Annotated in this window: 105 protein-coding genes, 2 pseudogenes and 1 riboswitch (1 of these 108 only partly in view); of the genes and pseudogenes, 24 read left to right on the top strand and 83 right to left on the bottom strand. The window is 55.8% G+C overall.

Annotated features, from left to right (window positions below; genetic code table 11):
- The 21 genes from HRQ60_RS15365 to guaA all read right to left on the bottom strand — a co-directional run.
- On the bottom strand, positions 1–905 hold the 5' portion of the coding sequence (locus tag HRQ60_RS15365) for a leucine-rich repeat domain-containing protein (RefSeq protein WP_172196911.1). 166 nt of this gene lie to the left of the window's left edge; the window shows 905 of its 1,071 coding nt (coding positions 1–905); it begins with the start codon at positions 903–905; its stop codon lies off the left edge, out of view.
- On the bottom strand, positions 905–1,516 hold the full coding sequence (locus tag HRQ60_RS15360; protein WP_172196909.1) for a DUF1349 domain-containing protein: 612 nt from the start codon (positions 1,514–1,516) through the stop codon (positions 905–907). Before HRQ60_RS15360 ends, HRQ60_RS15365 begins: the two co-directional genes overlap by 1 nt.
- 167 nt (positions 1,517–1,683) lie before the next feature.
- Entirely contained in the window at positions 1,684–1,857 is a 174-nt protein-coding gene (locus HRQ60_RS15355) for a hypothetical protein (RefSeq protein WP_172196907.1), read from the bottom strand.
- A gap of 43 nt (positions 1,858–1,900) precedes the next feature.
- Positions 1,901–2,092 (bottom strand): thiocillin family RiPP, encoded by a 192-nt coding sequence (locus tag HRQ60_RS15350; RefSeq protein ID WP_172196905.1) that lies wholly within the window; start codon positions 2,090–2,092, stop codon positions 1,901–1,903.
- A gap of 63 nt (positions 2,093–2,155) precedes the next feature.
- Positions 2,156–2,335 (bottom strand): thiocillin family RiPP, encoded by a 180-nt coding sequence (locus HRQ60_RS15345; protein WP_172196903.1) that lies wholly within the window; start codon positions 2,333–2,335, stop codon positions 2,156–2,158.
- Between the two features lie 63 nt (positions 2,336–2,398).
- A complete protein-coding gene (locus tag HRQ60_RS15340; RefSeq protein WP_172196901.1) occupies positions 2,399–2,578 on the bottom strand; it encodes a thiocillin family RiPP in 180 nt (59 codons plus the stop codon).
- A 161-nt stretch (positions 2,579–2,739) separates the two neighbouring features.
- Positions 2,740–3,504, bottom strand: a complete 765-nt coding sequence (locus HRQ60_RS15335) for an ABC transporter permease (RefSeq protein ID WP_172196899.1) — start codon at positions 3,502–3,504, stop codon at positions 2,740–2,742.
- Positions 3,505–3,510: 6 nt separating this feature from the next.
- Positions 3,511–4,233 carry an ATP-binding cassette domain-containing protein gene (locus HRQ60_RS15330; RefSeq protein WP_172196897.1) on the bottom strand — a complete coding sequence of 241 codons (723 nt, stop codon included), beginning with the start codon at positions 4,231–4,233 and terminating at the stop codon, positions 3,511–3,513.
- 13 nt (positions 4,234–4,246) lie between these two features.
- A complete protein-coding gene (locus HRQ60_RS15325; protein ID WP_172196895.1) occupies positions 4,247–4,879 on the bottom strand; it encodes a hypothetical protein in 633 nt (210 codons plus the stop codon).
- 2 nt (positions 4,880–4,881) lie between these two features.
- Positions 4,882–6,384 carry a nitroreductase family protein gene (locus HRQ60_RS15320; protein WP_172196893.1) on the bottom strand — a complete coding sequence of 501 codons (1,503 nt, stop codon included), beginning with the start codon at positions 6,382–6,384 and terminating at the stop codon, positions 4,882–4,884.
- A gap of 4 nt (positions 6,385–6,388) precedes the next feature.
- Positions 6,389–6,967 carry a hypothetical protein gene (locus HRQ60_RS15315; RefSeq protein ID WP_172196891.1) on the bottom strand — a complete coding sequence of 193 codons (579 nt, stop codon included), beginning with the start codon at positions 6,965–6,967 and terminating at the stop codon, positions 6,389–6,391.
- Positions 6,968–6,991: 24 nt separating this feature from the next.
- Positions 6,992–8,218 (bottom strand): YcaO-like family protein, encoded by a 1,227-nt coding sequence (locus tag HRQ60_RS15310; protein WP_172196889.1) that lies wholly within the window; start codon positions 8,216–8,218, stop codon positions 6,992–6,994.
- Complete coding sequence (locus HRQ60_RS15305; RefSeq protein WP_343044705.1) at positions 8,190–8,885, bottom strand: lantibiotic dehydratase C-terminal domain-containing protein; 696 nt, start codon at positions 8,883–8,885, stop codon at positions 8,190–8,192. Before HRQ60_RS15305 ends, HRQ60_RS15310 begins: the two co-directional genes overlap by 29 nt.
- Positions 8,875–11,067 carry a hypothetical protein gene (locus HRQ60_RS15300; protein ID WP_172196885.1) on the bottom strand — a complete coding sequence of 731 codons (2,193 nt, stop codon included), beginning with the start codon at positions 11,065–11,067 and terminating at the stop codon, positions 8,875–8,877. The genes HRQ60_RS15305 and HRQ60_RS15300 overlap by 11 nt, the downstream gene beginning before the upstream one ends.
- A 12-nt stretch (positions 11,068–11,079) precedes the next feature.
- The gene (locus tag HRQ60_RS15295) at positions 11,080–11,988 is read right to left on the bottom strand and encodes a site-2 protease family protein (RefSeq protein WP_172196883.1); all 909 of its coding nucleotides are present in this window, start codon (positions 11,986–11,988) and stop codon (positions 11,080–11,082) included.
- 17 nt (positions 11,989–12,005) lie between these two features.
- A complete protein-coding gene (locus tag HRQ60_RS15290; RefSeq protein WP_172196881.1) occupies positions 12,006–12,182 on the bottom strand; it encodes a hypothetical protein in 177 nt (58 codons plus the stop codon).
- A 134-nt stretch (positions 12,183–12,316) separates the two neighbouring features.
- The gene (locus tag HRQ60_RS15285) at positions 12,317–12,919 is read right to left on the bottom strand and encodes a response regulator transcription factor (protein ID WP_172196879.1); all 603 of its coding nucleotides are present in this window, start codon (positions 12,917–12,919) and stop codon (positions 12,317–12,319) included.
- A 1-nt stretch (position 12,920) separates the two neighbouring features.
- A complete protein-coding gene (locus HRQ60_RS15280) occupies positions 12,921–14,267 on the bottom strand; it encodes a sensor histidine kinase (RefSeq protein ID WP_172196877.1) in 1,347 nt (448 codons plus the stop codon).
- A 662-nt stretch (positions 14,268–14,929) separates the two neighbouring features.
- Positions 14,930–15,853, bottom strand: coding sequence for a polyprenyl synthetase family protein (locus HRQ60_RS15275; protein ID WP_172196875.1), 924 nt, complete (start codon positions 15,851–15,853; stop codon positions 14,930–14,932).
- A 362-nt stretch (positions 15,854–16,215) separates the two neighbouring features.
- Entirely contained in the window at positions 16,216–17,424 is a 1,209-nt protein-coding gene (locus HRQ60_RS15270) for a Bcr/CflA family multidrug efflux MFS transporter (RefSeq protein ID WP_172196933.1), read from the bottom strand.
- 209 nt (positions 17,425–17,633) lie between these two features.
- A complete protein-coding gene (gene guaA / locus HRQ60_RS15265) occupies positions 17,634–19,172 on the bottom strand; it encodes a glutamine-hydrolyzing GMP synthase (RefSeq protein WP_172196873.1) in 1,539 nt (512 codons plus the stop codon).
- Between the two features lie 193 nt (positions 19,173–19,365).
- On the opposite strand from guaA, the pseudogene HRQ60_RS15260 reads away from it, so the two are divergent.
- Positions 19,366–19,897: pseudogene (locus tag HRQ60_RS15260) on the top strand (DedA family protein); the annotation flags it as partial.
- Positions 19,898–20,260: 363 nt separating this feature from the next.
- On the opposite strand, the gene HRQ60_RS15255 reads toward HRQ60_RS15260, so the two are convergent.
- From HRQ60_RS15255 to HRQ60_RS15235, 5 genes are all read right to left on the bottom strand, one after another.
- Positions 20,261–20,497 carry a hypothetical protein gene (locus HRQ60_RS15255; protein WP_172196869.1) on the bottom strand — a complete coding sequence of 79 codons (237 nt, stop codon included), beginning with the start codon at positions 20,495–20,497 and terminating at the stop codon, positions 20,261–20,263.
- A 430-nt stretch (positions 20,498–20,927) separates the two neighbouring features.
- Entirely contained in the window at positions 20,928–21,398 is a 471-nt protein-coding gene (gene bcp / locus HRQ60_RS15250; protein ID WP_172196867.1) for a thioredoxin-dependent thiol peroxidase, read from the bottom strand.
- A 719-nt stretch (positions 21,399–22,117) separates the two neighbouring features.
- Positions 22,118–22,903, bottom strand: a complete 786-nt coding sequence (locus HRQ60_RS15245; RefSeq protein WP_172196865.1) for an ABC transporter permease — start codon at positions 22,901–22,903, stop codon at positions 22,118–22,120.
- A 4-nt stretch (positions 22,904–22,907) separates the two neighbouring features.
- A complete protein-coding gene (locus tag HRQ60_RS15240) occupies positions 22,908–23,702 on the bottom strand; it encodes an ABC transporter permease (RefSeq protein ID WP_172196863.1) in 795 nt (264 codons plus the stop codon).
- Entirely contained in the window at positions 23,695–24,747 is a 1,053-nt protein-coding gene (locus tag HRQ60_RS15235) for an ABC transporter ATP-binding protein (RefSeq protein WP_172196861.1), read from the bottom strand. Before HRQ60_RS15235 ends, HRQ60_RS15240 begins: the two co-directional genes overlap by 8 nt.
- 262 nt (positions 24,748–25,009) lie before the next feature.
- Between HRQ60_RS15235 and HRQ60_RS15230 the strand changes: the two genes are divergently transcribed.
- The 4 genes from HRQ60_RS15230 (at position 25,010) to HRQ60_RS15215 (ending at position 30,643) form a co-directional block, all read left to right on the top strand.
- Positions 25,010–26,134 (top strand): LCP family protein, encoded by a 1,125-nt coding sequence (locus tag HRQ60_RS15230; protein WP_172196859.1) that lies wholly within the window; start codon positions 25,010–25,012, stop codon positions 26,132–26,134.
- A 412-nt stretch (positions 26,135–26,546) separates the two neighbouring features.
- Entirely contained in the window at positions 26,547–27,854 is a 1,308-nt protein-coding gene (locus HRQ60_RS15225) for a glutamate-1-semialdehyde 2,1-aminomutase (protein ID WP_172196857.1), read from the top strand.
- A 906-nt stretch (positions 27,855–28,760) separates the two neighbouring features.
- Positions 28,761–29,708, top strand: a complete 948-nt coding sequence (locus HRQ60_RS15220; RefSeq protein WP_172196855.1) for an ATP-binding protein — start codon at positions 28,761–28,763, stop codon at positions 29,706–29,708.
- A 38-nt stretch (positions 29,709–29,746) separates the two neighbouring features.
- Positions 29,747–30,643 (top strand): tetratricopeptide repeat protein, encoded by an 897-nt coding sequence (locus HRQ60_RS15215; protein WP_172196853.1) that lies wholly within the window; start codon positions 29,747–29,749, stop codon positions 30,641–30,643.
- Positions 30,644–30,678: 35 nt separating this feature from the next.
- Here HRQ60_RS15215 and HRQ60_RS15210 read toward each other — a convergent pair whose 3' ends face one another.
- From HRQ60_RS15210 to HRQ60_RS15180, 7 genes are all read right to left on the bottom strand, one after another.
- On the bottom strand, positions 30,679–33,813 hold the full coding sequence (locus HRQ60_RS15210) for a PAS domain S-box protein (protein WP_172196851.1): 3,135 nt from the start codon (positions 33,811–33,813) through the stop codon (positions 30,679–30,681).
- A gap of 240 nt (positions 33,814–34,053) precedes the next feature.
- Positions 34,054–35,298 (bottom strand): stalk domain-containing protein, encoded by a 1,245-nt coding sequence (locus HRQ60_RS15205; RefSeq protein WP_172196849.1) that lies wholly within the window; start codon positions 35,296–35,298, stop codon positions 34,054–34,056.
- A gap of 143 nt (positions 35,299–35,441) precedes the next feature.
- A complete protein-coding gene (locus HRQ60_RS15200; RefSeq protein ID WP_172196847.1) occupies positions 35,442–35,723 on the bottom strand; it encodes a hypothetical protein in 282 nt (93 codons plus the stop codon).
- A 50-nt stretch (positions 35,724–35,773) separates the two neighbouring features.
- On the bottom strand, positions 35,774–36,634 hold the full coding sequence (locus HRQ60_RS15195) for an inositol monophosphatase (RefSeq protein WP_172196845.1): 861 nt from the start codon (positions 36,632–36,634) through the stop codon (positions 35,774–35,776).
- A gap of 173 nt (positions 36,635–36,807) precedes the next feature.
- A complete protein-coding gene (fabI, locus tag HRQ60_RS15190) occupies positions 36,808–37,575 on the bottom strand; it encodes an enoyl-ACP reductase FabI (protein WP_172196843.1) in 768 nt (255 codons plus the stop codon).
- A 27-nt stretch (positions 37,576–37,602) separates the two neighbouring features.
- Positions 37,603–37,920: a hypothetical protein gene (locus tag HRQ60_RS15185; protein ID WP_172196841.1), complete on the bottom strand. Its 318-nt coding sequence runs from the start codon at positions 37,918–37,920 to the stop codon at positions 37,603–37,605.
- A gap of 139 nt (positions 37,921–38,059) precedes the next feature.
- A complete protein-coding gene (locus tag HRQ60_RS15180; RefSeq protein ID WP_172196839.1) occupies positions 38,060–39,148 on the bottom strand; it encodes a D-alanine--D-alanine ligase in 1,089 nt (362 codons plus the stop codon).
- Between the two features lie 350 nt (positions 39,149–39,498).
- On the opposite strand from HRQ60_RS15180, the gene acnA reads away from it, so the two are divergent.
- The gene (gene acnA, locus HRQ60_RS15175; RefSeq protein WP_172196837.1) at positions 39,499–42,243 is read left to right on the top strand and encodes an aconitate hydratase AcnA; all 2,745 of its coding nucleotides are present in this window, start codon (positions 39,499–39,501) and stop codon (positions 42,241–42,243) included.
- A 104-nt stretch (positions 42,244–42,347) separates the two neighbouring features.
- On the opposite strand, the gene HRQ60_RS15170 is transcribed toward acnA, so the two are convergent.
- Both HRQ60_RS15170 and HRQ60_RS15165 read right to left on the bottom strand, forming a co-directional pair.
- Entirely contained in the window at positions 42,348–42,857 is a 510-nt protein-coding gene (locus tag HRQ60_RS15170) for a GNAT family N-acetyltransferase (protein ID WP_172196835.1), read from the bottom strand.
- Between the two features lie 77 nt (positions 42,858–42,934).
- Positions 42,935–43,678: an IclR family transcriptional regulator gene (locus HRQ60_RS15165; protein ID WP_172196833.1), complete on the bottom strand. Its 744-nt coding sequence runs from the start codon at positions 43,676–43,678 to the stop codon at positions 42,935–42,937.
- A gap of 368 nt (positions 43,679–44,046) precedes the next feature.
- Here HRQ60_RS15165 and HRQ60_RS15160 point away from each other — a divergent pair, with 368 nt between their 5' ends.
- Positions 44,047–45,099 (top strand): alpha/beta hydrolase, encoded by a 1,053-nt coding sequence (locus tag HRQ60_RS15160; RefSeq protein WP_172196831.1) that lies wholly within the window; start codon positions 44,047–44,049, stop codon positions 45,097–45,099.
- A 141-nt stretch (positions 45,100–45,240) separates the two neighbouring features.
- Here HRQ60_RS15160 and HRQ60_RS15155 read toward each other — a convergent pair whose 3' ends face one another.
- The 9 genes and pseudogenes from HRQ60_RS15155 to HRQ60_RS15115 form a co-directional block, all read right to left on the bottom strand.
- The gene (locus HRQ60_RS15155; RefSeq protein ID WP_172196829.1) at positions 45,241–46,149 is read right to left on the bottom strand and encodes a lipoate--protein ligase family protein; all 909 of its coding nucleotides are present in this window, start codon (positions 46,147–46,149) and stop codon (positions 45,241–45,243) included.
- Positions 46,150–46,214: 65 nt separating this feature from the next.
- The gene (locus HRQ60_RS15150; protein WP_172196827.1) at positions 46,215–46,817 is read right to left on the bottom strand and encodes a TetR family transcriptional regulator; all 603 of its coding nucleotides are present in this window, start codon (positions 46,815–46,817) and stop codon (positions 46,215–46,217) included.
- A gap of 19 nt (positions 46,818–46,836) precedes the next feature.
- The gene (locus HRQ60_RS15145; protein ID WP_172196825.1) at positions 46,837–47,628 is read right to left on the bottom strand and encodes an ABC transporter permease; all 792 of its coding nucleotides are present in this window, start codon (positions 47,626–47,628) and stop codon (positions 46,837–46,839) included.
- Positions 47,625–48,527 (bottom strand): ABC transporter ATP-binding protein, encoded by a 903-nt coding sequence (locus tag HRQ60_RS15140; protein WP_172196823.1) that lies wholly within the window; start codon positions 48,525–48,527, stop codon positions 47,625–47,627. The genes HRQ60_RS15145 and HRQ60_RS15140 overlap by 4 nt, the downstream gene beginning before the upstream one ends.
- A 164-nt stretch (positions 48,528–48,691) precedes the next feature.
- Complete coding sequence (locus HRQ60_RS15135; protein WP_172196821.1) at positions 48,692–49,219, bottom strand: hypothetical protein; 528 nt, start codon at positions 49,217–49,219, stop codon at positions 48,692–48,694.
- Positions 49,220–49,433: 214 nt separating this feature from the next.
- The gene (gene folE / locus HRQ60_RS15130) at positions 49,434–50,027 is read right to left on the bottom strand and encodes a GTP cyclohydrolase I FolE (RefSeq protein ID WP_172196819.1); all 594 of its coding nucleotides are present in this window, start codon (positions 50,025–50,027) and stop codon (positions 49,434–49,436) included.
- A 105-nt stretch (positions 50,028–50,132) separates the two neighbouring features.
- Positions 50,133–50,429 (bottom strand): YneF family protein, encoded by a 297-nt coding sequence (locus HRQ60_RS15125; protein WP_172196817.1) that lies wholly within the window; start codon positions 50,427–50,429, stop codon positions 50,133–50,135.
- A 96-nt stretch (positions 50,430–50,525) separates the two neighbouring features.
- Positions 50,526–51,740, bottom strand: a pseudogene (queG, locus tag HRQ60_RS15120) (tRNA epoxyqueuosine(34) reductase QueG); the annotation flags it as partial.
- A 351-nt stretch (positions 51,741–52,091) separates the two neighbouring features.
- Positions 52,092–52,514 (bottom strand): GNAT family N-acetyltransferase, encoded by a 423-nt coding sequence (locus HRQ60_RS15115; RefSeq protein WP_172196815.1) that lies wholly within the window; start codon positions 52,512–52,514, stop codon positions 52,092–52,094.
- 587 nt (positions 52,515–53,101) lie between these two features.
- Between HRQ60_RS15115 and HRQ60_RS15110 the strand changes: the two genes are divergently transcribed.
- Positions 53,102–53,713, top strand: coding sequence for a superoxide dismutase (locus tag HRQ60_RS15110; protein WP_216671601.1), 612 nt, complete (start codon positions 53,102–53,104; stop codon positions 53,711–53,713).
- Positions 53,714–53,816: 103 nt separating this feature from the next.
- On the opposite strand, the gene mutY is transcribed toward HRQ60_RS15110, so the two are convergent.
- The 4 genes from mutY to HRQ60_RS15090 all read right to left on the bottom strand — a co-directional run bounded on the left by mutY (position 53,817) and on the right by HRQ60_RS15090 (position 57,443).
- Positions 53,817–55,067, bottom strand: coding sequence for an A/G-specific adenine glycosylase (mutY, locus tag HRQ60_RS15105; RefSeq protein ID WP_172196813.1), 1,251 nt, complete (start codon positions 55,065–55,067; stop codon positions 53,817–53,819).
- Positions 55,064–55,462 (bottom strand): holo-ACP synthase, encoded by a 399-nt coding sequence (gene acpS, locus HRQ60_RS15100; RefSeq protein WP_172196811.1) that lies wholly within the window; start codon positions 55,460–55,462, stop codon positions 55,064–55,066. The genes mutY and acpS overlap by 4 nt, the downstream gene beginning before the upstream one ends.
- 515 nt (positions 55,463–55,977) lie before the next feature.
- Positions 55,978–56,793, bottom strand: coding sequence for an ammonia-dependent NAD(+) synthetase (gene nadE, locus HRQ60_RS15095; RefSeq protein ID WP_172196809.1), 816 nt, complete (start codon positions 56,791–56,793; stop codon positions 55,978–55,980).
- A 215-nt stretch (positions 56,794–57,008) separates the two neighbouring features.
- Positions 57,009–57,443 (bottom strand): BrxA/BrxB family bacilliredoxin, encoded by a 435-nt coding sequence (locus HRQ60_RS15090; RefSeq protein WP_172196807.1) that lies wholly within the window; start codon positions 57,441–57,443, stop codon positions 57,009–57,011.
- A 181-nt stretch (positions 57,444–57,624) separates the two neighbouring features.
- Here HRQ60_RS15090 and HRQ60_RS15085 point away from each other — a divergent pair, with 181 nt between their 5' ends.
- Positions 57,625–58,899 carry a BaiN/RdsA family NAD(P)/FAD-dependent oxidoreductase gene (locus HRQ60_RS15085; RefSeq protein ID WP_172196805.1) on the top strand — a complete coding sequence of 425 codons (1,275 nt, stop codon included), beginning with the start codon at positions 57,625–57,627 and terminating at the stop codon, positions 58,897–58,899.
- A gap of 128 nt (positions 58,900–59,027) precedes the next feature.
- Here HRQ60_RS15085 and HRQ60_RS15080 read toward each other — a convergent pair whose 3' ends face one another.
- Complete coding sequence (locus tag HRQ60_RS15080; protein ID WP_172196803.1) at positions 59,028–60,311, bottom strand: ABC transporter permease; 1,284 nt, start codon at positions 60,309–60,311, stop codon at positions 59,028–59,030.
- Positions 60,308–61,042 (bottom strand): ABC transporter ATP-binding protein, encoded by a 735-nt coding sequence (locus tag HRQ60_RS15075; protein ID WP_172196801.1) that lies wholly within the window; start codon positions 61,040–61,042, stop codon positions 60,308–60,310. Before HRQ60_RS15075 ends, HRQ60_RS15080 begins: the two co-directional genes overlap by 4 nt.
- Before the next feature lie 233 nt (positions 61,043–61,275).
- Here HRQ60_RS15075 and HRQ60_RS15070 point away from each other — a divergent pair, with 233 nt between their 5' ends.
- A complete protein-coding gene (locus HRQ60_RS15070) occupies positions 61,276–61,743 on the top strand; it encodes a MarR family winged helix-turn-helix transcriptional regulator (protein ID WP_172196799.1) in 468 nt (155 codons plus the stop codon).
- Between the two features lie 215 nt (positions 61,744–61,958).
- On the opposite strand, the gene HRQ60_RS15065 is transcribed toward HRQ60_RS15070, so the two are convergent.
- Positions 61,959–63,395 (bottom strand): MDR family MFS transporter, encoded by a 1,437-nt coding sequence (locus HRQ60_RS15065; RefSeq protein WP_172196929.1) that lies wholly within the window; start codon positions 63,393–63,395, stop codon positions 61,959–61,961.
- Between the two features lie 369 nt (positions 63,396–63,764).
- Positions 63,765–64,067 (bottom strand): hypothetical protein, encoded by a 303-nt coding sequence (locus tag HRQ60_RS15060; RefSeq protein ID WP_172196797.1) that lies wholly within the window; start codon positions 64,065–64,067, stop codon positions 63,765–63,767.
- 239 nt (positions 64,068–64,306) lie between these two features.
- Between HRQ60_RS15060 and HRQ60_RS15055 the strand changes: the two genes are divergently transcribed.
- Positions 64,307–64,786 (top strand): GAF domain-containing protein, encoded by a 480-nt coding sequence (locus HRQ60_RS15055; protein ID WP_172256573.1) that lies wholly within the window; start codon positions 64,307–64,309, stop codon positions 64,784–64,786.
- 79 nt (positions 64,787–64,865) lie between these two features.
- Here HRQ60_RS15055 and HRQ60_RS15050 read toward each other — a convergent pair whose 3' ends face one another.
- From HRQ60_RS15050 to HRQ60_RS15040, 3 genes are all read right to left on the bottom strand, one after another.
- Positions 64,866–65,555, bottom strand: coding sequence for a phosphatase PAP2 family protein (locus tag HRQ60_RS15050; protein ID WP_246281346.1), 690 nt, complete (start codon positions 65,553–65,555; stop codon positions 64,866–64,868).
- A 229-nt stretch (positions 65,556–65,784) separates the two neighbouring features.
- Positions 65,785–67,044, bottom strand: coding sequence for an Nramp family divalent metal transporter (locus tag HRQ60_RS15045; RefSeq protein ID WP_425501686.1), 1,260 nt, complete (start codon positions 67,042–67,044; stop codon positions 65,785–65,787).
- Between the two features lie 310 nt (positions 67,045–67,354).
- A complete protein-coding gene (locus HRQ60_RS15040; RefSeq protein WP_172196793.1) occupies positions 67,355–67,879 on the bottom strand; it encodes a DUF402 domain-containing protein in 525 nt (174 codons plus the stop codon).
- Between the two features lie 102 nt (positions 67,880–67,981).
- On the opposite strand from HRQ60_RS15040, the gene HRQ60_RS15035 reads away from it, so the two are divergent.
- Complete coding sequence (locus tag HRQ60_RS15035; protein ID WP_172196791.1) at positions 67,982–68,431, top strand: GNAT family N-acetyltransferase; 450 nt, start codon at positions 67,982–67,984, stop codon at positions 68,429–68,431.
- A 369-nt stretch (positions 68,432–68,800) separates the two neighbouring features.
- Here HRQ60_RS15035 and HRQ60_RS15030 read toward each other — a convergent pair whose 3' ends face one another.
- Entirely contained in the window at positions 68,801–69,127 is a 327-nt protein-coding gene (locus HRQ60_RS15030) for a branched-chain amino acid transporter permease (RefSeq protein ID WP_172196789.1), read from the bottom strand.
- Positions 69,124–69,852: an azaleucine resistance protein AzlC gene (gene azlC / locus HRQ60_RS15025; RefSeq protein WP_172196787.1), complete on the bottom strand. Its 729-nt coding sequence runs from the start codon at positions 69,850–69,852 to the stop codon at positions 69,124–69,126. The genes HRQ60_RS15030 and azlC overlap by 4 nt, the downstream gene beginning before the upstream one ends.
- A gap of 107 nt (positions 69,853–69,959) precedes the next feature.
- Here azlC and HRQ60_RS15020 point away from each other — a divergent pair, with 107 nt between their 5' ends.
- Positions 69,960–71,348, top strand: coding sequence for an aminotransferase-like domain-containing protein (locus tag HRQ60_RS15020; RefSeq protein ID WP_172196785.1), 1,389 nt, complete (start codon positions 69,960–69,962; stop codon positions 71,346–71,348).
- A 48-nt stretch (positions 71,349–71,396) separates the two neighbouring features.
- On the opposite strand, the gene HRQ60_RS15015 is transcribed toward HRQ60_RS15020, so the two are convergent.
- Together HRQ60_RS15015 and HRQ60_RS15010 are read right to left on the bottom strand one after the other, a co-directional pair.
- Positions 71,397–72,062 (bottom strand): M15 family metallopeptidase, encoded by a 666-nt coding sequence (locus tag HRQ60_RS15015; protein WP_281358133.1) that lies wholly within the window; start codon positions 72,060–72,062, stop codon positions 71,397–71,399.
- A gap of 176 nt (positions 72,063–72,238) precedes the next feature.
- Positions 72,239–73,459, bottom strand: a complete 1,221-nt coding sequence (locus HRQ60_RS15010; protein WP_172196783.1) for a TraB/GumN family protein — start codon at positions 73,457–73,459, stop codon at positions 72,239–72,241.
- Between the two features lie 171 nt (positions 73,460–73,630).
- Between HRQ60_RS15010 and HRQ60_RS15005 the strand changes: the two genes are divergently transcribed.
- The gene (locus tag HRQ60_RS15005) at positions 73,631–74,086 is read left to right on the top strand and encodes a nucleoside deaminase (RefSeq protein WP_172196781.1); all 456 of its coding nucleotides are present in this window, start codon (positions 73,631–73,633) and stop codon (positions 74,084–74,086) included.
- A 171-nt stretch (positions 74,087–74,257) separates the two neighbouring features.
- Here the strand turns inward: HRQ60_RS15005 and HRQ60_RS15000 are convergent, their stop codons facing one another.
- Together HRQ60_RS15000 and HRQ60_RS14995 are read right to left on the bottom strand one after the other, a co-directional pair.
- Positions 74,258–75,133, bottom strand: a complete 876-nt coding sequence (locus HRQ60_RS15000; RefSeq protein WP_172196779.1) for a YitT family protein — start codon at positions 75,131–75,133, stop codon at positions 74,258–74,260.
- 118 nt (positions 75,134–75,251) lie between these two features.
- A complete protein-coding gene (locus tag HRQ60_RS14995) occupies positions 75,252–75,656 on the bottom strand; it encodes a GNAT family N-acetyltransferase (RefSeq protein ID WP_172196777.1) in 405 nt (134 codons plus the stop codon).
- 269 nt (positions 75,657–75,925) lie between these two features.
- On the opposite strand from HRQ60_RS14995, the gene HRQ60_RS14990 reads away from it, so the two are divergent.
- The 3 genes from HRQ60_RS14990 to HRQ60_RS14980 all read left to right on the top strand — a co-directional run bounded on the left by HRQ60_RS14990 (position 75,926) and on the right by HRQ60_RS14980 (position 79,951).
- A complete protein-coding gene (locus HRQ60_RS14990; protein ID WP_172196775.1) occupies positions 75,926–77,893 on the top strand; it encodes a serine hydrolase domain-containing protein in 1,968 nt (655 codons plus the stop codon).
- A gap of 22 nt (positions 77,894–77,915) precedes the next feature.
- On the top strand, positions 77,916–78,593 hold the full coding sequence (locus tag HRQ60_RS14985; protein ID WP_172196773.1) for a response regulator transcription factor: 678 nt from the start codon (positions 77,916–77,918) through the stop codon (positions 78,591–78,593).
- 146 nt (positions 78,594–78,739) lie between these two features.
- On the top strand, positions 78,740–79,951 hold the full coding sequence (locus HRQ60_RS14980; protein ID WP_246281345.1) for a HAMP domain-containing sensor histidine kinase: 1,212 nt from the start codon (positions 78,740–78,742) through the stop codon (positions 79,949–79,951).
- Positions 79,952–80,020: 69 nt separating this feature from the next.
- Here the strand turns inward: HRQ60_RS14980 and HRQ60_RS14975 are convergent, their stop codons facing one another.
- A complete protein-coding gene (locus HRQ60_RS14975) occupies positions 80,021–80,638 on the bottom strand; it encodes an NAD(P)-dependent oxidoreductase (RefSeq protein WP_172196769.1) in 618 nt (205 codons plus the stop codon).
- A 6-nt stretch (positions 80,639–80,644) separates the two neighbouring features.
- Positions 80,645–81,820 (bottom strand): MFS transporter, encoded by a 1,176-nt coding sequence (locus HRQ60_RS14970; protein WP_172196767.1) that lies wholly within the window; start codon positions 81,818–81,820, stop codon positions 80,645–80,647.
- Between the two features lie 383 nt (positions 81,821–82,203).
- Between HRQ60_RS14970 and HRQ60_RS14965 the strand changes: the two genes are divergently transcribed.
- The gene (locus HRQ60_RS14965; RefSeq protein ID WP_172196765.1) at positions 82,204–83,121 is read left to right on the top strand and encodes a LysR family transcriptional regulator; all 918 of its coding nucleotides are present in this window, start codon (positions 82,204–82,206) and stop codon (positions 83,119–83,121) included.
- Positions 83,122–83,228: 107 nt separating this feature from the next.
- On the opposite strand, the gene HRQ60_RS14960 is transcribed toward HRQ60_RS14965, so the two are convergent.
- The 8 genes from HRQ60_RS14960 to HRQ60_RS14925 all read right to left on the bottom strand — a co-directional run bounded on the left by HRQ60_RS14960 (position 83,229) and on the right by HRQ60_RS14925 (position 89,700).
- Entirely contained in the window at positions 83,229–83,807 is a 579-nt protein-coding gene (locus HRQ60_RS14960) for a TetR/AcrR family transcriptional regulator (protein ID WP_172196763.1), read from the bottom strand.
- An 80-nt stretch (positions 83,808–83,887) separates the two neighbouring features.
- Positions 83,888–84,586, bottom strand: coding sequence for an SDR family oxidoreductase (locus HRQ60_RS14955; RefSeq protein WP_172196761.1), 699 nt, complete (start codon positions 84,584–84,586; stop codon positions 83,888–83,890).
- Between the two features lie 253 nt (positions 84,587–84,839).
- A complete protein-coding gene (locus HRQ60_RS14950; RefSeq protein WP_172196759.1) occupies positions 84,840–86,138 on the bottom strand; it encodes an ABC transporter permease in 1,299 nt (432 codons plus the stop codon).
- On the bottom strand, positions 86,131–87,036 hold the full coding sequence (locus HRQ60_RS14945) for an ABC transporter ATP-binding protein (protein ID WP_172196757.1): 906 nt from the start codon (positions 87,034–87,036) through the stop codon (positions 86,131–86,133). Before HRQ60_RS14945 ends, HRQ60_RS14950 begins: the two co-directional genes overlap by 8 nt.
- Positions 87,037–87,069: 33 nt before the next feature.
- Positions 87,070–87,960, bottom strand: coding sequence for an ABC transporter ATP-binding protein (locus HRQ60_RS14940; protein WP_172196755.1), 891 nt, complete (start codon positions 87,958–87,960; stop codon positions 87,070–87,072).
- A 109-nt stretch (positions 87,961–88,069) separates the two neighbouring features.
- On the bottom strand, positions 88,070–88,459 hold the full coding sequence (locus HRQ60_RS14935; RefSeq protein WP_172196753.1) for a GntR family transcriptional regulator: 390 nt from the start codon (positions 88,457–88,459) through the stop codon (positions 88,070–88,072).
- A 31-nt stretch (positions 88,460–88,490) separates the two neighbouring features.
- A complete protein-coding gene (locus HRQ60_RS14930) occupies positions 88,491–89,210 on the bottom strand; it encodes a hypothetical protein (protein ID WP_172196751.1) in 720 nt (239 codons plus the stop codon).
- Between the two features lie 301 nt (positions 89,211–89,511).
- Entirely contained in the window at positions 89,512–89,700 is a 189-nt protein-coding gene (locus tag HRQ60_RS14925) for a hypothetical protein (protein WP_018977850.1), read from the bottom strand.
- 500 nt (positions 89,701–90,200) lie between these two features.
- Between HRQ60_RS14925 and HRQ60_RS14920 the strand changes: the two genes are divergently transcribed.
- A complete protein-coding gene (locus HRQ60_RS14920) occupies positions 90,201–91,445 on the top strand; it encodes an MGDG synthase family glycosyltransferase (RefSeq protein WP_172196749.1) in 1,245 nt (414 codons plus the stop codon).
- Between the two features lie 278 nt (positions 91,446–91,723).
- Here HRQ60_RS14920 and HRQ60_RS14915 read toward each other — a convergent pair whose 3' ends face one another.
- The 3 genes from HRQ60_RS14915 to HRQ60_RS14905 form a co-directional block, all read right to left on the bottom strand.
- Positions 91,724–93,412 carry a glycoside hydrolase family 13 protein gene (locus HRQ60_RS14915; RefSeq protein WP_172196747.1) on the bottom strand — a complete coding sequence of 563 codons (1,689 nt, stop codon included), beginning with the start codon at positions 93,410–93,412 and terminating at the stop codon, positions 91,724–91,726.
- Between the two features lie 327 nt (positions 93,413–93,739).
- Entirely contained in the window at positions 93,740–95,152 is a 1,413-nt protein-coding gene (locus HRQ60_RS14910) for a nucleobase:cation symporter-2 family protein (protein ID WP_172196745.1), read from the bottom strand.
- A 63-nt stretch (positions 95,153–95,215) separates the two neighbouring features.
- Positions 95,216–95,806 (bottom strand): xanthine phosphoribosyltransferase, encoded by a 591-nt coding sequence (locus tag HRQ60_RS14905; protein WP_172196743.1) that lies wholly within the window; start codon positions 95,804–95,806, stop codon positions 95,216–95,218.
- A gap of 319 nt (positions 95,807–96,125) precedes the next feature.
- A riboswitch (purine riboswitch) is annotated at positions 96,126–96,225 on the bottom strand.
- 173 nt (positions 96,226–96,398) lie between these two features.
- Here HRQ60_RS14905 and mscL point away from each other — a divergent pair.
- Complete coding sequence (mscL, locus tag HRQ60_RS14900) at positions 96,399–96,884, top strand: large conductance mechanosensitive channel protein MscL (RefSeq protein WP_216671600.1); 486 nt, start codon at positions 96,399–96,401, stop codon at positions 96,882–96,884.
- A gap of 102 nt (positions 96,885–96,986) precedes the next feature.
- Here the strand turns inward: mscL and HRQ60_RS14895 are convergent, their stop codons facing one another.
- Both HRQ60_RS14895 and HRQ60_RS14890 read right to left on the bottom strand, forming a co-directional pair.
- Complete coding sequence (locus HRQ60_RS14895; protein ID WP_172196741.1) at positions 96,987–97,292, bottom strand: hypothetical protein; 306 nt, start codon at positions 97,290–97,292, stop codon at positions 96,987–96,989.
- Between the two features lie 178 nt (positions 97,293–97,470).
- On the bottom strand, positions 97,471–98,661 hold the full coding sequence (locus HRQ60_RS14890; RefSeq protein WP_172196739.1) for a hypothetical protein: 1,191 nt from the start codon (positions 98,659–98,661) through the stop codon (positions 97,471–97,473).
- Between the two features lie 360 nt (positions 98,662–99,021).
- Here HRQ60_RS14890 and HRQ60_RS14885 point away from each other — a divergent pair, with 360 nt between their 5' ends.
- Positions 99,022–99,873, top strand: a complete 852-nt coding sequence (locus HRQ60_RS14885; RefSeq protein WP_246281344.1) for a GTP pyrophosphokinase — start codon at positions 99,022–99,024, stop codon at positions 99,871–99,873.
- A gap of 130 nt (positions 99,874–100,003) precedes the next feature.
- Here the strand turns inward: HRQ60_RS14885 and HRQ60_RS14880 are convergent, their stop codons facing one another.
- The 3 genes from HRQ60_RS14880 to HRQ60_RS14870 all read right to left on the bottom strand — a co-directional run bounded on the left by HRQ60_RS14880 (position 100,004) and on the right by HRQ60_RS14870 (position 104,896).
- Positions 100,004–100,810 (bottom strand): M15 family metallopeptidase, encoded by an 807-nt coding sequence (locus HRQ60_RS14880; protein WP_172196737.1) that lies wholly within the window; start codon positions 100,808–100,810, stop codon positions 100,004–100,006.
- Positions 100,811–100,905: 95 nt separating this feature from the next.
- The gene (locus tag HRQ60_RS14875; protein WP_172196735.1) at positions 100,906–101,742 is read right to left on the bottom strand and encodes a hypothetical protein; all 837 of its coding nucleotides are present in this window, start codon (positions 101,740–101,742) and stop codon (positions 100,906–100,908) included.
- 73 nt (positions 101,743–101,815) lie between these two features.
- Complete coding sequence (locus HRQ60_RS14870) at positions 101,816–104,896, bottom strand: DEAD/DEAH box helicase (protein WP_172196733.1); 3,081 nt, start codon at positions 104,894–104,896, stop codon at positions 101,816–101,818.
- Between the two features lie 212 nt (positions 104,897–105,108).
- Here HRQ60_RS14870 and HRQ60_RS14865 point away from each other — a divergent pair, with 212 nt between their 5' ends.
- Both HRQ60_RS14865 and HRQ60_RS14860 read left to right on the top strand, forming a co-directional pair.
- The gene (locus HRQ60_RS14865) at positions 105,109–105,963 is read left to right on the top strand and encodes an AraC family transcriptional regulator (protein ID WP_172196731.1); all 855 of its coding nucleotides are present in this window, start codon (positions 105,109–105,111) and stop codon (positions 105,961–105,963) included.
- A 70-nt stretch (positions 105,964–106,033) separates the two neighbouring features.
- On the top strand, positions 106,034–106,510 hold the full coding sequence (locus HRQ60_RS14860; RefSeq protein WP_172196729.1) for an HTH domain-containing protein: 477 nt from the start codon (positions 106,034–106,036) through the stop codon (positions 106,508–106,510).
- 82 nt (positions 106,511–106,592) lie between these two features.
- On the opposite strand, the gene HRQ60_RS14855 is transcribed toward HRQ60_RS14860, so the two are convergent.
- Together HRQ60_RS14855 and HRQ60_RS14850 are read right to left on the bottom strand one after the other, a co-directional pair.
- Positions 106,593–107,102 carry an SMI1/KNR4 family protein gene (locus HRQ60_RS14855; protein WP_172196728.1) on the bottom strand — a complete coding sequence of 170 codons (510 nt, stop codon included), beginning with the start codon at positions 107,100–107,102 and terminating at the stop codon, positions 106,593–106,595.
- A gap of 185 nt (positions 107,103–107,287) precedes the next feature.
- Complete coding sequence (locus tag HRQ60_RS14850; RefSeq protein ID WP_172196726.1) at positions 107,288–109,729, bottom strand: glycoside hydrolase family 31 protein; 2,442 nt, start codon at positions 109,727–109,729, stop codon at positions 107,288–107,290.
- 405 nt (positions 109,730–110,134) lie between these two features.
- On the opposite strand from HRQ60_RS14850, the gene HRQ60_RS14845 reads away from it, so the two are divergent.
- Positions 110,135–110,899, top strand: coding sequence for a tryptophan-rich sensory protein (locus tag HRQ60_RS14845; RefSeq protein WP_172196724.1), 765 nt, complete (start codon positions 110,135–110,137; stop codon positions 110,897–110,899).
- A gap of 189 nt (positions 110,900–111,088) precedes the next feature.
- On the opposite strand, the gene HRQ60_RS14840 is transcribed toward HRQ60_RS14845, so the two are convergent.
- Together HRQ60_RS14840 and HRQ60_RS14835 are read right to left on the bottom strand one after the other, a co-directional pair.
- On the bottom strand, positions 111,089–111,475 hold the full coding sequence (locus HRQ60_RS14840) for a RidA family protein (RefSeq protein WP_216667664.1): 387 nt from the start codon (positions 111,473–111,475) through the stop codon (positions 111,089–111,091).
- A gap of 264 nt (positions 111,476–111,739) precedes the next feature.
- Entirely contained in the window at positions 111,740–113,134 is a 1,395-nt protein-coding gene (locus HRQ60_RS14835; protein ID WP_172196722.1) for an ATP-binding protein, read from the bottom strand.
- Positions 113,135–113,784: the final 650 nt, after the last annotated feature.

Raw genomic sequence — 113,784 nt, 5'->3', positions numbered from 1 at the left:
AAATCTTCAACCCCCAGGGTCTTCACTTCCAAAAACGCAAATTCTTCCAAACCTTCGGCACCTGCCGTCCAGTCCAGATTGTCCAGCGCAATACTCCAGCATTGGATCGCGCGCAGCTCGGGCAGATCCGAGAAGTCGGGCAGCGTCGCAAGCTTCGGCTGATCGCGCAGCTTCAATTCCCGAAGCCGCGGCAGTGCAGACAGCACATCCAGGCGGCTTAGCCCTCTCACTCCTGTCAGAGACAGCTTTTCCAGCCGATCCAGCTTATGCAGTCCGCCCAGATCCTCCGCGCCGCCAAAACCCAGCGAGAGCTTGTTCAACTGCGGATTCCCACCCAAAAAAGACAAATCCCCCAGCGGAATCCCATACACGGTGAGAGCGCGCAGCGCCTTCAATTCGTGCAGTACGCCAAGATGCTTGCGCTGCCCGGCGAGAATGAGTTCTTCCAATTCGGAGAATCGGCTCAAGATCGCAAGGTCGGGTTTTTTGGAACGGGTTTTGCCCAATCGAAGACGTTCCAGACCGCTGCGAACTTCGCCCAGCACCTCGAACGAATCCAGCTCGAACACATCCAGCGTAAGTTCGCGCAGTTTGGCAAGGGAGCCTATATGGCTCAATCCTTCCGCACGCGAGCAGCAGTCTACCGACAGCTTGACGACTTCCGGCAGCCGCTCCAAGACGGACAGGTCCGCCGCCTGCAGATGGAACCCGTAGATCCGCAGTTCAATGTCCGGCCGCACGGCGAACAGCTCCTCATCAAGAAGCTCCAGCAGTTTCGGGCCCGGCACTTCCCGCTCCGAATACTGCAGAATCCGAAGCGAAGGCTCCGCCGCCAACAGCCGGATCTCGTCAAGCGTCCAGTTCTTGTCGATCTGAAGCCGGCCGCCGAATCTGATCGCTTCCATCAGGAAGGTTCGCTCGAGCCGCGCTCGTGTTTGCGGATCTCAAAGCTGTGGAATACCGTCTCAAATCCGCCTTCCGTGCCCGGGCTTGCCGAGTACAGACCGACTTTGAGCGCCGCACCTTCCGGGCAGTCCAGATGCGCGATCCGCAGCTGTTCCCATTCTCCGTCCGCTTCGCGCGCATGAATCAGAAAATCTTCGCCTTCCCGCGTCACTTTGAACTGCAGGCGGCGTTCGAACAGATTGGCGTCCGCGTTGCGGGTCGACCAGTCGGAATAACCGCCGCGCGTGACGACCGCTCCCAGATGCGAAGGCGCGCCGGGAATATACTCCACGGACGTCTTGAGCCAGTTGTCGCGATCGACTTCCACAAACAGACCGGATTGGTCGAACGTATAGCGCGGGTCCATCGACAATTCGGTTACCGCTACAAAGTCCCCTTCGATCTCGTCGTACAGCACATGTCCGTTGTAACGTTCGAAACCGTAGTGCGTTTTGAGCCAAAAATCCGTGTCGGCACGGCTGTGCAGCTTCAAAGCGCCTTCCGTGGTCTCCAGTTTCTCGGGTTCGGTCATGATCTTCAAACGGTCGGTATACTCCGGTATGTAGTGCATATCGTTTCCCCTCTCCATGCCTAAATAGAAATCGCAAGAACACATCCAGTATATCCGATTTCCTTCCTTAACATCCATCTTCGGGAATATCCTTCGCCTGTTCCACAACCAAAAAAGCTTTCTCCGCATCGCTGCGAAGAAAGCTTCCGACAACTCGGACTGGCTATCTAGTTCATGCTCGGATTCGTTAAACGGATATTCGAGACCGTACCGCAGTTCACGCAGAAAGTCAGGACGACTTCGGAACCGTTAATCGCCATTTTTCCTTTTCCGACTTCTTTGACTTTCATATACTGGATAGCCTCTTTGAATTCCGTTCCGCTGCAGTTTGAGCATTGCATGGATATCCCTCCTTTTTCATACAGATTTCAATCTTGCGCCGAATCAGTCTCCCGCGGAAGAGAAGGAAGCGGCCGACGATACCGAGGAAGCGCAGGAGCCTGCCGTAGCAAAAGAAGCACTGGTCGACGCGCTGGAAGCTGTTGTGAAGCCCGCCATTTCGTTCAAATCCGCTTGTTCTTCAATGTAAAAGTCCAAATCGTTATGTTTGAGTTCAGCTTCCAATTGTTTGTTCATATCCTAATCGCTCCCTTAGTATAGTTTAACGGATTCCGGTTTTACTTGCGAACTTCGAATGACTTAACCGAACGACGATGCCGAACTTGCCGAAGACGAAGACGATGCGCAGGATCCGATCGTGGACGCGCTGCCGAAGCAGCCTGCCGAAGCCCAGGTACCCGCTACTTCGTTCATTTCAATCTGCTCCTCGACAAAAATGTCGTCACCGTCCGCAATCAAATTCAATTCCTGATTTTCCATTTGTACAGCCTCCTAGTGAAGTGGGTTTGGATAAAGCGTGATCTTGCCTGAATAGGTATTCGCTCAGCCGAAGCTGGAAGCCGTCGTCAGCGTACCGACCGACGATCCCGGGCAGGAACCCGAAGAGGTGGACGACAAGGTGCCTAGCGATGCGGCAACCTCGTTCATTTCCAGCTGTTCTTCCACAAACACTTCGTCTGCCGCTTCCAGAAACTCGATTTGTTCATATCCATTTTTGTCCATTCGGGATACCTTCTTTCTTGGATTGGTTGGGGTAATCGGATCGACGTCGACAACGCAGAAGGAGATGAGCCGGGCCGTCCCGGCTTTCCGGCTACGGCGGCCTCGCCAAACGTCCGTTTGCGGCGGATAAGGCCCATGATCTCCTGCCGCTTGAACGGTGCTCAGACGCGCTCGTTCGCATCGGCAATTCGGAACGTCTTCAGCGCGGCGAACCAGAGTACGGCGCACAGGCCGATCAGGACCAGCAGATACTGATAGGTCGGCAGCCAGGTGCTGGTAATCATGTCGAGTTCGAACAGCGTGATATCGTTCATGATCATCATGGGATTCCAGAAGAGGAACTTGTAGTACATCTGCGGGTTTTGCCCCTGCGTCATGGCGAGCATGGACGGCATGGTAATACTGAACATCAGCAGCAGCGTGATCGGAGTCAAGAAAGCGACGACCTTTTTGCTTTTTTTGAAAAAGGAAGCCAGGACGTAGCTCGCCGGATACAGGCACAGCAGCGTCACATTCGAGAACAGCCAGATCGTAAACATAGAAGCGAGGTCGATATCGACGATCAGCTCGTAGCAGCCCATGAAGAAGATCAGGAAAAAGTTGAAAATAACGAAGATTCCCAGAGCCACGCCCATGAAGTAACTGTTCAGCTTCAGATCGGTTCGCTTGAGCAGCAGGAACGTTCCGTCTTCCTTCTTCTCCGACAGCAGCAGAACGTTCAGCGACAGCGCCAGACTGAAGATCAGGATCAGGATCGAGAACGGCAGGAACTGCGACTTGATAATCAGGTCGGCGGTCGCCTTGTCATCGATCGTACTCTTCATGACCAAGGCGAAGACGAGAAAGATCATCGGAGCCATGATGTTGCCGATCACGGTCCATTTGTTGCGCCACTGCTCCAGCAGGTAGAACTTCGCAATATTCATGACCATTTAGCTCACCTCGATGTATTTTCCCGTCAGGCTGTAGAAAACACCTTCCAGACCCTGGAACGGGGAATTTTTGTACTTGTCCAACAGATCCTGCGTTTGGCCGGCTTCTACAACCCTGCCTTCGTCCAGAATGACCACGTCGGTAAACAGCTGCTGATACCCGGAAATTTCATGGCTGATAATGATCGCGAGCAGGTTCTGCGAAGCAATCTTTTCTTTGAGATGCCTCTCCAGCAAATACTTCTTCTCGATATCGAGTTCCGCGAAAGGCTCGTCCAGGACCACGACTTTCTTGTTTAGCAGGAAGGTCAGGTAGAGCGAGACCGCTTTGCGCTCCCCGCCCGACAGGTTCTCGATCAGCTGGTTCTGGATCCGATCCAGTGAGAGCAGCTCGTAGAGCTTCCGGTCTTCCTGCGCATTTTTGGTGGTCATGGTGAAAAAGGCGATGATTTCTTTGACTTTCAAAAAGCGGAAACTGCTGAAGCTCTGATATTGGAAAATGGCATTCGCCTGAAGTTCAAGCGAGTCGCCGTCGTCCAGCAGCACGATCAGGCCTTCGTCGCTTTTGATATTGCCGGCCAGAATATTGATGAACGTACTTTTTCCGGCGCCGTTTTTTCCGAGGATCAGGTAAGTGCTTCCGCTCTTGAAAGAAAGGGATACGTCCTGGAGCACCTGCTTCTCTCCGTACCGTTTGCTCAGTTTCTTGACGTTCAGTTCCATTCGTGCCGCCTCCTTATTCGATCGCAAATGCGAAAATCGGAATCTCGTCTTCGCCGTCTTCAAACACGGAATAAAATTCGACCGGGGACAAGCCCGCGAACACGGTTCCTTTGATTCCCCGGTTGGCCGCCAGGAGCGAGCACTGATGACCGAAGAATCCGCTGAGGCTCATCAGCTCCCGGTAATACCGGTCCCGTAGTTCCTGCCGTTCAAAAAAGCTCAGCTTCCAGACGAAAAACAGAACGGCCCCGGCATCGTGCATTTCTTCCTGGATGTACAGCGACTCCCGGCCGATCGGCTCACTCAGCTTGCGGGCTTCGAATCGTCCGTCTGCATACCGGTAGGCCGCAGATCCGGCGGAACCCGTATGGATCAGCCCGATGTTGTCGATCACGTGCAGGGACAGTGCCTGCCCGGAGATGCCCATCCCGGTTCGCAGACTGTCGAAGTAGGACGCGAACGTCTCCAAATCGCCCAGCGACAGGCGGGACGCCTTTTTGTCGAAATACCGGAACGATTCCCGGTTGAGGATATCTTCTTCCCGGAACGGAAACAGCACCTTAGGCAGTTCGTTCAGACGCAGGCCGTGCAGATAACCGTCCGCCTCCAGCACATTGCGCGTTTCACCGACTATTCGATCCAGCATATTCACACCACCTCGATAACATAATTGATCAATTCTTTGGTTGTTTTGACACCGAACAGCTCCAGCAGCTTGCGTTCGTCGAAACGGGTGACGACGTTGTAGCCGATATCCTGGACGCGGGCAGCGGACACGAATTGGGACAGCAGAACGCCCAGATTCAAATTGGCTACCTTGAACGAAAAGTCGTTGTATTTGCTGCCGATCATATCGACGTCGCTGGCCGGGACAAGGAGCAGCCCCGATCCGCCTGAACCGATTTCTCCGCCGAACGCTTCCTGCAGCCCATCCCGGTCGAGCCGGTTGATCATATAGAAGCTGCCGTCGAGATTGGAGTAGAAGTAGAGGCCTTCGCCTTCCAGATAATCCGGATTCCTATTGATGAGATACAGCAGGTTGGAGTTGATATTGCCGCCTGTCGGGCACATCTTCTTGGGCATCGGCCCGTCTTTTTTCTTGTAGCCGACCAGATAATTCGCAAGTTCAGTCAGCTTGGGATCAAGCTTCGCGCTGTCCGTCTTCTTCCAGAGAAAGGAGCGGCCGTCCCCGATCGTCAGTTTGGCATTGGAGGCTTTGTAATGGGCCAGATGCGACGTTTTGTTGAGATACTTCGTCGCGGGGAAGCCGACCCGGTCCTCGTATTCGCCGATCAGCGAATCTTCGCCGAGATAATGAACGCCGCGGATCGGAACTACGTTGGACTCCGACAGGCGGGCATCGACCTCGATATAATTCTTGAGCAGCAGCCGTTCGCCGAACTTGAAGTACTCTTTTAGCGTGTGCAGGAAGATGATGCGTCCGAAGGCCTTGTCATAACCCGCTTCACGCGCTCCGGCTAACGGATGGGCGCTTTTGGCCGACAGATACCCTTCTTTGCGTGCCGCCTTGCGGCCCAGCATCGGACCGATCTGCAGATGCTGCCGCGAATGCGAGAACAGCAGTACATCCCGGGACTTGGCAATTTCTTCGATCTCTTCTTCCCAGTCGTTCTCCGTCAGGTAGACGACCAGGTCGCCCGATCCTGCCTCTTCGCGTTCCACCAGAGGAATTCCGATCGCCGCCAGCCGGCCGCGAATCTCTTCGGCAAGCGGCGATTCGCCGGCTGCCCGAACGCAGACCCGCTTATTCGCCGTCAAGAGACGCAGATCTTCGATACTGTTGTAATTTTTGTTTTTGGACATATTTTTGACGAAATATTTTTCCAGCCGGTTCAGTGCCTCGTAATCCACGTAATTGATCAGGCAGCCTTTGGCGAACAGGATTTCCAGTACGCGCAGCACCCGCACGCCTTCGAGGCCGCTTTTGGCAACCAGCTGTTCAAGCGTATTCTTCTGGCTCGACAGAAGCGGGTACAGTTTCTGAAGCAGATCGCCTGCCGCGCTGCCGTTGATCTTGAACACGCCGCCCGGCGAACCGTAAATGGTAAATCCGTTGTTTCGGATAAACTTGAGGCCCGGCAGCAGAAACGGATACTCGGGAAATCTCACCATGGGATCGTTGAACATCATGCGCTTAAGACACCCCTTTCGCACTCAAGAGCCGTTCGAGTTCATCGGTTTCGTAGGCTCTGAAATCGCATTTGCCGCAGCCCGTATAACCGGCCCGGGTCTTGTGGACGAAGAAGGAATCGCCCAGCAGGTACACCGTTTCCTCGTTCCGGAATTTCCCGGCGCGCAGATTCTCGAGCAGCTTGTCCGCAAAGATTTCGATCTCTTCGTCGAGGATGGAATCGATCTTCTCGAAGCCGCAGTATCCGTATACGGTATCGTACATTTCGTTATAGCCCTGCATTTCCTTGTGCCGCTGGATCATGCAGGTGGTGCAGACTTCCCCGGGCTCGTAGGCCGGCTTCATGGAACCGAATACGAGGACCCTGTCGGTGTCAAAAAAGATCGGGACAATCTCGCCTTCGAAATCGAACGATTGTTCCAGGAAATGATCGATATACAAGCCGTCGTAGACTACAAACAGCAGGTCGGCGTCGGGACGTTCGCGCAGCGGGTAGTCGACCGGGAAAGCCCCTTGTCCGCTCAGGGACTCGGCGATCTTTCTGCGGGCGTTCCCGATTCCGGTTACGGCGATTCTATGCATGAAAACTCTCCTCTCGGCGCGGGTTCAAGAGAACGCCAGCGGTTTGTCGTTGATCATCGAAAAGTCGAAGGTGCCGAATTGGCGCTCCGCGTATCCCTGGATACGCCGGCTGTCCAAATACCGGGAGCGATGGACGAACGAGATCGGCTGAAGGGTCGGAATGGTTACCTTGACTGCGCGCAGATCGTTCTCGTGACATTCCCGGTTGGTCATATCCGTCACATAGACCTCATGGCCCCGCAGACGGAGCGCTTCGACAAGAAAATCGAGTTCTTCCCGTTTTGACAGACCGACGGTTCCGGGGTCGAGCGGCGCCTGTCCGTTGTCGTCCAGGAAGCCGAAATGGTCGGCATGGTCTTCATGCGCCATGTACAAAGCGCCCTGATCGACGCGGTAGAATTCCTGCACATCTTCGTCGATAATGTTGCGGTTCCGCCCTACGCTTTCCGATAGGCTGAACATGACCGAGATCAGTTCCTTTTTGAGCTTGGCGATCGCTTTCATCGAGTCCACATGCGTAGAGAACATCAGCACGTTTTTGATTTCCCGGCAGTGCCGCGTCGTGGCCCGCAGACAAAAGGTCTTGATGCCTTCTACCGTACTGGCATCGTACAGCCGGACACGGCCCAGGAATTCGCTGTCGAAAATGTCGACGTCCAGACCGTGGGCTTGGGCATCGATCTCTTTGAGCGGCAGACGAAGCAGCCAGGTCAGGGCGATCGCGTCCCGTTCGACGACTTCGTAGACTCCGTTGAGAATCGCATCCGAGAAGTTGGTATGGATCGCGCAGCCGGTCGAGATCGGGTTGGTTGTCCCTTCGCCGTCGTACTTCTTTTTCGTAAACAGCGTAATATGCTCTTCCGGAATATACACGGGTTTGCGCTGCGTCAGATTGTACGATTTCACCCAGCGCATCACGCCTTTGGTCCGATAATTCTTGTTGAAGCTGTTCTCCGATTCGCTGAGTTGGGGGAACAGGGCCAGATCGATCGCCTGATCCTGGAGATCTTCCAGGCTGCCGATCAGACTCGGTGCTACGGTCTGGCTGTTGCAGAGCCTCTCGATCGCTTCCATCTTGGAGAGGAAACTCGCTTCTTCGACCGAGTCGCCGGTGCCTGCACCGTACAGCTCCCGTTCGGAAGCGACAGCGGCGTTCCGGCCGATACGCGAAATATAGATCCGGGTATTCTGCATCCCTTTCGCCGGAAAGCATTCGTATGTCTTAAAGAAGTAATGATCCAGAGATTTCATTCGGGTTCTCCTCCTTCGTTTTCAAAAACCATTTCAAAATCGCCGCTTCTTCCGCGATGGTGCAGTTCATTTTGTTAAGGGTCATATGGATAAATTGGAAGCACAGACGGTCTTTGGACGTTTCGGGCATCGCGGGGATTCCCGGTACGACGAACTCGTCGATCAGCCGCTCCAGCTTGCGATCCAGCGTATGCTCGCCGGTACCCGTTTGGGGCGAAGCTTGGATCCGGCTGATCAGATGTCCGCCGGTTCCTTTTTCCCACCAGGCCACATGAAAGCGCAGATAGCGAACATCCGCCCGGTCGAACACATGCAGCAGTTTCCGAACCGTCAGCAGCATCGTCATCCGGTCGACCCGGCCGTGCTCCACCAGATAAGCGGACAGCGCAGCCGAGTATTCTTCGTACACATTGAGCGAGTCGCCGTATACGTTGTACTCCGGATCGTAGATTTTCTCGACGACTTTGCAGTGCGGGAACCGTTCCCTCAGCGCGGCCTGATACTCCCTTTTCTCCTGGGCATGCTGCAGGAACAAGCGAAGCCGGATATGAAAGCCGTTATAGTCGATATAGTTGATAAAAAAGTACTTGCGGTCGAGACGGTTGCGGTTCATTGTTTCCAAAAACTCTTCGGGGCTGATCCCGTAAATGTGAAAGCTATACCACATATTCATCACCTTCAACGATAAATTGCCCATATTCGACGCAGCGTCCGTTCCGGCCGTAAGCCCGGGCGTCGGGGAACACAGCCGTGATGCCGAACGTTTTGCCTTCTTCCAGCAGCTTGCGCAGCAGCTTGATCGACACCGGCGAATGCAGCGACATCCAGACCGGCTTGCCCGGCAGCGCGTAACCCGCCTTTTTTTCTTTGATAAAAAAGTCGGACGGATAACCGTTCTGCTCAAACAGCAGCGTCAGCTTTTCCGCAAAAGCGGCATCGCTCCGGGGCTTCTCGCCGAGCTGCAGCTGCGTCAGCTTCAGCTCGTATTCCTGCCGGAAAGGAGCATTGTAATGCTTGATCTTGGCGTATTCGACTTTCCAGGGATGGATTAGGTCCATCAGAATGCGTTTGGCTCCCTGGAATAAATGAAAAGGAACGGTTCCTTGATAAGTCAGGTTGATGCGCTCTCCGCGGTACTCGAAGCACAGTTCGCCGTCTTCGGTCAGCGCCGTCCGGATTTGGGCGAAATCGGCCGGCCATTTGACCTGCGGCAGGCTGCTTTTGCCTACGTCGATCTTGTTCGAAATCTCTTCGTCGATCACCACTTCGTACACCGGGTACGGACGGGTGAAGATGCGCTCGCAGTGATGGCGATACTGCTCCGCGAGTTCCGGGGAGAACGCGTCGGCGTCACGGGCAATCAGATGTCCCGAGCCGGAAGCGATATTGTTCAGCACCAGATTGGACTGGTCGTCGAGCTGGAAAAACAGCAGCATGTTCTTCTTCTGATCCGGAATCGACGGATAATTGTACGCCTCATAATCGAAAGTATGATCAAGCATCTCCTGCTTGACGATACAGATGATTTCCAGCAGGCTGCGCTCTGCGAAGCGTCGATAGCCGCTGTGGATATAATTGCGAATACATCTTCCCCGCTCGTTGACCGAGAGGAATTCCGACAGCAGGGTCCTGCGCCGCTCCTTCGGGATGACAGGGAAATCGAAAGCCTCGCGGCGGATCACGTTATGGTAGAACAGCGGCATCTTGGCCAGCATGCCCGGCAGATCAACCGGATATTTGCTCTCGAGCTTGTCCGCGATATAACCGATCATCTCGCTGCCCGGATCGTTGCGCGCCAGCGTTCCTGCCGCCGCAGCCGCGAATCGGTCGCGCCAGGCGGCTCCGAACAGTTCCTGTACGAGTTGAAGGAACACGGCCTCGTCGTTCAGGTACAGGCTGTATGCCGGTACGGCGAGGTTGTTGGCAATCAGACTGTCGATATCGATCCGTTTGTCTTCGCTCACAAGCCGCGCAAGCTCTGCGTATTCCAGTTCCGGCGCCGCATTTTGCCTTTTCTCGTTCAGCGCTACATACACTTTCTGATGCAGGATATCTTCCTGCTTCAACAGCCAGCCGAAATCGCGGTGCAGCATCTGTTTCTCGAAATACAGGCCCATAATACGGTCGTTCGCATCCCTTACGATCGGCGAGAACGTATAGGTCAAACGATGCCGCCGGTCTGCGTCCATCGAGATTGCTTGAAGCAGCAGCGTCTTGATCAGCGTATTCAGGCCGTATTTCGCGATCTCCGCAGACTGCGAATCCCGGTAGGTCGTCACGCCGAAGTAGCTGAGCGGACTCGTCTTGACCGTGGCGCGCTGCACATAGTTGTACCGGGTCTCCAGCCGCGAGCGTTTGGTCCGTTCGCGGTGTTGACTGCTTCCTTTTTGGCCCAAGCCCTGCTCGTAAAAGTCGACGTTTGTATACTTGAGCGCTTCCCGGAAAAACTCGTCTTCGAAAAAGAAGTCCATCGGGTCGGGCTGGTTGAATTCGTCTTCGATCCCGCGCCGCAGACTATCCAGCGCTTCGGCCTCCTCCGCATACTCATCCAGCAGATCCGCGATCTCTTCCAGTGCGGGATGACGCCTGATTTCGGCCCGCTTCGCTTCGCCTTGAAGCAGGTTCTTCCCTTTCAAGCGCATCAGCAGCTTAAGTTCGATCTGCCGGTCTTCCGCGTACAGCCGTTCCTTGGAGTCTTTGATCCGGTCTTCGATCCGCCTTCGCAGCTCGGTCAATTCACTTTCCATACGGATCGCCTCTCCAAGGCCGCGCAGCTTGTCGCTTTTCAGCAGTTCTATTTTGTCGAACGGAAACAGCGATTCTCTTTTGAACAAAATTCCCGCCTGCATGGCCGTTCCTCCTTATCCCAGAATCCGATACACGTTCAGGGCGAACATGATCATCAACATCGCAAGAAACCCGTAAAAGACAAGACCGTAAGCCAGATAAGCGAATTTCGTTGACACACCGGCCTTCAAGAGACTCTCTTTGATCGACTTGCTCACTTTGAGCTTGAACTTGGTATAGGCAATGGCATTCGCCCGGAAGTCCGGCTTGCGGATCAGCGACAGCAAGAAAATCGTAAAGTCCGTCGGCAGCAGCAGATTGTAATTGAAGAACAGCATCGTCAGCTGCAGGCTGAATGCGATCGCATAGACCGGCTCTTGGAAACTCAGGAACAACAGCATGTACAGATTTGCCAGCAGCGCATCGGCCAGGTTGCCCGCAAGCGCTACGTTCGCGCGCTTCAGGTTATTGCCGGTTGCGAGGATGCGCACATAGACGATCGGGAAAAAGTAATACTTCATCCGAAAGCCTACTTTGACGACTTCGATCCGCTGCATCCTTGCCGCGATGATATGGAAGACTTCATGGACCAGCAGGATGCCGAGGAAAAAAAGGACTGCGCCTTGAATCCCGGACATCGTATCCAATCGAATCGAAAATATCTCTTTATGACTTATTAATAGCGATATCATACTGTAAAAAGATAATATAATGCCGACGATCATCCATCCCAGCAGCTTCCCGGCATTTGTTTCGTTTTTGAAGTTCAGGATTTCGTTTACTCGGTTTCTTTTGCGGACTTCGTGATCCGAAGGGACCAGATAACCGATTTGGATCAGTGAAGGAGGCTGCTTTTCGAGAAGCAAAGCTTCGTCCAGCTCCAGCCGACCGGTTATGTAATAGCCTTTTCCGTTTTCCCGATTAGAGAAGAAGTAACGGTTATCGCCCATCGTTTCCACAACGAAATTTTCGTTTATTTTCATAAAGGTCTCCTTCATGTTTACCAACTCAAAAATCGATCGTCCATGCTTGCCCAAATGCTTCTTTTTTTGTCTTTATCGTTGAAGACTTCTTTAAGTAAAAAATTAGTATTCGTCGATACACATCCGTTCAGGTCAGCCACCTGTAAATTCCCCGTTTTAAGTTTCTGAACATAACTCCAAAGTTCGTTATTCATGTGCGACCTCCTTTGCTTTGTTGAACTCAGTTTACGACAGGTTTAGAATTCGAAAACGAGTATTTTGTGCAATTTTGAATAAAATCCAGCACAAAAAAAGCCCGTCCTCAGACGGGCTTCGTCAACCAACCGATTTATGTACGAAAATTCACGCTGATGATACCGAGTTCAATGCCTTTGACGATCGCCGACACCGTCGAATTCACCTGAAACTTCTCATTGATGGTTTGGATATGGTTGTTGACCGTCCGTCGGCTGATGAACAGTCGGTCGGCCACATCCTGCTGCCGCAGTCCTTCGGCCATCAGCTGCAGCACTTCCTTTTCTCTTGACGTCAGCGGCACGACTTCCGAATCGGACGCGCTGCGCGGGAAGATCATGCCTCCCCGGCATACGCGTTCCACCTGATCGATCAGATCGTGAATGGAAATGTTTTTGTTGATGAATCCTTTCGCACCGATCTCGATCGCCCGGTTATGATACTCCAGCAGGTCATAGCCGGACAGAAATACAATCTTTAGGTCCGGATATTCCTGCAGCATCTCCTGCGCCACTTCGAGTCCGTTATGGCTGCCCATATGAATATCGAGCACCAGCACATCGGGCATCTTTTGCGCCAGCAGTTTCGACAAGCCTTCCGGCGAAGTCAGTACCTCGAATTTGTCTACGCGCTCCTTCAGCGAAATCTCCAGGCTTTTGGCAAACAGTTTATGATCATCGACCAAAATAATATGCATGTTATTGCCCCATCCTCTCAAGCGGAATCTTGAAATGAATATGCATGCCGGCGTCCACGTTATGGCGAATCGTCAGTTCCCCGCCCAGCGAGTTCATCTCCTGCTTGACGGAGAGCAGACCGATATGGTTGCCTTCTACCGGCGCGCCCAACTGACGTTCGATATCGAATCCTTTGCCGTCGTCCACGACATCCCCCAGCAGTACACCTTCATCCGATATGTCCAAAGAAACCACGATTTCGTTCGCTTCGGCATGTTTGACGGCGTTTTTCAGCAGTTCTTTGACCGTGCGAAAAACCGTATATTCAAGCTCTTCTTCCACTTCCAGCTCCATCTCGGCTTCCAGCCTGATTCTGAGGTCGGGCTGCCCGACCGCTTCTTCCTGCAGCTTGCGGCAGAGAACGCCCAAGCTCTGGTATAGGCCCAGATCCTGCAGCGTAGTCGGATACACATCGAACATCTTGTCGCGAATCGATCCGTTCAGCTCGTCGAGCGTATCCACGATAAGCGCCCGGATTTCCGGGTCGACGCCGCTTATGGCTTCGCACATATGACGCACAGCCAGGATCGATTGCAGGATATCGTCATGCAAATACAGGGCCATCTCTTTGCGAATCTTCTCTGTGCTGCGAGTGATATTCACGTTCTGATAATCCTCGTAACGCAGACTCGGCAGATAAACATAACGCCGCTGGTTCTCCTGCAAAATCTCGGTCGTTTTAAAAATTTCGCAGACGGTGTCCGCCAGCAGAGAAAGCGTTTCGACTTCCTGTACGGTGAATTTGCCACCGGACGATTTGTGACCGACAATCATCCATCCGTTCAGCGTCTTTTTGTACAGCAGCGGAAAAGCGAAATACAGCTCGCCATCGATCGTTATGTTTTCAATATGCTCGTGCAGCTGTCCCTGGTTGAGTTGATCCAACGAAAAATCTTCGAAAATGCCGCTTTGTTCCAACGTATAATTGCGCTCTTCTTCTTTCCAAATAATCAGCGTTCCGTCCAGGGGCATCGTTTTTTCGATCAACTGCTTGATTAATCCGGTGAGCGCAGTCAAATAGTGGTCGTACGTGATTTTTTGCAGGATATCCAGACGTTCTTTCTCCAGCTTTTCTTTGGTACGGCTTACCGTTTGCAGCTGCCGATTCGATATTCCTTTTTGCGCCGTCAAGTAGGCATATACCGTTATTGAAGCGATAAGCAGAAGCAGTAAAGAATCGAACACCGTCAATTCGACTACATAATAAGAAAAACCGACAAACAAAAAAGTTCCGGCTAACGCAATGGACGTCAACCGCAGAATAAGCAGATAGTTATATCGGGTCTGCAGCCCACTTCGTTTGATCAAAATATAACCAACGGCCACCGGCAAAGCGATAAGCGTATAGATTGAAAAAAAACGAAACTCTGCCGGAATCCAGAGTCTAAAAAACAAATAGCTTGAAAGGAACGGCGCGAAAGAAACAAAAATAGCCGTGTTTAGAAGCGTACGCTCCCGATTCAGAGTCTGCCGCTGTTTAGTGCGATAGTGCATGGAGATCCGGACACATGCGACGATTCCAAATATTACATGAAAGAAAAAGACGTACTTAAGCAGGGTTTGAAAACTCAATAACGCAAGCATGGTCGCGGCTGCGACGTTCAACAGCCAAAAGTTCCACCTGTAATACACCTTTTTTCGGGGGAGTTCAGTAAAATACACGAAAAACACAAACAGAAGATTGGGAGCAATACTCATCAGTATGACTGCAATTCCCCCATAAAAATAAGAAGGAACATTGATCAAAATCATGATCCAGGCGGACATATACATGAGAAGCAGGAACAACAAGCTGGACATCGTTTTCGTTGTACATAGATAGATAAATGTACCGAGCAGCGTAAGCAAAATAGCGAAGCAGGTATCGGTAAAAAAAGACGACAATCCCATTTTCAAGGGATAAAAGTGCAGAATGACGACGAGCATCAGCAGTGCGTTGATCGGGATAAATCCTGTTCGTTTGGCTGCGATCATAAAGCCTCCAGATACAGAAGCCTGGACAATTCCTCTGTTTGCGCCAAGCGATCCGAGAATTGTTCACTTAACATTTCCCGGCACTTCTCCTTATGCAGTTCCCGAATCAGATAGCAGTATTCCAGCGCACCCGATTCTTCAATGGCAGAGCGGGCCGCTTCCAGCGTCTCTTCGCCCGTCGCATAAGCACGAATGATCCTGCTTCTTTGCGCTTTGATCCGTTCATCGTCCACATCAACCGCTTTCAAAATGGGCAGCGTAGGCCGAAGCATACGCAAATCGCTCTTGGTTTCCGCGTAAAGGCCCGCCATATCGTTGGAAAGCTGAAAAGCCAATCCCGCGTAGTCCAAAAACTCGTCCCAGAACTTCATGCCGCCGGGATCGCCGCATAAAGCGATCAGCTTGAATATACTGGAGGTCTTGGGCAAAATCTGCTGCATGTATTCGCGTTCGGCCATACCGTCCAGTGCCGTGCGGTTGATATCCATCCATTCCCCGTGCAGCGCACTCATCAGATATTGTTGAATCGCTTCGCCTGCATCCGGCAGGAGGCGCTGCAGCCGCCCGAACGATTCGATCAAGATTTCGGTGAACAGAAGCAGCGTGTTGGCCCGGCCAATCCGCTGCTCGATCCGCGGATTATCTTCATCCACCAAGTTGTCGAGCATACGGGAAGCGAATCCGATCAATTCCAGATCGGCAGCGATTTCTATAGAAGGGAGTGTATATGAAGCGCTGCCCAGTTTATGAATTTGAACATAGAAGCTGCCCCAACTGAATCGGGCAAGCTCTTCCTTCAGTTTAAGGATATGTAAAATCGGTTCTTCCCATTGACGATCATATTTCTCGAACAATGGCCTGCGTTCGATTTCCAGATAAATCTCTTCCAAGACTGTGCCTTCGATATGAATTCCGGACACCTTTACATCTTCCCCCTCTCTTTTACTCTCTTTTCCTATTTTACATTTCTTTATTGTACCTTCATTCATCTGTGGGAGCAAAGCGAATGAGCAGCCAAATTTCAGGATTTCCGCAAACGTTATACTTATTTTCCGTAGAAGTTTTTGACGATATTTATTTGACGTAAAAAGTCAGCCGCTTCATTAGTCGGCTATCCTGGCGCTGCCCAAAACTCCTATTCGTTTGAAAAGCTCAGGCGCTGCGGAGAAAATTCGTTCAATTCGCTGTCTTACCCGGAAAGTTGAATTGAATTTAACTTAGGAATCTTTCCGGGCAGCCAAAAAGGACAGCCGCGCAAACGCGCAGCTGTCCTTTTTTTGAATTATTTTCCAGCCTGCTCCGCTTTTCTCACAAGCATGAAGTAAGTCAGAATCGCAACAAGGCTCGTACCCATCAACGTCAGACCAAGCGGAACGGCCGTGTCCTCGCCCGCAATCCCGACGATCGGTGCGACCAGACCTCCCAGCACGAACGGTACCAGACCAAGCAGCGCCGCTGCGCTCCCTGCATTCTTGGACTGGCTCTCCATTGCGAGCGGGAAAGCCGCCGTAGAGGTAATGCTGATCGAACATACGAAGAAGAATAACGGAATAACCAAAGCGAACAGCGGTCCTTCCACCACAGTAACCCCTACCACGACGATACTCGACAGCAGAGCCATCCATAAGCCGATGATCATAAGCCTCTGCTCCGGAACCCGATGCGAGATCCGCCCGACGATTTGGGAACCGATCATCAAGCTGATCCCGTTCGATGCAAACAATACGGAGAACATCGTCGGCGATACGCCGTAAATATTTTGATAGACGAAAGGCGTGGCGGCCACGTAGGCGAATACCCCTCCCGTCAGAATCCCCTGCGCCAACATGTAGCCTACAAACTTCTTATCGCGCAGCATCACGCCGTAGTTGCGAAGCTGGGACTTGAAATTCGGCGAGACGCGCCGTTCCGGAGGATGACTTTCCTTCAGACGAAACTGCGTCATCAGGTACAGGAAAACGCCCAGAATCGACAAGGAAATAAATACCCCCGGCCATGTCGTAAATTTAAGCACTCCGCTTCCGGCAATCGGAGCGACCAACGGCCCCAGGTTGCCGACAAGCAGCAGCAGGGAGAAAAATTTGGTCAGTTCATGACCGCTGTACAAGTCGCGGGCAATCGCGCGCGAAATGACGATTCCTGCGGAAGCCGCAAAACCCTGGGCAAACCGGAGTACGATCAACGTGCCGATATTGGGAGAATACGCGCACGCCAACGAAACGATGACGTAAGCAATGATGCCGATCAGCAGCGGTCTGCGTCTGCCGTAAGCATCGCTCAAAGGCCCCGTGACAAGCTGGCCTATGCCGAGCCCGAGCAAACAGGCCGTCAAACTGAACTGTACCAAAGAGGCATTCGTATGAAAGTCTTTGGCGATTTGAGGAAACGCGGGCAAATACATATCGATCGTAAACGGCCCCAACGTCGAAAAGACGCCGAGCAGTAAAGCGAGGCCGATCACGCTCCACTTCGTATTGGTACTCTTATTCATCATGATCTAACTCTCCGTCCTTCTTCATCCAGTCTGATTCCAGATTATACAGGACGTCAGTTACTAAGTGAACTGTATTTATTTTTAATTTTAAACTTTATTATTTTCATAATAAAAATCCCCGCCAAGCTTGTACTTGACGGGGATGTGCAAGGAAACGGTCAAAACCTCTTAACCGGTAGTCCTGTGAACGTTATTCAGTTGAATGCCTACTCCCACTCGATCGTGGAAGGCGGTTTCGACGTTACGTCGTACACGATGCGGTTGACGTTATCCACTTCGTTGACGATGCGAACCGAAATTTTCTCCAGGACGTCCCACGGGATACGCGCCCAGTCGGCGGTCATACCGTCGATCGAAGTGACCGCGCGGATGCCGACCGTGTACGAATACGTGCGCGCGTCGCCCATAACGCCGACGCTCTTCATGTTCGGCAGCGCCGTGAAGTACTGCCAGATCTCGCTTTCGAGACCTGCTTTGGCGATCTCTTCGCGCAGGATCAGGTCCGAATCGCGAACGATCGTCAGTTTCTCTTCGGTCACTTCGCCCAGCACGCGGATCGCGAGACCCGGACCCGGGAAAGGCTGACGCCAGACGATCGCATGCGGCATGCCGAGCTCTTCGCCGACTTTGCGGACTTCGTCTTTGAACAGCGTGTTGAGCGGTTCGATCAGGCTGAACTTCATGTCCGCCGGCAGGCCGCCGACGTTATGGTGCGACTTGATCGTCTGCGCCGTCGCCGTTCCGCTCTCCACGATATCCGTGTACAGCGTACCCTGCGCCAGGAAGTCGAAATCGCCGAGCTTGGCCGATTCTTCGTCGAAGCAGTAGATGAATTCGTTGCCGATGATTTTACGCTTCTGCTCCGGATCTTCGACGCCCGCAAGCTTGCTCAGGAAACGTTCCTGCGCATCGATCTTGACCACGTGGATATCGAATTTGCCGACGAATGTCTCCATGACGCTCTCCGCTTCGCCTTTGCGCAGCAGACCGTGGTCGATGAACATGCACGTCAGCTGATCGCCGACCGCACGGTGGATCAGCATCGCCACGACGGACGAATCGACGCCGCCGCTCAGTGCGCACAGCACTTTGCGATCGCCGACTTTGTTGCGGATATCCTGAATCGCGTCTTCGATGAACGACTCCATCGTCCACTCGCCGCTGCATTTGCACACTTCATACAGGAAGTTCTTGATCATCTCGTTGCCGTAGACAGAGTGGCGCACTTCCGGGTGGAACTGCACCGCGTGCAGATTGCGTTCTTTGTGGCTCATCGCCGCGATTGGCGCCGATTCCGTGCCCGCTTCCAGCACGAAGCCTTCCGGCAGCGTCACGACATGGTCGCCGTGGCTCATCCAGACGGTCTGCTTGGCATCGAGGCCCTTGGTCAGGACGCTGTTATGCAGAAATTCAACGTCGGCTTTGCCGTATTCGCGTTTGCCCGCGCGTTCGACTTTGCCGCCGAGCTGCTGCGCCATCAGCTGCATGCCGTAACAGATACCGAAGATCGGCAGGCCGAGTTCGTAAATAGCCGGATCGACGTGAGGGGCTCCTTCTTCATATACGCTGAGCGGGCCTCCGGAGAAGACGATGCCCGCCGGATTCAGTTCGCGAAGACGCTCAACCGGGGTATTGTACGGCATTAACTCGCTAAATACGCCCAAATCACGAATTCTTCTGGCAATCAGTTGGTTGTATTGTCCCCCAAAGTCCAGTACGACGATGAGTTCGTTCGGTTTATTCATGTCACGCCTCCCTTAATTACTGTCGCTAATTATACCGATGCCCCCCACATACCGCAAGAAAAAAAGGCGACGAACCCGCTTATTGCCCCGGTCCGGCGGCTTTGCGGAGCGAAGATGGATTTTTCTGTCCCAAATATCGTAAAATCAAGGAAAACGTCCGCAGCATTCGTCGTCCAAAGGAGCTCGAAGACATATGGAAATCTTCAAAATGGTTCAGCAGCTGTTCGAGCAGTACGGGTATCTGGTCATGTTTTTGGGCTTGTTTCTGGAATTTATCGCCCTGCCGTTTCCCGGAGAAACGACTATGGCTTATGCCGGTTTCTTATCCTACAAAGGAGCTTTGCGGTTCGATCTGCTGCTGCTCGTCGCCTTTTTGGGCACGACCATCGGCATGACCCTTACGTATTTCATCGGCCAAAAAGCGGGACTGCCGTTTCTGCGCCGCTTCGGCGGCTGGTTCTTCAAAGAAAGCAAACTGATCAAGACGCAGACCTTCTTCTCCAAATACGGACCGGTCCTGATCTTCTTCGGTTACTTTATTCCCGGCGTCCGGCATTTTACCGGTTATCTGGCGGGCATCCTGAATATCTCTTTCAAAAAGTTCGCTTTCTATGCTTACACCGGAGCCTTGTTCTGGACTCTGCTCTTCCTCGGTCTCGGCAAAATCTTCGGGCCGCAGTGGTCGGTCGCGTTCAAATTGGCCGAGCATTATGCCGTCTGGATTATCGCCGCGGCTTTTCTCCTGCTGTGCGTGTTCCTGATCGTCAAATACCGGGCGCTGACCGCGTCGATTCTTACCGCACTGCCCCGCTATTTCAAGCGCGGCCGCCGCTCCGAACAGCAGTCCGCCCGGCCCCGATCTTCGGCTGCCGAACGTCGGGTTTCCCTTCAGGCGGCGCATAACCGGCTGCGGCTGAAACGTCTGCATATCGTCCGGCTTCGTCCGGGACGTTTCCCGGCCGAGATGGTCCTGAAATTGAAGCCGCGCTCCAAGTCGCAGCTGCCTTAAGCGGACCGCCGTACGCAAAAAAGAAGACTCCCGGTCGAATCGACCCGGGAGTCTTCTTGATGTCGGCGGCAGACGCTGCTCAGATGCCGACTCCTGCCGTCTGGCAGTCGTGCTCCAGACGGTCCGGCGATACGGGAGCCTGTTCCGGAGATTCGATCCCCCGAATCTCCATGTCTTCGAGCAGGTCCATGTACAGACGCTTGGCCTGTTCACAGGCCGCGGGAATGTCGTTCTCCCGTACGTTTTTGTAAATCCCCCGAAGTTTCGCATTGTACAAATTGTGATCCACTTTCACCCAAGCCGGAATGATTTGCATAACAAATTCCCCTCTCCCCAAAAAATAACCTGATCCTGCGCCGGCCCCCGCCGGCGGTAGGACTGTGTACGACACGGATCCGCAGACTTGAAGCACCCCCTGTGCTTCAAGCCGCCATCCGCTTACCTGCAGTGCACGACTGTTCCTTTTTTGCTGGATGCCTTTCCGTATTCGTCTCGAATACGGGTCCCCTGGCGCCCGGCTTCATCGTCAGTTCCCTCCCGTTCTGCGCTCCAACGTTGAAAACTAAATTGTTTTTCATTTCCTAACATAAATTTAAACGTTTTTCCGATTTTTCTCAAACGCTTTTAGCTATTTTCATCAAATCGTCTGAAAATGCGGCAAACCGACTATGAATTACATAAGAAAACAGGTAAAAAAGCCAGTTTCTAAGACTCACGCAAAAATAATAGAGCTTTTTCTAATATTTCTATTCTTTCGACGCTTCGTCTACCGCCTGCAGGACTTCTTCCACATGCCCTTCGACTTTGACTTTGCGCCATTCCCGAATCAAGCGTCCTTCTTCATCCAGCAGGAACGTCGAACGCACGATGCCTTCATATTCTTTGCCGAAATTTTTCTTCAGCTGCCATACACCGAACGCTTCGCTGACCGTGTGCTCCGTATCCGACAGCAGCGGGAAAGGCAGGTCGTATTTGGCGCCGAACTTCTCGTGCGATTTCACGTCGTCCGCGCTGATCCCGATCACGGCCGCGTTCTTGGTCATAAAGTAGCTTTCCGAATCTCGGAAATCGCAGGCCTGCTGCGTGCAGCCCGGCGTCATGTCTTTGGGATAAAAGTAAATCACGAGCTTCTTGCCGCGATAATCGCTGAGCTTGATTTCTTCGCTTCCGACGGCGGGCAGGCTGAATTCCGGTACGATTTGTCCGATCTCTATCATAAGTGAATCGCTCCTTTGGGTGTAAATAGATGGGGGTTGTGCCTGGTGACGCTTCTACGTTCCATCCCATTTTACCAGCAACCCGACGCGCAAGAAAGAAGCCGGCCGCATCGGCCGACTCCCTGGCTGTCGAGAAAGTCCTATTCGTTATAGAAGCGGGTCGGCTGCGGGAGAAATTCGTTCCGGTCGCATGTTGAAATCGGGGAAAAGGATTGAAATTTAGCGGAATTTTCCCGATTAACGGTGCAAGTTCATATCCTGATTTTGGATGAACTTGCACCACAAAGGCGAACACTGTCGTTCCTGCACTGAATTTCTCCCTCCGCCTCCTCGCTTCACTCGGGAGCAGACCTTTCTCAACATGTTGGGAGCCGGTCCAATTGGCCGGCTCCTTCTCCATCCTTGCATATGGCTTCTGCAGTTTCACAGGGCGGCGCCCTAACGAATCGTCATCACTCTATTTGATCGAAACCGGCTCGATAACGGTCGATAAGGATGTAACGATTCGTTAGGTTGTTAAAAAAGCGGAATATCAGCAAATAGCGATACGAGGATTCGTTACCGATCGACGTCCAGGGCACGATCCGTGCCCGCTGACGTCCACCACGCTTCTTGCTCTTTGCCCTTGGCCCTTCCCTCTCTTCCACCGCCGAGCAGGACGCAGCGATCGTAAGGCCCCCTTCTCCCGGAGCGCCTACGCGCCTGCTCGTCTCCCTCGTCTACGATCCTGCTCCGCGGTACTTTTTCACGCCCACGTTCCAGCTTGTCAGGCCGATCGTCAGGAAGGTCGCGGCCATGACCGGCGTCAGCCAGGCCATATGCGTCATCTCCGTCCTGCCGAGGAACAACGACGCCGGATAGATGCCGACAAACGCGAACGGCAGAATCCAGGTCAATAGAAACTGGATCGCGCGGTTGTAGATCGTCACCGGATAGCGGCCGTAGTTCTGGATATTGTACATAAGCGGGATAATGCCGGTCGGCGAATCCGAGTAAAACGACAGCGACGTCAGAGTGATATAGATGCCCGTATAGATCAATGTGGCGCTGATCGCAAACAGAATCAGTACCGGAATATGCCACCACAGCAGTTCGATCCCAAGCTGGCCCCCGCTGATGACCATGATAATCAAACCGATCAGCGAACCGATCAGACCCGGCGGGTCGATGTTTTCCAGGAAAATCTGGAACAGATTATGGGCGGGACGGGTCAGAATGCGGTCCATCTCGCCTTTGACAATATAACGTTCGCTGAAATTCCATAGATTGACGAAGCAGCTGAACAAGCCGAACGGCACCATGAAGAATCCGTATACGAACACGACTTCCGACTCGCTCCAGCCGCCCAGCGTATTCGTATGCCCGAAGACGACGAAGATGAAGATCAGGTTGCTCGCCTGCATCAGCAGATCCGAGACCACTTCGACCCAGAAATCCGCGCGGTACGTCAGCCTTGTTTTCATATAATTCTTGAGATATTCGACAACCAATCCGATATAGTACATACGCTCAACCCCCCTGTACGAACAGCCGCTTGCGCGCCGCCCGCCACGTGAAGAAGATCGGGATCAGCAGAGCGAAGAACCAGATCAGCTGAATGCCGAACACTTCGAGAATCCCGGTGCCCGTCGTGCGTCCCGTGAAGACCGAGCCCGGCAGATACGTGATCGCCTGGAAAGGCAGCCACTGCATGATCGAGCTGAGCCACCCGGGGAACAAACTGATCGGGATGACGAGGCCGGAGAACAGGTCGACGACGACCCGTTTCATCCGCATGATCCCTTCGTTGTTTTCCACGAAAAACGCCATCAGCCCGGTCAGGATGTTCAGCTGCGAGTTGATCAGGAAGCTGAAGAACAGCATGACCAGGAAACCGATCCACGCCAGCGGGTCCGTCGGCAGTCTCACCGGAAACAGCAGCAGCGCCAGCAGCATGCCGGGAATCATGAACAGCGTGAAGCGGAACAGACCTTCGCCGAAGCCCTGCATCATTTTGACGAACAGATAGTTGTAGGGACGGATGAATTGTATCGCGATGGAACCGTCCCGGATATCGGTCGCGATCTCGCGGTCCAGGTTGTTGAAGTAGAACGCGCGCGCCATCCAGGACACCGCGATATACGTCGTCATCTGGGAAGCCGTGAAGCCGCCGATCTCGCCTTTGTCCCCGTAGATGGCCTGCCAGGTGAAGTAGTACACGCCAATATTCAGCATGTAGATCAGGATGCCGGAGTAATAATTGACGCGGTACGCCAGCATGGTGAGAAAACGGATCCGGATAAAGTCGGTATACACGCTAAGCATGGGAATGAGGCCCGCCTTCCGCTACCGCCGGTGTCGGCACGGTCGCCGATCCGGTCTGGTAAATCTGGCGTACGATCTCATCGGTCGTCGTCTCCGTGATCTTGATATCCGTAATGGCGATATCCGCATGGCCGACAACCCGTGCCAGCACATCGGATACGCTCATCTCGCCCGGCACCAGCACTTCGGCGTGCAGATCGTTGTCCGCGGTCCAGCTGACGTCCAGCTCCGATGTGAGCGCCTGCAGACGCGGCAGCGGACAGTGATTGCCGAACTGGAACGTGATGCGCGTGCCCTGTCCCCAGCGGGACTTGAGCGTATCGAGGCCGCCGTCGTAGATGATGCGTCCTTCGTCGAGCATGATGACCCGCGAGCAGAGCGCTTCGATATCCTGCAGATCGTGCGTGGTCAGCAGAATAGTCGTGCCGTGCTGCCGGTTCATGTCTTTGAGGAATTCGCGAATCTCGGTCTTGACGATAATGTCGAGACCGATCGTCGGCTCGTCCAGGAAGACGATCGACGGATTGTGCAGCAGCGCGGCCACCAGCTCGCAGCGCATCCGCTGGCCGAGACTGAGCTTGCGCACGGGGCGGCTGAGCAGCTCGCCCAGATCGAGGCGCTGGACGAGTTCGTCCAGCCGCTTTTTGTAGTCGTTCTCGCCTACGCCGTACACTTTGCGCAGCAGACCGAACGATTCGATCACGCCGATGTCCCACCAGAGCTGACTGCGCTGTCCGAACACGACGCCGATATTGCGGACGAACTTCTCGCGCTCTTCATGCGGCACGTAGCCGCCTACGTTGAGCTTACCGGAAGTCGGGACGAGAATGCCGGTCAGCATCTTGATCGTCGTCGACTTGCCTGCCCCGTTCTCGCCGATGTATCCGCAGATCTCGCCGACGGGGATGGAGAAGGAAATATCGTTGACCGCCGCGACCTCGTTATATTGACGGGAAAACAGATCCTGCAGCGCGCCTTTGAGGCCTTCGCGGTTCTTCTGGACTTTGAACGTTTTGTTCAGATGTTCGACTTCGATGGCGTTCATATGTGTTCCTTTCTCTGATTCCGAATCGGGTCCGGATCGTCTTTTTTGACAGGGAACGCCTGCATACGGTTCAGCGCGAAAAGAAAGGGGTATTCAGCGTTAGGACGCCGGAAGCCTTTCGTGACGGCGGTTTTGCGTATGCGCAGAAGACAATAAAATCGGACAAATTGCCTGACGCTCCGAAAAAAATTATAATGTAGGGATATCGCGAAGGCAAACGGTATTCTCGCGTACTCCCTCCAAAGCGAAAGGAAGAAAACGAATGTCGAAAAGAAAGAAGAGGACCCTGACCTGGGTGCTTTCGATTATTTTGGTCTCCGCGGGCGGTTATGCGGCTTTCTACTTCACCAGCTTGTACAATCAGGTATCGGGTCTGCAAAAGGTAGGCGAGAGTTCGCCGTTCCGCAGTCTTCCCGTCACCGAGACGACAACCGTGCAGGATCCTCCGAAGTGGGAAGGCAGCGAGCCGGTCAATATTCTGCTGATGGGCGTGGATGCCCGGGGCGTCGATGAAGGAGAAATTCCCCGTTCGGACTCGATGATTGTCGCTTCGATCGATCCCGTCGACAAAACGATCAATCTGTTCTCCATTATGCGCGACACCTACACCGACATTCCCGACCATGGCAAGCAGCGGATCAACGCCGCCATTACCCACGGGCCCAATACTGCCATGCAGACCGTTTCCGATCTGCTCGGCATTCCGATCCAATATTACGTATATACCGACTTCCAGGGCTTCATCAAACTGGTGGATGCCGTAGGCGGAGTCGATTTTTATGTGGAAAAAGACATGCATTACGTCAGTGCGGCCGATCAGCATCTGTACGATATCGACCTGAAACAGGGTCAGCAGCATCTCGACGGAACAACGGCGCTGCAGTATGTCCGCTTCCGTCACGATCAGCTGTCCGATTTCAGCCGTACCGGACGCCAGCGCGAATTCCTGCAGGCGATCGCCGACAAGCTGAAGACCTCGACTTCGATTATGAATCTGCCGAATATTCTCGAACAGGTCAGCCCGTACATCGATACCAATCTGAGCGTCGGCGACATGTGGAAACTGGCAACCGTCGCCTACGACAGCAAAATGGGCGGCAGCGAGCAGATTCCGCCGGCCAGCCTGCTGGTTGAAGAACGAGTCGACGGTGCGGCCGTATTGTCCGTCAGCAGCGAAGAAAAGCTCAAGCAGTTTATCCAGGACACGCTGGACGCTTCGGCCCAAGCCGGACAAACGCCCGCAGCGCCCGGCGGATCCGGCCCGGCCGCGGAAGAAGACGGAACCGATGGCGAAGCGGAGATCGAGCGCGCTCCCGTATCGGCCGTGCCGACTCCATCGGCAGCCAACAGCGAAGCGTTGGTCGCAGACGGCGGTCCGCAGCAGTAAATCTGCCGAAACGTAACCAAATCGTCCCTGTACGTCAACCGCAAAATTCGTTACGCTTAAAGAGCGCCTTTTGACAAAGGCGCTCAACGTGTCGAGAAAGTCGTATTCCAAACAAAGTGAGGAGGCGGAGGGAGAAATTCAGTGAAGGAACGATAGTGTTCGCCTTTGTGGTGCAAGTTCATCCAAAATCAGGATATGAACTTGCACCGTTAATCGGGAAAATTCCGCTGAAATTTAATCTTTTTCTCGATTTCAACACGCGACCGGAACGAATTTCTCCCGCAGCTGACGAGCTTCTACAACGAATAGGACTTTCTCGACAGCCTGAGCGCCTTTTGACAAAGGCGCTCTTTTCCTTGAGGCGGCTCAAACCGTCTGTACCGCAACCTTCATATCGAAAGGATCGTGTATCATGAATCGTCCAAATTCCGAAAAGCTTTACGCTGAAGCGCTTGAACATATCGTCGGAGGCGTCAACAGTCCTTCCCGCTCGTTCAAAGCGGTAGGCGGCGGCGCTCCCGTCTTCATGCAGCGGGGCCAGGGTTCCCGTTTCTGGGATGTCGACGGCCACGAATATATCGATTACCTGGCCGCTTACGGCCCGATCATCACGGGACATGCCCATCCCCATATTACCGAAGCGATCGTCCGTGCCGCGCAGAACGGGACGCTCTACGGAACGCCGACCGAACTTGAGATCAAGCTCGCGAAAATGCTCAAAGACGCGATTCCGTCGATGAACAAAGTCCGCTTCGTCAATTCCGGTACGGAAGCCGTCATGTCGACGATCCGGGTCGCCCGCGCCTACACGAAGCGCTCGAAGATCATCAAATTCGCCGGCTGCTATCACGGTCACTCCGACCTGGTGCTCGTCGCGGCGGGCTCCGGCCCTTCCACGCTTGGGATTCCGGACAGTGCCGGCGTACCGGCCAGCATCGCCCAGGAAGTCATTACCGTGCCGTTTAACGATCTCCAGGGCCTTGAAGAAGCTCTCAACCGCTGGGAAGGCGAAATCGCGGCCGTTATGGTCGAGCCGATCGTCGGCAACTTCGGTATGGTCATGCCCGAGAAAGGTTTCCTCGAAGGGCTCTGCAAGCTGGCACACGATCATGGCGCGCTCGTCATTTACGACGAAGTCATCACCGCATTCCGTTTCCACTACGGTTCGGCGCAGACGTTCGGCGAGCTGGACAACCATGATGCCATCATGCCCGATCTGACGGCGCTTGGCAAGATACTCGGCGGCGGACTGCCGATCGGCGCCTACGGCGGCCGCAGACACGTGATGGAACAGGTTGCTCCGCTCGGACCGGCTTATCAGGCGGGCACCATGGCCGGCAACCCGGCTTCCGTCTCGGCGGGCATCGCCTGCCTGGAAGTCCTGCAGGGCGAAGGCGTCTATGACGAGATGAACCGACTGGCGATTCGCCTGACGGACGGCATCGCGGAATCGGCGCAGCGCCGAGGCGTGCCGCTGACGATCAACCGGATCCGCGGATCGTTCTCGACCCATTTCTGCGACCATCCGGTCACCAACTACGAACAGGCGCAGGACACCGACGGCGAAGCGTTCGCCGCTTTCTTCCGCGGCATGCTTGATCGCGGAATCTGCCTGGCTCCTTCGAAATACGAAGCCTGGTTCCTGACGACCGCGCATACCGACGCGGATATCGACGCCACGCTTGCGGCAGCGGACGAGACGTTCAAATCGATGCGTTGAGCCTTAACCTGGGCTGCCGCACGATGATGTGATCTCGCGGCCGATTCTCCGGAATCCTGCCGCCGACGCTTCTTCAGGCGCCAACGTAGAAAAGGCTTTTCCCTATGCGGGAAAAGCCTCAACGTGTCGAGAAAGTATGATTCCGAGAGAAGCGAGGAGGCGGAGGGAGAAATTCAGTGAAGGAAAGATAGTGTTCGCCTTTGTGGTGCAAGTTCATCCAAAATCAGGATATGAACTTGCACCGTTAATCGGGAAAATTCCGCTAAAATCCAATCCTTTTTCCCGATTTCAACACGCGACCGAAACGAATTTCTCCCGCAGCCGACAAGCTTCTCTTACGAATAGGACTTTCTCGACAGCCTGAGGCTTTTCCCTATGCGGGAAAAGCCTTTTTCTGTGCAGCAAAAAAAGCGGCGGCCTTCTGCCAGCTCCCCCTGCAAGCGCAGTAAACGGCAGGCCGAGAATAATCAGAGTACCTGTCCCCTATAAATCGTATCGTGGCTGTCTGACCGCATTCCTATTTTCCGATCCTGCTTCTTCCAAATAACCGCCTGAGAGCACTTATTCGGCTTAAACCTCCTCTTTTCAATAAAATAACTGCAGGAGAACCGCTATGTAGAGGGTCTGGCCTCTTATTCCGCTTTATTTTTAAAAATAGCTGTTCCGTGGCAGTTATTTTGCAAAACCGGGCGGCCCGGGCATGAATAACCGCTCCTACGCTGTTATTTATCGCAGTCGGCATTCGAACAGCCTTTTTTGCCAGGTGATCGTTCTCCACAGCCTCTGTTTGCGTGCCCTTACTAGAGAAGCCGCCAGCAGCCCAAAGTTGTCGAAATCTCCTATTCTGGTGAAAAGCCCCCTAAATCGGTTATGATAAAAAGAAAACCGTATGCGGAGGGAGAGTCCATGGACGACGATAAAGAGCAGCGCCGCAAAAATCTCAAAGTCATTCAGTTCGACAAAAATGCCGAAGACCTGGTCGAAAGCGAGAAACCGACCGTCACGTTCGACGATGTCGGCGGACTCGAAGAAATCAAGAAAAAGATCCGTATGAACTTTATTCTGCCGCTCAAGCAGCCCGAATTGTTCGCGGCCTACGGCCGAAAAGCGGGCGGTTCCCTGCTGCTGTACGGTCCTCCCGGATGCGGCAAGACGTTTCTGGCCCGCGCCGTAGCCGGCGAGATCGACGCCAGCTTCCTGCATCTGGAGCTGCAGGCCATCCTGTCGATGTATACCGGAGGCAGCGAGCACAATCTCCACGGCATTTTTGAAAAAGCTCGCGCCGAAGCGCCCTGTGTCCTGTTTATCGACGAATTGGACGCATTGGGCGGCAGCCGCCACGGCATGCGCCAGCATCACGACCGCATGCTGGTCAATCAGCTGCTGCTGGAACTGGACGGACTCGAAAGCTTTAACGAAAACGTCTTTATCATCGGAGCCACCAATACGCCGTGGTATCTCGATTCCGCGCTCCGCCGTCCGGGACGCTTCAACAACCTGCTGTTTGTGACGCCGCCCGAGGAAGAAGAGCGCGACACCATTCTCAAGCTCAAGCTGGCCGGCAAACCGGCAGACACCGTCAACGTGCGCAAACTCGCCGAGAGCACGCCGCTGTTCTCCGGGGCGGATCTCGAGCAGCTGGTGCGCGACGCGACCGAACTTGCGCTCGAACGCGCCATGGAGACGGGCGAAATCCAGCCGCTTGCGGATACGGATTTCCGGCGCGTCTTGAAGAGCCGTCAGGCCTCCACGCTCGACTGGTTCTCCACCGCACGCAATTATGCGACATTCAGCGATACGAACGGCGAATATGCGCAGGTCCTCGAATTTATCAAAAAGCATAAAATCCGTTAAATCCATTTGGGCCGGCAGCGGAATACAGGAGGTCCCCTATGAGTGAACAAACGAACGGCCCGGTCCCGCCGGGCCTGCGCGCCGAGCGTTTTGAGCGGCTGATTGATTGGGGCCGGTACAAGGACGCGCTGGCCGAAGCCGGCAATTGGCTGCGCGAAGAACCGGAAACGCCGGAACCCTACAACGCGCTGGCGCTGGCTTATGTCCATACGGAAGAATACGACCGGGCTCTCGCCTGCACGGACCAAGCGCTGCGTCTGAGTCCCGATGACGAGGACGGCTGGTTCCTGCGTGCCGTCGTGTATTACTCGACCCAGGATTGGGCGCAGATGAAGGAAGCCGCACAGGAAGGCCTGCGTATCAATCCGTATCGCGCGCATCTGCATTACCTCCTGGCCAATATGTACAATAAGCAGGGCAAGTTCGAGCAGGCTTACCCGAGTATCGCCCAGGCGCTGGATATCGATACGCAGAACGGCTTGTACCATGCGCTGTACAGTTATGTCCTGGCGAATCTGCGGCGTTTCGACGATTCGCGCGCGGCTGCCGAAACCGCACTGCAAAACGATGTGGAGCGCCCCCAGACGTTTCTCTATCTCGGGTGGGCCGCCGACCGGCGCGGCGACGCGAAGACGGCCAAGACAATGATGGAGCAGGCGATCCGGCTGAATCCGGACGACGAGCAGACCCGGACCGAATACATGGAAGCCCTGCAGAAGAACTATTGGTTTTACCGGATCTTCACGCTGCCCGTGTTCTTTCGCCGCTTTAAGCCCTGGCAGCTGGTGCTGACCTGGATCATCGCGTCCATCTTGTTCCGGCCCCTCATTATTCTGCTGGTGATTTTGTATATGCTGAGCTTCATGCTCAGCAAAGCGTTCGTCCATGTGCAGGTCTACGGCTGGAGACGCGCACCAAAAAGGCTGGGGAAATAATCCCCGCCTTTTCCTTGTGCCTTTCGAACCCGTCCCTACTCCCGATACTGACGCAAAAACTCGCGGCGGCGTCCGTCCGGATCCAGCAGCACCCGGCGGATCTCCGCTTCCGAAATCGGCTTGACGATATAAGCCTGCATCCCGCTGCCCAAACACTCCTCCGCAAAGCCCGGCCGTACAAAAGCGGTGACCGCAACCATATACGGAATAGATTCTTCCGGCAGAACCTGCCGGATCAGGCGCGCTGCCGTCATCCCGTCCATCTGCGGCATCTGCACATCCATAAAGATCAGGTCGTAGCGCTTCTTCACGACCGCTTCGAAAGCTTCGATTCCGTTCTCCACGACATCCGCCCGGATCCCGGATTTCCCTACCATCTCTACGAGCAGCCTGCGGTTGACCGGATGATCTTCCGCAATCAGAACACGCAGTTCTTGGAGGCTCTCCGGCGTTTCCGAAGAGAATTGTGCAAGAGAATCGGGAGCAGCCTGTTCGCCGTTTTTCCCGGCCAATTCCGCCTCGTTCGACATTTCAATTCGGCACGGAAGGGTAAAGCGGAAAGTCGATCCCGTTCCTTCGAGGCTCTCCACCCGGATTGTCCCGCCCATCAATTCGACCAGCCGTTTGCAGATCGACAAGCCAAGCCCCGTCCCGCCGTACTTGCGGTTCAATTCGGGATGCAGCTGCGAGAACGATTGGAACAAACGCCCCAGCTGATTCTCCGCAATACCGACTCCGGTGTCCTGCACGCGGAACTCCAGCACGGGTTCCCGCTCGCTGGATCCCGGGACGGTCTCGACAAACACGGTGATCGAACCGGTCTCCGTGAATTTGATCGCGTTGCCGATCAGATTGATCAGCACCTGTCTGAGCCGGCCCGGATCGGTTACGATCTCTTCGGGCACGCTTGGAGAGACTTCCCAGCTAAGATGGACGCCTTTCTCCGCCGCCCGCGGGGCAAACAGCTCGGCGGCGGCTCCCACCAACGGAACGACCGCAAAACTTTCCGGTTCCAGGGAAAGGCTGCCCGCATCGATCTTGCTGAAATCCAGCACATCGTTCAGAATCCGCATCAACGAGACGCCGCTTTCCTGAATAATCTCGGCATACTCGCGCTGTTCCTGCGTCAATCCGGTATCGAGAAGTAGGTCGGTCATTCCGATCACGCCGTTCATCGGCGTGCGGATCTCATGGCTCATCATCGCCAGGAATTCCGATTTGGCCGATGCCGTTTGTTCGGCCAGCTCTTTCTGGCGCATGACTTCGCGTTCGTTCGTCAGATCCCGGAACACGACGACAGCCCCTTGAATCCGGCCTTTGTCCACGATCGGGTTGACCGTATACTGCACCAGACAGCTCGACCCGTCTTTTTTCCACATGACGCCTTCTTGAACCGAACGCGAGATGCCGTCGTGCACGGTGCTGCAGATCGGACATTCTTCCACGCTGTACGCCACACCGCCCATCCCCGAATGAACCAGCAGAGTATGATTGTCGTGCCCAATAAACTCTTCTTGTTCATAACCGAGCAGGTTCAGGGCAGCCGGATTCGTGAAAATGGTTTTTCCATCCGTCCCGATCCCGAAGATCCCTTCGGATACGGAGTTCAAGATCAGCGTATACTCGTAACCGAGCTGTTCGATCCGCCGCGTATATTGTTTGCGTTCGGTAATATCGCCGGCAATGCCGTATACGCCCACGACCTCGCCTTCCACAAAAATCGGAACATTCGTGATATGCAGCTCCAGCTTTTCACCCGTGGCACGCTCGATCTCCGCTTCGTAATTCTGCGGAATCCCGCGGCAGGCCGCTTCAAAATGCCGATTCGTGCGTGCCAGATTTTCATCGCGGATCACGGAACGGTACGATTTGCCGATCAGTTCTTCTTTTCCGAGACCGAGCAGATCCGCCATACTGTCATTACAAGAGGTATAAATGCCTTCCAGACTAAGCGAATACACACCGGACGGATTGTAGTCGAACAACGAACGATAGCGTTCTTCGCTCTCCTGCAGCTTTCTTTGTGCGAGCTTGCGCTCGGTCACATCCCGCGAGACTCCGATAATCTCCAGCGGTTCGCCCGTATGTTCGTCGTACGTGAAACTGGCCGCGCTCTCCAGCCAGACGTAATCGCCGTTTCGCGTCTTGGCGCGGAATTCCACCGTATGCGACGTATCGCCTCCCGCGACAATCCGCAGATAATCGGCAACCTTCTCGGCATCTTCGGGATGAAAAACTTTAAAAGAGCTTTGTCCGACCAGTTCTTCCGGCTTGTAGCCAAGAATATGTTCGGACGCCGGCGACAAATACAGAAACACCGAGTCCACCGTCTGCCGGGTAAACAGATCCAGCGAGTGTTCGGAAATCAGACGGAATTCCAGCTCGCTTTGGCGAATCTGCCGCTCCATGTCCGTCTGCCGCGTAATATCCTGAATACTTCCGATCAAGTGGGTCTCATCGGTCATTTTCCCCTGCGACCGTACGGTGCGCCGCTCTCCTTTATCCGTGAGCAGGCTGTAGGTGATATCGTATTCTCCGCCGGACAGCCGGTCCTCGAGCAGCTTGGCGACGCGGTCACGGTCCTCCGGGATAATCCGCTTCATCATATCTCCCGGCCCGTTGACCAACTCCCGTTCATCGATTCCGAATACGTCGTACAGCAGATCGGAATACTCCTGTTTGCCCGTCTCGAGATCCCATTCCCAAAATACGATCCTCGCCATCGCCTCGGCTTGTTTATACCGTTCGGACGTCTCCCTCAGCTTACGCTCGAGCGTTTTGGCGGACGTCGCATCGCGGCAGACCACATAGACGCCGACACGCTCGCCTTCATGGTCCAGCGGAACAAAATTCAACTGGAGATATTTCCTGCCGCCGGCTTTGTGCCGGGTTTCAAGATCCATGCCTACCGTAACTCCAGATTCGGCCTGGGCAAAACAATGCCGCAAATCGGCTGCCTGTTCACTCGATACCCCTTGTTCGGCTTCGATCAGATCGGCCAGTTCCAGAGCCGTAAAGCCCGTCATTTCCAAGAAAGCCGGATTCACATCAATGACCCAACCGGTACGATCCAGTACCACAATTCCGTCTGGATGGTTCATTAACAAAGAACGGTACAATCCGGCCGCCGACACCACCTGTGCAAGTCTATCGTTTCGATTCTGCTCCAACCTCGGTATCCCCTTAATCAAAAAGATAATGAGCCTTTTGATGTTTCTTTCCGTCGATCATGTGTTAGTCATTACCCCAGCCGAGCGAGAAAAAAACGAATTGGCCGGATACAGGGAATTCGCAGCGTGCCGAGACTCGGTTTGTTATCTTTTTTCGTGCCGATAAAAAAAATCCGGAGACGGCAGAAGCCATTTCCGGATCGGTTTGATTTCTTGTATGCAGGCAAGGTTCCGCTCGGCTCAACGATTCACGAATACCGTACGCAAACGCGGGGTGTACTGAACATCGAAGCCCAGGCCGTCCGCCAGCACCGCAAGCGGTACGTAGGTTTTCGAGACTCCGTTCACTTTCTCGGTAAAGGCTGCAATCGGGATAGCCGTTTCTTGGCCGTTGACGGTGATCGCTTTTTTCCCTACGGGAATCGAGACACTGCGGCCGTCCACTACGATGCTGGCCGTCGCCGCCTTATTGTTCCATTTCAGCTCGGCTCCGAGCGCATCGGTGATGTCGCGCAGGACGACAAAGGTCGTGCCGTTTTTCAGAATCGGCTTGAATGCCGTGTTCAATTCCGTGCCGGATACGACTACCGCTACGGTCGCTGCCGGAACGGGAGCGCTCGGCGTCCGGTATTCTTTCCAGATCTGCTCGGAGAAGGCTTTGGCGAATACTTCGTAACCGGTCTGATTGGGATGGATATCCCGGCGGGCAATATGCGTCAGCTGCATTTCACGGCCGATAAACAGCGGCGTCATATTGACCGTTTCGATATGGGCACCCGCCGCATTCTGCGCGGTTACGACTCCGCTCAGCGTCGAAGTGTACGCGGCTGCAGCCTGGTTCAGCGTGGCATACAGCGATTTGGCCGCGATGGCCGGAATCGGCTGATACTGGTCGGCTACGACGATACGGGCATTGGGATTAATCTCGCGCAGATCCCCGAGCACCTGACCCAGATTGACAGCGTAGGTTTGAAGCAGCGCTTCGACCTTGGGCGTCAATTCTTCCGCGGTCGGCAGTTGGCTGCCTGTAATCAGCGGAAGAAGATCGTTGCCGCCGATTGTAATCGTGATCACATCGGCTTCGGCCACATCGGCGCGGATTCCTGCCGTATCGGCGGCGAATACAGCCGCATTCGGATCGCGAAGTCCGGCTTGAATAGCGTCGGCCGTCGTATTCGTACCGGCGCGAATCGCTTCGATATAATGCTCGAGTCCGGCCGAATTCAGACCCGATATACCGTAATTGTCCACTTCCGAACGTCCATGGAAGCTTGCCTGCTCCGCAAGACGGGGAACAAATCCGTAGTAATCGGCCTGTGCCTTGTCGGGCTCGTAACCGGCCGTCAGCGAATCGCCGAACGAGACGATTTTGTAGGTCTCGCCCGCCGCGTAGGTGCTTGAAACGCCTGCCAGTCCGAAGGCCGGAAGCACCAGCGCGGTGCACATCAGCGCTTTCAAGCTTTTTGTCCATGTTGTTGTTGTCATTGTTGTTCCCTTCCGGTCTCTGCGGACCGTTCAAATAGATTCGGCTGACGGCTTGCGGATCAAAAATCCGATATTCAAAAATCACCGTCGCATCCGGAAAAGGTTCCGGATACGGCGGCCTGACGAACGTGAATCGGCTTGCCTTATTTGCGGCTGTCGCCCGGATCTTCAGGCGGCCGCGTCTGGGTCTTTTTGAGGTAATCGTCGTAGCGGTCGTCGATCTCTTCCGCCATCTGCCGGTACAGACGGGTTTCTTCGACGATCGGATCAAGCGTCGATTGAATCCGGATCTCGTAGCGCGGCGAAATCTGTTCGCGTTCCTTGCGTTCGCGGTCGTCGTCTTTCAGTTCGCCTTCCGTCAGCAGTTCGCGGAGTTCTTCCTCCACTGCTTCCTGTCCGGGTCTGCGGATCTCCTCATCGCTCATCTCTATTCCTCCTCGGGAGTTTTAGCCAAGAGACTTTGGATAGACCGGATTCAGAATCCGGTCGCGTCCGATTCCTTAAGCACCGTAAGCATTTCCGCGTGCAGAGCGCCGTTGGTGGCGACGATATTGCGTACGCCCAGATGATAGCTTTCGCCAAGCGTATCGGTCACTTTGCCGCCGGATTCGGCAACGAGCAGAGCTCCCGCCGCAATATCCCAAGCATTCAAGCCCGATTCCCAGTAACCGCTGAGGCGGCCGGCCGCCACGTGGGCGAGATGCAGAGCCGCGGATCCTCCGGCGCGCAGACTGCGGGCGCGAGGAGCAAGCGCCGCGATGCCCCGAAGATTGATCGGCAGCTTGACCACCGGATCGGCCGGGAAGCCTACGGCGATCAACCCTTCGGCCAGACGTTCTTCTCCGGATACGGCCATGCGCGCTCCGTGCACATAAGCGCCTTTGCCTTTCTCGGCCACGAACATTTCGTCTCGGGACGGATCGTAGATCACTCCGATGATCACTTCGCCGTGATGCGCGAGAGCGATCGAGATCGAATAGAACGGGAATCCATGCACAAAGTTGGTCGTGCCGTCGATCGGATCGATGATCCACAGGTATTCTTCATCCTGCGCTTCGGCAAGAGCGCTGATTGCGGCCGCTTCGCCGGGTTCCACACTTTCTTCGCCAAGAATCGCATGATCCGGAAAATGGGTGAGAATCAGCCGCCGAATCATCTGCTCGGCGCCTTTGTCGACTTCCGTCACCAAATCCTGGGCCGACGTTTTGGTCGAGAGCTGTTCGTGCATGCCCAATTTGCTTTTGATCCATTCGCCTGCTTTGGCGGCTGCATTGATCGCAACCGCGGTATAACTTTTGCCCGTCAGGACATAAGGAACTTTTTCATTCGATTCCACAGTATAACCGCCTTTCTTGAGCTGCTTGTTGGACAAGGTACGGGCGTTGGAGAACCGCCGGGAGCGGGAAGGGAGGGCGGGCCTGGATTCTCGGCAGGAGCGGGAAGGGCTCGCTTGGCGCGGGATCTGCAAATCGCCTTGCCCGGAGGGATCGGCAATTTGCAGATCCTATCCTATCCCATTACGTGATATCCGCCGTCCACATAGATCACTTCTCCCGTAATCCCGCGGGACAACCCGCTGAGCAGGAACATCGCCGTATCTCCGACTTCGGCCGTCTCCGTCGTGCGGCGAAGAGGAGCTTTCTCTTCAACAACTTTCAGGATCGAGTTGAAATCGCTGATGCCTTTGGCGGCCAGGGTACGGATCGGGCCGGCGGAAATGGCGTTCACCCGAATGCCCGTCGGACCAAGGTCGGCGGCCAGGTAGCGGACGGACGCTTCTAGAGCGGCTTTGGCTACGCCCATCACGTTATAATTGCGCATTACGCGCTCGGCGCCCATATACGTCATGGTCACGATGCCGCCGCCTTCGCTCATCAAAGGATGCAGCTTCTGCGCCACGGCAACCAGCGAGTACGAACTGATATCGTGAGCCAGAGCGAAGCCGTCGCGGGAAGTATCGACAAACTGTCCCGACAGGTCTTCCGCTTTGGCAAAAGCGATGCAGTGGGCAATCCCGTGCAGCACCCCGAATTCATCCTTGAGTCTCTCGGCCAGCGTTCCGATCTCCGCGTCGTCCGTCACGTTGCAAGGCAGTACGACCGAGTTCGGCAGCGTATCGGCCAGTTTGCGAACCCGGCCTTCCACCCGCTCGCTCTCGTACGTAAAGGCCAGTCTCGCGCCCTGCGCGGACAAACTTTGCGCAATGCCCCAGGCGATGCTGCGATCGTTCGCCACGCCCATCACCAAGATATTTTTACCCGCCAACAGTTCTCCCATAATCCGTTCCTCCCAATTTTCCGTTCGTTATTCCTTGTCTCCGAAAAACATTTCATGCGCCAATGCCGTCAGCACGCGCGATTCCTCGTCCGTCAGCTTGCGCACCAGATCCAGCTCGACCTGCGTGATCTCTTTATCCTGAAAATTGATCTCCGCGATCGAAGCGGTGACGAGTACAATCGCAACGGCTTGGTTGTCGGGGCTATAGGCAATCACTTTTTGACCGGTCGGAAATACGCGGAAACCGTCTTTGCGCATTTTGCCGCGTCCGTACTCGAGCAGTTCGTACAGTTCCTGCTCGCTTTTGAATTTGCAGACCGAGTTGAATTCCGTTTCAAATCCCATAGTTAGCTCTCCTTTCGATCGAATGATCTGCTGACTGCTGAAGATCAAGAGTCAAAAATTAAAGATTCAAAGATTAAAGGCTCGCTCGGCGCGGGAACCAAACTTTGCTTAGCCCGGAGGGGTATGCAAAGTTTGGTTCCTATCTTCCGTATTGAAGGTTGGTGCGGGCTTCATGGCGTTCCAGAGCCAGTTCGATCAGACGGTCGAGCAGGGCCTGATAAGACATCCCGGTTTCGCGCCAGAGAAGAGGGTACATACTGAACGGCGTAAAGCCGGGCATCGTGTTCACTTCATTAATGAGAATCTTGTTGTCGGAGCGCCGCACGAAGAAGTCGGCGCGGCACAGGCCGCTGCCTTCGACGGCTTTGAAAGCGCGAATGGCAAGTTCGCGGAGGGAATCGGCCAGGTCGGCATCGACCGGAGCCGGGATCATCATCTCGGACTTGCCGTCGATATACTTCGCATTATAGTCGTAATAATCGCCGGAAGAGACGATTTCGCCCGGTACGGAAGCCTGCGGGTCGTCGTTGCCGAGCACGCCGACTTCAAGTTCGCGTCCGTCGATGAATGTCTCGATCAGCACTTTGCGGTCATAGCGCAGCGCAAGTTCCACGGCATCGATCAGGGCTTCCTGGTCGCCGGCTTTGGAAATGCCGACGCTCGAGCCCAGGTTCGCAGGCTTGACGAAGCACGGATAGCCGAGCTTGGTCTCCGCTTCCTGAAGCAGATCGTGCCGGCTGATACGCCAATCGCGCTCTCCGAAAGCAATATACTCGCCCTGTTCCAGCCCGGCGGCCGCAAACAGCTTTTTCATGACGTCTTTGTCCATACCGGCCGAAGACGACAATACGCCCGCGCCGACGTAAGGCAGTCCGGCCATTTCGAACAATCCCTGCACGGTACCGTCTTCGCCGAATGTGCCGTGAAGAAGCGGGAACATCACATCGATGCCGCTCTCTTGGCCGCTCAGCGAAGCGAACAAAGCGCCCGCCGCTTCGGACGTACCGCCCGCCGCCACATCCAGTTTCATTTCTTCCACCGAATTCATCGGCCCACTCAAAACGGAACCCATTCGCCACTCGCCCTGAAGGGTAATATAAAAAGGAACAATCTCGTATTTCGCGTAATCGAAAGCGTTCATTACCGCAAAACCGGTCTGCAGCGAAATCTCGTGTTCGCCCGATTTTCCGCCGTATACCAATCCTACCGTTACTTTGTTTGCTGTCATGTCTAAGCCCCCGTCAATTCGTTAAAATCTCTCTCACCAGTATAGAGGATAGGCGCTCCGCCTGCAAAGAAAACCCGCATACCGCGCCGGCCCGAAAATCGAAATCCGGCGGCTGTTTCGTGGCAAAAAGGACTTTACGCGCCGTATTGTAAACGTTATAATTAAATTAGATATTTTTGAAATTTAGTTTCACTCAATGAAACTTCGTAAAATCAGTCCATGATTCCCGGAACGGAAAAGCGCCTTCAACGGCAGCCGAACTTCGTTTCCGAGCTTGATTTTCCGCGCGTTCCGTCAAGATACTACCTGGTTCCGCGGCGATCCATTACATTTCTCGAGGAGGTCCATCCATGGCTTTATCCGATCAATTTTCTGTCGCCCGTACGCTCGAATCGGGAGGCAAATCTTACCGTTACTACAGCTTGAAGGCACTCGAAGAACAAGGACACAACGGCATCTCCAAGCTTCCGTTCTCGATCCGCGTTCTGCTCGAAGCGGCCGTTCGCCAATTTGACGGACGCGCAATCACCGAAGAACACGTAAACCAGATCGCCCGCTGGGCCGAAGAACGCGACGCCAACAAGGAAATCCCGTTCATTCCGGCACGTATCGTCCTGCAGGACTTCACCGGCGTACCGGTTGTCGTCGATCTCGCAGCGATGCGCGATACCGTGAAACTGAGCGGCGGAGATCCGAAACAGATCAACCCGCTCGTACCCGTTGACCTCGTAATCGACCACTCGGTTATGGTTGACGCGTTCGGTACATCCGACGCACTCGACTTCAACATCAATCTCGAGTTCGAACGCAACGAAGAACGCTACCGTTTCCTGCGCTGGGCACAAACGGCATTCGATAACTTCCGCGCCGTTCCGCCGTCCACGGGGATCGTGCACCAGGTCAACCTGGAGTATCTGGCTTCCGTTGCGGCAACGAAAGTGATCGAAGGCGAAACTTACGTCTTCCCGGATTCCCTCGTCGGCACGGACTCCCATACGACCATGATCAACGGTCTGGGCGTTGTCGGTTGGGGCGTCGGCGGTATCGAAGCCGAAGCCGGCATGCTCGGCCAACCGCTGTACTTCGTTACGCCTGACGTCGTCGGCTTCAAACTGACGGGCAGCCTGTCCGAAGGCGCGACCGCGACCGACCTGGCGCTTACCGTTACCGAAATTCTGCGCAAAAAAGGCGTTGTCGGCAAATTCGTCGAGTTCTTCGGTCCCGGCCTGAGCAACATCGGTCTGGCCGACCGTGCGACGGTTGCCAACATGGCACCGGAATACGGCGCGACCGTCGGCTTCTTCCCGGTCGATGCCGAGACGCTGACGTACCTGCGCAACACCGGCCGCGAAGACGAGCAGATCGAACTGGTCGAAAACTACTACCGTGCCCAAGGCATGTTCCGTACGGACGATATGGCCGATCCGGAATTCAGCGACGTCGTCGAGCTTGACCTCGGGTCCGTTGTACCGAGCCTTGCCGGACCGAAACGTCCGCAGGACCGGATCGAGCTGACCAACATGAAGCGCAACTTCGAAGACATCGTGCGCACGCCGGTCGAAAAAGGCGGCTACGGACTCAGCGACGAGAAAATCGCCGAGAAAGTCACGGTCAACCACAAGAACGGCAAAACGAGCGAAATGGGCGCGGGTGCCGTCGTGATTGCAGCGATCACCAGCTGTACCAACACCTCGAACCCGAGCGTTATGCTGGGCGCGGGTCTGCTCGCGAAGAAAGCCGTCGAGCGCGGCCTGGTCCGTCCGGAATACGTGAAGACCAGCCTGACGCCGGGCTCCCTGATCGTAACCGACTACCTGTTCAAGGCAGGCCTGCTTGAGCCGCTTGAAAAATTGGGCTTCTACGTAGCCGGTTACGGCTGCGCGACCTGCATCGGCAACTCCGGCCCGCTGCCGGACGAAGTCGCCCAAGTCGTAGCCGATAACGATCTGACCGTTGCGGGCGTACTGTCCGGCAACCGGAACTTCGAAGGCCGCGTCCATGCGCAGGTCAAAATGAACTATCTGGCTTCTCCGCCGCTCGTCGTCGCTTACGCGCTGGCCGGCACGGTGAATATCGATATGGCGACCGAGCCGCTTGGCTACGACCAACAAGGCGAACCGGTATTCCTGCGCGATATCTGGCCGACTTCCCAAGAAATCCGCGATGCGGTCGCCATGGCGATCACGCCGGAAATGTTCCGTCTGAAGTACGCGAACGTGTTCACCGCCAACGAGCGTTGGAACGCGATCGAAGTACCGGAAGGCGAACTGTACGAGTGGGATTCCAACTCGACTTATATCCAGAACCCTCCGTTCTTCCGCTACCTGAACGACGGAATGAACGATATTGCCGACATCAAGCAGTCCCGCGTATTGGCTCTGCTGGGCGATTCGGTGACGACCGACCATATCTCTCCTGCGGGCAACATCGCGCCTAGCAGCCCGGCCGGTCTGTATCTGGCCGAACACGGCGTCGAACGCAAAGACTTCAACTCCTACGGCTCGCGCCGCGGTAACCATGAAGTCATGATGCGCGGTACGTTCGCCAACATCCGGATTCGCAACATGGTGGCTCCGGGCACCGAAGGCGGCGTAACGAAGTATCTGCCTACCGATGAAGTGATGTCGATCTACGATGCTTCGATGAAGTATCAAGACGAAGGCCAGAACCTGATCGTACTCGCCGGCAAAGAATACGGTACGGGCAGCTCCCGCGACTGGGCGGCCAAAGGCACGATGCTGCTGGGCGTCAAAGCCGTTATCGCGGAAAGCTTCGAACGGATTCACCGCAGCAACCTCGTCGGCATGGGCGTACTTCCGCTCCAGTTCGAAGAAGGCAGCACGTGGAAATCCCTCGGCCTCGACGGCCGCGAGACGTTCGATATCAGCGGCCTGAGCAACGACGTGAAACCGGGACAGAAATTGACGGTATCCGTAACGCGCGAAGACGGAACCACATTCGACTTCAACGCCATTGCCCGTCTGGACAGCATGGTCGACGTCGATTACTACTACAACGGAGGCATCCTGCAAACGGTCCTTCGCCAAATGATGAAAGTCGCAAACGGCGAAAAACCTTTGAAAATGCAGGACTAAGCTTGCCGCACTTTTAGCCGCACATCAAAAAGCTGCACCCGCCAAACGGCGGGTGCAGCTTTTTAGGTTGGATTGACAATTTCGCGTTCCTGCGTCCGCAGCATTCAGTGAGGAAGCTTGATTTCCTTTTCCATCACGTAGTCGTCCATCACGAAGCCGTTCCCGATATCGGCAACCTGTTCGCGTACGGTGCGGAACCCTTTTTTCTCGTACACGGCAATACTGTCGCGATTGTCCCGGTTGACCGTCAGCCAAATATGGCTCAGGCCTCTCTCTTCGCACAGCCGTTCCAGGAATTCGCTGGCCCGGCTGGCATAACCGCGTCCGCGATACTCCCGGGCGATATAGAATTTGCTGAGAAACAGCGATCCTTCTTCTTCCTTGACCGCCAGATATCCGACCACCGCTTCTTCATTTCGCATCAAAAAGTAGGTGTACCCCTGCCGATTTATTTGATCCGCAATCGCGGTAACGGACTGGAATTTCTCGATCATGTACTCGATTTGTTCTTTGCTGATCAGAAACAGATAGTATTCATGCCAGATCCGCGCGGCCAATACGGCTGTTTCCTCCATCTCGCGTTCCGTTTGTACCTGACTCATTATAAGTTCCATATTCGTGCCGCCTTTCCCGGATTTCCGGCTGAATGATGTGACGAATTTAGAGGTTCCCTGCCGCGGCTGCCGCTTTCTTACCGGATCATCAGACCCATCTGGCGCGCCCGCTCCATCAGCAGCGGCGCATAGCCTTCCAGCTTCTCTACAGGCAGACGCGCCAGCGGTCCGGATACGGACAGGGCCGCGGCCAGATTGCCTTTGAGATCGAAGATAGGGGCCGCTACGGACGTAGCGCCCTGCTCCCTTTCTTCGACACTAATCGCGTAACCGGCAGCACGGATCGCTTTTAACTGGTCGCGAAAAGCGGATCTTGCGACCATATCCGGCCAGATCGGATCGCTGAGGATGTATTCCTGCTCACGTTCGCTTGCGAAAGCGACCAGGATTTTGCTCGAAGCGCCGACGTACAGCGGAAGGCGCGCGCCGACAGGAGCCACACGGCGGATCGCCTGGTTGCTCTGCACAGCCTGAATACGCAGCCGTTCCCGGCCGTCTCTCACGTAGAGACTGACGGTCTCTTCCAATTCGTCCCGCAGCTTCTCCATGGCGGGAAGAAGCAGAAGCGCGGGATCGTCGGTGTTCGACAGATGCGCGGACAGTTCCCAGATTTTGATGCCCAGCCGATACTTCTCGGTAGAAGCGTCACGGCTGACAAATCCTTTTTCCTCGAGTGTCGTCATCAGCCGGTGAACGGTGCTTTTGTGCAGCCCCACTTCGCCGGCAATCTCCGTAAGGCTCAAGGCACCGCTCCGGGTAAAACACATCAATATATCAAGCGCGCGTTCGACCGCACGAACCGTTAATTTGCCGTCTTCCATACAGGTCTACCTTCTCTCCGGATTCCCAGCGGGAATTTTGAGTTTCAAGCGGGCGCCGATCGTTTCATAAGTAAAGGTACCTTTTCCGGCCCGTTTGTTTCTTCTAAATATAGCACATTTCGTTTCATTTGATGAAACCCTTTTATTTTTTATGAAACTCGCACCGACGAAATAAAGGGGTTACATCGTCTGCCGCGGCGGCCGATAAAAGGAGTAGGTTTGACTTCGATAGGATCGGCGCATACGATAAATACAACGAAGTTTTTTCATTTTTCAACAAGTTTCGAGTCGGTCAGAGTGACGGTGCAGCGTTCTTCGCCGCATCCATCAGATCTGCCGATCCAAATTCAGACTAAGGAGAGACCGCGATGAATCCCGTTTCCGGAAGCCTAGCTCCGTCCCAGAGGCAGTCCGCCCCGCAGACGGAAGATCCTGTCAAGGAAACCCACTCGGGCCGTCGCCGGTTGCGTAATATAGCAGTGGCTCTGTTCTTATCGATCCTTTTCTTTCTGATCTTTTGCTTCGTCGCTCTGCATGCCTACATCGCCTGGGTCCTGTCCAACCCCACCGTCGCTCCCTTATATTCCAACCCCAAGCAGGCGGTCGGGATGGAGTATGAAGATATCACGTTCCCTGCAATCGACGGAAGCCGGACCATGCAAGGTTGGTACATCCCGGCCGAAAATACGGATTCGAAGAAAACGATCGTGCTCAGCCACGGCTATGGAGCCAACCGCGAAGAGACCTGGATTCCGATGTACGACCTGGCGCATTATGCGCACCGTTTGAACTTCAATGTCATCATGTTCGATTACGGCTTCGCTTCGCAGGGCAGCAAGGAAGTCGCAACCGGCGGCAAAAAAGAAACCCAGCAGCTGCTCGGAGCCGTCGAATATGCCAAGCAAAAAGGAGCCGAGCAGGTTGTGGTCTGGGGCTTCTCGATGGGCGGCGGCACCGCGCTGCAGGCCGCTCTGATCAGCGACGATATCGATGCCATGATCCTGGACAGCGCCTTCCTGCTGCAGCCGGATACGCTGTACCACAACATTCGGCAAAATATCGCTCTGCCGCGCCATCCGTCGCTTGAGATTCTGCAGTTCCTGTTCCCGATCCTGAACGGCACGAGTCTGCATCAGATTCCGTACCAGAAAGTCGAACAGGAAGATTACCCGATTCCGATTTTCTTTATTCACGGAACGGAAGATACCAAAGCCCCTTACGAGATCGCCGAGCAGCTGGCCGCGAACCAGACCAATCCGAACTCCAGATCCTGGATTGTCAAAGACTCGCACCACGAGCTGATCTTCCGCGAGCATCCGCGCGAATACCTGCGCCGCGTCTCCAATTTCCTTGGCGATATTCGCCTGGCGCAGCAGGACGAGATCGAGAACGGCGAAGTCGGAGAAATCAAGCTTCCTTAAGCCCGGAACCGATACGCCTGCACCGCACCGCTCCGAATTCCTTGTACTCGGCAGCAAAAGCCGCTTCGAACCCGCCTGCGCGGCGTTCGAAGCGGCTTTTTGTTGCTTCCGTGAGGTCTAAGCGAATAAGGCTTCCCTCCGTTAATCTTTATCGTACCGCGCTTTGAGCTGCTGCGACAGGAGGTCCAGTTCGTCCATCGGCAGTTCGGGTGCCTGTTCCAGCACAGCGGCTCCCGCATGATCGATCATCCACTCTTCCAGCGAAGAAATGTAGGCTTCGGCGGAAGGGACGCCGGCCAGCTCGTCCAGACTTCCCATCGTCCCTTCCCGGACTTCGGGATAAGCGTCCCCCGGCTTCAGCACGCCGGAAGCTTCGTCGTAGAATTCGCGGGCCAGACGCCGCCGCTCCTCGCCGCTGCCGTCCACAATGACAAATGCGGTCAGGATATACGCTTTGGTCTGCCTGCGCTGGGCAATGCCGCAGAACTTGCGCCCGTTCACGCTGACATCGTAATCGCCCGGACAAAAAGCCCCGGAGATCTCGCCGGCTCTCGAATCGCTCGTCCAAGGCGAAGCCGCTCCGGCGATCAGCGAAACCATCCGTTCGAAATCGCCGTGCAGTTCAAGCTTGCGCTCCGGATTTGGCAGAATCACCGACACATTGACCACGCCTTCGTCGAGCGGAACCGCCGCTCCGCCCGATACCCGGACAGCTACCGAACAGCCTTCGCGCCGAAGTTTGTCCATCGCCTGGGGCGCCCGGGGCAGTCTGCGATCCCGCATGCCGATCGTCAGCGCATACGGATGGCGCCAGATATGCATGATCGGCGCCTCGCCTTCTCCGACGCGCCGGCACATCATTTCTTCCCAGGCGATCGGGAACAGAATGTCCTCCGGCATGCTCTCAAGCGGCGGAGCCCAGATTCGGATGCCGGAAGGCCAGAGGCCGCTCGCTTCCTCTTCGGCTGTAGTCCGATCCTGTGTTCCCGGTCCTTCGGCATTTGCTTGCGCGCCCTCCGCTTTGCGATACTCCGGCTGCTCCACACTCATGGCTGACCGCTCCTTTTCTACTTGTTGGATTTCTTGCAATCCTTCTGAACGCCGGCTGTTGATGCCTATGATGTACCGGCATCCGGTTCTTCTGCGGTTCGGCGATAGTCCTCGCTTAGGATTCCTTTGTACATCAGCGACAAGACCTGCTCTCTTGCGGCGTGGGCATCCGGCATACCGCTCCAGATCCCCGGTCGGCTCATATACTCTTTGACAGCCATCATAAACATGAACATCACATGCGGAGAGACGTCTTTGCGCAGCATGCCGGATTGCTGGCTTCGAAAAATAATTTCTTCGATTCGCCCCACCATGTTTCCTTTCTCGAATTCCATCAGGTCTGCGGCAATATCCGGGTAACCGTCGAGCAGCTCTTTGACGAAAAGCTCCGAGATCGACGCGTATTCTGCCGCATTGCGCAATCGAAGCAGGGCATTGAACGGATCGGACTCTTCCGCAAGCACGCGGTCGGTATCTTTTTCCGCTTTTTGCATCATGGTTTCGATCACTGCGCGCAGCAGTCCTTCTTTATTTTGAAAATAGTTATACAAAGTCATTTTGGATACCGAGGCCGCTTCGGCGATCCGTTCCATACCGGTCTCGGCAATGCCCTGCTTGAAAAACAGCGCCGAAGCGGCCTCGATGACTCGTTCGCGTTTGCCGCTCACTCCGCTTCTCACACTCCTTTTATAAATCCTGACGGCTCAATCCCCAAGCTGCGACGATTAGACCCGCCACGTACAAACCAACCGTAATGAATACGCCGGTCGCTGTCAAGGAAGCCTGCTGCACAATATCGCTTGGAGGAAACAGTTGGAACAGACTGGCTTTCGCCAATTCTGCCGCAGCGCCTTGAGCTGTTGACAGCAAGCCCATAAAAAACATAACCAGAACAAGTCCGATTCCGATTGAAGTCGCCGTCCGTTCGGAAGTCACCCAGAAGGTTAACAGATACCCAATCCCCAGAAAAGCAAGCGCGATGCAGTATCCGGCGGCCGCCAGCAGAAGCAGTAATCCGACATCCGAGACGCTGCTGAACCATAGGCCCGCGACCCAGTTCACTACAAAAGTAAGCCCAGCTATAATCGTCACGAGTATCAGATGCGCAGCAGCTTTGGAGAAAAAGACTTCTTGACGGGTGTAAGGCAGAGAAAAGAGATACTCCGCCGTCCCTTTGTCCCGCTCTCTCGAGATGCAGGAACCCGCCCAGATTGCCGAAAAAGCGCCGAGAAGCAGTACGAATAACGTATGCGGCTGCGCGGCGATCCATCCTTCGTAGGAGGTCATCATTTCCGCATTGATCCCGAACGATTCCAGAATGCCCGCTTTGCTCTGCAGCAGCTCCATCATGCCTACATTTCCGGTAAACGAGTCCGCCATCGCGCCAAGCGCGAATTGATAGACGAGCAGCACCAGGGTGCCGACCACAAAAGAGATACGAAGCGACTTCAGCTCCATAGCAATCAAATTGATTCTCATCCTTGTTCGGCCTCCCCTTCGTAATCCCGCATAAACTGCTGCTCCAGCGTTGGCCGTTCCACCTTTAGGTCGGCAATCTCCCGAAGCGATAACCGCTCCAGTACCGGACCCACCGATCCTTCTACCGCAAACAGATGAACTCCATTTTCCACTTTGGCTTCCGGATCGAACTCCCGCAGTTTCAGTACATCCGTCAAGTCGCCTTCTTCACGGAAACGAACCCGGAAGTGATGCCGCCGGCCTTCCGCCAGCGAATGGACATCGTCTACCCGAAGAAGCTTCCCTTCGCGAATCATGGCAACCCGGTCGCACAGACGCTCCACTTCGCTCAGCACATGGGTGGAGAAGAAGATGGTCATTCCCTCAGCCCGCTGCTCCAGCAGCATTTCCACCAGTTTGCGCTGAATCAGCGGGTCCAGTCCGGATGTGGGTTCGTCCAGAATGAGCAGTTCCGGCTTATGCAGCAAACTCTGAATCAGGCCGAGCTTCTTGCGATTGCCGAGCGAATACGATTTTACTTTTTTGTCCAGATCGAGGTCCAGCATTACCGCCTGTTCGCGATAGGACGTCTCGGACAGCTTCAAGCCGTAGGCCCGCGCCGTAAAAGCCAGGCTCTCCCGTCCGCTCCAACGGTCATAGAGCCGAATCTCCGACGGCAGATAGCCGATACGCCGGCGCAGATCGGCGGAAGGGCGTCCGGCATCCTGCCCAAACAGTCGAATCTGACCGGCCGTAGGCTTGGCCAGCTGCATGATCATTCGGATCGTCGTGGACTTTCCTGCCCCGTTCGGTCCAATAAACCCGTAGATCTCTCCCGGTTGAACCTTCAGATTCAAATCCGACACGGCTTGTTTGGACTTGTATACCTTAGTTAAAGACGTTGTTTCGATAACAGCCATACGTTCACCTCTTTTATACTTTATGTGTTGTATAAGTATAAAATAGAGTATTGAACGTATTTTGTTAAGCTCCTTTATACCCATTATGCAAAAAGAATAAAAAAACCGGTACGGCGAAATATTCGCCGTAACGGTCTTCAGGGTTGATTTTTCGAGCGCAGGCTCTATTCGATGCTTCTCAGGCTTTTGGCCATTTCGGTCAACAGCGGCAGCGCTTTGGCTGTGTCGAGATAGGTGAACGAGACCACGTACGTTTCGCCGCCATGTTCCACCTGGAAAAAGTCCGCGATGCGTCCGTCGTTGATCGATCCTTTGTACTCTTTATAGCCCATCAATTCTTCGGTACGGTCGCGCATCAGTGAAGCATCGATCAGCGAATTTTGCGTGACGGTCATAAAGATCTGCTTATCCTGGAATCCCCAGGCCGTATCGTTGCCCATCTTGAACGCGGTCGCCCCTTCGGGCAGATAAACGCCTAGAGGAAACTTCGGATGACGCTCGAAAGTCCCCGGCGCCGTCTGTCCGTCCCAGGCGACCTGTACCTTCTCGCTTGGATCATAAGCTTTGAGATCGAACAGAGGCTGCGTGCCTTCCAGCGGCTCCGATTCCTGATGGCCGACCCAAGCCGGCTTGCCGCATGCCGTCAGCACGATCAGCAGAATCAGTGCGAAGCCGATTGCCGTTTTTCTCATTTCCCTCTACTCCTTCCGTCGCTTGCCGGGAACATCCATCCCTTTTCCCAAGCTGAAAAAAGAACCCGCCGGCCTCGGGGATCTCTTCAAATGAACACCCGGTCTGCAGGAATCCGGCATTTGAAGAAACGGCCCAGGGCCGGACAGGTTCGTCTTGCTTGCGCACATCCGGGAAAGGTTCATTCGCCGAATGCGAATGGCCTACCGTCAGGCTTCAGTTCTTGATCAGCGTCAGACATTCGGCACGCTGCGCCGAATCGTTGCGCAGCACGCCGCGTACGGCGGTCGTTACCGTCTTGCTGCCCGGTTTCTTAACGCCGCGCGCACACATGCACAGATGTTCGCCTTCCACAACGACCATAACGCCTTTGGGCTGGAGAACTTCCACCAAAATGTCGGCGATCTGCGTGGTAATGCGTTCCTGCACCTGCAGGCGGCGCGTCACCGCTTCGGCGAGGCGGGCGAACTTGCTCAGTCCCGCAATCCGGCCGTTCGGAATATAGCCGATATGGATCTTGCCGAAGAACGGCGCCATATGGTGCTCGCACTGGCTGTAATAAACGATGTCCTTGACGATGACCAGCTCTTCGTGATGCTCATCGAACGTCACGCCCAGCGCTTCCCTCGGATCGACGTCGTAACCGGCAAAAATCTCCTCGTACATCCGTGTAACTCGCGCCGGAGTCTCCAACAGCCCTTCCCGCTGCGGATCCTCACCGATCAATTCCAGAATTTTGGCGATATGCTGCTCGATTTGTTCCCGGTTGTCGCCAACCTTCTTGTTCGTATAATCGTTCACGCCGGCCATGCTTTATTCCTCCTTACCTGATGCAGGAATCGGGTCCGATTCGTCGAATCGGACCCTCGATCCGTGCATGCGCCGGAACCGCTGTACGCGTCCCGGCCCTCGCGTTTATTTTCTCCGCTTGTTGCCGGGAGGAAACGCATTTCCTTTTGGCGGTTTACCGCCAGGCATGCCACCAGGCATTCCGCCCGGCATACTTCCGCCGTTTTTCTTCATCATCTGCTGCGCCTGCTGCATCTGCTTGCCATTCAGATTATATCCCATCTGTTTGGCCATTTTTTGCAGCATTTGCGGGTCGTTCTGCATACTGGTAAGCTGGCGGCGCAAGTAGTACACGCCGATAAAGAATCCGCCGACCAAACCGACGATCAATGTGACGATCGGTATCACGTAATTCCACCACATCGTTGATGTCACCCCACGTTTTTTTGCTGGTATATGCGTATATGGACACGCGATTTAAGTGTAGCACGAGGCGGCATTTGCCGCAATTTATTATTGCCCTGCGCGCGAAGGATCGCCCTTCGCCGGGCGCGGTCTCCGGCCTTCGCGCACTTCGCTCAGCGCAAGAGCGATTCGCTCGAGCACTTCCGCCTCCTGCTCCAGCGCCTGCGCGGACAGCAGCGCCTCTTCCGCCGCGGTGCCGCCGATCCGGCCGATCGACCACGCGGCCGTGCCGCGCATCACCGGACGCGGATCACTCTGCAGCACTTCGGCGAGCTTCGGCAGCGCCGACTCGTCCTTGAAGTTCCCCAGCGCAATCACCGCGTTGCGCTGGATCGGGCCGCGGCCGCGCCAGGCTGCGGCCGTGTCGCCGAACTGCTCCTTGAACTGCCGGTTGCTCAGATCCAGCATCGGCAGCAGCAGCGGCTTCGCCTTTTCGGGGTCCGGCTGCAGCTGCGCGTGATGCGGCCAATGCTTGCCTTTGTTCTTGGGGCAGACGATCTGGCACGTATCGCAGCCGTACAGCCGGTTGCCGATCTTCATCATGAACTCTTCGCTGAGCAGTCCCTTCGTCTGGGTCAGAAACGATACGCAGCGCTGCGCGTTCAGCTCCCCGGGACCGACAAGCGCTCCCGTGGGGCAGGCGTCGATACAGCGAGTGCAGTCGCCGCAGTCTTCCTGCACTTCTTCGTCGGGCGAGAACGGAATATTGGTAATCAGTTCTCCCAGATAGATCCACGAACCGTATTTGGGCGAAATGATCATGCAGTTCTTGCCCTGAAATCCGATGCCCGCCCGGTGCGCGACCGCCCGGTCGGACAATACGCCGGTATCGACCATACTGACTACGCTGGCCCATGGTACCTTTTCCTTGAGAAACGCCACCAGGCGATCCATCGCTTCGCGCAGCACATGATGGTAATCGCGGCCCCAGGCCGAACGCGCCATCATCCCCCGGTTAAGGCCCGGCTGAGACTTCGGCGGATTCTCGAGTTTGGACGGATAAGCGACCGCAATCGCAATCAGCGACTGCGGATCTTCGTGGCTGAGCGCCGGATAGGTCCGCTTGTCGAGATCCGGCTCCTCGAAGCCGGATTCGAATCCTTTGGCGCGATGCACTTCCAGCCTTGTTCGCAGCGACATAAACGGCTCGGCCGAAGCGAATCCGATATCGTCGATCCCGAGTGAAGGCGCCGCTTCGATAATTTCACGCCTGAGAGCTTCCCACGAAGTCGTCTGCGCGGCTCCGCTGTTCCCGGTCTGTTCAGTCATGCCGATGCCTCCTTTCCTTTTTTCGTTTATCCGCAAAAAAAGACGCTTTCTCCGGTCTGTACCCAGCCGCCGGAAGCGTTTTTCGGTTTGTTTTCACTTGATTTTCTTTGGCGAAGCTTCTTCCATTTTACCTCTTTTGGCCCGGAAAATCGAGCGAAGCAAATAAAAAGCATCCCCGCGCTCTCCAGCGCCCGCCCCGGCATCACAGCCGTGCGGACGCCCGAGGAAGCGGGCATGCTTATCAAGTTCAAGCGGGTCCTTTCCGGGGATCCGCGCATTGTCTCGTTTGTCGACGGGTCGGCCTATCCCGATGCTCCCCGCATCCGAATATGTACGGCTGTTCCCGCTTGCTTACACGGCCAGGATACTGAGTTTCTGGAAAGCGTTCAAGATCCGGTTCGCTCCATATCCCATGGCTTCGTACAGCGGAAACGCTGCCGAATTGTGTTCATCTCCCGATACGAAGATGCTGCTGACCTTGCGCTGCTGGAAGCGGCCTTCAAGCTTGGCGACCATCGCTTTGCCGATGCCCTGACGGCGGTAATCCGGATGAACGGCGATACGATAGTAACAGCCCATGTTGCTCTCGATCGTACCGATCAGTACGCCGACAATCTCATCTTCGTCTTCCGCGACCAGGATAAGTTCCGAATCCCACGACAGCTGACGGGAGAACGGACCGATCGTCTTTTCATAACATTCTTCGGATAAAGCAACCTGCAAAAGTTCCGTTACGCGGCTAGAATCACTTAACTGAAAAGAACGAACATTCATGCTTGAATCCCCTTCTTCTGTTGGAAATGACAGCATCGGCAGAAAAACGGCAGTTCGAATTTTCATCGCATAACCCGGACGCGCTGCGTATGCAGCTCACTGCCGGTTCGGCCATGAAAATGTTCGTTCTTAGCTTTTCGCAAACGCTTACTTGAATCAGGTTTTTACAGAAATAAAGACGCGAGTTTACAAAAAAGGCAGAAAAAATGCGTGGTTTCCAGCGGATTTACTTTCCTCACACGATTATTAAACCATAAGTGACACGAAAAAACATTACTTTTCTTTTGGAAGCGCTACAATTCGAGTTTTTTCGCTCCTTTGTCGACACTTTCCGTAAAACAGGACCGAAAGACTGCCGCTTCATCATAAACGAATCCCGTTTACACGGTTATGACCTTTTTAACAATTGGAATCGGCATTTTGCGTCTTGGTAAAAAGTCACGGAGAAAAAATGACCTATTGATTTAAAGAAAGTGTTCCTGTTTAATAAAGAGGTAAGGACGTTCCTATGTACACCCTGTGTCAATCTCATCATCTTAACGCGGGACACGTCGTAAAATCCCACTTAAGCAGGAGGTAATCTTATCATGGCTTTTGAACTGCCAGCATTGCCGTACTCGAATGACGCGCTTGAGCCCCATATCGACGCACAGACGATGGAAATCCACCACGATCGCCATCACAACACATACGTAACAAACCTGAACGCCGCTCTGGAGAGCGCTCCCGAGCTGCAAAGCAAGAGCCTGGAAGAGCTGATCGGCGACCTCGACAGCGTACCGGAAAGCATTCGCACAGCCGTTCGCAACAACGGCGGCGGACACCATAACCACAGCCTGTTCTGGACCGTTATCGGACCGAACGGCGGCGGAGCTCCATCCGGCGCACTGGCCGACGCGATCGACAGCGACCTCGGCGGTTTTGACAAATTCAAAGAAGACTTCGCCAAAGCGGCTACAACCCGTTTCGGCAGCGGTTGGGCATGGCTGGTTGTCGGCAAAGACGGCAAACTGGCTGTAACAAGCACTCCGAACCAGGACAGCCCGCTCTTCGAAGGTCTGACGCCGATTCTCGGCCTGGACGTTTGGGAGCATGCTTACTACCTGAAATTCCAGAACAAACGTCCCGATTACATCGCGACTTTCTGGAACGTAGTCAACTGGGACGAAGTATCCAAGCGTTTCGAAGCCGCAAAATAAGTTCGAACGCTCTGCCGATGCAGCCTCACGGCCGCATCAGCAGAACAAAAACGCCGATCCTCCGGGATCGGCGTTTTTTTGCGTCCAAATGTCGGCATCAACCTCAATCTCTGCCGAATTCTTCGAAGTACCGGTTCAGGATGTTCAAGAACAAATTCGGAAAAGCGATATCCCGCATATCGTCATGCGAAATCCAGCGCCATTCCACTTCCGTGCCGGCTTCATCGATTTCGGCTCCCGCCGCCGCTTCCGGCACGGCCACCTCGTAAGGAACACCGCTCTCGGCAGCCAGCTGCGCCAGCGTCTCCGGTTCCTCGCGGGCAATCAGCACCCGCATCGTCCAGTGAATATGACTGAACGTATGCTCCGCCGTCATGTAGGGTGACATTGGCGACCACGATAAACTAAGATCTTCCAGCATTTCTTCCAGCTGTACGACTTCAAGGCCGAGGTCCTGCGCTTCCGGCGTGCCGTCCGCCGCGATATGCGGCACTTCCCACATGCCCGCGAGCAGCCCCGTTCTCGGCCGGCGGCGGACCAGCACCCGGCCTTCGCGTTCTCCGGACCCTTCCAGCAGTACGGCAAGCCGCTGCTCGGGCCGCGGCTTCTTGGCCTTCGTCTTAACCGGAAGATCCCGCTCCATGCCTTCGATCCGTCCCCGGCAGTGTTCCATAACCGGGCAGATCAGGCAGTGTGGCGACTTCGGCGTACAGATCAGCGCCCCCAGCTCCATCAGCGCCTGATTGAAGTCCGAAGCCCGGCCTTCCGGAATCAAGCCCGGAATGATTTTCTCCATGCCGATTCGCGTCTTCGGCTTCGCAATATCGTCCTCGATCAGGAAGTAGCGCGACAGCACGCGCATAACGTTGCCGTCGACCGCCGGCTCCGGACGGTTGAACGCAATGCTTAGAATAGCGCCGGCCGTGTACGGCCCGACCCCCTTGAGCGCGAAGACATGTTCGCGTTCCGACGGCATCTGTCCGTCATGGCGTTCAACGATCTGCCGGGCGGCCGCCTGCAGGTTGCGGGCGCGCGAGTAATAGCCGAGCCCTTCCCACATCTTCACTACATCTTCTTCCGGTGCTTCCGCAAGTTCCCGGATTGTCGGGAACCGCTCGATAAACCGGTTGAAATACGGAATCACCGTATCGACCCGCGTCTGCTGAAGCATAATTTCCGATACCCAGATAAAATACGGATCCCGGTGCCGCCGCCAAGGCAGATCCCGTTTGCTCCGGTCGTACCAGACCAGCAGTTCCCGGCTGAAATACGTCTTGCTCTCTTCGCTTTCGATCGCGTCGATCCGTTCCCAGGCTGTACGGATAGGTGCGTTTTCTTTTTTTTCGCCAGTCATGATGTCGTCCTTTCCACTACGGCGAAGGCCGAAGCCATCGCCGGCTGATGCGTAATGCTCAAATGTATGACATAACCGTTCCCGCCCGGCAGCTGCAAGCGGCTCCAGGCCGCGTCCGACAAACGTACGCCAGGTTTGCCCAGAGCGTCCGGTACGATCTCGATATCCTCGAATCCAACCTTTTGTCCGATCCCGCAGCCAAGCGCTTTGACAATCGCTTCCTTGGCCGCAAAGCGCCCCGACACGAATTCCGCCCGTTTCGGTCCGCGCCGCTCCGCAATCTCCAGCTCGGCAGGGGTCAGGATCCTTTGCAAAAAGCGTGCACCCTGCGCACCGTCAAGCAGCCGCTCTACACGCGCGATTTCCAATATATCGTGGCCGATTCCATAAATCATCCGGCATTCCTCCACCTGGGGCTCTCTTTGGCCGTTCCGGTACAGGCCTCGGCTCCGCTCTATATTGTAGCAGGAGGCGCAGGGGAACTCCAGTTCCGCCCAACGTTATTCGCGTTCTTGCTCGCACTCGCTCCCGGCGGTCTGCGTGAGCGCCTTCGTTCACGGCCTTTTTCCGGGAGAAAAAAATAACGTCTGAAGGATCGTTATTTCTCTCTTCTCGGTTCAAAAAAGCGAAATAACCGCGCCCGGACACTTATTGCGCTTGTATCAAGACCGAATCCCAAGATAATCATGAAATAACGGTTCTCTTGCAGTTATTCGCTCCCAAAGTGCCGGGTTCAGAGAAATAACGTTCCTCATGCAGCTATTTCCACACGAAAAAAAGACCCGCCTCAGCGGATCTTTTCCCCGTCTATCGATGCCTGCCGCATCCGCAAGCGTCCTGCCTAAGCCGTCTCCCAGTGCCGGAACGCTCATGACTGCGGCTTCCCGGGCGGTCCCGCAGACTCCCAAAATCAGATACCCGGAATCGGATTGCGTTTGTGCGCGGTTCTCTTATAGAAGTTCTCGAGCAGCGACTGGGCGTTCGGCGAGATTTCTTTGCCTTCCAGATAATCGCTGTTCTCGTCGTAGGTGATGCCGAGCTCCGTCTCGTCGGTCTGGCCGACCCACAATCCGGCTGTCGGTGCTTTGGTCACGATATCGGCCGGAACGCCCAGCGCGCTCGCTACCTGGCGAACCTGGCGTTTGTTCAGCGTCGACAGCGGCGTCACGTCGACCGCACCGTCGCCCCACTTGGTATAGAAGCCCGTGATCGCTTCGGACGCGTGGTCCGTACCGACAACCAGCAGGTTCATCTCGAACGACAGCGCGTACTGAACGACCATCCGCGTTCTCGCTTTGATATTGCCTTTGCCTTTGTCGGTCATCTGATGCGGGTTGTTGATATCGAGCTTCTGGAAGCTCTTCTCGACGGTCGAAGACACATGATCGACGGCATCCTGGATATTCGTCTCGACCGTATGGGTCAGACCAAAAGCCTTGGCGGTCGCGTAACTGTGCTCGATATCGGATTGTTCGCCGTAAGGCTGGAACACGCCGAGCGTGATATACTCTTTGCCCGTCTCCTGGATCAGCTCGTCCGTCGCCCGTTTGCACAGCCCCGTCGCCACGGCACTGTCCACACCGCCGCTGATCGCGATCAGCAGACCGTTGGTCCCCGAACCCAGCACGTACTGCTTCAGGAAATCGACCCGCTTACGGATCTCCGCTTCCGGATCGATCGTAGGCTGCACGCCCAATTCCGCGATAATTTGCTGCTGTAAACTCATCGTACATTCGCTCCTTTGAATATCCGGAACCTGCTTCTACCGGACAAAATGGATAATGCCTGTCTTCATCATTATACCCGTAAGAGCCTGACATCGAACTTACGCGGCCTTTTTTTGCCCGACTCGACCTTGCCCGGCCTATCTCGACATGCAAAAAGCCCCGACCGGACACGGGGTCCGCCGGGGCTTGGAGAGTCGGAATTCGGGCTTATAAATCAGCCGCAGAATTCGTCGAACTTCCGGGTCAGCTCTTCGGCGATTTCGACCGCGGAGCGGTCTTCAATGCCATGACGCTCGATAAAGTGGACCAACTCTCCGTCCTTGAACATTGCGATCGAAGGCGAAGACGGCGGGAACGGTGCGAAATATTCGCGGGCCTGAGCCGTCGCTTCTTTGTCTTGACCGGCAAATACCGTAAACAGATTGTCGGGTTTCTTGTCGTGCTGAAGCGCCTGGGCTACACCTGGACGGCATTGTCCGGCGGCACAGCCGCAGACCGAGTTGATGACAACGAGCGTCGTGCCCGAAGCGTTCGGAAGACTGGCTTCCACTTCCTCCGGCGTGCGCAGCTCCTGGATGCCGAGCGAAGTCAGTTCATCCCGCATCGGTTGAATCATATCGCGCATATATTGATCGAAAGACATAGCCATGTTCGATTCACTCCTTCAAATTGTTGATGTGCTTCCATTATACCGTTCCTCCTAACCAAAGGAAAGCCGTTATGCGCAGGGAACTGCCCGCTTTCTCCCCGATTCTTCGTTCTTTTCCGGATTTTTGCGGCGGTGTTTTGTGCTATGATGGAAAAAAAGCAAACGAAAAGGAAGATGAAAGTTGGATTATGAAGTAATCGTCGTCGGCGGAGGGTCGGCGGGGCTGATGGCCGCCGCCGCGGCCGGAGAACGCGGAGCCCGCGTACTGCTGCTCGACAAAGGAGACAAGCTCGGCCGCAAACTCGGCATCTCGGGCGGAGGACGCTGCAATGTCACGAACAACAAGGAATATGACGAACTGATCAAATGGATTCCCGGCAACGGCCGGTTCCTCTACAGCGCGCTGGCGCAGTTCGGCAGCCGAGATATCATCGCTTTTTTCGAAGGATTGGGCATTGCCCTCAAGGAAGAAGACAACGGACGCATGTTTCCGGTCAGCGACCGGGCGAAGACCGTGGTGGATGCACTCGTCGGACGCGTCCGATCGCTCGGCGTCGAAGTGCGAATCAATACGCCGGTGGAATCTCTATTATATGAAGACGGACAAGCGGCCGGCGTACGGCTCAAAAACGGCACCACGATTTCCGCCTCCTGCGTGATTGCGGCGGTCGGCGGCAAATCCGTACCCAAGACCGGCTCCACCGGCGACGGTTATCCGTGGGCGGAAGAAGCCGGACATACGATCACCAAGCTGTTCCCGACCGAGGTTCCGCTGACTTCGGGGGCCGCGTTTATCCAGAGCAAGGAACTGCAGGGATTGTCGCTGCGGGAGATCGAACTGACGGTCTGGAGCGGCAAAGGCAAAAAGCTCGTCACGCATGTCGGCGATATGCTGTTTACCCACTTCGGTCTGTCCGGTCCGGCGGCGCTGCGCTGCAGCCAGTACGTGGTCAAGGAGCTGGACAAGCAGGCGGGAGGCACGGTGCGCGTCACGGTCGACCTGATGCCGGGCCGAAGTGCCGACGACGTCTACCGGGAAACGCTGAACCTTACGGCGGCCGATCCGAAGAAAGCGATCAAGAACGTGCTGAAAACGGCCGTGCCGGAGAAGCTGATTCCGCTGCTGCTCGTACGGGCGGAGCTCGACGAGATGCTGACGCACGACAATATTCCCAAAGCCAAATGGACCGAACTTGCGAAGCTGATCAAAGCTTTCCCGATCCCGGTCAACGGCACGCTCTCGATCGAGGACGCGTTCGTGACCGGCGGAGGCGTCCATCTGAAAGAAGTCGATCCGTCGACGCTTGAGTCCAAGCTGACCGGCGGGCTCTACTTCTGCGGCGAACTGCTGGACATCCACGGATACACCGGCGGTTACAATATTACGGCGGCGTTCTCGACCGGACATGCCGCGGGTACAAGCGCGGCGGAGCGGGCTCTGGCGCTGCGCGCGTAACGCCAGCGGGCCAAAAAGAACCGAACCGGCGGGAGAGCTTATCGTCCCCCGCACTGTTCCTGACAAAAGCCGTACCCTGCCACGATGGCGGGTACGGCTTTTTGCTTCGTGTATAACCGCAGCTTGGTCTAGGCCGCCTGCTCTTTTTTGTGCCAAAATGCAGCAAGCATATAAGCCAGAATCATTCCTGCGATCGCACCGGGCAGACCGAATACCACAGCTCCCCACCAGGCAGCATATACCTTGACGCCAAGGCAGGCACTCAGCGCAAACGCAAGCGGCAGCATCTGAACTCCGACGGCGGGAGCGCATGCCGAGTCCAGCAGCACGCTGTCCATGGCCGCAACCGGAGGAAAAGCATGGCCCGCGAAGCGGATCCAGAGCCCGCGCAGCCACATGGAGAACAGCAGCAGCATAAGCGGTACGACGATCCAACCGAGCCAGACCGGACCTATGGCCGCTGCCGCGAGGCTGATGACAAGGAACTGCAGATACATGCCGGCATAGCCCCGCTCGCGCAGCGCGCTTTTAAGTGCGGCATCGGCGATCTGCCGAATCTGCCAGCTGCCCGCGAAGCGCGGCAGCAGCGGACCGGAACGGCGCAGCAGCAGAGCTTTGCGCTTCGGCGGCCGAGGCTTGTCTATGGCACGCGCCAGCAGCAGGGCAGCGAAGCGAAAGCGGACCGCCGTATCGGCGGCCGCACTTTCCTCAAAATGATGAGACAGTGTGGTCCGTTTTCTCATCAGAAGAGCAGCCACGGTGCCGAGTGCCGCCGCTGCCGCCAAACCCGCCGCAGCTCCCGACGAGGCCGCCCACAAAAACAAAGCCGAGACAGCCAACAAACCGCCTGCAGCGGCATTGCTTTTAAATCGATCCCGCCGGAAAACGATAGTAAAATGGACCAGCATGCCCACTGCAAGGTGCAGCGTCCATATTGCCAGGCCCAAGACGACGATCGTTCCCCACGCAATCCCGTACAATTCCCTCAGGAAAGGCAGCAGGATCGCAGCCACCAGCAAAGTCTTGATCGCCTGGAACGCCGCAAACATAACGAGCCCACGGACCGTCACCCCCGCCAGCCATCCGGGGCACTGCCGGAGAAAAACGGCGTCCGCCTGTTCCAGCATCAGGATCGGCCGGGAGGCCAACGCAGTGAGCAGCGGAACCAACAGCAGCACGGCAAGCGGCAGACTCTGCATGGCTTCCGGAATCTCACCGTTCCAGAATCCGTAATAATAGCGGCCGCCGAGCAGCCCGAACGGAATAATGATGTACAGAGCGACCACCCAATCGACGACCAGACGCAAGTTTTGGCGTTCCCAATCGAGATAGTCTCTTACACGCCGCCAAAACAAGGCGCCTGGCCGGGCGAATCCCGCTAATCCGACGCTTCCCCGTATGAACCGGCTCATTCGGTAAGCGCCTCGAAGCAGTCGAACAAGTCTCCCTGTACCAGGCCGCAGGCTCCGCGGATATCGTCAAGACTGCCCTGCGCCGCCGTCTTTCCGTCCGAGAGCAGCACGAAATAATCGCAGATTTTCTCGGCCGTATCCAGCACGTGCGTGCACATCAGCACACCCGCGCCGCGCAAACGCTCGGCTTCCAACAGCCGCAGAAAGTCTTTTGTCGCTCTCGGGTCAAGGCCGATGAACGGTTCATCGACGATATAGACATCGGGCTTCAGCAGAAATCCGAGCATCAGCATCATCTTCTGCTTCATTCCTTTCGACATGCCCCCCGGCAGTTTATCTCTCGCATCGGTCATACGAAAGCGCTCCAGCAGTTCGTTGGCGCTGCGCTCGAATGCCTGCTCTTCCATCTTGTAAGCCGCCCCGGCCAAAGCAAGATGCTCCCATAGGGTCAGCGTGTCGTAATAAAGGGGTTGTTCGGGAACGTACGCGTATGTTCCCGAACCGCCCAGCTTGATCTCTCCTTTTACGTGAGGGATCAGCTTCAGGATCGCTTTGATGGTCGTACTCTTGCCCGCGCCGTTAGGACCGATCAACCCCACCAATTCGCCGCGGCCCACTTTGATCGAAATATCTCTTACACACGCGTCACCCGGCGAATACCCCGCTTCATCGATCCGGATATCCAGCACGGGTTCGCTCTTTTCGTGTTCAAGTCCTGTCCACTCTCCCATTTGCTTCTCTCCTTAGGCATGTTCTACTCCTCTTACGTCCCTTTTATCATTCCGTTGCTTTTACCAGTCTTTTCCTGTGCGCACAGTCACTTTAAATTTGAAGCTTTAATGAAAAAGCACAAAATTTTAATAGTTAAAATGAAAAACTGTGACAAATGACATGTTCTCAAACATTAGTGCTGAACTAAGATAAACATAATCCATCTACCAAAATTTGAAAGGGCGGAGTCGTAATGATCCATACTCAAGCACGCGATACCGAATTGTCCCTGCATTTATACCGGGTATTCGCCAAATCGTTTAAAAGCGTCAACGAACATGCCGTCAGCGGCAGCAAGATTCAAGGTTTCAACCCTACGGCCTTCGCCGTTCTGGAAGTTCTTTATTTCAAGGGTCAGCAGCCGATTCAACAGATCGGAGCCAAGCTCCTGCTGCAAAGTGGCAACGTGACCTACGTGATCGACAAGCTGGAACGTCACGGCCTGCTCGTCCGTCATCCCTGCCCGACCGACCGCCGCGTCATCTATGCCGAACTGACGGAAAAAGGCAGATCCCTCATGGACGATGCGTATCCCCATTATGCGGAACGTCTGACAAACGCACTGATCGGCCTGAAGGAAGAAGAAAAGCTTCAACTGATCTCGCTGCTCAAAAAAATGGGCATGGAAGCCGAAAGACTCTCTCCGTCGGCGCGCAAGTAAGCGCAGCCTCCGGCGGAGGAGAAGTCCGATTTTACCGCTTGCTTATTAAGTGAAATATTTCTCAATGTTTGACTTTCACCCGATGACCGAATCGCCACGTCCGTATACCAAAAGACGATTTCCCGAGGCTTCCCCCGGGAAATCGTCTTTTTTTGCAGCCAAGCTTTGTGTGGAATCGGTGCAAAGCGCGTATACGAAACCTCTGCATTTTCCCGTTATTCGCGGGGGGCCGGAGGGCGCTTGCTCAGTGGAAGCACTGCAAGCAGACCGAGCGCCGTCAGGATCAGCATCACGATAAACAGGCTGTGCAGCCCGTTTTCGAGGACACCCGACAAGCCTGCAAGTTTATCCGCAGACATCTCGGCGCGCGTATGTTCCGACAGCAGCGCATTGATATCCGCTTCGGTTGCCCCGCCGGATGCCGCTCCTCCCGTACCCGACAGCAGCGAAGCATTGAGCAGCGTTCCGAAAAAGGCGACTCCAAGCGTCTGACCCAGCGTACGCAGGAACGTATTAAGAGCCGTCGAAGCTCCCCGCATGGAGTAGCCGACCGAAGATTGGGCCACAATCGTAAACACGGTGAGCGACATGCCGAAACCGAGACCGAGTACAAGCATCAGCAGCGGAAGCACATATCCCGGCGAGCCGCTGCCCATCAGAGCCACCCCGGCGCTTCCCGCCACAAGTGCGGCCAGGCCGATTACGGCTGCTCCCCGGGCGCCGCTCTTGGCGATCATGCGCCCTGCGATAAACGAACCCGCGATCCAGCTGAACGACATCGGCGCCAGCAGCATGCCCGACAATACGGCGCTGCCCTGCTGCACGCCCTGTACCCACAGCGGAATGTAGGTGGTCAGCCCGATCAGCAGCGTACTGACGAAGAGGGCCGCAATACTGGAGAACAAAATATCGCGGATCCGGAACAATTTGAGCGGAACCAGCGGTTCGGACGCCCGCTGCTCGATCCATACGAATGCGGCGAGCATGACGATCGATCCCGCCAGCAGACCGATGATCAGCGGCGAGTTCCACGCTGCGCTCTGTCCGCCGGAAGTGAGCGCCAGCAGCAGCGCCGTCATGCCGATCGTAAAGGTCGCGGCGCCAGCCCAATCGATATCGGCCTTTTTGCGCGTCCGTTCTTCTTTGAGGAACAAAGCGATGAACAGCACGGCCAGCAGGCCGAACGGCACATTGATCCCGAAAATCCAGCGCCAGGAAAAGGTATCGACCAGATAGCCGCCCAGAAGCGGTCCCACCAGCGAAGCGATACCCCAGACGGAGCTGATCATGCCCTGCACTTTGCCGCGTTCTTCCATCTTGTACAGATCGCCTACGATCGTATACGTGACCGGAATAACCGCTCCCGCCCCGATACCCTGAATCGCGCGAAAAGCGATCAGCTGCTCCATCCCGCCGGCGAAACCGCACAAGGCGGAGCCGGCAATAAACAGCAGGCAGCCGGTCAGGAAAACGGGCTTGCGGCCGAACAGATCGCTCAGCTTGCCGAAGATCGGCGTGGTTATGGCCATCGTCAGCAGATAAGCGGCAAATACCCAGCTCATCAGCGACGCCGCTTCGAATTCGCCTACGATCGACGGCGTTGCCGGACTGATGACCGTACCTTCCACCGCCGCCAGAAACGTCGACAGCATCAAGCCGGCCAGTACATATTTGCGTTTGTTTTGCGTGTGTTCCACGGTGTCGAAATCCTCCCATACAAGGCAGCGCCCGGAAGCGTCCTTTTCAAAATAACCCAAGCCGCTTTGACCCGAGCCGTTCGGTCCCGGTCAAGCGGCAGCTTTTCTATCTTACCATGGAAACGGGGCGTCCGGGCTTTCCGGCAGGCTTTTTGCCCGGCAGCCGATGTTCGGGTGTGATCTGCGCGTGTCCGCCGCTCCGAACAAAACCCGCATAGGCGCCCAGGAAGATGGCGACATGCGGGTTTCTTGTCGGCAGCCGGAACATGGGATGACGGAGCCGCTGCCAAATGAATCTACGTTTCGGACAGGGACCTGTGCCGATCAGGCACGCACAGCCTTGACGGTGCGCTGGGCGGTCAGGACTTCGGAGCACATACTGCCAAGCGAATCGCGAACCTTGCGCAGCTCGGTAATGCCCGCTCCGGTCAGCGTATATTCTTCGCCGTGGGCGGTAAGCAGATTCTCGGATGCCAAGTTCTCCAGTTCCTGCTTGACCTCGCGGTCCGCGACCCGGTAACCGGCACGCTCCAGTCTGGGCAGCGCTTCGCGAATGGAAATATCCTGTTCCTCCGCGTAATGCAGCAGATGGATTCGTACGAACAAATTCTGTGTTGCGGCCTGCATATCGCCTCTCCTCCATTTCTGTGAACGGCTGTCGCCTTTCTCCGGTATTCGCTTCCGCGGATGTCGGCCGAAGAGCGCAGCCTATGAGTTACCCACTACTTACCCGCGCAATTCCCGACGGAAACATCGAAACGGAGCTTTGAAGCTCATTGACATTTGCTGCGGAAAAGGCCTAAATTTAAAAGACCGGTTCGATCCGCGATCATCCGAATACGTCCGCAAATAGGAGGCTTACGCCCATGTTCGAAATGAAAAGCCAAGAAGGCACCCGCGAGGAACGTTACGCGACGGCCCTGTCCCAATTGAAAGCCCTGATCGACGGAGAGCCCGACCGCATCGCCAATCTCTCCAATGCTTCGGCACTGCTTGCGCAGTACCTGCCCGATACCAACTGGTCCGGTTTCTATCTCTACGACGGCAAAGAGCTGGTGCTCGGCCCGTTCCAGGGACTGCCGGCCTGCATCCGTATTCCGATAGGCAAAGGCGTCTGCGGCACCGCGGCCAAGACGCGCGAAACGCAGCGCATCGACGATGTGCATGCGTTCCCGGGCCATATCGCCTGCGACGCCGCGACGAACAGCGAGATCGTCGTTCCCCTGTTCAAAGAAGATACGCTGATCGGCGTGCTCGATATCGACAGTCCGGAACATGCCCGTTTCGACGAGACCGACCAGGAGTTCCTGGAGCGTTTCGCCGAGATTCTGGTGGCTCAACTGTAACCGAACGTCCGCCGAATCAAAAAGACCGCCATGGATTTCACGGCGGTCTTTTTGATCTGTATCTTTGAGTCGTACCCGCCTACGCGTTCAGCCGATATTCGCTGCGGCGGACCTTGCGGTGGCGCCAATATTCGAAAATTCCGATCGTCAGAGCCAACCAGGCCGCGCTTGCGGTATAGCCGCCGATGACATCGCTCGGATAATGGACGCCGAGATAGATCCGGCTGAGTCCGATCGTAAGCGTCAGCAAAATACAGAGCAGCAGCGCGATAATCCGCAGCGGCAGCGGTTCGATCAGCCTCCACAGCACATAGGCGAGAATGCCGTAGAGAGCGAATGCCCCCATCGAATGTCCGCTCGGGAAGCTGAAAGTGGATTCTTCCGCAAGACGGTTGATATCCGGGCGATCGCGGCGGAACAGATTTTTGAGCAGAATATTCAGCAGCGCACTGCCTCCTGTCGCACAGACCACAAGCAGCGCTTCCCAACGAAGACGCGGGATCAGCAGCAGGAACAGCAGCAGGGCGACAACCAGCACGATAACCACTTGGGTCGATCCGATCCACGAGAGTGTCTCGGCCACGCTCGTCCAGGTCGGCGTCTCCTGATTCTGGATTCTTCCAATCCATTTATGGTCAAAATTCATCACGCTTTGATGTCCCGATCCGACCAGCATCGCGATCAGCACAAAAGCGACGGTGAGCAGGCCAAATCCTATAAAGCACAGGGCGGTATGCCTCATCGAGGCTTTGGTCGTTCGTTGCGGCATTTCTTTTTCCTCCGGATTCCTAAAAATAAGCGATAGACCCCGAACGGACGCGTTAAACGTTTACTTGATCCGTGTCTTCACTTTACATACCTTTTACACTTCGGCCGCCTATCATAAACCGTTTTGCCGCTCACAAATACGTTCAGAACCTTTCCGTCCAATAAAAAAAGCCTTTCTCGCCGCAGCGAGAAAGGCTTTTGGAGTCGGTTGGCGGATGCGCAGGGCTTCTTCAGAAGCTCTGAACCACCAAGAAAACGTTCAACACGATAACCAGCGCCGCAATCGCCCATCCCAGCACCTGGGTGATAGGATGGTTCACAAGTCCGCCCATCAGCTTGCGGTTGCCGGTGAACAGCATCAGCGGCACCAGCGCAAAAGCGATACCGAAAGACAGAATCACCTGGCTGACCACGAGGGCTTCGGTTGCATTGATCCCCGATATGATGAGAGCAAGCGGAGGAATCATCGTGATCGCGCGGCGCAGATACAAATTGATCCGTTTGTTGATGAATCCCTGCATGACTACGTCGCCTGCCATCGTACCCACCGAAGAACTCGACAGTCCCGCGATCAGCAGTCCGAGTCCAAACGAGATCGCGGCAGCCGGTCCGGCCAGTTCGCGGAAGTGGATAAACGCCTGATCCAGTTCTTCGACCTGCAGTCCGTTCTTGAAAAAGAGCGCCGCGGCAATAATCAGCATCGCCATATTGACCGCTCCGGCCACGATCATCGCAAAAATAATATCGAAAAACTCAAGCCGGAAAATCTTCTTCTTCTCTTCTTCGTTGCGGCCGACGATCCGGTTCTGCGTCAGCGACGAATGCAGATAGATCGCATGCGGCATGACCGTCGCACCCAGGATGCCGGCAGCCAGCATGATGCTCTGCGTGCCTTCGAACTGCGGCGTGAAGATCCCCGCGGCGACGGCTCCCATATCCGGCTTCGCCATGAATACCTGAAAAGCGAAAGACAGCACGACCGCGACGACCATGCCCGCGATGCCGGTCTCCAGCGCCCGGAATCCCCGACGCTGGAGTTCAAGAATAGCAAACGAGGCAACCGCCGTAATCAGCGCGGCCGGCAGCATCGGAATCCCGAAGATCAGATACAGCCCGAGCGCCGCCCCGATAAATTCGGCCAGATCTGTCGCAATGATGACCAGTTCGCTCTGAATCCAGAGGAAGACCGAGACGCCTTTGGGAAAGCGGTCGCGCGCGATCTCCGGCAGATTGCGCCCTGTGGCGATGCCGAGTTTCGCAGACAGCGACTGGATCAGCACCGCCATCAGATTGGAAGCGAAGATGACCCACAGCAGCATATAACCGTACTGCGAACCCGCCGTAATATTTGTAGCAAAATTGCCCGGGTCGATATAAGCAACCGCCGCGATGAACGCGGGGCCAAGAAACGGCAGCAGCCGTCTGAATCCTTTGGTTTCTCCGCTCAATACGGCCTGGGCAGCCCGTTCCGTGGCATTCAGCTCTTTCACCGGTTTGTGCGCCGTCTCGTGAGGAGCCGCTTCCCTATGCCGTTTTGCTTTTGCTTCGATTTCTTTCTCCACCGCTTGTTCACCTCTTTGTCTCGGGCCTGTGCCGAATCGATATCTAAATTTTGTATTTCCTTGGTCTACATTTGTTACCCTTGCACACGAATGTTTCCTCTGCGCAACTTTTGAACCGATTATAATCCTTTTCTTTATATATGTAAACACTTCTATACGAAAACTTACGCAAAAAAAGATTCTTTTTCATCCCATTTTCTTGGAAGGTCTTCCCCGTCTCCACAAAAAAACGCCGAAGCTAAACGTTCAGCTTCGGCGTTCCGGAAGCGATTCTGCGAATCTCTGCTTCCAGACTCCCGTCAAACGGGAATTTCCCTTGATGCGCCCGTTCCTGCAGATCCCGCAGCGATCGCTGGGCGAAACGCGTCAGTTCATCGGGGTATCCCAGGCGGCTGCGGTTATCTTCAAACTCGTCTTCGTCGACCACATGCCAGCCTTCCCGCTCGTTCCAGAGCAGATCCAGATCGAGATCGACGAACGACACCTCTTCCCCGCTTCGCACGCAGGGCTGCGAGACATTGCAGTAGATCGAGACTACCTCGCCGTCCGCAATGTCGAAACTGACCGTAAATCCTTCCTCCAGCGCGTAGACTTCGAGCGAAGCATGCGGAACCGTGAACGTTTGTCCTTTGGTATGGTGCTTCAGGCTCCGGCCCGGCGCTCCTTCGGCGATCAGGCATCCTTCGCGTTCGCCGAGCAGTTCCATCTCCCAATCGTAATGGGCAATCCCGCCGTATTTGAGCGCATGCAGGTTCAATTTCATCTTGCTGCCTCCTCTTTCGTTTACATCATTCCCCGCGGGCTTTATAATTCCACTTATCGTTCAAATTTAACCTAAATACACGACGAGAGGAAGACGTTACGCATGCAATGGCATTTAAAATCGTTCGAACAGCTGAGCGGGGACGAAGTCTACCGGATTTTGCGGGAGCGGGTGAACGTTTTCGTGCTGGAGCAGAACTGTCTGTATCCCGAGATCGACGGCAAAGATCCGCTGTGCCACCATCTATTTGTGGAGCAGGATGGGCAGATTGCGGCTTACTGCCGCCTGCTTCCGCCAGGCCTTGCCTATCCGCAGGCCTCGATCGGACGCGTGCTGGTCAACGACGCTTTTCGCGGCCGCGGCCTGGCGCAGGAGCTGATGAACCGCGCGATCGCTTTCCTCTCCGTAGAATCACAGCCCGTGCCGATCAAGATTCAAGCGCAGCATTATCTGGAAAAGTTCTACGGCTCATTCGGCTTCCGCGTGATCTCGGACGTGTACCCGGAAGACGGGATTCCGCATGTGGATATGCTGCTGGAGCGAAGCGAATAACTGCAAGCTGCCCGGATTCCCGTTCTTAAGCGACCGGATTCTCTGCGGAGCCTGACTGTTCCTTCGAGCAGGTGACTATAGGCCCCTCCCCTCCCCACTCCGAATAACGCATGTGAAAAAGCGGCCTTCCAGTAGGCCGCTTAACGTGTCAAGAAAGATCTGAATCCGCGCAAAGCAAAAAGGCGGAGGGAGAAATTCAGTGTAGGAACGATAGTGTTCGCCTTTGAAATCGGGAAAATTCCATTACAATTTGATCATTTTTCCCGATTTCAACACGCGACCGAAACGAAATTCTCCCGCAGCCTTTGAGCTTCCTCCACGAATAGGACTTTCAAAACACTTTAAGCGGCCTTCCAGTAGGCCGCTTTTTCACATGCGAATCAACAACATATATAGAATCGTACCTGCCGCAATCGACAGAAACATATTCTTTTTCCACAGATGCAGCCAGACGACGACCGCGACCGAGACCAGCTCGGGAAGTCCACGGCTTCCGGCGAGAATATTGACATCCTTGAGGCTGTACACGACCAACAGACTGATCGCGGCGGCGGGCAGCACCCGGCCGAGATATTGGATATAAGCCGGCGTCGGACGGCCCGGAGGGAACAGCAGAAACGGCAGGAAACGCGTCGCCATCGTGCCCAGCACGACGACCGCAATAACGGCGATTTGTTGGCCCAGTGTCATGATCATGCCCGTTCCCCTCCCTCGGCTTCCGCCGCCCTGCGTTCCGAAGCCTTGCGCGTAAGTGTCAGCACGGCCAGGATGGCGATCATCGCCGGAATGATAAAGCGGTCTCCGCCGAACAGAACCAAACTCACCGTCGAGATCGCAATCCCCCAGATCGCGCTGTGATGGATTTTCTGCTTCATCCACTGCTCCACGAAGATCACGACGAACAGCGCGGTCATCACGAACTCAAGTCCCTTGAGATCGAAGCGGACGAACGAACCCAGCAGGCCTCCGGCGGTAGCGCCGGCTACCCAGTAGAAATGATTGAGCAGCGTCACGAAAAACAGATACCAGCTTCGGTCGACGCCCTGCGGAATATTGGCCGAATAATTGATCGAGAACGACTCGTCGCACATGCCGAAGATCAGATACGGCTTTTTCCAGCCTGTCCCTTTATACTTTTCCAGCATCGATAAGCCGTAAAATAAATGCCTCGCATTCACCATCAGCGTCAGCAGCAGCGCACCGAACGGGTTGAACGGTCCCAGCAGCAGGCCGACGGCCACGAATTCCATCGAACCCGCAAAAATCAGCAGGCTCATCAGAAACGTATAGCCTACGCCGAATCCCGATACGTTCATGAATACGCCGTAAGCGATACCCAGAAAAGCGAATCCCGCCAGAATGGGTACCGTCACGGGAAAAGCGGCGCGGAACGCGGTTGAAATCTTTGCGGAATCTTCCATTTTGTCTAGCCCTCTCCTCGCGTGTAAGCTTATGCGTTTATTTTAGGCATCACAATCCATACAATCAATGATAGAATTGTATGGATTACAATTTTGCGAGGTGTGCCATGCCGATTAACTCGTTCGTCGATTATCCCATGTCCTGGCGGCTCGACCGTCACGAATTGACCCGTCCCATCTACCTGTCGCTGGCCCGCATGCTGGAGCGCGACATCACGGAAGGCTTTCTGCCGCCGGGAACCAAGCTTCCGCCGCAGCGGGAATTGGCCGATTTTCTCGATATCAACTTCACGACGGTCACCCGGGCTTACAAGACCTGCGAACTCAAAGGGCTGCTGCATGCCGTCACGGGAAGCGGAACATTCGTCTCGACCAACGCCGTGCGTTCCGTCACCATTTCCCGGGACCGGGTGCCTGTGGAGTGTATCGACTTCGGCCTGGTCGCTTCGTTCGAGCAGAGCAACTTCATGGTGGCCGAAGCGGCCCGAAAGATTGCCGGTCGGAGCGGGCTGGAACGCCTGTTCAACTATGACGATCCGGCCGGACTGCCCCATCAAAAAGAAACCGCGCTTCGCTGGGTCCAGCCGCTCGGCATCGAAGCCACTCCCGAACAGGTGGCAATCGTGTCCGGTGCGCAGAACGCGCTGACCATTACGCTGCTTGCCCTGTTTGAACCGGGCAGCCGGATTGCGGTGGACGAATATACGTATTCCAATTTTATCGAACTGGCGAAATCTCTTCGGATCAAGCTGGTTCCGGTAGCCGGCGACCGCCGGGGAATGCTGCCGGAGGAACTTGAAGCCTGCTGCCGGGCGTTTGAGATTCAGGGCATTTTCCTGATGCCGTCCTGCTGCAACCCCACCGCCATCTTCGTTCCCAACAGCCGCAGACAAGCTCTCGCCTCGGTGATCGACAAGCACGGCCTGATCGTGATCGAAGACGATATCCATGCCGCGCTGATGCTGGGCAGTACGGAAGAAGACGGGATTCCGATGTACAGCCTGCTGCCGGAGCAGACCGTCTATATTTGCAGCACCAGCAAGTCCGTCTGTTCGGGACTGCGCGTCGCCTATCTCGTATTCGGCGAAACGCTCCGGGAACGGATTCTCCGCGCCATCTATCATGTGAACGTCAAGACCTCGTCGCTGGATGCCGAGATCGTCACCGAACTGATCGGTTCCGGACGCGCTCACGATATCGTCGCATACAAAAAATCGCTGGCGCAGGAAGCCAACGATTTGTTTGCCCGATATTTCCCGCAGCCGGACGATCCGGGCCATCCGCTCAGCTTTTTTCGCTGGCTGCGCCTGCCCCGCCCCATGCACGCTTCGCGGCTTGAAAGCGACCTGCTGGTATCCGGCATCCGCGTGTTTCATTCGGACCGATTCCTCGCCGGAGCGGGATCTTCCGACAACTATTTGCGAATCGCGCTGTCTTCTACCGGATCGCTTGAAGAACTGGACCGGGGACTTCGAATCCTGCGCGACAATCTGTAAAAGGGAGCCCGGCCGTCCCGCACACCGAATCTTACGAGAAACGGCTGTTCAATCCGAAGAATTGGGTTCCGGCTGCTTCCGTTCAACGGCGGACCCTGCCGGATACTTGCCGTTCTGAAGCTGCCGCAGCGTATAGCCGAAGGTAATCTGGAGATGCGGATAATCGGGGAAATTGCTCCAATCGCCGCCCCATTCGAAGCCGAGGTCCTTGGCCAGTTCGACCACTTCCCTCCAATCGGAACGGCCGTTTCCGCTGCGGTCGAGTTCCATATCCCAGACAATTCGATCCGACTCATCCCGCAGCGCGAAGTCGATCGCCAAGCCGAAATTGTGATAAGACTGTCCGCCGCGGGCATTCGTCACGATATTTCCGGGCTTTTCCCGACCCTGCCGGTACAGCTCGTCCTGCTCTTCGACACCGCGAAAATCGGAAGTAATCACGACTTCGATCCCTTTCTTCGCGGCTTGGGCGACCAGTTGGTCGGACTTCTGCCGAACCTCGGGATGCAGGGCAATAATACGGCCGCCGTCGCCTCCTTCCGGAACGAAGCCGAAGTAGGCAAGCGCCTTCCAGCCGATTCCCAGCAGACCCAGCAGCAGGGCAAGGGCCATCAAGTTTCGCCCCAGTCTGTGCTTCGGGCCGCGGTTTGCCGGGCGGGACCGGGAAGCAGAGTTCCGGCTCGGCTGGGGCTGCGGTCTTTTTTCAGGACTCATGAATCGTCTCCTTTGCCGGAAATCCGTTCGGGAACGCCGGGGTTTTCTGTTATTTTACCAAATCCCCGCGGGATGCCAAAAGCCCGCTCCCTCAGAAGGGAACGGGCTCAAACTGCCGGAAATGTCCTATTCGCGTGAACAGCTTGTCGGCTGCGGGAGAAATTCGTTCCGGTTTGTTATTTGCGGGTGACCGTATATCCTTTGTCTTCGAGCAGCTTGATGACTCCGTCTGGGCCCAGGAAGTGCGCGGCTCCGACCACGATGAAGTATTCTTCCGCTTTGCCGCTATTCAGGTAACCGTCGATCTTATCGGCCATTCCGATATTGCGGTCGGTCAGCAGTGCCTTATAATATTCCGGATCTTCGGCAATGCCGGTCGTCATGGCCAGCAGCTGCTTTTCGTCTCCGCTTTTCCACATGGTGGCCATTTCGTCGGTGCTGTCCGCAATCGCATCGAAGTTCTCGATCGCCGTCTTCAGGTTTTTCTCCTGCAGCTTGTCGGATAATCCGTTGAACATGCTCAGCTGGGATTTGTACGATTCCAGTTCCAATACCGGCATCTTGCGCTCTACCGCCTGCTGGATGAAATACAGATCGATTCCGGCTGCCGCGTCGTAGCCTGCTTCGCTCGATTTCAGGCTGCTGACCGTTGTCTCGACAACCCAAGGCTTGAATTTGTCAAAAGCATTCGGCTGCAGTCCGTTATCCTTGAGCAGCTTGCCGAGCTGTTTGTACGTGTCCGCGGAGATATGGTCTTTCAATGTGCTTCCGTCCTGGTAGGTGCCCAGATCGAGGACCATCTTCTGCTGTTCTTCGCCTGCAGCCTTGCTCACGTCGATCTCGACGCCCAGATAATCGGCTTCGGCAAAAGCTTTCTCGAATTCGCTGCGCAGAGGGTAGAAACTTTTGTCCGCAATATGCATCGAACCAACCAGATAGACCGTCGTCTTGTCCTTCTTGACTTCCCACAAGAACCCGCGCGCCGCTTCGCCCGTAGCCTGCGAGACGAGCAGGACCGTGTTTGTCTTGCGATCCCAGCGAATATCGTAGCCGGCCGCTTCGGCCAGGGAACGAAGCGAGACGAACGGCACGCCGCCGATCAGTGTCCCTTTGTCTTTTACGGTAACCGTCTTGCCGTTTACGACAATCCGTACCGTACCGTTCTTGTTGTCTTTCAATTTGACTCCGAGCGCCTGGGTCGTCAGGCGTACCGGAACCATCGTGGTGCCTTTTTGCACCAAAGCTTCGCCGTACGCATAATCCAGCGTCTTGCCGTTCACTTGGACGGAGGTCTGTTCATAGCCGGGAATCGGCTGTGCGGCGAACGCCGGAACGGCGGAAGCTAGCAGACCGGCGGTAACAGTCAGAGAAAGCAGCGCGTTTTTCCATGGTTTCATTAGTTGTTCTCCTTAAGAGGGAAGTTTTAGGATGAGTTCTTAATTAGAGTTACCCATATAGATACCGTGCAGAAGCGTTTCTTTACAAGAAAGTCTTTCTCCCTATACACTGTCGGCAGAGGCGCTGGAAAAACAGCCCGGTTGTTAGCGAATAGAGGAGGTTTGAGGCCCATGCCTACACAAGACGAATTCTTTATGGAACAGGCGATTGCGCTCGCGCAGCAGGCCCGTACGCAGGGAAACGAACCGTTCGGCGCCCTTCTGGTTCGGGGCGGAACCGTCGTCATGACCGGGGAGAACAAGATCCATACCTTCTCCGATCCGACCTACCATGCGGAACTGGGATTGATCCGGCAGTTTTGCTCCGAACAGCGCATTTCCGATCTGAGCGAGTATACGCTGTACACCAGCTGCGAACCATGCATCATGTGCTCGGGCGCCATGGTCTGGTCCAAGCTTGGCCGGGTCGTCTACAGCGTAGCCCACGAACAGCTGGCGGAGATCGCCGGCGGCAGCATCATGATCGGCTCGGCGGAAGTGTTCGCGCATAGCCCGCACCGGCCGCAGTTGACGGAAAAGGTGCTGAACGAACAAGGACTGAAAGTGTTCGACGGGTATTCGTTCTAGACCGAACCCGAAGAACGCACAGAAGCGCACTCGGCAGCCGTGATCAATGATCCGCAGCCGCCCAAACGACGAAAAGCCCTTCCCCGAATGAATTCGGAGAAGGGCTTTTCCTATGCGATCCTCCCCTCGATCAGCGCACGGAGAGACGCATGGCCTTGAACCCGGCCGGCTTTAGTGAATATCTTTTTTCTTGAAATTGCCGCCCCGGACTTCCGCTACATCGTACACGACGACAAAAGCGTTCGGATCGATTTCATGGATAATTTCTTTGATCTTGCTCTCTTCGAGACGGTTGATGACGCACGTGATTTCCTTGAACTGCTCATTGGAATATCCGCCGTACGCATCCGAGTAAGTCGCTCCGCGGCCCAGGCGATCGCGGATCGTCTCGACCATCACTTCCGGTTGGTTAGTGATAATCTTGAAGGTCTTCGAACCGCTCAAGCCTTCTTCGACGATATGAATGACCTTCGACGCGATGAAGTAAGCGAGCGCCGACAGAATAGCCCCCTGCAGACCGAACACAAACGAGACGACGACGAACACGAAGGTGTTCAAGAACAGGATCAAGTCGCTGGTACCAAAAGGCAGTTTGCGCGACAGCAGCACGGCCAGCATATCGATCCCGTCAAGTGCCCCGCCGTTGCGGAGCGCAAGGCCCATGCCCGTACCGATAATGATCCCGCCGACCACGGTGACCAGCAGCGTATCGCCGTCGATGATCGTCGGAACACGGTGCATCAAGCTTGCGCTGATTGCGAGCGCCGCGATGCCGACGATCGAATACAGCGCGAAGCTTTTGCCGATCTGTTTGTAGCCCAGCCAGACGAACGGGAGATTGAGTATGGCAATGAGCAGCCCCAGCGGAATGCCGAATACTTGGGACCCCACGATGCTGAGGCCCGTTACCCCTCCGTCGGAGACCTGGTTCGGAATCAGTACGGCTTCCAGACCGTAGGCCGTCATGACCCCGCCGATCACGATCAGCAGCACTCTCGAAAAGATTTTAAGCAGTTTGTTCTTTTTCGATATTTTTTCCTGCCCCATACCCTGTCCCCTCTCTGAGAAAAATCACTAACTTATAGTTTATACCAGCGCTTCCCATTTGGGCAAATCAAAAAGGGACGATCCGGCTTGTCCGGCAGAACGTCCTGCTCTCCTTTTTTTAGCAAAATCTCTCCATTACGACGTACTCTTGTCCGCCTTTGCGGTATACGACATTCGTCCGGACGAGTCCGAATTTTTCGTAAAACGGAATTTTGTTCGTTCGGGCATTGCAGCAAATATGCTTGGCGCCTTTGCGTTTGGCCTCGTTAAGCACCGAAGCCAGCAGCCGGCTGCCGTATCCTTGATTCTGACGGTCGTTCAGCGTAGCGAACTTGCGGAACTGCGCGTCTTTCCCCTGAATGAACAGCGAGACTGCGGAGATCAGTTCCCGTCCTTCGAACAATCCGTAATGGATGCCCTCGTCGTCATCCGGCAGTTTGATATAATCGAACTCCTCTTCCGGCCACATGACCGTATGACGCAGCTCCCACGCTTGTTCTTTTGTGATGACCTTGACTCCCACTTCAAATCAAAACCTTTCGTTCAAAATATAGACTTATTCTCAACAAAAACGGACACGACTTGCTCACCCTGCTCTTACGGATCAGAAGGCGGCCGGTTCCATGTTGCATTGTACCACTTGTGCGGGGAGTGTGAGAAATTTGGATGATAAAATTTTAAATTGACCTGTCCAGCCGCTGTTAACCTTCTATTCACATTCCTCTGCTAATCTCTGTAACTGTCAGGGAGATCGAATCCACCTTGATGATGAAGAGGAGGCGGAGGGCAAATATGGTAAGATTCCTGAGCAAAAACCGGATCGTCGGTTTGGCGTTATTGGCGGTGCTGGGACTGGGGACGGGAGCGGGGCTGCTCCTGCAGGGGAGAACGGCGCAGGCGGAGACGAAGCCGACCGCGCCGCCGAAATCCAACGTCGAAGCGCCTGCCCATCTGGAGGATGCGGCGGGGCTGGAAGCGTTTGTAGATGGGATCATGGAAGAAGAGATGAACCGGCTGCATATTCCGGGAGCGGTGATCTCTATCGTCAAGGACGGCAGGATCATTTTGGGCAAAGGGTACGGCAGTTCCAATCTGGAGCAGGCGCTCCCGGTCGACGCGGCGACGAGCATGTTCCGAATCGCTTCAACGACCAAATTATTCACCTGGACCGCCGTCATGCAGCTCGTGGAACAAGGGAAGATCGATCTCGACGCGGATATCAATACCTATCTGACATCCATGCAGATTCCGGACACTTATCCCGAACCGATTACCATGCGTCATTTGATGACCCATACGGCGGGGTTTGAAGAAGGCGGCGTCGGTTATCAGATCACGACAGACCCCGCTGCCCTGCCCGGCTCTATCTCGGACACATTAAGCAGCCACAGACTTGCGCGGATTCGGCCGCCCGGCGAGATGAGTGCCTATTCGAACTATGGAGCCGCGCTTGCCGGGCTGATCGTGGAAGAAGTCAGCGGGATGTCTTATGACGATTATATTCAAAAATATCTGTTCGATCCGCTGGATATGCAGTATTCGACGGTTGCGGAGCCGCTGCCGGAGTCGTTCGCCCCTTATGGAGTCGTCGGCTATCAGAGCGAGAATGACAGTTGGGTTCCGGGCATCCCTACCTTCGAAGGCGGATTTCGACCTGCCGGCTCGGGCACCGTGTCTGCGATCGACATGGCCCACTTCATGATCGCGCATCTGCAAAGCGGAACCTATGGCGATCGGCAGATTCTGAAGCCGGAGACCGCGGCCTTGATGCATACCACGGCGTTCCAATTCGACAAGCGTCTGCCGGGCGTTACCCTAGGATTCGCGGAAAAGCGGATAAACGGGCTGACCTTAATCACGCATGGCGGCTCCGACCCTATGTTTAATACCGAATTCTATCTTGCACCTACCAAGCAGTTAGGCATTTTCTTATCCTATAACGGGGGTCCGGGCAGTGAAGCCGCGGCCGAGCTGGTGCAGGAATTGTTCGACCGGTATTATCCCGCCCCCGAAGCGGCGCCGTCCGAAGCCTACGCATCCGCGGAATCCGTGCAGAAATATGCCGGTTCCTATCGCTTTACGCGCCGCAATATCAGTGACATCGACAAGTTTTTCAACTTTTTTGCCCAGTTGAATATCGCTGCGGCTGGCAATACGTTATCTTTGGGAAGCGGGAGCGAACAGCAGCGGTACCGGGAGATCGCTCCCGACCTGTTCCAACTTGAAGGAGGGGCCGATCAGATCGGCTTCCGCACGGACAAGTCCGGCAGGGTAACGCATATGATGCTGGACATTGCTCCGGACATGCCGCTGGAGCGTATGCCGCTGCTCGATCGGAGCGGATTCTGGCTTCTGGTGATCGGGAGTTCGGCTTTCTTTTTCCTCACGGCACTGCCCGGTCCTCTCCTTTTCCGAAAAAGGTTCAAAGCAATGACGCCTGCGGAAAAGCGGGCTGTCCGATTATCGGCGGGAACTGCAAGTTGGGCGCTCTTGTCTGTGATCACTATGTTCGGGGTCGTGATGTCGATGGATACGATGCAGAAATTCAGCGGAATCCCTCCTCTGCTGTCTCTCAGTCTGATTATGCCTCTGATTACGGCGGGCTTGACCCTGGCACTGTTGATCTCAACCGCAGCGGTCTGGCGCAATAAATACTGGAAGGCTTGGGAGCGGGTCCATTACACGTTAGTGACGCTTTCGGCTGTCGGGCTGACTTTCTTTTTCCACTATTGGAATCTGCTCGGCTGGCAGTTCGGATGACGTTTCAGAGAGGAGGTTGAGCATGGCTACGGTACTGATCGCGGATGACGATGCCAATATCCGGAAGCTGATCGCTTTATATCTGCGCAAAGAAGGATTCGACCTCGAACAAGCGGGAGACGGCCGAGAGGCCTTGGTTCTCATCGAGAACTCCCGGATCGACCTGGTAATCCTGGATATTATGATGCCGGGACTGGACGGTTGGGAACTCTGTAGGGAAATCCGGCGTTCGGATGCCAATCTTCCTCTCCTGATGGTGACGGCCAAAGCGGAATCCGCCCACAAAGTCAAAGGCTTCGAGTTGGGAACGGACGATTACCTGACCAAGCCGTTCGATCCGGTGGAATTAGTCATGCGGGTCAAAGCGCTGCTCAAACGCTCGCTGGTCGTCACTTCGCAATCCGTGCAGCTCGGCAATGTGACGCTGAACCGCCGGACTTTTGAAGTGACGCGCAGTGGAGCTTCGGTCGCGCTGCCTCTGAAAGAATTCGATCTTCTGTTTCTGCTGGCCAGCCGTCCGGGGCAGATCTTCACGCGGGAACAATTGATTCAACAGGTCTGGGGATTGAATTACGAAGGAGACGGACGGACCGTGGACGTGCATATCCGCCGGCTGCGGGAGAAGTTCGGCGGACACGGCGAGAGTTTTCATATCGAAACCGCCCGCGGCCTGGGATACCGGCTGATTCCCGGACCATGATCAAGACCTTGTATGTTCGCATTCTTCTCACGTTCCTCGGCGTTATCCTTTTCAGTCTGATCTGTTCCTTTTTCATCGGCTTGTATGTTTTTCAAAAACAAATAAGCGATGAAGGACAAAACGAGATGCTTAAGGTTGGCAGAGAGATGATTCACCGTTATGACGAAGCCAAACCCGCGGACCTGGACGAGTTCTTAAGCAGCATGGTTCGCATCTCGGCGCACCCGATCCACTTGTATGCCGCTTCGGGTGAACATGCTTTTTACGGACTGCCGGATGAGTCGGCCGCTGTTATTTCCTCCGAAGCGGTCCACCAGGTGCTGCAGGGACAAGTCTACCGTTCCGGCGCGGAAGATCCGGATACGTTCATCGGAATACCGTTTATGCTCCAGGGAGAGTGGCAGGCGCTGTTCCTGCAGTATTCGGCCGAGAACGAACATATTGTCAACCGGATGATGCTCTTCGTCCTGCTGCTTGTGCTCGGACTGGGCAGCCTGTGTATGATTGCGGCGGCCAGGTACCTGGTGGAGCCGATCAAGGCTTTGACGAATGCTACCCGAAGAATGGCCTTGGGCGATTTCGAAGTGGATCTTGCCGTGAAACGGATGGACGAGATCGGAGAACTGACGCAGAGCTATACGGAAATGGCGAGGGGCCTGAAAAAGCTCGAGCAGATGAGGCAGGACTTCGTCTCCAATGTCTCGCATGAAATCCAGACGCCGCTCACCTCCATTTCCGGTTTTGCCAAAGCGCTGCAGAACCCCGACTTGATTCCCGAAGAAGACCGCAAAGATTACCTGGAGATCATTGCTGCCGAGAGCGGACGTTTGTCGCGCCTAAGCGACAATCTGCTCAAACTGGCTTCCCTGGACTCCGATCACCACCCTTTTACAGCAGTCGACTTCCGGCTTGACGAACAGATCCGGACGATCGTCGTCACGTGCGAACCGCAGTGGTCGGCCCGACACCTCGTGATCGACCTGGAACTGCCGGAAGCGGTGCATATCGTCGGAGACGAAGATCAGCTGAAGCAGGTATGGATGAACCTGCTCGGCAACAGTATCAAGTTTACGCCCGAAGGCGGGAAGATCTCTGTCCGTATCGACAGCCGCGCAGACGAAGCCGTCGTCACCGTCCGCGATACCGGCATCGGGATCGCTCCGGAAGAGCTTCACGCCGTATTCCAGAGATTCTATAAGCTGGACAAGTCGCGGCACGGAAGTTCCAGCGGAAACGGTCTGGGTCTGGCGATCGTCCAAAAAATCGTCTCCCTGCATCAGGGCCAGATCGAGCTGGACAGCACGCCAGGCGAAGGGACGACGATTAGGATCAGACTGCCTTTGCGCCAGAAGGAATGAATGCCGTGAAAAAGAGACTGTCCCAAAGCCGTAAACCCGGCTTGAGACAGCCCCTTCCTTTTTCATCCGTCAATACGCAATCCCCACACGTGCCCGAAGATACCGGCTGTCCGCGATCTGCCCGTACGCGAATTCCGCCGTATCGCCTACGGATATTTGCGTGCCGCCTTCGGGCAGAAGATCGCGCTCCGTGCGGTAGTTTCCGACCGCCTCCCCGTCCGGCAGATAGGTCGGACAGACGACCGTCCAATCCAGGTCCGAAGCCTGCAGCTGTTCGTACATGCGCCGATGCTCCTCGGCCGCACGGGTCGAACGGCGTTTGGATTCGCTGGATTCATACCGCAGCAGATGCGGCTCCGTGCGGCTCTGCAGGATGCCGGCCGTGCCGATCGTAATCAGGCGCTTGATGCCCGCCTCGCGCATCGCTTCGATAAGGAGCGGCGTACTCGCACTCAACGTCGTCGTTCCATCCGTGTTGAGTGCGCTGACCACGACCTCCGCTTGCTGCAGCGTATCGCGGATGTCCTGTGCGCTTAAAGCCTGGCCCTGCCTGATCGTCAGCCGGGCATGGGCTTCGATCTTCGCCGGATCGCGAACCAACGCCGTCACGTGGTGACCATCCCGCAGCGCATGTTCGACGATTTTTTGGCCTACGCGTCCTGTCGCGCCCAATATTCCGATATGCATCTTCGTTTACTCCTCTGCAAGTCGCAGTCCGGGGCCATACATAAAGTTCCTCCGCGTAATCACGACCACACCGATCACCAGCGCCGCTGCGCCTACCCCTACGACGTATTGGATACCCAGACCTGCGATCAACAGCCCGCCAACCGCAGAACCGATCGTGGTTCCGATATTGCAGGACGCGATAAACAGCCCATTTGCAAATTCGGGAGCTTCGGGTGCCGCCGACGAGATCAGATATTGATTGATATTGGACATGATTCCGCCTGCCAATATGCCCCAGACGAACGTAATCAGGATCATCGGTAAGGCAAATCCCCCCAGGAAGAACAACGCCGCATAGACCGCGATCAGCGCCAGGGGAAAAGCCGTTACCCACTTCCTGGCATTGTAAGTCAACAGTTTGCCCGTGACAAGGTTGCCGATGATATTGGCCGCGCCGAACACGAACAGCGTCAGACTGATTGTGCCCGGCTGCATCTGCGTGACACGTCCCAGATAATCGCTGATGTAGCTGTAGACGCCGAAGATCGAAGCATTCAGCAGCACGACGGCGCAGATCGAGATCCAGATTAACGGCAGTTTCAATACGGAGAGCTGGGTTCCATACGACTGCTTTTCGCGAACCGGCATAGCCGGGAACGCGATCCAGGTCGCCGCGAAGACGAGAGCGCTGACCAGGGCGAAGAAAGCCATGGCCGCTTCATACGAAATCAGATGGTCTATAAAACTCGCAATCGGCACTCCGGCCACCATCCCCGCAGAGACGCCGATAAAGACTTTGGATACCGCCCGGGGCGCTTCTTCTCTGCTGACCGAAGCGGCCGCAGCCGTGAAAGCCATCGAACAATAAATAGGGTGAACCAAGCCCAGCACGACGCGAACGACCAATAGCCAAGTGAAGTTGGCGATAAAAATCAACAGCACATTCCCGACGATAAACAGACCCAACACGACAAGCATCACTTTTTTGCGATCCATACCCGACAGCAGCAGCGGCGTAATCGGCCCCGATACCGCTATGGCGATCGCAAACACACTCACCGTAAGTCCCGCTTGGGCGATACTGATCCCAAAATGCTCCGCAATCGAAGGCAGCAGCCCGATCACGCCCATTTCGGTATTCAAAATGCTGAAGACGCCGATCGTCAGGATAAGAATCAACAAGCGGTTTGGTTTCTTCATCGTTTTCCGTATTCCCTCCTTCTAGTACCTTGACCGAATTAAATCTAAGGTTTGCGTTCATCGGAAACACGCACGGTTCAAGCGGGTTTTCGAGGGGCGTAACCTAACATCATTATCGGTCAAGGTACGAGTACCCTTTCAACTCTAAATCACAGGTTTACGTTTTCCTGAACTAACCATTCCGTCGGAGACTTCGTACACGCTTCAAGTACGAAATCTCAGGGGAGCGTATTCCTACCTTTAGTGTTGACAAGATACTATCCACGTTTCTTTTCCAGTCTAGCGACCTATTCTACATATAGCCAATGCTTATATCTTATGGCTTGAGATGCTTTTCGGGCATGATGTATACTGATACGAATCGGAAAAGGAGGAATCGGAACATGGAACTACGAGTCCTGCGCTACTTTCTGGCGGCAGCCCGGGAAGGCAATATTACGGCGGCGGCCGACTTTCTGCATCTGACGCAGCCCACCTTGTCGAGGCAGTTGAAAGACCTCGAGCAGCAGTTGGGCAAAAAGCTGTTCACCCGCGGCAGCCACAGCATTACGCTTACGGAGGAAGGACTGCTGCTGCGCAAAAGAGCCGAGGAACTTGTCGAAATGGCGGATAAACTGGAAGCGGAGTTTCAGGCCATGGAGGAAACCGTAGGCGGAGACGTGTATATCGGCAGCGGAGAAACGGAAGCCGTAAGACTGATCGCAGAGACGATTCAGGATCTTCGCGTATCCCACCCGCAGATTCGCTACCATATTCTCAGCGGCAATGAAGAAGACGTCACCGAACGGCTCGATCGGGGAGCGCTGGACTTCGGTGTGCTGATCGAACCGGCCAATCTGTCCAAATACACGCATATTCCTCTTCCGGTCAAAGATACCTGGGGCGTCATCATGAGAAAAGACAGCCCTCTGGCCAAGCGGGAGTTTATCCAAGTCGAAGATTTGCTCGATGTCCCGCTGCTTGTTTCCAGACAGACCATGAAGCGGACGCTGTCCCGAAACGAATTTGTGGATTGGTTCGGAGAACACTACGACAAGCTGAATATTGCCGTGACTTTCAATCTGATCTACAATGCGGCGATTATGGTCGAAGAAGGCTTGGGGTACGCGGTCACACTCGACAAGCTGGTCAATACGTCCGGCGACAGCCCGCTTTGTTTCCTTCCGTTAAAACCGAGGCTGGAATCGGGTCTGAGTCTGGTGTGGAGAAAACATCAGGTCTTCTCGGCCGCGGCCGAACGGTTCCGCACCGAAATCACCCGGAAATTGGCGGCGTATGCGGACAAGGCCGACCCTCGTTAAATCCAAGAAATCGCCACGGCAAAAAGGGACTCCGCCGAAGAAAAGGCGTTGTCCCTTTTTATATCCGATTCAGAAAAGATGATTCCAAACGATCAGGCAAAACAGATCTATGGGGTGAGCAGTTGGGTCGAAACGTCCATGATCCGGATCAGCTTCTCCTTCTGGGTCGTGGTTCGTCCCATCGCCCGGATACCGATCGACAAGGCCTGCAGATATTCCGCCGTCGCCCTGGGTTCGCATGCGGACGAAAATTCGCCTGTCTGCTGTCCCCACGCGATAATCCGCTCGAACAGCTCTTCCGTGGCAGCCATCGAACGAATCGATCTCTCATCGATCTCGGCATCGCGCGCAGCCAGTTCCGTCACCGAATTGACGATCAGGCAGCCGGGCGGCGAATCTTCGTGCTCGAAGATCATGAATCGGAAAACGGCCCGCAGCGCTTCGATCGCCTTCTCGGACTGCTTCACTTCTCCGGTGAGAACCGCTTCGACTTTGCCGATATAACGATCCATCGCCTGCAAAAACAGCGAATGCTTGTCCCCGAAAGTGTCGTACAGACTTCTGCGGTGGATGCCCATATGCTCAACCAGATCGCTCATGGATGTCTTCTCGTAGCCTTGTTCCCAGAACAGAATCATGGCTTTGTCCAGGACTTCGTTGACTTCAAACTCTTTGCTTCTGGCCATAAGAACCCCCTCCCAAAATCAATGTATCATATTGGGAACGATCCGTGAAGAATAGAGCCTCGCGCCAACCTTCTCCGGGATTAACCCAGGTCCGGGTACAGCGCCGCAACGCCTCCGGCCAAGCCCTGCTGGACCTGACGGCTGATATCGTCCGCGAGGATCTCGTAGAGGCCGGCTTCGATTCCGTCGATGGCGATGCGCGCAATGTCTTTCGGCGACGACTTCGGTGCATCCACCCCCGCTGTCATATCCGTATCCATGAATCCGACGTGCAGACCGGCTACCTTGATCTTCTTGGGAGCCAATTCCAGACGCAGCGCATTCGTGATGCCCCATTGAGCGGATTTGGCCGCCGAGTAGGCGCCTTCCGCCCCGAACGTGAGCCAGGACAAGACCGACAGGATGTTCAGGATCGAACCTCCGCCGTTTTTTTCGATGACCGGTGCGAATGCCCGGATCATCGACAGAGTGCCGAACGCATGCGTATTGAATTCTACCTGAATATCTTCCAGCTTGCCCGTGAGCAGCGAAGCTCCCGTCGACGAACCTGCGTTATTGATGAGCAGGGTCGCGTCGCTTGCGATCTGGGCCGCAGCCGCCACCGATTCCGGATCCGTGATATCGAGCTGCAGCGCGATAGCTCCCGGCAGATCGACCGATTCCGGATTTCTTGCTCCCGCGTAGACTTTGGCGCCTCTGGCCAGCAGCTCAAGAGCCAACTCTTTGCCCAATCCCCGATTCGAACCGCTTACGACCGCCACTTGTTTGGAAAGATCCATTTTTATTCCCCTTTTCTTGAATGATCGTTCTCAAAAGATTAAAAAAATAATGCGCCTTCGATTCTGCGCAGCGCCGACAATAGAGTAAAGCTGCACAATCCGTTTCCCGGATACGTCGTATCTGCCTTGCTGTTTGTAGTATAGCTCTATTGAGAACGATCGGTCAACTATTATTTGCACAGGACTTCTTCCTACTAAAAAAACCCGCAGGCGGGCAATAAATCGCCGCTTGCGGGTCGGGTTCACATCCCGATTAGATTTTGTAGGCTTTCATCGCTTTGCGCAGTTCCTTGAAAGAAGGGCGTTTGCCGTACATCAGTACGCCGGTGCGGTAGATCTTCGCCGACAGCCAGCCGAAGAAGAAGATCGAAGCCAGCAGCAGTACGAGCGATACCGCGATTTCCCAGAACGCGATCTCGCCGAGACCGATCCGCGCGATCATCGTCGTCGGCGACGTGAACGGCACGAACGACGAGATCTTCATGAGCAGCGAATCGGTATTGTTCAAGCTGAAGATCCCGATATAGAACGCCGCCAGCGACAGCATGGTCAGCGGCGTCACCGCCTGGCCGAGGTCTTCCGTGCGGCTGACGATCGAGCCCACGGCCGCATACAGCAGGGCATACAGGAAGTAGCCCAGCACGTAGAAGATCAGACCGTAGATCAGAACGTCGTACGGCATCTGCGAGAAGTCGAGATCGAAGCCGGCCAACACGTCCCGGTTGTACGGAAGCATCAGATTGACCGCGATCGTGACGCCGAATACGGCGATCTGCAGCAGTCCGACGAGGAAGACGCCGATGACTTTGCCGAACATCTGCGTCAGCGGAGAGACGCTTGTGATCAGAATCTCCATGACCCGCGAACTTTTCTCCGAGGTGACTTCGGACGCGATCATGTTGCCTGTCAGCATCGCGGAGAAGAAGAACAGCGTCATCAGGACGTAGACGGTGATGAAGTTCATCGGATTGAACTTGTCTTCCTCCGCGCCTGCAGTGCCCGTGCCTGACGTCTCGTCGTAGCTGGACGCGCCCAGCTGGACCGGCGTCGTCAGCTGCGCGATCTGTTCGTCGCTCAGCGCGCCTTCGGTAATGAAGCGCGTCTTGGCGCTCTCCAGAGCCGGCTGGAGTACCGCCTGCACGTCGGTCGGTACAGAGCCGCCTTCGGAGACATAACTCACCTGCGGGAAAGCCGTAGATCCGTCCGCTGCCGGTGGGGCCGTTACGATCTGCAGATAGCCGGCCAGATCCTGCGTTTGTGCCTGCTTGTTCAAAGCTGCCGTATCCTCGTCTTCCATCCGGACGAATACGATATCATTATCCGGCAGCTCCGCGACATAATCTTCGATCTGCTGCGCGATTTCTGTATTCTCTTGCGCCGCGATCCCAATCTTGTTGCCTGCCGCATCATCGCCCTGGAACAGCTGGATGAAGAACGGCACATGGATGCCGATCGTCATGACCAGCGCCAGCAGCAGGGTCGTAATCAGGAACGACTTGGTGCGGACTTTATTTTTGAACGTAAAGCCGATAACGGTTCCCAATCTATTCATGGCGTTCACCCACCGATCGAATAAAGATTTGGTTGAGCGTCGGTTCCTTCACTTCGAAATGACGGACTTCGCTCTGGCGCATCGCTTCGGTCAGCACCGGCACAGCCGCCGCTTCGTCCGAAATGGTCACGATATAATGTTCGGGATCGCCTTCCACTCCGGTCACGCCGGGGATGGCTTCCAGTCCCGCAACGGCCGCCGACGTCTTGAGCAGAATCTGCTCGCGCGGGAATCCGTTCTTGATCTCGCGGATATCGCCTTGAATGACGGTCTTCGACCGATCCAGAATCGTGATATTGCGGCACAGCTCCTCGACGTGTTCCATCCGGTGCGTGGAGAACAGGATGCTTGCGCCTTCGTCGCGCAGTTCCTTGACCGCAAGCTTCAGCAGCTCGACGTTGACCGGATCCAGACCGCTGAACGCTTCGTCCAGGATCAGAATTTGGGGACGATGCACGACTGCCGCGATAAAGCCCATTTTCTGCTGGTTGCCTTTGGACAGTTCTTCGATCCGCTTGTCATAGTATTCCTCGGCATCGAACTTGTTCATCCAGTATTTGAGGTTCTTCTCCGCTTCGGAGCCGTCCATGCCGCGCAGCTTCGCCAGATAGACGATCTGCTCGCTGACTTTGACCTTCGGGTACAGCCCGCGTTCTTCCGGCAGATAGCCGACCAGACGCTGTACGTCGCCGCCGTAAGGACGGCCTCCGTATGTAATACTGCCTTCGTCGGGATAGATCAGGCCCAGCACCATCCGCATCGTCGTCGTCTTGCCCGCTCCGTTCGCGCCGAGCAGGCCGTAGATCTCGCCTTCTTTTACACCAAGCGTAATGCCGTCCACCGCCGTCTTGTCTCCGTAGCGTTTGACCACGTTTTGCAAAATCAGTCGTTCCGTCATCTTCATCCTCCTCTTCCTTGGTCGGGTGCAGAATCAGTCCAGCAGACTTCCGTTCATCCAATGCTCCATCACTTCGTCCAGCTCCAGCGCCCGGACCCGGATCGGCTTGACTCCGGCTTCGTCCAGCAGCGCCGAAGCCCCGGCATAATCCAGCGTGACGAAACGGATCATGCCTTCCGCCTCGATCGCCGATTCGACGACCCCCGGCATCTCCGCGAGCAGTTCGTCGTCTCGTCCGATCCAGATTTCGCGCCCCCGGTCCAGCAGCGCATCCTTCTCCAGCAGTCCGAGTGAACGCCCTTTTTCCATCAGAACAAGGTAATCGGCCATCCGCCGGACTTCCTCCACGATATGCGTCGACAGCAGCACCGAAGCACCGTCCTCGTCCACACAGCGGCGGATTTCGTTCATCATCGTTTTCCAGGCAAAAGGATCGAGTCCCGATGAAGGTTCGTCCAGCAGCAGCAGTTTGGGTCTGGTCGCCAGGGCTGCCGCGATCTCGAACTTGCGGCGCTGCCCTTTGGACAGCTTGTTCATCTTCTTGCCGCCGGGAACCTCGAAGCGATTAAGGAGTTCTTCAAATCGCTGCCAGTCCCACTTCGGATACCACGACGCGCGGAACTGTGCCACGTCGTCCATTTTGAGACTGTCTTCTTCGGCCGCGAAATTCTCCGGCACGTAGGCGATCGAAGCGCGCACGTCCGTGGGCAGGCCCTGCGGGTAAGATTGTCCGTACCAGGTCATTTCGCCTTCGTCCGGCATGATCAACTGGGCAGCCAGCTTCATCAGCGTCGACTTGCCGGAGCCGTTGCGCCCGATCAGCGCGGTCACGTAGTTCTCGTACAGCTTCAGATCGACCGGGCCCAGCACCATGCGGTCGCGCTTCTTCACGACCCGCTTCCATTCCAACACCGCGTTCTCCATCGTTCTCCACTCCTTTTCCGGTCGACTGACGATGCCGCCGCTTGTCCGGAAACCTGCCGCCTTTCTTTCCGTCGTTTTCCTCGGGAAGGTTTTTTTGGCAGGACTCCGTCTATTTACGCTCTTCTTCCCGAAGCGTTTCATCCAACAATTCCCGAAGATCCGATAATCCGTAGCCGACCGACTTGGCCGTATCGAGCAGCTCGCGCACCGCATCCACCACGATCCGTTTGCGGTAAGCTTCCCGGTCGTCCGTGTCGACCTTGGCCACGAATGTTCCCGTGCCCTGCCTTGTCCGAAGCATTCCTTCGTTCTCCAGATCCTGATAGACCCGGCGGATCGTGATCACGCTGCATTTGAGGTCGGCCGAAAATTCCCGGATCGACGGCAGCAGCGTACCTTCCGCGATCTGTCCGGTCACGATCAGCGAGCGCAGCTGCGTCTCGATCTGGTGATACAGCGGCTCGGCGCTGCTCTCGTTAATTTGAACGGGTATCCGCATCACTTCACTCCTTATATGTCCCGCGGGGCGCTTAAGCCAAATCCCGACGCGGTACCCCTCGCTTAATGAATACGTAGGCCGTGCAGACGCCCGCCGCCCCAAGTCCGAGGAGAATCCACATCGCCGGCGAGGCCGCGCCTTGTTCCGCGCTCATGCTGATGCTCGATGCCACGACGTGTACGCCCGACAAATGCAGCGCCAGCGCGATCAGCATGATCACGGCCATCAGAATCAGGCTGTTCCAGAAGTAGGCCCGGCCCCGGAGCAGAAATTCCATCGCGATGTACAGACTGTTGAGCAGTAAGCCAAACCCTGTCCAGGTCAGGGCGAACACGACGTAAGTGCCCAGGTCGAGCTGTTCGCGCAGTCCGGAAGCCGACAGATACATGATCGCGAACAGCAGAATGCCGTTGAACAGCGTCGCCAGCAGAAGCTGCGCGATCCTTGCCCAGACCAACGCCTCGACCCCGATCGGCAGCGACCGGTAATAAGCGAGCGTATTCGTGTACGAATCTTCAGCGATGTATTTGGCAATCCGTCTGGAAAAATAATAGCCGATCATCGAAGCGATAATCCAAAACATCATGTCCGCCAAAAAAGATAATCCCGGTTGCTTCTGCAGCTGTCCCATCATCAAACCGCCGAAAAAGCCCATGTAGACGATAAACAGCAGCGATCCGATCAGGTAATAGCGGTCAATCTTGAATTCCCGGCCGAGAATGAGCCAAACTTGACGCCAGGTTCCACCCATCTTGTTCCTCCGTTCTTCGTTGGCTGGTCGTTTTCTAAAAGAAAATCAGACTGCCCTGTGCTTCTGTATATATCGATAAGCACACTCTAAACGAATTTGGGTGTTCCGTCAAGAAAAAGTACGGTCGGTCCGGATTCGCTGCACCAAAAAAACCGTCCTTCCGGCATAAGGGCCGTAAAGGACGGTCGAGTGTTCGATAAACGGGAATTCCGATTGTAGCGGGTTGCCGGTCGCAGAGCACACCGGCAAAAGCATCTTCACGATAAATCCGACTGCAGTCGCAGCCGTTTGAAGCCTTGTTTCAGGAAGCGGACGAGTTGAGTTTGCCCATCTCGTTTTCAACCACCAGCGTCAATTCTTCCTCGTACCCGCCCATAATGTGATACTTCCGAACATATTCTTTGACGAATTTTTTCGGATCGCTTGGGCGAAAAATACGAGTCATTTCCCGCAGACTTTCCTTGACTTCGTTATGACCTTTGGTCGCCATCATAATTCCCTCCCGGAACGTATTTCGTTATCGAGAATGTCAAAAAAATCTGCTGCCGACAGACGCCCCGTGAGGTCACCGTCCTGCCCGCCGCGCTGCGCCGCCCAGTTACAGACAACGTACGCCGCATAAAAGCTCAAACCTGTACCTATTTTCTTACATACCCGACGAAATGCCTACTGAATCACTTCCGGTTTGCCCTTTCTTCTCTCTTTGGCCGGATGCGACTCTCCTCCAAACGAAAACAAAGACTGAACTACAGATATTGAGAAGATGCCTACTTACGAGTATAACATTTTTCGACGAAATTGGATATAAATCGCCTTGGCGGGGAATTCATTCGAACCGGTCTTCCCCGTCCGTTCTCCGCCTTACCGATTAGACGCAAATCAACCGGAAAAGTTGCTCGGCACCCGGCTGCCGATTGCATTCCCGGCTCATTGGCTCGCAGGCCAAATCTTGGTATGATAAGCCTATCTCGCAAAAAACAGGAGGAACCCATGCAACCGCAGGAACCCAACGTCCTGATCCTGTACGCCAGCTATGGCGACGGGCATTATCAGGCGACCAAAGCGCTTGAAAAAAGTCTGCACGAACGGGGGATCCGCCAGGTCAAACTGCTGGATCTGATGGCCGAAGCGCATCCCAAGCTCAACGACCTGACCCGATTCGTCTATATGCAGAGCTACCGGACCATCCCCGGCCTGTACGGCCTCGTATACAATATGACCAAAGAAATGAAGTCGGACAAGCCGTTTGCGCATATTCTGCACGCCTTTGGCACACGCAGACTTGAGGAATACCTCAAGACGGAACGTCCAAGCGTCGTAATCCATACGTTCCCGCAGATGGTCATGCCCAAGCTCCGGCGCAAGATCGGGCTCGATATTCCGATCGTCAATGTCGTGACCGACTTCGATCTGCACGGACGCTGGCTGCATCCTGCCGTGGACCGTTTCTACGTCGCCACGGAAGAGATGCGCCGGGAAGCGGCGGCGGTCGGCATCGATCCCAATCGCATTACCGTCAGCGGCATTCCGATCAAGGACGGATTCGGATCGGCCGAAGATGACAAGGCGCGGCCGGCCGGCCGCGATCCCCATACGACCGCCGAGGCCGCCGCGTCGTCTTCGGATCTCCACGGCTTCGCCGCCGCCCGCACGCTGCGCACAGGCGAACCACCCGTGCCGGGCGTCACGCTCGACCCGGCGCGCAAGACCGTGCTGCTCATGGCCGGCGCCTACGGCGTCATGCTCGGCCTGCGCCGCGTCTGCGACCTTCTGCTGGCGCAGGGCGACATCCAGATGGTCGTCGTCTGCGGCCGCAACGAAGAGATGCGCGCCGCGCTCGCGCAGCAGTACGCGGGCGATACGCGCATCCAGGTGCTCGGCTTCACGGACCGCGTCGCCTCGCTCATGCGCATGAGCGACTGCATCGTGACCAAGCCCGGCGGCATCACGCTCGCCGAATCGCTGGCCTGCCGGCTCCCGATCTTCCTGTTCCGCCCCGTACCGGGCCAGGAACGCAATAACGCCGTCTATCTCGAAGACCAAGGCGCCGCGTTCATCTCCCGCAGCGCCGACGAACTGGCAGGCCAGATCGCGGACCTGCTGGGCGACCCGGCCAAGCTGCGCGCCGCACGCGAACGCGCAGCCGCGCTCAGCCATCCGAACGCCGCCGGCGAGATTGCCGACGACCTGATCACGCGGTATATGAGCTTCCGATCGGCCGATATTTCCGGCTGATCCGGGAGGCTGGCCGAATAGCTGCGTAGAAGCAGCTATTCGGCTTTTTCATCTGCGAGATCCCCGAATAAGTGCATCTCAGCACTTATTCGCTTGTAAAGCTGCCGATAATCCGCGGCCCTAACCCATTAAGTGCCGCTGCGCAGTTATTCGGCAAATCTTCGCCCTTGGATGCCAATTAGGTGTCCAGGTGCAGCTATTTCGACTCCAACACACCGATCCGATACGCATGACGAAGAGCCTCCCGTATAAAGGGGAGGCTCTTTTTGCAGTACCGATCACACCAGCTTATACACCCGGCCCTCATAAGGGCGCAGTGTCAGATCATAGACGTCTTCGCCTTCAATCGGCTCGTAGTTGGCGATCAGCAGCTCTTCCTTCATCCCCCGCAGATCCTCCGGCCATTCGAACGAAGGCGTACCGCTGAAGAAGTTCAAGATGACCAGCAGCTTCTCGTTCTCCCAGGTCCGCACGAACGCATAGATCTCTTCGTGCAGCGGCAGCAGCAGCTTGTAATCGCCGTAGACGAGTACCTCGTGTTTTTTGCGCAGTTCGATCAGTTTGCGGTAATGATGGAAGATGGAATCCGGGTCTTTGCGCGCAGCCTCGACATTGATCTTGGTGGAATTCGGATTGACGCCCATCCACGGCTCCCCGTCGGTAAAGCCGGCGTGCTCCTCGTAATTCCACTGCATCGGCGTCCGGGCGTTGTCGCGGCTTTTTTTCCAGATACGCTCCATGATCTCGCGTTCTTCCATGCCTTTTTGCTTGCACTGCTTGTAATAGTTCAGCGTTTCGACGTCGCGATACTGCTCGATGGTGTCGAACTGTACGTTGGTCATGCCAATCTCTTCGCCCTGGTAGATGTACGGCGTTCCCTGCAGCGTATGCAGGAACGTCGCCAGCAGTTTGGCCGAACGCACGCGGTAGTCTTTGTCGTTGCCGAATCTCGACACCTGGCGCGGCTGATCGTGGTTGCTCATATAGTTGGCGTTCCAGCCTTTTTTGTGCAGAACGGTCTGCCAGCGGCTCATGATCTTCTTGAGGTCGATCAGCGTCCACGGCTTGATGTCCCACTTGCCCGTTCCGCCGGACTTGGCATCCAGGAACATATGCTCAAACTGGAAGATCATATCCAGCTCGTTGCGGCCTTCCCCGACGTAATCGAGCGCCTGCTCGGGACCGAGACCGGACACTTCGCCCACGTTCATAATGTCATAGAAGTCGAGCACGTCTTCGTTCAGCGTGCGCAGGAAAACATGCACTTTGTCCAGATTGGAGAAAAAGTGGTACGCCTGCACAACCGGAAGGTTCTGCGGATTTTCCGCGTCAGGCAGCCCTTCGGCTTTGACGATATGCGAGATGGCGTCGAAACGGAAGCCGTCCACGCCTTTTTCCAGCCACCATTTCACCATGTCGTGCAGCTCGCGGACCACTTCGGGATTCTCCCAGTTCAGGTCCGGCTGTTCCTTCGCGTACAGGTGCATATAATATTCCTGCGTGCGTTCGTCGAATTCCCAGACCGAGCCGCTGAAATACGATTCCCAGTTGTTCGGGTAACCGCCGTTTTCCTTGGGCTCGCGCCAGATGTAATAATCGCGCTTGGGGTTGTCTTTGGAAGCCGAAGCTTCGATAAACCATTGATGCAGATGCGAACTGTGGTTGAGTACCAGATCCATGATGATGCGGATATTGCGGGCGTGCGCTTTTTGAAGCAGTTCTTCAAAGTCTTCCATCGTACCGTACTTGGGATCGATGCCGTAGTAGTCGCTGATATCGTAGCCGTTGTCATAGTCGGGCGACGTATAGATCGGACAGATCCAGATCGCGTCCACGCCCAGCTCCTGCAAATAACCGAGCTTTTCGATAATGCCGCGCAGGTCGCCTTTGCCGTCGCCTGTCGTGTCTTTGAAACTGATCGGATAGATTTGATAAATGACGCTTTCTTTCCACCATTTCTTGTTCATTAGTCACCCCGAAGCGAATAGTAGTGTTGTCCCTTGTCCACGCTAAAGGTAAGGTTACGCCCCTCGAAAACCCGCTTAAACCCTGCGTGTTTCCGATGAACGCAAACCTTGGATTTAATCCGGTCAAGGTAGTAATCCGTACGTTTTTTTGTTTGTCGTCTACCTCTATTGTAACCAGTTTGGCGAGTGGTTGTTTCATAATTATAGGAAGTAGGCAAAAAAGGACCGGCTTCCTGGAAGAATCCAGGAGAGCACGGTCCTTTTCGTTACCTGCAAAATGACTGTTCGATAAGCCGGAACGACAGGGTAAGCAGGGGTCCAAGCCGATTAAACGGCGCTGCCTACGCTTTTCTTGGAAGCGCCGGAAGGTTCGTATACCCCCGCGCCTTCTTCGCCGCCGCCGAACACATCGTCGTCGCCGGTGATGTTGAGATGCGCATTTTTCTCGCCCAAGCCGTTGAACAGCAGATTCATGAGGATGGCGGTAAAACTGCCGGCGATAATGCCGTTATCCACCAGAATCCGCAGCTGCTCCGGCAGGCCCGCGAACAGACCCGGCACGGTCGAGACCCCAAGGCCCATACCGACGGAGCAGGCGATGATGAGCAAGTTCTCGTGGCGGGACAGATCGACCTGATCACCCAGCACGCGAACGCCGGAAGAGAGCACGAGACCAAACAGCGCCACCATCGCGCCGCCGAGAACGGACGAAGGAATCAACTGCGCCGTCGCCGCGATCTTCGGAATGAAGCCGACGATCACGAGCAGGATGCCCGCCACGGCGACGACGTCGCGCGTCTTGACGCGGCTCATCTGCACGAGGCCCACATTCTGCGAATATGTCGTGTACGGGAACGAGTTGAAGATCCCGCCGAGCATGATGGCCAGGCCTTCCGCCCGATAGCCGCGTGCCAGCTCCTTGGAGCCGATCTCGCGGCCGACGATACGTCCCAGCACCATGAACACGCCCGTCGACTCGACGACGCTGACGATCGCAACCAGGATCATGGTAAGAATCGCGCTGACGTTAAAGACCGGCGTCGCGAAATGGAACGGCGTGATCGCGTGGAACCAGCTGGCGTTCGCCACCGGCGAGAAATCCACTTTGCCCATGAACGTGGCGACGACCGTACCGGCGACGAGGCCGATCAGGATCGAAATGGAACGGATGAAGCCGGTCGAGACCCGGTTCAGCAGCACGATAAAGACCAGCACGCCGAAGCCGAGCAGGATGTTCGACAAGCTGCCGAAATCTTCCGCGCCTTGTCCGCCGCCGAGATTCGTCATGGCCGTCGGAATCAGCGTAACGCCGATAATCGTCACGACGGAACCCGTCACGATCGGCGGGAACAAACGAATCAGCTGCCCGAACAGGCCGGAGAAGAGGAATATGAACAAGCCCGAAGCGATGATCGCCCCGTAAATGGCCCCGATCCCCATACCCGGCGCGTTGCCGATCATAATCATCGGCGAGACGGCCTGGAACGCGCAGCCGAGCACGACCGGAAGCTTGATGCCGAACAGCCGGTTGCCCCAGACCTGCATCAGCGTCGCGACGCCGCAGGCGAGCAGGTCAATCGCGATCAGGTACGTCAGCTGCTCCTGGGTCATGCCGATCGCGTTGCCGACGATCATCGGAACGACGATCGCGCCGGCGTACATCGCCAGCACGTGCTGCAGGCCAAGCGAGAAAGTTTTCGCCGGATGGCGGTGTTTTTGGAACATGCGGTCCGAACTCATAACACGTAATTCCTCCCCTAATCTCTGTTTATCTTTGTCAATGCCGCTCACTCCCGAGCCGACTTACACTCCGTGTACCGTTTCCGTCACGAACGACACTTTGCCCTCCGAGAGCGACGAGATGCGTACGAGCGATTCCACCCGGTAGCCCGCGTCCTTGATCCGCTGCGCGCCGCTCTGGAACGATTTTTCGATTACGATGCCGATGCCCGCCACCTGCGCGCCGGCCTGCTCCACGATCTTCGCCAGACCCAACGCCGCTTCGCCGTGAGCGAGGAAATCGTCGATAATCAGAACTTTGTCGTTGGGAAAAAGGAACTTTTTGGAGACGGTGACGTCGTTGCTCTGCTGCTTGGTGAACGAGTATACTTTTTCTACATAAATGTCTTCCCGCAGCGTTAGCGACTTCTGCTTGCGCGCGAAAATCATCGGCACTTCGAACTCCAGCGCGGCCATGATCGCCGGCGCGATGCCGGACGATTCGATCGTCAGCACTTTCGTGATGCCTTCCCCTTCGAACAGCCGCGCGAATTCGCGCCCGACTTCTTTCATCAGGACCGGGTCCATCTGGTGATTCAGGAACGAATCCACCTTCAGTACCTGATCGCTCAATACGATGCCTTCGTTCAACACTTTATCCTGCAAAAGTTTCATGAGTCGTTCCCCCCGGATGTCTTTTTTCAAAAGCGGAAATGCCAAAAAGCCCGCCTCTCTTCCGTCGCGGAAGACAAGCGGGCTGCGGAGACAACGACTGCAACGCTTCGCCATGAAGCGGTACCCGGGTTCAAGGCGGCTCCGGATACGGCAGCCCCTGCGAAGAAGAGCGAAACGTAGAGCCGAAGCGCAGACGATCGGGACTTTCCGGCGGAAGTTCGCTTCGCGCAACCCGAAACCACGGGACGCACCAGGAACTCCGGGCCGAAAGCGATCGAATCGCCGTCCGAACAACGCCGGGAAACCGGGACCTTGAAGGCCCCGGGCAGTCGTTTTCCGTAGTCCGATCGTTCCGGCGACCGGGTAGAGACATGCGGGCCTATTCCCGCACCTATACGAAAAATGAAATAATGTTTGAAGTATACTCCGAATTGCATAGAATGAAAAGTGAAATTTACATGAAAAGTGAGTTTTTCAAACGGGAATCTGATGTACAATGGTAAAAACCGTTTAATACGCGCGAGAACTACCTAACTGCCCGTCCATCATCCGAACGCGCGGGACCGACATTTCATTCAATGGGAGGAAAAGTATGGGAATCATCAAGGAATTCAAAGAGTTTGCCATGCGCGGCAGTGTGATCGATCTTGCGGTCGGCGTCATTATCGGGGCGGCGTTCGGCAAGATCGTCACTTCGCTCGTCAACGACATCATCATGCCTCCGATCGGCAAACTGCTGGGCGGTGTCGACTTCGCCGATCTGTTCTACAATCTCGATCCCGACATCGTACTGGCCGACGGCTCGGCGGTCCGTACGTTGGCCCAGGCCCAGCAGGCCGGCGCCGCGGTCATCGCCTACGGACAATTCATCAACAACGTGATCGATTTTCTTATCGTCGCTTTCTGTATTTTCCTGCTCGTCAAAGGCATCAACATGCTGAAGCGCAAAGAACACGACAAGCCGGCACCCGAGAAAGCGACCCGGGAATGCCCGCACTGCCTGAGCGAGATCTCGGCCAAAGCCAGCCGCTGCCCGCACTGCACGTCGGAGCTTGCCCCGGCTCAAGCGGGACTCTAAGCCCGATCGGCACATACGAAACAGCCCCGTTTGGCGCTCGCATGAGCGTTAGATCGGGGCTGTTTGCGTACGTCTGTGAGACCGTTCGGCCGGAGAAAGCGGTTAGATCGGGCGGTTGCGGTTCGGCAGCAGATTGGCTACGATCGAGTTCAGTTCGTGATCCTCGGAGCCTTTCTCTTGACCCGAATCCAGCTCGCGAATCCGAAGCCAACGATAGTTGGCCGAAGGGTCGGTAGGCTTGAAGATCAGTTCTTCCGCGTCGTCGAGACGCACATTGTATCCCATACGGGCAAACATTTTGACGAATTTCTCTTCTCCGGGACGCTCATCCTTGCCAAGCAGGATCAAACCTCTCAACAGCTTCGGCTCATCTCCATGCATTACTTCAAAGTGTACGATACATTCCATAGTCGTTCATCCTTTCTTCAAGACGTATATCCAAGTTTGAATCGTTTTTCACATCTCTCTTTTCTTTACGGTTCAATCGGCAAAACGTTGCATCCTGACGAATATTCGGAACAAAACCGACCCCCTGCCCGGAAAGGACAGAGGATCGCAGATCGCTATGAAAAGGAAAAAGAACGATTCAGATCTGTTCCGATGCGCAGTGCGGGCACCACTTCGAGCCTTTCGGCAGACCGCTTCCGCATACTTGGCAGCGGACGACTTCCCCGACCGGACGGCGCACAATAATCGGTTCCGCACCGGCTTCGTCCGCCGCATATTCCGATCCGCCGTTCCAAGAAGCGATCAGGCGGTCCAGTTCGTCCTGGCGTTCTTTCTCGCGTTCGATCCTCTCCCGCTGGCGGCGTTCGTATTCGGCATCATACGCCGGTCCCGCTTCCGGTTCCTCGGGTTCCGGACCGGCAGGTCCCGCAGGCGAGGCCGACAAGGACGGCTCCTGCCCTTCCTTCATCCGGCGGCGTTCTTCGGCCCGGATCTCGCGCAGTTCCCGCCGCTGGCGTTCTTCGCGCTGCTGGGCGCTCTCGCCGGCTCGCGCAGCCGGATCGTAAGTGCGCACCTCTTCGGCAGAAGACTCTCCAGACCGCAAATCTTCGTCTTCGTCCCGGTCTTCCCGGATGTATTCTTCCGCCTCGCCCAGGTCGAAGCGCTTGGTTTCGAACTGCTCGTCTTCGTCATACATCGAATCTTGTTCGACCGACGGGAATGCGCGAAGCTCCCGTTCAGCAGCCGGAGGCCGCCGATCCGAAGCGTCCTTCGCTGTCCGCTGCTCTTCAATCGGCTCTTCCGGTTCATCAAACGCATACGCGGCAGGTTCTTCGATCGGGTCATCTTCTTCGAGGCCGAAATCCGGATCGTCGACCAAGTCGTGCACCTGTTCCGCTTCGACCTTCGTTTCGACGGGAGTCGGTTTCTCCAGACGAACCTGCGGCGCGGGAACCGCAGTGCCGGCTTCAACGGATGCAGGCTGCAAACGGCGTCCGCAGTGCGGGCACTCCGGAACATCGGCATCTACGCGGGCTCCGCACGCACAGAGCTGTTCGCCCCGAAGTTCCGCAATCCGGACACGCATCTCTTTGATTTCTTCGCTCAGCAGGTCGCAGGCGGTACACAGTTCCGAAATTTCCTCTTCGGCCGGCGCCGTATCGCGATTGCTGTAATTTTCATAAAGTACCTGTCCTATACGCAGATAGTGTACTTCGATCTCACGCTGAATATCCGAGATATGGCTGTTCAACCGGCCGATCTCCACCGCGCTCTGGGCGCGTTCGGAAGCCCGTCCCGCGCCGTCCTTGATCCGCTGCAAAAAATCCAAGTTCGTCTCCTCCTCTGTCCCGACCGGCGCAGATTTTCGTGTGGAAAACCTTTGCGCCGCGCGCTCATCCCTTTATTCTACACGATTTGCGCCGCCAAGCGAAAAACCGGCTTCCTAACCCGATTCGCAAAGCAATCTTCGGCTCCGGGATTCGATCACCCGCTCTTCCGGTTACAAGAATAAAGCGGACTTGTGCATCGGTCTGGCTTTCAAGCCGCACCCAGGCCCGTGCCTCTGCCGTTCGCGGCAATCGTGTCTTTATTTGTGTTTCTATTTGTATTTCTATTTGTGTCTCTATGTTTGTCAGTTTACAATAGATAGGCCATTCCTACAATCCAAGTTCAAGATCAGGAGAAGATCATGTCCAACACGCATTCGCAAGCCCGAAATTCGCAAGACCCAAGTACCGATTTTCCCAAAAACGGTCTGCCGTCTTCTCGCAGCCGCACAAATAACCAGCCTGAGTCCATGCCTCAGGAACCGTTGGAAGCGCCTTCATTCGAGTCGCCTCCCGATCCGGGCGAATGCGACGCGCTCAGAGAAGCCGCCTGCGCACCCGGTGACGACCGACTGTTCCCGGACGGACACTGGGTGCGTCCTCCCGACCTCTATCACCGTGCGCTTCAGGATCTGCGCAAAGAGATCGAAGCCGTGCGCCTCGAATGGAAAAGTGCCGAAGGCTTCAGTCCTATCGAACATATCAAGACAAGAATCAAGGAGCCTTCAAGCATTCTGGGCAAACTTTCGCGTCTGGACGTCGAACCTCTTGCCCAGGAGGCGGCGGACCGTATACACGATATTGCGGGGATGCGGATCGTATTCGCTTTCGTAACCGATATCTATCTGCTGCTCGAGCGGATCGGGCGCAATCCCGACCTGCGCATTTTGTGGATTCGGGACTATATCATGGAACCGAAGCCGAACGGTTACCGCAGTCTCCATGTGCTGCTCTCCGTTCCCGTCTCCGTAAAAGGGCAGATCTGCCGGGTCCGGGTGGAACTGCAGATGCGCACGCTGGCGATGGATTTTTGGGCCAGCCTGGAGCATATCCTGCTGTACAAATACGACCGCCGCGTCCCGGAACATCTCAAACACGAGCTGTCTTCCGCGGCCGGTGCCGCCGGAGAGCTGGACCGCAAAATGCTGACCCTGCGCAGCGAAGTGCTCTCCCTCAGCGAAGAAGACGAGCGGCGGGAGCGGCGCGAGAATTGAGCGAGATTCGGATCCAAGGCGGAACAAGGAAACTTCGGCTCGATCCACTGAAAAAAGACGCAAAAAGGAGCTTCGCTGCGAAGTTCCTTTTTGCGTCTTTTTCAATTTGCGCAGGAAGGGCGTCCGCCGTTTAGCTGCCGCCCTTCAGGTTGCTCTCGTCGAGATACTCTTCGAGCGAAAGTCCGCTCGCATGCACGGCCGCCGCCAGTTCCTTGCCGACATAACGAATATGCCAAGGTTCGTACGTATAGCCGGTGACCGCTTCTTTGCCTTTTAGATAATGCACGATAAAGCCGTACTCCTGCGCATGATCCGCCAGCCAGCGCCCTTCCTCCGTTTCGCCGAAAGACTGTTCCAGCAAATTGTTGACGCTGAGCGCGGAAACGTCCATCGCAAGCCCGGTCTGGTGCTCACTCGTTCCCGGAGCCGCGCTGACCTTCGCCGTCTCCGCTTCGCCGCGCGTCGCCACATTATTGGCGTAGATCGCTTTCTGACGGGTGTAGGACCGATAGCCGGATACGGCGTAAAGCTTGATATCCTCTTCTTCCGCTGCCGCAAAGAGCTGTTCCAGCGCGGAGGCGGCTTCTTTGCGAAGATGGCTTTTCTCTTCCGTCCCCCCAAAAGAGAATTCCACTTTCGGTACAACCAGATCGGACGGCGCATAGCCTTCCGGCAGATAACGCTGCTTGTTGGCCACGACATGGATCGAATCCGGATTCGTCACGACATTCTTGCCGTCCTTCTGCTCGACCGTCGCCTGAATCGAATCGGCGGCAAACGGACTGGGCGCCGCCGCCGTTTCGCCGCCTGCAGGAGCTTTTACTTCCTGATTTTTCTCGTCCGAAGCTCCCGCCGCGCCGCAGGCACTCAAGATGCCTGCAGCCAATGCGGCGCTGAGCACCACCGATCCCCATTTCGCCGCTTTACGTTTGCTCATGCTGATTCCTCCCTGCTGCCTGCACATGGATTTCACTCTCAATGTTCCATTTATTCCGGGATGGGCCCGTGCCTTATACGGACGGGCTTCACATTCTAGCTGCCGTATCGGGCGCGCATGGCGCGCCGCAGTTCCGCAAGCGCCAATTCCGCAGGAGCGGAATCCGGCAGCAGCGAGAAGTCGCACGGCGGCAGACGGAATTCGCCGCCCGCGGAAGCCGCCGGAGGTTCCTCCGGCAGCCGCCCATGCTCGTGCAGCAGACCTTTCTCCGCCGCCGAAGCGATCCAGTCGGCGATTTCCCGGCCGCCGCCTTCCGCTGCGGCGCGCGGCGCCGCTTTGCCTTCCGCCGCTTCGTCGCTCTCCGCCTCCCAATCGGCGCTCCAGCCTTCCAGCGCTTCGCCGGCCAATTCGCCGGGATCGACGCCGGCCAGCGTCAAGCCGAAAGCCAGGTTCACGCGAACCGCTTCCGCGGCCGCTTGGAGCACGGTCCAAGCGGCCGGTTCATTCGGCAGCGGATCGGCCGCAAGCTCCCATTCGGCTTCGCCGCCGTCGAACGCAAGCTCTGTCCGCACGGACAGCGAAGCCGGCTTCGAAGCAGCGGCGGCAGCCGTCGTGCCTTCGGCATGGTCCGCTCTTGGACTGCCGGAATGTTCCGCGGATTCCGGTCCGTCCGGACGATTTTCCGCCGCAGCGCCGCCCGTCCGGGCCGGCCAGGATACCGTAAGCGAAGCCTGCTCCTCAATCAGACGATGCAGACCAAGCGCCGAGTATCCGGCAAGCCTGCGCCACTGCGCACGCTGCTTGGGCGAAGCCGTATGCAGCGCAATCTCGATTCGGCGGGAATCCCGGCCGCCTTCCTGCCGGTCTTCTTCGACCACGGCAGCCAGCAGACCCGGCTTCGCTTCCAATTGTACTACGTACACGCTGTTCATCTCTATATAACCCCTCTTCGCCGGGTATGCGCAGAGCCTGATGGCTTTTCGCATCCCGGTCGCCTTCCGGCGTTTACTCGATCCGCTCTCCCTGCAGGGAAACAAGCGTGCGCAGCTCCTCGTTGGACATCTCCGTCAGCCAGCGTTCGCCGGTTCCGGTAACCCGTTCGGCCAGCGTCTTCTTGTTCTCGATCATCTCGTCGATCCGTTCTTCAAGCGTTCCCTGACAGATCAGCTTATGTACCTGAACGCCTCTTTGCTGGCCGATCCGGAATACGCGGTCCGTCGCCTGGTTTTCGACCGCCGGGTTCCACCAGCGGTCGAAATGCACGACATGGTTGGCTCGTGTCAAATTGAGTCCGAGACCGCCGGCTTTCAGCGAGAGAATAAATGCGCTGGCTCCTTCGCCTTCCTGGAAAGTCCGGATCATCCGGTCGCGTTCTTCCTTTTTGACCGCGCCGTGCAGGAACATCGGTTCCTCGCCGTAGCGGCGGTTCAGTTCCTCCGCCAGCAGCTTGCCCATCCGCACATATTGGGTAAAGATCAGCACCGATTCGCCATTGTCGCGGATCCGGTCGAGCAGCTCTACCAGCTGCATCAACTTGCCGGACTTCTCGGCCTTGAAGCCGCCGGTATGCTCTTTCACCAGCGCCGGATGGTCGCAAATCTGCTTGAGCCGGGTCAGCGCCGACAAAACGATGCCCTGACGGACGGTACGGCTGTTGGCTTCGCGGCTCTCGACACGTTCCATCAGCTCGCCGACGACGGACTGGTACATCGCCGCCTGTTCGATCGTCAGTTCGCAGTACGATTTCAGCTCGATCTTCTCGGGCAGGTCTTTCCGGATATCCGGATCGCTCTTGAGGCGGCGCAGCATGAAAGGCGCGACCATCGTCCGCAGCTTGTCGCTTTCTTCCGGCACATTCGGCGCGTTGACGCCGAAGCGGCGCCGAAACGAAGCGGCGGAACCCAAATAACCGGGATTCATGAACTGGAAGATCGACCACAGCTCGGCCAACCGGTTCTCGACCGGGGTTCCCGTCACCGCTATCCGGTGCGGCGAATTCAGCTTCATGACATTCTGCGCCTGCTTCGTCCCGTAATTCTTGATCGACTGGGCTTCGTCCAAAACGACAGAAGTCCAGACCAAGCCGCGGAACTCGTCCACGTCGCGCCCGATCAGCGGATACGTGGTAAGAATAATATCATGTTCGCGTACGCAGCGTTCAAATGCTTCGCCCCGCAAACGCTGCGTCCCGTGATGCACATGCACCGTGAACTCCGGCGCAAAACGCTGAATTTCCCGCTGCCAGTTGCCGAGCAGCGAGGTGGGACACACGATCAGTTTGGGTCCGGGCTGCGGATGGTCCAGCAGGCAGGAGATCACCTGCACCGTCTTGCCCAGCCCCATATCGTCGGCCAGGCAGGCTCCGAATCCCATCTCGCGCATGGACGACAACCAGCGGTAGCCCCGTTCCTGGTAAGGACGAAGCGTTCCGTTCAGCCCTTCCGGCACACCGCGTTCTACCGAAGCCCGGCCGCCTCCGCGCAGCAGATCGTAGAGCAGTCCGTACGTTTCGATTCCCGAGACGCCGACCCCGTTCCAGATCGAATCGTCTTCGGAGGCCGACAGCTTCAGCAGCTCGCCGAACGTCATCTCGTGCACCGTCTGTTTCTTGAGCAGACGAAGGACCTGACGGACTTCCTTCACGTCCACTTCGACCCATTCTCCGTTCAGGAACACAAGCGGTACGCCGTCTTCGGCGATTCGGCGCAGTTCGTCGAGGCCGATCGACGTCTCGCCGATCGTGGCCTCCAGATCGAATTCGACCAGCTGCTTGATGCCGAGCGCCGGAGTTCCTTCTCCGCTGCGTCCGGGTTCAAGCCGGGCTTTGAGCTTCACTCCGGCGGCGCGGCGTCCGCGCTTCGTAAAGCGCGAAGGCATTTCGATCCGTACGCCGCCCGTACGAAGAGCCGGCACGCCGGCCATCAGGAAATCGAACATATCCTGCGCCCCGAGCCAGGCTTCTTCCGGATGCGGCCGCCGCAGCGCTTCTTCCAACTGGGGCGCCAGCCTTGCGGCATCCACCAGCAGCTTCAGCAGTTGGCGCTTCGGCTGCGCGTACCCCCTGCCCCGCAGCAGCAGTTCGTCTTCCGCAAGGCGCCAGATCTCCGAAGCCGGCAGCGAAGCGCCGGCTTCCAGTTCGTCTTCCGCGCGGAAAGCCAGGCGCCAGCGTTCTTCTTCTCCGCTCTCGGGATCCAGGATGCGCGGTTCCAGCCGCAGTCCGAGCCGAAGCTGGGCACTGGCGGACTCTCCCTGTTCCAGACTGTCCGGAATGGCGCCGCCAAGCTCTGCAATCTGCAGTTCCAGCGTTTCGACATCGTCCGAACCGCCCTGCACTTTCGTTTCCCGCTGGGGATCGAGCAGGCTGTTCCACCACAGCGAAGCCAGCGGCGAATAGCCTCTGCGATACGGAAGCTTCATCTGCGGCAGCGCACTGCGCATGCTGCCCAGCAGAATCCGCATCTGGCCGTCGATCATGGCCGACAGAAACGAATGCAGCACCAATTCCTTGGATCTGCCGAGCGGCGGCGACTCTTCGTCCGCTCCCGCTGCTCCCGGCGCCGTCAGGCCGACCGGAGGCATCGCCGCAGCAAGCGCGGCAAACCGTTCCCGGTCTTCCGGGCGCTCGAGCAGCGGCTTCCATGTTCCTGTAAAGGTAAGTTCGGAGGCCCGGCGCGCACTGACTCTTGCCGAAGGATCTGCTCCCGGCGCAAAACAGCCCGCCGCCAGCAGATCGCGCGCAAAACGCTGCGCCGCACTCCAATATCTCAATTCCGCTCCGGGTGCAAATCCCTGGGCGGCAAATTTTCGTTCATCAAAATCCGACAGCAGCGTAAATGCCGCGGAAGCCGGCAGCGCAAGTCCTTCGAGCGTGCGCCCGCCGAAGCCGCGTCCGCGGCCCCGCCGCGACGAAGCTCCCGGCCAGCGCAGCTCGGCCAGTCTCAATGCCGCCTGTCTGAACGGCTTCTCGCCGTTTATATCCAATTTTCTCACCTGTCGGGTCCAGGCGTCCACTTTCGGCTCCGACGTTTCGCCGGAGAAGCAGAAGAAGACGTCGCCCAACCATATTCCATAAAGCGGTTGATTCATGTTTGTCCCCCGTCTTTGTCCGCTTTTTGATGTTGAATCGTATCCAAGCCAAAATTGCCCTTCTCCCCATTCTAAACGATATTCGTTATTTTTTCGACCGATTCCGCAAGGTAATCCCTCCGCGTTATAATGAACCTTGCACAAAACGCACAGCTGCTGCACGGCCGGATTTCATCCGGAGCGGTAAATTGAAGAGGAAAGGACGGGGTGAAATGGACTGGATGATACGCATGAACGCGGCGCTCGATTACATCGAGGCCCATCTGGCAGAACCGATCTCCTACAGCGAAGCGGCCCGGGCGGCCTGCTGTCCGGCGCAGCATTTTCAGCGGATGTTCGCTTTCGTGACGGATATTGCGCTGTCGGAATATATTCGCCGCAGAAGATTGACGCTGGCCGCGTTCGAACTGCAGCGCAGCCCGATCAAAGTCGTGGAGGTCGCCCTCAAGTACGGTTACGAATCGCCCGAAGCTTTTGCCCGGGCGTTCCAGCAGCTGCACGGCTCGACTCCGACCGCGGCACGCCGCGCCGGTACACCGCTTAAAGCGTATCCCCGCCTCACCTTTCAATTTACTTTAAAAGGAGCTGCGGAAATGAACTATCGGATGGAGACGTTGGAAAGCTTCCGGATTGCGGGAGAAGTGCTGGCCGTTCATACGGACCGGGCGTACGACGAAGTGCCGAAACGCTGGGCGGCAGCCGCGCAGGAAGGATTGTTCGGAAAATTGTGGGACATCCGGCGGGAAGATGCGCCTCTGCCGGGCATTCTCGGCGTGCTTGCCGAAGGCCAATGGGGACAAACGGAAACTTTCGATTACTACCTGGCGATTGCGTCGGACGCGCCGCTGCCAAACGGCATGTCCGAGCTGCGGCTTCCCGCCGCCCTCTGGGCCGTATTCGACATCCCGGGACCGCCGGAGCGGCTGCAGGAGGCCTGGAAAAGGCTGTACGCCGAATGGCTTCCTTCTTCGTCTTACGACCTGGCCGACGTTCCGGCGATCGAATGTTATCTGCCGCCCGAGCAGCAGCGCAGCGAACTCTGGATTCCGGTCGTGCCCAGAGCCTAAGCGGAAGAATGGTGTATAATGGTCTCCGAGAACTTGATCCGAATTCCACATTCTCAAGGAGGCTGTTACCGTGAGCGACCCCAACGAACGGTTCGCGGCATTCGAAGAAGATCTGCCGCCTCTGGAGGCGGCAGGCAGCCGGAATCTGCTGAATGATGCCGTGGATACCTACAAGATTTCATTCGATTCGCTGACTCGGCTGACCGGAATCGGCTCCAACGATCTGGAAGCTTATTCGAGCGGCGATACGGATCTGGAACATCTGGATAGCAGGCAGCGTTCCGCCGCGCTGGACTTGATCGCTTTTTTGGGTATGGGCATCAATACGCCCGAGATTCCGCCGGAAGAGCGGCTGCGAGCCATCATGAAGGGACTTGAGGACGAATTCGGCCTGACCGCCGAAACGCTTGCCCTTCACAGCGGCGTCGAACCTTCCGATGCCCAGCGTTTTCTGGCCGGCCGAAAAGTCGCCGCCGAGAAACGCTTCAAGCTCTCCGTAGGCGTGCTGTTCCTGTACTTCCTGATCTACCGCAAAACCGAAATCTAAAAAAAGCGCGGAAAACCCGGCCGATACTCCGCCAGGTTCTCCGCGCTTTTGCCTGTCCTCCCGTGCCCGGTTCATGCCCGTGCTACGCCGTCGCATGCCCGCGGTTCTCCACAAGCTCCGCGATCCATTCGTCGAACGAGGCGAATCCGCCCGCGTCGATCCGATTCTCCGCGCATGCCGCGGAATCGAATAAGCCGTATCGTTCTTCGCGTTCGCCGGCCGGCCGGAATAAGCCGACACGACCGAGCCGGGAGAGTGATACGGCCGGAAGCAGCGCCGGATACGGATCTGCGGCGGTGCCGCCGAACGCCTGCCTGGAAAAGTCCGCAAGTTCGCCGGGCCCCCGTACTTCGATTCCCGCGCTGAGCGGACCCGCAAACAGCTCGACCGCCCCGACTCCGATCAGAAAACGTCTGTATTCGGGAGGCAGTTCGAATCCCGCATCCTGTTCGAATTGTTCCAGCTCGCGGCCCATGAAGGTCATTCTTCGCACAAACCGGTACGATTCGCCGTTATCGAGTTCGATGAATTGGCCTTCGCTTGCCCGAATCCAGGCATTGAGCTGATCGTAAGCTTCAATGATTCTCCACATCGTCTTCTCCAACCTCCGATTTCCATGTGCCGATAGGCGTTTTGCCTGTTTGATGCGGCCGTCTTTCCATTTTAACGCCCCAAACCGTCAAATGCCAAACAAGCAGGACGCAAGCGCTGCTGCCGCACGCTTCCGTCCTGCTTGCCTGCTGTCGCTCCGCTTATATTAAGGCAGCCGAACCGCATTTAACCTTTGAGCTTGAACACCGCACCCTGGCTTGTATCCTGCACCTGAAGCATCAGGCCTCCGGTCTGCTCGTCCACATACCAGCCTTCCTGCCCATGCTCGGCTTCTTCGCGTTCCAGCTTCTGCAGCCCTTCGATCTCCGAAGGCTTGAACGCCGTGCAGACGAGCGCAAAGCGCAGCAAATTGCGGTTGGCCGTGTAACCCCGACGCTCGTAGCGATAAGACAGTTCCAGTTCGTTCTCCCCGCCGCGCAGCTCGAACTCGATCAGGGACGAAACACCGCTTGCATAGTCGAAGCTCGATCCGTCATCTTCGTAAAGGCTGTAGACGGCTTTGAAGCCCGGTTCCGCCGAAGCCCCGTAAACCCGCAGCGTCAGCGTCTCGTCCGTACGGTCGTCCGCATACAGCTTGGGTTCGCCTTCCGCGATCACCGCGCCGGATTTGATATACAGCGGCATCACGCTGAGCGGCGCATGCGCCAGGATATGCCGTCCTCCCGCCAGTTTTTCGCCGGTCCAGTAATCGATCCATTCGCCTTCCGGCAGGTAAACGGCGCGATGCTCGGTATCCGGCCGATAGATCGGAGCCGCCAGCACATCGCTGCCGACAAGGAATTGGTCGCACAGATTGGTGACATGAGGATCGTCTTGATACTCCAGCAGCAGCGGACGCATCGGCGGAAGTCCCGTCTCCGACGCTTCATGGAACAGGTTGTACAAATGCGGCATCCAGCGGTAGCGAAGGCCGATATATTCGCGTAAAATGCCTTCGATCTCCGGTCCGAACGACCACGGTTCCTGACGCAGCGTTCCGATCGAGGAATGGTTGCGGCAGTAGGGGAACAGCACGCCCATCTGCGTCCAGCGCACCAGAAGTTCCGCCGACGTATGGTGCGCGAAGCCGCCGATATCCGGTCCCGCAAACGCCAAGCCCGACAAGCCCATATTGAGCACCATCGGCATGGCCAGCGCCATATGCTCCCAGAAGCTGCGGTTGTCGCCGGTCCAGACGGCCGCGTAACGCTGAATCCCCGCATAACCGGCCCGGGTCAGCACAAACGGGCGCTGTCCGTCCAGGTTTCTTTTCAACCCTTCATACGTCGCTTTGGACATCAGCATGCCGTACAGATTGTGCAGCTCTTCATGCGTTTTGGGATTGCCGTTGTTGCCATGCATCACGTCCAGATCCATCGTTTTGGAAGAATTGAAGACTGCGGGCTCGTTCATGTCGTTCCAGATCCCGTGAATGCCGAGGTCCGTATAATATTTGTGCAGATTCCCCCACCACTGCGAAGCCGTATCGTTGGTGAAGTCGGCAAACGCGCTGGTCCCCGGCCACACATCCCCGAAGAAAATATCGCCTTCGAGCTTGCGGCTGAAATGGCCCTGTTCCACGCCCTCGCGGTATACGGAATACTTCGGATCCTTCTTGACTCCGGGATCGACGATCGGCACGATGCGGATGCCCAGCGACCGAAGTTCCGACATCATCTTCTCCGGGTCGGGGAAACGTACCGGATCGAACGTAAACACCCGGTACTCGTCCATATAATGAATATCGAGATAGATAACGTCGCACGGGATGCCTTTGTCCCGGAAAGTCCGCGCCAGATGCAGCACTTCGTTCTGATCCATATAGCTGTAGCGGGACTGATGGTAGCCGAGTGCCCATTTGGGCGGAAGCGCGATGCGTCCGGTCAGTTCCGTATATCCCCGCACGACGTTCTTCAGCTCGGGGCCGTATACGAAATAGATGTCGTAATCGCCCGTCGAACAGCCGATCGTGTAGGAGATGCCTTGCGAACGCATATCGAAGTCGCTTCGTCCCGGGTTGTCGAGGAAAATGCCGTAAGACGATTTGCCGTGCATGTGGACAAGCAGAGGAATCGATTCGTAGAGCGCTTCGATCTCCGGCATATGAGGGGCATAGACGTCGGTGTTCCACATCGTATAGCGTTCGCCGCGTTTATCGAGAAAGCTCGCTTTCTCGCCCAGTCCGTAGAAATGGGAGTCTCCCGGCATATCGTATACCGAATGGATCGCTCCGCGCGGATTCCAGCTGACCGTATTCTGGCGGGCCACCAGGCGCTCTTCCCGGTCGAACACGGACAGGGCCGACGTTTGTTTCTCGATCTCGAGTACCAAATTGCCGGCGCTGAGCTTCCAGGCGCTATCCGTTTCTTCCACCTGCGCTTCAAGCGTCGGCTGCGTACGCGGCACAATAGCCACGGTGGTCGACAAATCCGGTTCTTTGCCCATGAACAGCTTCATCCGGAAGATATTCTCGCCCAGAAAAATAAAAGCCAACGACGCACGTTCTCCCCGGCAGACATAAACTCCGTTCATATGATCCAGCGCCAGCGCGCGGCCTATCGTTCCCCAGGCTTCCTGAATAATAATCGGTCCTACGCGGTCGGGGTGTATCGCTTCACTTGTGTCCATATGTGCGTCAGCTCCTTATAAGCCGTCCTCTGCCGCAGGCTGCGGCTTTGAGGCGGTATGATATCGAGATATCGGTTCCGTGTTTTCGGCGATTTTTGCGTATGATCACATATTCACCGTTATTTTGCCTTCTGAACGAATACGCCCGTCTTTTTCCGCATTGATTTAGGGCAAACGTTTGCACAAAAGGGCGAAAAAAATGATTTCCCCATCCTGCGCCGAAAATCCGGATACTTGAAACCGTTATCTTTCTTGATTATGACATTTTTGCTCACTCGCCGCAATCGAAAAATTCGAAAAGCAGGTACGCCCGACCGAAAAGGGGGTATAACATGGTTGTGGACAAAATGACCTACCGGTCATTTTGGGATCCGGAATATTTATTTACGAAAGGGGCTGCTCATCTTGTCGTCAAGAAATCCTTACAAATGGCTGAATGCGATTCTGCTGATTGCCACGCTTGCGGTCAATGCCATGTCTACGCTGCTTCCGCTGGCCGGCCGGGATACCCGCGAGATCTCGGACATGTACAAAAACCTGCTCACTCCGGCAGGGTTCGCTTTCTCGATCTGGTCGGTTATTTATGTCCTGCTGATCGGCTTTGTGATCTACGCCTTCGTAGCCGAGCGCAAAGGCCGGGCTTCCGCCGCTGCTCCGGGGCCGCTGTTTGCGATCAGCTGCGTATTGAACATGGCCTGGCTGTTCTGCTGGCATTATCTGCTGATCGAACTTTCCGTCGTTGTCATGCTGCTGTTCCTCGTCGTTCTCATTCTGATCTACCGGCGGACCCGGCTGCATGGGGAACGGCTCGAAGTGCTGGATATCGTATTCGTCAAGCTGCCGTTCAGCATGTATCTGGGCTGGATCAGCGTAGCGACCATCGTCAACATTTCCGCCCTTTTCACCAAACACGGTTTCGACGGTGTAGGCCTCGGCCTTACCAGCTGGGCAATCGTAATGGTCATCGTGGCCGCCGCGCTCGCGTTCACCATCGGCTTCCGGTTCCGCGACGGCGTCTACCCGCTTGTGTTCGCTTGGGCGCTGTATGCGATCTCTGTCGAACAATCGGACACCGTTCGCGCCGTGGAGCTTACGGCTCTTGTCGCCTCGATCGTCGTTGCGCTGTTCGGGATATGGATGCTTATCCGCTCGGTTCGCGACCGCGATTGATTAACCAACTTTCCGCCAGTGAAATCCCGGCTTCAAGCCGCTTCGGCTACCGCCGGATTTCACCTCGGAACCCAAAGAAAAGCCGGCTGCGCAGAGCAGCCGGCTTTTCTTTGGGTTCGTGTACCTCGAGCCGCCCTTTCGAAAAAGGTTCGGGCTGCCCAAGAAAGTACGGAAACCTATTCGCCCCGATTACTCGGCCAGGGCAATCACTTCGATCTCGACCAGTGCGTCCTTGGGGAGGCGTGCCACTTCGATCGTGCTGCGTGCCGGATAAGGTTCGCTGAAGAACGTACCGTATACCGCATTGGCTGCAGCGAAATCGTTCATGTCTTTCAGGAACATCGTCGCTTTGACCACGCGGTCCAGACTGCTGCCTGCCGCTTCGAGCAGCGCTTTCACGTTCTCGAGCGACTGCTTGGCCTGAGCTTCGACGCCGTCCGGGAATTCGCCCGTCTGCGGGTGCACGCCGAGCTGACCGGAAGCGAAGATGAACGGCCCTGCCGCAACCGCCTGCGAGTAAGGTCCGATTGCGCTTGGTGCCTGGTCCGTAACGATTGGCTTTTTGATATTCGACATGTGTAGAATCCCATCCTTTTCGGCTTGAATTTAATCCGACGTTTCGATACGGCCATGGCCCGGGAAGACGGCGGTTTCTGCTGTTCGCATATCCTAAGTTTAAGCGGTCCGCAGCCATTGGGCAAGCTGTCCGCCAGAGAAGGACTTTCTATCGATCAAAACAGCAAAAACCGCGGCTTCGGCAGCCGCGGCAGGGAATTCTCAGGGCATAAACGTTCAAAAATCGCAGCCAAACGTGCAAGCTCATCCTTTTTCCGGCAGAGCCTAGGACAGCGGCAGGAACAAAGAAAAGGTGCTGCCTTTGCCTTCCGAGCTTTCCATCCGGATAAACCCGCCCAACAGCCTTGCCAGGTCGCGGCTGATCGACAGCCCCAGTCCCGTACCGCCGTATTTTTTGCTGATCGTGCTGTCCGCCTGCTGGAAAGCTTCAAAGATCATAAAATGCTGTTCGGCGGCAATCCCGATTCCCGTGTCCCGCACGGCAAATACGACCCATTCCCCTTTAAGCTGGGGCTCCTGCGCTTTATAGACATGCAGTTCGACACAGCCAGTCTCCGTAAACTTGAACGCATTGGCAAGCAGATTCCGCAAAATTTGCTGGAGGCGCTGCGGATCGGACTGGAACGTATCCGGCAGTTCTTGTTCCATACGAATATCGAAATCGAGCTGCTTGTGCCGGGCCGTCAATTCGAAATAAGGACCGACCCAACCGGGGATTTCCATGAGGCTTATATCTTCGTGCACAATCTCCAGTTTGCCCGCTTCGACTTTGGACAAATCGAGAATATCGTTGATGATCTTCAGCAGGTCTTCTCCCGAATGGCAAATCAGCTGTCCGTAACGGGCCATCTCTTCGCTTGGCGTGTCTTCCGCAGATTCGGAAATAAACTGTGCCAGATTGATCACACTGTTCAGCGGCGTACGCAGTTCATGCGACATATTGGCCAAAAATTCGGATTTGTACTGCGACGCAAGCAGCAGCTGCCTCGCCCGCTCTTCCAAAACGACCTTGTTCTTGCCCAGTTCTTCCGTCTGCTGCTGAAGCAGGCTGTTGGCTTTCTCGAGTGCGATCGCCCGCTGTTGGTCTTTCTGAAAATCCCGCAGGATAAAAGCGAACAGTCCGCACAGCAGTATACTCGTCGGCAGGGTATACGGCAGAATGTTCCACAGGTAATAAGCTTTCGGGAGAACCCCGAAAATCATGACGTTAACCGTACTCAGCAGATTCATTACGACGATGACGAACACCGCCCGACGGGCAAAACTCCAATCGACCCGGCGCAGCCATACATTCAGCAAAGCTCCGGCGGCGCCAAGGATGGTCAGATTGATAAATCCCGCCAGAGCCGCTTCGCTCCACCCGAAAGAGAAACGTGTCAATCCGATTCCCATGCCGACGATAAAGATGATGGGCGGCCGGGTATAGACGAAGATCGCAATCAGCAGGGGGACGATGCGCATATCGAGGATAACCTTTTCGGCCATTTGAAATCCGAACAGGGTCGCAAACCATCCGCCGGCGATCAATAGAAGAACAGAGCCTATGTATTTTACGATTCCGGGTGTCCGATATATCGCATATTTGTAAATCAGATTGGCGATATAAGCAAACGTAACCAGAACCGCCATGTTTTGCACAAACATTTTGGTGAATTCCATCTTATCGCCTCTATTTCCTGATTCTTCCGTTCGGTTGGTGACGGCCCCATCTTACCATGAATATTTGCCGGAAGGATATGTTTGCGAAATTTCGAACGTATGATCTTTTATTCTTATATACGATACATTTTTTGTCAAGAAAAACCGTATTCTGATATATTGCCCGCAGCTTATGCGGATCTTTCCGATACGGAGACAGATACGAAAAAGCCAGGAACCTAGCAAGCCCCTTTTGTTATACGCAGACTTGACCGTTTTGTTTCGCGCCCGAACGAAAGGCTTCAAAAACGCGCCGCACCACGCCGTTTTGACGACGGCTTCTGAAGCCGTTATTCTTTTATCGGATTCGCCGCTTCCAATTTTTATATGCGTCGAATTGAGGTTTTTTGGGCCCATAAGGCTTTCAAGCGATCCGTGCCGTTCGTCTGCGAAGCGGGTATAACGGCATGGCAAAATCGCCTCGGCATACGGTTTCCAAGCTGTCTTTTCACCCGGAACGGAAGCCGACGCATTTCTTTCTTCTATATAAGGCACAGTCGGCGAAACAAACGAAAAAAAGAGTGCGACCGCACCTAAACTGTACCCTTTGTAAAGGACACTTTGAAAAAAAGGTTAGGACACGTGAAGAAGCTGCTGCCTGTATCTTGCAG

This window comes from Saccharibacillus qingshengii (assembly GCF_013185195.1).
Classification (GTDB): domain Bacteria; phylum Bacillota; class Bacilli; order Paenibacillales; family Paenibacillaceae; genus Saccharibacillus; species Saccharibacillus qingshengii.
Note: the sequence above shows the minus strand (reverse complement) of the source record. Positions and strands in the feature narration are given on the sequence as shown.

Excerpts from the sequence above, each read along its gene's own strand:
- HRQ60_RS15360 (WP_172196909.1), bottom strand. The coding sequence starts at position 1,516 with ATGCACTACATACCGGAGTATACCGACCGTTTGAAGATCATGACCGAA.
- HRQ60_RS15355 (WP_172196907.1), bottom strand. The coding sequence starts at position 1,857 with ATGCAATGCTCAAACTGCAGCGGAACGGAATTCAAAGAGGCTATCCAG.
- HRQ60_RS15350 (WP_172196905.1), bottom strand. The coding sequence starts at position 2,092 with ATGAACAAACAATTGGAAGCTGAACTCAAACATAACGATTTGGACTTT.
- HRQ60_RS15345 (WP_172196903.1), bottom strand. The coding sequence starts at position 2,335 with ATGGAAAATCAGGAATTGAATTTGATTGCGGACGGTGACGACATTTTT.
- HRQ60_RS15340 (WP_172196901.1), bottom strand. The coding sequence starts at position 2,578 with ATGGACAAAAATGGATATGAACAAATCGAGTTTCTGGAAGCGGCAGAC.
- HRQ60_RS15335 (WP_172196899.1), bottom strand. The coding sequence starts at position 3,504 with ATGAATATTGCGAAGTTCTACCTGCTGGAGCAGTGGCGCAACAAATGG.
- HRQ60_RS15330 (WP_172196897.1), bottom strand. The coding sequence starts at position 4,233 with ATGGAACTGAACGTCAAGAAACTGAGCAAACGGTACGGAGAGAAGCAG.
- HRQ60_RS15325 (WP_172196895.1), bottom strand. The coding sequence starts at position 4,879 with ATGCTGGATCGAATAGTCGGTGAAACGCGCAATGTGCTGGAGGCGGAC.
- HRQ60_RS15320 (WP_172196893.1), bottom strand. The coding sequence starts at position 6,384 with ATGATGTTCAACGATCCCATGGTGAGATTTCCCGAGTATCCGTTTCTG.
- HRQ60_RS15315 (WP_172196891.1), bottom strand. The coding sequence starts at position 6,967 with ATGCATAGAATCGCCGTAACCGGAATCGGGAACGCCCGCAGAAAGATC.
- HRQ60_RS15310 (WP_172196889.1), bottom strand. The coding sequence starts at position 8,218 with ATGAAATCTCTGGATCATTACTTCTTTAAGACATACGAATGCTTTCCG.
- HRQ60_RS15305 (WP_343044705.1), bottom strand. The coding sequence starts at position 8,885 with ATGTGGTATAGCTTTCACATTTACGGGATCAGCCCCGAAGAGTTTTTG.
- HRQ60_RS15300 (WP_172196885.1), bottom strand. The coding sequence starts at position 11,067 with ATGCAGGCGGGAATTTTGTTCAAAAGAGAATCGCTGTTTCCGTTCGAC.
- HRQ60_RS15295 (WP_172196883.1), bottom strand. The coding sequence starts at position 11,988 with ATGAAAATAAACGAAAATTTCGTTGTGGAAACGATGGGCGATAACCGT.
- HRQ60_RS15290 (WP_172196881.1), bottom strand. The coding sequence starts at position 12,182 with ATGAATAACGAACTTTGGAGTTATGTTCAGAAACTTAAAACGGGGAAT.
- HRQ60_RS15285 (WP_172196879.1), bottom strand. The coding sequence starts at position 12,919 with ATGCATATTATTTTGGTCGATGATCATAAACTGTTTGCCAAAAGCCTG.
- HRQ60_RS15270 (WP_172196933.1), bottom strand. The coding sequence starts at position 17,424 with ATGAATAAGAGTACCAATACGAAGTGGAGCGTGATCGGCCTCGCTTTA.
- guaA (WP_172196873.1), bottom strand. The coding sequence starts at position 19,172 with ATGAATAAACCGAACGAACTCATCGTCGTACTGGACTTTGGGGGACAA.
- HRQ60_RS15255 (WP_172196869.1), bottom strand. The coding sequence starts at position 20,497 with ATGCAAATCATTCCGGCTTGGGTGAAAGTGGATCACAATTTGTACAAT.
- bcp (WP_172196867.1), bottom strand. The coding sequence starts at position 21,398 with ATGATAGAGATCGGACAAATCGTACCGGAATTCAGCCTGCCCGCCGTC.
- HRQ60_RS15245 (WP_172196865.1), bottom strand. The coding sequence starts at position 22,903 with ATGTACTATATCGGATTGGTTGTCGAATATCTCAAGAATTATATGAAA.
- HRQ60_RS15240 (WP_172196863.1), bottom strand. The coding sequence starts at position 23,702 with ATGCTTAGCGTGTATACCGACTTTATCCGGATCCGTTTTCTCACCATG.
- HRQ60_RS15235 (WP_172196861.1), bottom strand. The coding sequence starts at position 24,747 with ATGAACGCCATCGAAGTCGAACATCTGAACAAAACGTTCAAAGTCCAG.
- HRQ60_RS15230 (WP_172196859.1), top strand. The coding sequence starts at position 25,010 with ATGTCGAAAAGAAAGAAGAGGACCCTGACCTGGGTGCTTTCGATTATT.
- HRQ60_RS15225 (WP_172196857.1), top strand. The coding sequence starts at position 26,547 with ATGAATCGTCCAAATTCCGAAAAGCTTTACGCTGAAGCGCTTGAACAT.
- HRQ60_RS15220 (WP_172196855.1), top strand. The coding sequence starts at position 28,761 with ATGGACGACGATAAAGAGCAGCGCCGCAAAAATCTCAAAGTCATTCAG.
- HRQ60_RS15215 (WP_172196853.1), top strand. The coding sequence starts at position 29,747 with ATGAGTGAACAAACGAACGGCCCGGTCCCGCCGGGCCTGCGCGCCGAG.
- HRQ60_RS15205 (WP_172196849.1), bottom strand. The coding sequence starts at position 35,298 with ATGACAACAACAACATGGACAAAAAGCTTGAAAGCGCTGATGTGCACC.
- HRQ60_RS15200 (WP_172196847.1), bottom strand. The coding sequence starts at position 35,723 with ATGAGCGATGAGGAGATCCGCAGACCCGGACAGGAAGCAGTGGAGGAA.
- fabI (WP_172196843.1), bottom strand. The coding sequence starts at position 37,575 with ATGGGAGAACTGTTGGCGGGTAAAAATATCTTGGTGATGGGCGTGGCG.
- HRQ60_RS15185 (WP_172196841.1), bottom strand. The coding sequence starts at position 37,920 with ATGGGATTTGAAACGGAATTCAACTCGGTCTGCAAATTCAAAAGCGAG.
- HRQ60_RS15180 (WP_172196839.1), bottom strand. The coding sequence starts at position 39,148 with ATGACAGCAAACAAAGTAACGGTAGGATTGGTATACGGCGGAAAATCG.
- acnA (WP_172196837.1), top strand. The coding sequence starts at position 39,499 with ATGGCTTTATCCGATCAATTTTCTGTCGCCCGTACGCTCGAATCGGGA.
- HRQ60_RS15170 (WP_172196835.1), bottom strand. The coding sequence starts at position 42,857 with ATGGAACTTATAATGAGTCAGGTACAAACGGAACGCGAGATGGAGGAA.
- HRQ60_RS15165 (WP_172196833.1), bottom strand. The coding sequence starts at position 43,678 with ATGGAAGACGGCAAATTAACGGTTCGTGCGGTCGAACGCGCGCTTGAT.
- HRQ60_RS15160 (WP_172196831.1), top strand. The coding sequence starts at position 44,047 with ATGAATCCCGTTTCCGGAAGCCTAGCTCCGTCCCAGAGGCAGTCCGCC.
- HRQ60_RS15155 (WP_172196829.1), bottom strand. The coding sequence starts at position 46,149 with ATGAGTGTGGAGCAGCCGGAGTATCGCAAAGCGGAGGGCGCGCAAGCA.
- HRQ60_RS15145 (WP_172196825.1), bottom strand. The coding sequence starts at position 47,628 with ATGAGAATCAATTTGATTGCTATGGAGCTGAAGTCGCTTCGTATCTCT.
- HRQ60_RS15140 (WP_172196823.1), bottom strand. The coding sequence starts at position 48,527 with ATGGCTGTTATCGAAACAACGTCTTTAACTAAGGTATACAAGTCCAAA.
- HRQ60_RS15135 (WP_172196821.1), bottom strand. The coding sequence starts at position 49,219 with ATGAGAAAAACGGCAATCGGCTTCGCACTGATTCTGCTGATCGTGCTG.
- folE (WP_172196819.1), bottom strand. The coding sequence starts at position 50,027 with ATGGCCGGCGTGAACGATTATACGAACAAGAAGGTTGGCGACAACCGG.
- HRQ60_RS15125 (WP_172196817.1), bottom strand. The coding sequence starts at position 50,429 with ATGTGGTGGAATTACGTGATACCGATCGTCACATTGATCGTCGGTTTG.
- HRQ60_RS15115 (WP_172196815.1), bottom strand. The coding sequence starts at position 52,514 with ATGAATGTTCGTTCTTTTCAGTTAAGTGATTCTAGCCGCGTAACGGAA.
- HRQ60_RS15110 (WP_216671601.1), top strand. The coding sequence starts at position 53,102 with ATGGCTTTTGAACTGCCAGCATTGCCGTACTCGAATGACGCGCTTGAG.
- mutY (WP_172196813.1), bottom strand. The coding sequence starts at position 55,067 with ATGACTGGCGAAAAAAAAGAAAACGCACCTATCCGTACAGCCTGGGAA.
- acpS (WP_172196811.1), bottom strand. The coding sequence starts at position 55,462 with ATGATTTATGGAATCGGCCACGATATATTGGAAATCGCGCGTGTAGAG.
- nadE (WP_172196809.1), bottom strand. The coding sequence starts at position 56,793 with ATGAGTTTACAGCAGCAAATTATCGCGGAATTGGGCGTGCAGCCTACG.
- HRQ60_RS15090 (WP_172196807.1), bottom strand. The coding sequence starts at position 57,443 with ATGGCTATGTCTTTCGATCAATATATGCGCGATATGATTCAACCGATG.
- HRQ60_RS15080 (WP_172196803.1), bottom strand. The coding sequence starts at position 60,311 with ATGAGCCGGTTCATACGGGGAAGCGTCGGATTAGCGGGATTCGCCCGG.
- HRQ60_RS15075 (WP_172196801.1), bottom strand. The coding sequence starts at position 61,042 with ATGGGAGAGTGGACAGGACTTGAACACGAAAAGAGCGAACCCGTGCTG.
- HRQ60_RS15070 (WP_172196799.1), top strand. The coding sequence starts at position 61,276 with ATGATCCATACTCAAGCACGCGATACCGAATTGTCCCTGCATTTATAC.
- HRQ60_RS15065 (WP_172196929.1), bottom strand. The coding sequence starts at position 63,395 with ATGCTGTCGACGTTTCTGGCGGCGGTGGAAGGTACGGTCATCAGTCCG.
- HRQ60_RS15060 (WP_172196797.1), bottom strand. The coding sequence starts at position 64,067 with ATGCAGGCCGCAACACAGAATTTGTTCGTACGAATCCATCTGCTGCAT.
- HRQ60_RS15055 (WP_172256573.1), top strand. The coding sequence starts at position 64,307 with ATGTTCGAAATGAAAAGCCAAGAAGGCACCCGCGAGGAACGTTACGCG.
- HRQ60_RS15050 (WP_246281346.1), bottom strand. The coding sequence starts at position 65,555 with ATGCCGCAACGAACGACCAAAGCCTCGATGAGGCATACCGCCCTGTGC.
- HRQ60_RS15040 (WP_172196793.1), bottom strand. The coding sequence starts at position 67,879 with ATGAAATTGAACCTGCATGCGCTCAAATACGGCGGGATTGCCCATTAC.
- HRQ60_RS15035 (WP_172196791.1), top strand. The coding sequence starts at position 67,982 with ATGCAATGGCATTTAAAATCGTTCGAACAGCTGAGCGGGGACGAAGTC.
- HRQ60_RS15030 (WP_172196789.1), bottom strand. The coding sequence starts at position 69,127 with ATGATCATGACACTGGGCCAACAAATCGCCGTTATTGCGGTCGTCGTG.
- azlC (WP_172196787.1), bottom strand. The coding sequence starts at position 69,852 with ATGGAAGATTCCGCAAAGATTTCAACCGCGTTCCGCGCCGCTTTTCCC.
- HRQ60_RS15020 (WP_172196785.1), top strand. The coding sequence starts at position 69,960 with ATGCCGATTAACTCGTTCGTCGATTATCCCATGTCCTGGCGGCTCGAC.
- HRQ60_RS15015 (WP_281358133.1), bottom strand. The coding sequence starts at position 72,062 with ATGAGTCCTGAAAAAAGACCGCAGCCCCAGCCGAGCCGGAACTCTGCT.
- HRQ60_RS15010 (WP_172196783.1), bottom strand. The coding sequence starts at position 73,459 with ATGAAACCATGGAAAAACGCGCTGCTTTCTCTGACTGTTACCGCCGGT.
- HRQ60_RS15005 (WP_172196781.1), top strand. The coding sequence starts at position 73,631 with ATGCCTACACAAGACGAATTCTTTATGGAACAGGCGATTGCGCTCGCG.
- HRQ60_RS15000 (WP_172196779.1), bottom strand. The coding sequence starts at position 75,133 with ATGGGGCAGGAAAAAATATCGAAAAAGAACAAACTGCTTAAAATCTTT.
- HRQ60_RS14990 (WP_172196775.1), top strand. The coding sequence starts at position 75,926 with ATGGTAAGATTCCTGAGCAAAAACCGGATCGTCGGTTTGGCGTTATTG.
- HRQ60_RS14985 (WP_172196773.1), top strand. The coding sequence starts at position 77,916 with ATGGCTACGGTACTGATCGCGGATGACGATGCCAATATCCGGAAGCTG.
- HRQ60_RS14980 (WP_246281345.1), top strand. The coding sequence starts at position 78,740 with ATGATTCACCGTTATGACGAAGCCAAACCCGCGGACCTGGACGAGTTC.
- HRQ60_RS14975 (WP_172196769.1), bottom strand. The coding sequence starts at position 80,638 with ATGCATATCGGAATATTGGGCGCGACAGGACGCGTAGGCCAAAAAATC.
- HRQ60_RS14970 (WP_172196767.1), bottom strand. The coding sequence starts at position 81,820 with ATGAAGAAACCAAACCGCTTGTTGATTCTTATCCTGACGATCGGCGTC.
- HRQ60_RS14965 (WP_172196765.1), top strand. The coding sequence starts at position 82,204 with ATGGAACTACGAGTCCTGCGCTACTTTCTGGCGGCAGCCCGGGAAGGC.
- HRQ60_RS14960 (WP_172196763.1), bottom strand. The coding sequence starts at position 83,807 with ATGGCCAGAAGCAAAGAGTTTGAAGTCAACGAAGTCCTGGACAAAGCC.
- HRQ60_RS14955 (WP_172196761.1), bottom strand. The coding sequence starts at position 84,586 with ATGGATCTTTCCAAACAAGTGGCGGTCGTAAGCGGTTCGAATCGGGGA.
- HRQ60_RS14950 (WP_172196759.1), bottom strand. The coding sequence starts at position 86,138 with ATGAATAGATTGGGAACCGTTATCGGCTTTACGTTCAAAAATAAAGTC.
- HRQ60_RS14945 (WP_172196757.1), bottom strand. The coding sequence starts at position 87,036 with ATGACGGAACGACTGATTTTGCAAAACGTGGTCAAACGCTACGGAGAC.
- HRQ60_RS14940 (WP_172196755.1), bottom strand. The coding sequence starts at position 87,960 with ATGGAGAACGCGGTGTTGGAATGGAAGCGGGTCGTGAAGAAGCGCGAC.
- HRQ60_RS14935 (WP_172196753.1), bottom strand. The coding sequence starts at position 88,459 with ATGCGGATACCCGTTCAAATTAACGAGAGCAGCGCCGAGCCGCTGTAT.
- HRQ60_RS14930 (WP_172196751.1), bottom strand. The coding sequence starts at position 89,210 with ATGGGTGGAACCTGGCGTCAAGTTTGGCTCATTCTCGGCCGGGAATTC.
- HRQ60_RS14925 (WP_018977850.1), bottom strand. The coding sequence starts at position 89,700 with ATGGCGACCAAAGGTCATAACGAAGTCAAGGAAAGTCTGCGGGAAATG.
- HRQ60_RS14920 (WP_172196749.1), top strand. The coding sequence starts at position 90,201 with ATGCAACCGCAGGAACCCAACGTCCTGATCCTGTACGCCAGCTATGGC.
- HRQ60_RS14915 (WP_172196747.1), bottom strand. The coding sequence starts at position 93,412 with ATGAACAAGAAATGGTGGAAAGAAAGCGTCATTTATCAAATCTATCCG.
- HRQ60_RS14910 (WP_172196745.1), bottom strand. The coding sequence starts at position 95,152 with ATGAGTTCGGACCGCATGTTCCAAAAACACCGCCATCCGGCGAAAACT.
- HRQ60_RS14905 (WP_172196743.1), bottom strand. The coding sequence starts at position 95,806 with ATGAAACTTTTGCAGGATAAAGTGTTGAACGAAGGCATCGTATTGAGC.
- mscL (WP_216671600.1), top strand. The coding sequence starts at position 96,399 with ATGGGAATCATCAAGGAATTCAAAGAGTTTGCCATGCGCGGCAGTGTG.
- HRQ60_RS14895 (WP_172196741.1), bottom strand. The coding sequence starts at position 97,292 with ATGGAATGTATCGTACACTTTGAAGTAATGCATGGAGATGAGCCGAAG.
- HRQ60_RS14885 (WP_246281344.1), top strand. The coding sequence starts at position 99,022 with ATGTCCAACACGCATTCGCAAGCCCGAAATTCGCAAGACCCAAGTACC.
- HRQ60_RS14880 (WP_172196737.1), bottom strand. The coding sequence starts at position 100,810 with ATGAGCAAACGTAAAGCGGCGAAATGGGGATCGGTGGTGCTCAGCGCC.
- HRQ60_RS14875 (WP_172196735.1), bottom strand. The coding sequence starts at position 101,742 with ATGAACAGCGTGTACGTAGTACAATTGGAAGCGAAGCCGGGTCTGCTG.
- HRQ60_RS14870 (WP_172196733.1), bottom strand. The coding sequence starts at position 104,896 with ATGAATCAACCGCTTTATGGAATATGGTTGGGCGACGTCTTCTTCTGC.
- HRQ60_RS14865 (WP_172196731.1), top strand. The coding sequence starts at position 105,109 with ATGGACTGGATGATACGCATGAACGCGGCGCTCGATTACATCGAGGCC.
- HRQ60_RS14855 (WP_172196728.1), bottom strand. The coding sequence starts at position 107,102 with ATGTGGAGAATCATTGAAGCTTACGATCAGCTCAATGCCTGGATTCGG.
- HRQ60_RS14850 (WP_172196726.1), bottom strand. The coding sequence starts at position 109,729 with ATGGACACAAGTGAAGCGATACACCCCGACCGCGTAGGACCGATTATT.
- HRQ60_RS14840 (WP_216667664.1), bottom strand. The coding sequence starts at position 111,475 with ATGTCGAATATCAAAAAGCCAATCGTTACGGACCAGGCACCAAGCGCA.
- HRQ60_RS14835 (WP_172196722.1), bottom strand. The coding sequence starts at position 113,134 with ATGGAATTCACCAAAATGTTTGTGCAAAACATGGCGGTTCTGGTTACG.